Here is a 115,343-nt window from a genome sequence, read left to right on the forward strand (position 1 = left end):
CCGACCTCGTTGTCCAGGAGCTCGCCGTCGGAGCCGTCGTCGTCACCGATGCCGTCACCGTCGGGCGGCGCGAGGTCGGGCATCTCCTCCGCGAGCCGTTCGTCCAGCGTCTCGCCCCGTCGGCGCTCCGCGGCCGTCACACCGTTGTGCTCCACCGCCCACGGTCTCTCCGGCGGGGACCAGCCGCGGTCGAGAGGGTCGCCGACTCCGTCGTCCTCCAGGGTGTCCTCCGCGTCGAGCAGACCCGCGTCGTCCTGGATCTCGGATCCGTCGGGCTGGTAGACGTCGTCTCCCCATCCGTCGGAGCTGTCCACGAGTACCTCCAGGTGAAGGGGGACGGGCCCGGTCCTTCCGCGGCCCGGGTCGGACCACGGACTCACGGGGCACTTGCCGCGCCCGCCGTCGAACCATGCCGTCCGCGGGCGCTCCCTGAGCCGGTGCTGCTGTCCAGCCTTCCACCCCCCGTCGGGACAGCGCAACGCCACGGGGGCATTGCACTGGCTGGAGCGGTGGTCGGAGGGGGGTGGGGTCTGGTTGGGCCGGTCGTTGGAGGGGGCCTGGGCGTGGGTTGGGCCGGTCGTCGCTGGGGCCGTTCGTCGGAGAGGCCGCAGGGTGTGGGTCGGGTCGGTCCATCGTTGGAGGGGCTGGTGTGTGTGCTTGAGCTGCCGGCCGGAGCGGGCCGGGGTGTGGGTTGGGTCGGTCGTTGCAGGGGGCCGGGGCGTGTGCTGGAGCGGCCGGTTCGAGGTGCCGAGGGTGTGGGCCGGTCGGCCGGTGGCGTGGGTCTGGGTGTGGGCTGGACCAGTCGTCGGAGGGGCACCCCCGCCCCGATGCCCCACACTCCTGTCCCACCGCCACCCCCACCCCTCACCCGTGCCACGACCTCCAAAGCGCCGCGTACGCCCCGTCCGCCGTGACCAGTTCGTCGTGGCTGCCCAGCTCGCTGATGCGGCCGTTCTCGACGACGGCGATGACGTCCGCGTCGTGGGCGGTGTGCAGTCGGTGGGCGATGGCGACCACGGTGCGGCCCTCGAGGACGCGGGCCAGGGAACGTTCGAGGTGGCGTGCGGCCCGGGGGTCCAGCAACGACGTCGCCTCGTCCAGGACCAGGGTGTGCGGGTCGGCCAGCACCAGCCGGGCCAGCGCGACCTGCTGCGCCTGGGCCGGGGTGACGGTCAGGCCGCCCGAGCCGACCTCGGTGTCCAGACCGTCGTCGAGCGCTGCCGCCCATCCGTCCGCGTCGACCGCGCCGAGGGCCGCCCAGAGCTCGGCGTCCGTGGCGTCCGTCCGGGCGAGCAGGAGGTTGTCGCGCAGGGAGCCCACGAAGACGTGGTGCTCCTGGTTGACGAGGGCCACATGCTCACGGACGCGTTCGGCGGGCATCCGGGACAGTTCGGCGCCGCCGAGGGTGATCCGGCCGTCCCGGGGCGCGTAGATCCCGGCCAGGAGACGGCCCAGCGTGGACTTGCCGGCACCCGAGGGACCGACCAGTGCCAGCCTCGTGCCGGGGGCGACCTCCAGGGACACCTTGCGCAGGACGTCCACGCCCTCCACATAGCCGAAGTGCACCCGGTCCGCGTGCACGTCCCGCCCGTCCGGAGCGAGCCCGGCGTCTCCGCTGGACGGCTCGATGTCCCGGACCCCGACCAGCCGGGCCAGCGACACCTGGGCCACCTGCAGCTCGTCGTACCAGCGCAGGATCAGCCCGACCGGGTCGACGAGCATCTGCGCGATCAGCGCGCCCGTCGTGAGCTGGCCGACCCCGATCCAGCCCTGGAGCACGAACACCCCGCCGACCATCAGCACCGACGAAAGGATCATCACGTGGCTGACGTTGATGCACGGGAAGAGAACCGACCGCAGCCACAGGGTGTAGCGCTCCCAGGCGGTCCACTCCTTGATCCGCTGTTCCGACAGCTCGATGCGGCGGGCGCTCAGCCGGTGCGCCTCGACGGTGCGTCCGGCGTCCACGGTGTCCGCGAGTGCGGCGGCCACGGCGGCGTACCCGGCGGCCTCCGAGCGGTAGGCGGACGGCGCCCGCTTGAAGTACCAGCGGCAGCCGACCACCAGCACCGGCAGGGCGAGCAGCACGGCGGCGGCCAGCGGCGGCGCAGTGATCACGAGCCCGCCGAGGAGCAGGGCCGCCCACACCACGCCGATCGCCAGCTGTGGCACGGCCTCGCGCATCGCGTTGCCGAGCCGGTCGATGTCCGTCGTGATCCGGGACAGCAGGTCACCGGTGCCGGCCCGCTCCAGGACACCCGGCGGCAGGCCGACCGACCGTACGAGGAAGTCCTCGCGCAGGTCGGCCAGCATGCGCTCGCCGAGCATCGAACCGCGCAGCCGCACCTCCCGTACGAACACGGCCTGGACGATCAGCGCGATCACGAACAGTCCGGCCGTCAGTTCCAGATGAAGTTCCCTCGCCCCGTCCGACACCCGCTCGACGAGGTCACCGAGCAGCCAGGGCCCGACCATGGAGGCCACGACCGAGACCGTGTTGACGCCGACGAGGAGCGCGAAGGCGCGGCGATGCCGGTGGAACAGTTCGGCCACGTAGGCGCGTACGGTCGCGGTGGCTCCGACGGGCAGGGTGTTCGCCGTCGTCGGTGCCGCCGGGTCGTAGGCCGGTGGCGCCACGCCGATCATGCTGTCTCCTCGATCTCTTCCAGTTCGTTCAGTACGTCCTTGAGAGCGGCCTCTTCGTCCGTCTCGCGGGTGACGACCGCCCGGTACCGCGGTTCCTCGCGCACCAGTTCGCGGTGCACGCCGACCGCCGCGACCTCGCCCTCGTGCACGAGCACCACGCGGTCGGCGTGCTCCAGGAGCAGCGGCGAGGAGGTGAACACCACGGTCGTGCGCCCGGTCCGCAGGGCCCGTACCCCCTGCGCGATCCGTGCCTCGGTGTGCGAGTCGACGGCGGAGGTCGGCTCGTCCAGGACTAGCACGTCCGGGTCGGTGAACAGGGACCTGGCCAGGGCGAGCCGCTGGCGCTGGCCACCCGACAGGGACCGCCCGCGCTCGGTGATGCGCGCGTCCATCGGGTCCTCTGCGCCCAGTGACCCCTGGACCAGGGCGGCCAGCACGTCCGCGCACTGCGCGGCCGCGAGCGCCTCCTCTGCGGCGACGGCACCCGAGGCGGGCACGTCGAGCAGTTCGCGCAGGGTCCCCGAGAGCAGGACCGGGTCCTTGTCCTGGACCAGGACCGCCGTGCGCGCCGAACCGAGCGGCAACTCGTCCAGCGGCACCCCGCCCAGCAGCACCGACGTGCCCACTTCAGAGGGGTGCCCGCCGAGGCGCTCGGCCAGCAGCCCCGCCGCGTCCGGGTCGCCGCACACCACCGCGGTGAGCCGGCCGGAGGGGGCGAGCAGACCGGTGGCCGGGTCGTACAGATCTCCGGCCGGCAGGCCATTGCCGTCCCTGTCCCGCGAGCCTTCGGCGGACGTGGCCCGCTCCAGTGAGAGCACCCGGGCGGCCCGCGTGGCCGAGGGCCGGGAGAAGGAGTACGCCATGGCGATCTCCTCGAAGTGCCGCAGCGGATAGGACAGGATCATGACCGAGCTGTAGACGGCGACCAGTTCGCCGATCTCGACGCGGCCCTGGCGGGCCAGGTGGACGCCGTACCAGACGACCGCGATCAGCAGCAGTCCCGGCAGCAGTACCTGGATGGCGGCGATCAGGGACCACATCCGAGCGCTGCGCACGGCCGCGTGGCGTACCTCCTGGGAAGCCCTGCGGTAGCGGTCGAGGAAGAGTTCCTCGCCGCCGATGCCGCGCAACACGCGCAGACCGGCGACGGTGTCGGAGGCCAGCTCGGTGGCGCGGCCGGCCTTCTCGCGCTGGACGTCGGCGCGTCGGGTCGCCCGGGGCAGCAGCGGCAGCGCCGCGAGGGCCAGGACCGGCAGGCCCACGGCGACCACCGCGCCGAGTTGCGGCTGGTAGACGACCATTCCGGCACAGACCACGACGATGGTGACCGCCGCCGCGGTGAACCGCGACCCGGCCTCCACGAACCAGCCGATCTTCTCGACGTCGCCGGTGGAGACGGCCACGACCTCACCGGCCGCGACCCGCCGGGTCAGCGCCGAGCCGAGGTTGGCGGCCTTGTGGGCCAGCAGCTGCTGGACGCGCGCGGCGGCCGTGATCCAGTTGGTGACGGCGGTGCGGTGCAGGAAGGTGTCGCCGAGCGCGCTGCCGATGCAGCACAGCGCCAGCAGGCCGCCCGCGAGGGCGAGTCGGCGGCCCGAGTGGTCGACGACCGCCTGGACGGCCACGCCGACGCAGAAGGGCAGCGCGGAGATGGAGAGGAAGTGCAGCAGTCCCCAGGCAAGTGACTTGAACTGTCCGCCCAGTTGGTTCCTGAAGAGCCACCACAGGAACCGGGAGCCCGAGCGTGCGTCGGGCACACCCGGGTCGGGATACGGAAGGTCTTGGATCTGCATGACGGTGACGTCCAGTGGCTCGTGTCAGGGGGTGGGAGGGAGCCGCACACGGCGACTGCAAACCGTGAAAGGGTCGCGGCAGAGCGTGCTCGAAGGCAACAGGTTTTCCGCCGCGCCGCAGAGAACCGGCTGCGCTCGCGGAGCCGGTCCCCCCGGCCCGCGGTGCGACCATGGAGCGATGCGAGGCGGAGACGCACGACGTGCCGTGGTGACGACGACGCTCCTGGGAGCGCTGCTGATCCCCCTGGGAGGGTGCGGCGGCCCGGGCCCGGCAGGCACCGGCAACGCCGACACCAAGGGCGCCGACAAGCCCGCGGACGAACCGACCCGCATCCCCGGCGTCGGCGACCGCCTCCAGCGCCGCATCCCCGTCGCTTCCCACCAGGTCGTCGCGGTCTACGGTGACGGTGAGGACTCCGCGGACGCCACCGTCGTGCTCTACACCAGGCACGGTTCCGCCTGGGACCGCGTCCGCAGCTGGCCCGCGCACAACGGCAGGAGGGGCTGGACCACCGACCACCACGAGGGCGACAAACGCAGCCCCGTCGGCGTGTTCGGGCTCAGTGACGCCGGGGGCGTGCTCCCGGATCCCGGGGCCCGGCTGCCGTACACGCGATCCGCCGCCATCGCCGCCCCGCGCTGGTGGCCCAGGTCCTACTGGCACGACTTCGACTACGTCATCGCCATCGACTACAACCGGATCGAGGGCACCCCGCCCGACAACCAGGACCGGCCGCAGGGTTACGCCAAGGGCGGCGGTATCTGGCTGCACATGGGCCACGGCAGCGGCACGTCCGCCTGTGTCAGCGTGTCCAGGGCGGCGATGCGGTATCTGCTGCGCACGCTCGATCCGGACCGGCATCCCGTGGTGGTGATGGGAGACAGGGCGGACCTGAAGGCCTGAGGCCGCCGCAGGAGGCGGCATTGCGGGAGATGCCCGACTCGCCGTAGAACACGGCCATGAAGAGACGGATCGTCATGTCCATGCTCGCAGGGGCGACCCTCCTGGCGGGCACGCTGCTCGGGGCGACCCCCGCCCAGCCCGCGGAGGCTCAACACGCGGTCGCACCCGCCGAGTTCGGCACCGACTGGCACGACCCCATCACCGCGGCACCACCCGTCACCAAACCTTCTGGCAAGTCCTGCCATGTCACGGTCGCCGAAGCGCAGTTCCGCGATTTCACCCCGTACACCGGTACTTACGCACCTCCCGAGGGCTGCGGCGACCGCTGGAGCAAGGTCGTGCTGCGCATGGACGGCAAGGTCAAGGGACGGCAGTACGACCGGCTCGGGTATCTGCACATCGGCGGGGTCGAGGTCTTCCGTACGTCCACACCGCAGCCCTCGCCCGACGGTATCCAGTGGTCCGTCGAGAAGGACGTCACGCGCTACAGCGACACGCTTCGCACCGGCCACGACGTCGAGATGCTCATCGGAAACGTCGTCGACGACACGTACACCGGGATCATCGACGTGAAGGTCACGCTCACGTTCTACGAGGGGCGACAGGTCACGGCCCCGGACCGGGTGCTGTCGCTCGACGACAACACCCTCACCACCCCGCGCAACAGCGAGCGCATCCTCGCCGAGGTGTACGCCACCGGTTCGGGCGGCGGCTGCGAGGAGTACTGGTACCTGACGGTGCCGTCCGAAGCGCCGTACTCCTGCCGGGCCGACCACGGCCCCTACCGTGAGGTGCAGATCAAGGTCGACGGCCGACTCGCGGGGATCGCCGCTCCGTTCCCGACCGTGTGGACGGGTGGCTGGTCCAATCCCTTCCTCTGGTATGTCGTCCCGGGCCCCCGCGCCTTCGACATCAAGCCGATCGAATACGACCTGACCCCCTTCGCCGGGATCCTCAACGACGGGCGCCCGCACCGCGTGGAGGTAGCGGTCGTCGGCGTTCCCGAGGGGCAGCCGGGCTGGAGCACCCCCGTGAACGTCCTCGTGTGGCAGGACGCCAAGAGCGCGCACGTCACCGGGAAGCTCACCACGCACACGAACGGTGACCTCGCCAACTCCTCGACGTACGCACCCGGTTCGGAACACCGCGTGGACACCGAGGGTGACCACCGGCTCACCGTCGCCGGATATGTCGACACCTCGCACGGCCGCGTCACGACCACCGTCCGCCGCGCGCTGGCGACCACGTCCACCCACCGCTGGGGCGACGGCGAGAACCCCGACGCGCTCAATGGGACATGGACGGACGACGAGTCGGTCACCGTGGACGGTCGCGGACCGGCCAGTACCACCCGCGCCCACCGCACGTACACGATGGACGGCACGACCACCATCGGCGCGGGCGACCGGCTGCGCACCGTGCTGACCCTCGGTGACCGTGCCGAGGTCTCGACGACCCGAGCGGGCCACCGCACGGCGTGGTCCCGGCTCGACGACACCTACGCGGGCGACGCCACGTACACGATCAACGTCCCGCGCGACCAGCGGCACGCGGTCGGTACGACGAGCGAGCACTACCGGATCCGCGGTTCGGCCGGCTGCTACGACCGTTCCCTCGCCACCGTCCAGGGGGTGCTGACCGAGGAACGCGGCGGCTGCTGAGCGCGAGTTGTGTGCGATGGGTCACAGGCGTCGTGATTTACACGGCTGCAACGCGACGGTCTTGCGCGTGATCAACGGTCCCTCCAGAGTGTTGGCCACGGAAACCGCTTTCCGTATCGCAGAAGTATCCCCCATGGCTTCTGCGCGTCCCCGTCGCTCAAGGAGTGCTCGTGCCGTCGTCCGTCCCGTCCCTGCCGCGACGCGTCGCACACATACTGCGTACCTCTCTCTTCGCGCAGGTCGCCTGCGCGCTCGTGCTCGGCATCCTCGTCGGAAAGCTGTGGCCCGGCTTCGCCTCGGACCTCCAGCCGCTCGGCGACGGTTTCACCCGGCTCATCAAGACGATCATCTCGCCGCTCGTGTTCTGTGTGGTCGTCGTCGGCATCGCCAAGGCCGGTGATCTGAAGGCCTTCGGCCGGATCGGGCTCAAGGCGCTGATCTGGTTCGAGGTCGCGAGCACGCTCGCGCTGATCATCGGTCTGGTCGCCGCCAATGTGGTCCAGCCCGGCTCGGGTATGCACGTCGACCCGGCCACCCTCGACTCCGCCGCCGTCGACGCCAAGACGGGCGGCGGACACCTTCCCTCGACGACCGAGTTCATCGTCAACGCGCTGCCGACCAGCTTCATCGGCGCCTTCGCCGAGAACTCCCTGCTCCAGGTGCTCATCCTGGCCTGTCTGGTCGGCGCCGCGCTGCTGCACCTCGGCCACACCAAGGTCCCGCAGGTGCTGCCCGCCATCGAGCAGGCCCAGGAGATCATCTTCGCGGTCGTGGGCTTCGTGATGCGCCTCGCGCCGATCGCGGTGTTCGGCGCCATGGCCGTCCTGATCGGCCAGTACGGCCTCGGCGTCATCGAGACCTACGCCAAGCTGATCGTCCTGTGCTACGCGGCCGCCGCGCTCTTCATCGCGCTGCTCGCCGTCGCGCTCAAGGCGGTCACCGGGCTCAGCCTCTGGAAGTTCCTGCGCTACATCCGCGAGGAGATGCTCCTCGCGCTCGGCACCGCGTCCACCGAGTCCGTCATGCCGCGCGTGATGCAGAAACTGCGCAAGGCCGGCGCCCGCGACGACGCCGTGGGCCTGGTGCTGCCCACCGGCTACTCCTTCAATCTCGACGGCGCCTCGCTCTACCTCTCCATCGGCACGTTGTTCATCGCCCAGGCGGTGGGCGTCGACCTCAGCCTGAGCCAGCAGATCACCGTGGTCCTGGTGCTCATGCTGACCAGCAAGGGCATGGCGGGCATCCCGGGCTCGGCGTTCCTCGCCCTGTCCGCCACGGCGTCCTCGCTGGGTGCCATCCCCGCCGGGGCCGTCGCCCTGCTCCTCGGCGTGGACCGCATCATGGACTCGATGCGCGTCGTGACGAACCTGCTCGGCAACTGCGTCGCCGTCTTCGCGGTCTCCCGCTGGGAGGGGGCGCTGGACATCGAGCGGGCGAAGAAGGTGCTGGGCGGCGAAACGGTGCCCACTGTCGTAGAAGAGCTGGTACCGGTGCAGCCCGTCAAGGAACCTGCCTCCGAGGTCGGCTGACAGGCCCACCGGAACAAGCCGCGGTCACCGCTCCAGTCGTACGGAGCGGTGACCGCGGCCTGTTCGTCAGTGCTGCTCGTCGATCAGCGTGTCCAGCAGTCCGCCGAGTACGTCCCGCTGATCGTCCGACAGTGGTGCGAGGATCTCCTCCGCGGCGGCTCGGCGCACATCCCGCAAGCCCTGAAGGGTTTTGAGACCGTCCTCGGTCAGCTCTATGCGGATCACCCGGCGATTGGCCGGATCGGGCACCCGGCGCACCTTGCCGCTCGCCTCCAGCCCGTCGACGAGCGTGGTCACCGCACGCGGCACCACCTCGAGCCGCTCCGCGAGATCGGCCATGCGCGGTGGCGTCTCCCAGTGCGCGAGGATGCGCAGCAGCCGGGACTGGGCCGGAGTCACGCCGAGACCGCGCTCATGGAGCTGGCGCTTCTGGATGCCGTGCACCCGGCGCGTGAGCCTGAGCAACTGCTCGGCGAGCAGGCTGTCGGAATCTGGCGTGGTCATACGGGAACAATATCAGGACCTAGTTCATTGTGAGCATAGGTAACAATGAGCTAGGCTCCGCTGATCCTCACCACCTCACCCTCCGTAGGAGACCATGCCCCGCGATCACATCGACTGGACCCCCACCCCGGGCACCTCGACCGACCAACCCCGGCAGGTGCGCCGCATCCTCCGGCTCTTCAAGCCCTACCGCGCCAAGCTCGCCGTCGTCGGCCTGCTGGTCGGCGCCTCCTCCCTCGTCACCGTGGCCACCCCGTTCCTGCTGAAGGAAACGCTGGACGTGGCCATCCCCGAGGGCCGCACCGGACTGCTCAGCCTGCTCGCGCTGGGCATGATCGTCAGTGCCGTCCTCACCGGCATCTTCGGCGTGCTGCAGACCCTCATCTCCACGACGGTCGGCCAGCGCGTCATGCACGACCTGCGCACCGCGGTCTACGGCCGCCTGCAGCGCATGTCGCTCGCCTTCTTCACCCGCACCCGCACCGGCGAGGTGCAGTCCCGCATCGCCAACGACATCGGCGGCATGCAGGCCACCGTCACCTCGACGGCCACCTCCCTGGTCTCCAACCTGACCAGCGTCATCGCCACGATCGTCGCGATGATCGCCCTGGACTGGCGGCTGACCGTCGTCTCGCTGCTGCTGCTCCCGGTGTTCGTGTGGATCAGCCGCCGCGTCGGCAACGAACGCAAGAAGATCGTCACCCAGCGCCAGAAGCAGATGGCCGCCATGGCCGCGACCGTCACCGAGTCGCTCTCCGTCAGTGGCATCCTGCTCGGCCGCACCATGGGCCGCTCCGACTCGCTCACCCGGTCCTTCGCCGACGAGTCCGAGGGTCTGGTCGACCTCGAAGTGCGGTCGAACATGGCCGGCCGCTGGCGCATGGCCGTCATCGGGATCGTCATGTCCGCGATGCCCGCCATCATCTACTGGACCGCGGGCTTCGCCCTCCAGACCGGCGGCCCGGACATCTCCATCGGCACCATCGTCGCCTTCGTCTCGCTCCAGCAGGGCCTGTTCCGTCCGGCCGTGAGCCTGCTGTCGACCGGCGTCCAGATCCAGACCTCGCTCGCGCTCTTCCAGCGCATCTTCGAGTACCTCGACCTGCCGATCGACATCACCGAGCGGGAGAACCCGGTCCACCTCGACCGGGTCAAGGGCGAGGTCCGACTGGAGAACGTCGAGTTCCGGTACGACGGCAAGGGCGGCCCCATCCTCGACGGCATCGACATCGACGTCCCCGCGGGCAGCAGCCTCGCGGTCGTCGGCCCGACCGGTGCCGGCAAGTCCACGCTCGGCTATCTGGTCCCGCGGCTCTACGACGTGACGGGCGGCCGGGTCACCCTCGACGGGGTCGACGTCCGCGACCTCGACTTCGACACCCTGGCGCGCGCCATCGGGGTCGTCTCGCAGGAGACGTACCTCTTCCACGCCTCGGTCGCCGACAACCTCCGGTTCGCCAAGCCGGACGCGACCGACGAGGAGATCGAGCAGGCGGCGCGGGCGGCCCAGATCCACGAGCACATCGCCTCGCTGCCGGACGGGTACGACACGGTCGTCGGCGAGCGCGGCCACCGGTTCTCCGGCGGTGAGAAGCAGCGTCTGGCGATCGCCCGGACCATTCTGCGAGACCCGCCCGTCCTCATCCTGGACGAGGCGACCAGCGCGCTGGACACCCGGACCGAGCACGCCGTGCAGGAGGCCATCGACGCGCTCTCGGCCAACCGCACCACACTCACCATCGCGCACCGTCTGTCCACCATCCGCGACGCCGACCAGATCGTGGTCCTCGACTCCGGCCAGGTGGCCGAACGCGGCACGCACGAGGAACTGCTGGAACAGGACGGGCGGTACGCGGAGCTCGTACGCCGGGACGCCCGACGGGACCCCGCACAGGGGGGCGCGCAGCTGGAACCGACCAGCTGAACCGAAGCCGACAAGCCGAAGATATGCCTGGTTTGTGACGATATGCGGGTTACCGTGCCCGCATGCAGATGAACACTCCGCCACGGAGCACGATTCGACTGACGCGCCGGGGCCGACTCGTCCTCATCGCGACCGGGGCCGTCGTGGCGGGCACCGCCGTGGCGGTACCGCTGCTGACCCTGGAGAGCGAGGGGGAGAGGAAGCCCACCACGCTGGTGATCCCGGAGGGCTGGCGGGCCGGGCAGGTCTACGACGCCGTGGACAAGGCCCTCGCCCAGCCCCCCGGCACCGCCAAGAAGTCCCTGGCCAAGCTGAAGCTCAAGCTGCCCAACGAGGCGGAGGGCAACCCCGAGGGCTACCTCTTCCCGGCGACGTATCCGCTGGAGCGCAACGGGAAGAAGGCGACGCCCGAGGCGCTGCTCTCGTCCATGGTCGACACCGCGAACCAGAAGTTCAAGGGCGCCCCCGTCGCGGCCGGCGCCCAGCGCAACGCGATGAACGTCTACCAGGCCGTGACGATCGCGAGCATCATCCAGGCCGAGGCCGCGACCCAGGCCGACATGGGGAAGGTGGCCAGGGTCATCTTCAACCGCCTGGAGCGCGGGATGCCGTTGCAGATGGACTCCACCATCAACTACGCGCTGAACCGCTCCACGCTGCGGACGACCAGCGCCGACCTCCGGATCGACAGCCCCTACAACTCGTACCAGCGCATGGGGCTGCCGCCGACCCCGATCGACAACCCGGGTGAGGACGCGATGCGGGCGGCGATCAGCCCGCCCCCGGGGGACTGGCTGTACTTCGTGACGGTGAAGCCGGGGGACACCCGCTTCACGAACAGCTTCGAGGAACACCGGCGCAATGTGGCCGAGTTCAACAAGAACCAGCAGAAGTCGCCCAAGGCAGGCTGACGGTGACGGAGCGTCAGGCGGCGACGGGTTCCGTCGTCAACAGCCGCTTGATGTCACGCACGGCCGCACGGCCCGCGCGGTTGGCGCCGATGGTGCTCGCCGACGGGCCGTAGCCGACGAGATGGATCCGCGGGTCGGCGACCGCGCGCGTTCCCTCGACCCGGATCCCGCCACCCGGCTCGCGCAGTTTCAGCGGAGCCAGGTGATCGATGGCGGCCCGGAACCCGGTCGCCCACAGGATCACGTCGGCTTCCAGACGCCGCCCGTCGTTCCACTCCACGCCGTCGGGCGTGATCCGGTCGAACATGGGCTGCCGGTCCAGCACTCCGTCCGTGATGGCCTGCCGGACCGCGTCGTTGAGCGGAAGCCCGGTCACCGACACCACGCTCTTCGGCGGCAGCCCCTGCCGTACCCGCTCCTCGACGAGGGCCACGGCCTCCCGGCCGACGTCCTCGCTGAAGGGGCCCTCGCGGAAGACGGGCTCGCGCCTGGTCACCCACGTGGTGGCGGCCGCGTACGGGGCGAGCTCCATGAGGTGCTGGGTGCCGGACGCGCCCCCGCCCACCACGACCACCCGCAGCCCGGCGAACGCCTCGGGCCCCGGGTACTGCGCGGTGTGCAACTGCCGCCCCCGGAACGTCTCCTGGCCGGGATAGCGCGGCCAGAACGGCCGGTCCCAGGTGCCGGTGGCGTTGATCAGCGCCCGTGTCGACCAGGTCCCGTCCGAGGTCTCGACGAGCAGCCGCCCGTCGTCGCCCTCGCGTACGGCACTGACGTCGACGGGGCGCCGTACCCGAAGGTCGAAAGCGCGCTCGTACGCCGTGAAGTACTCGGCGATCACCTCCGACGACGGCCGCTCCGGATCGGCGTCCGTGAGCTCCATCCCCGGCAACGCGTGCATTCCGTGGACCTTGCCGTACGTCAGCGAGGGCCACCGGAACTGCCAGGCGCCGCCGGGGGCGGGGGAGTGGTCCAGCACCACGAAGTCGCGTTCCGGCTCGAAACCGGTGCGGCGCAGGTGATAGGCGCTGGACAGACCTGCCTGGCCGGCGCCTATGACGACTACCTCGACCTCGTGGAAGTTGTTCACCTTTCTACCAACGGTACGGAGGCTCCGGATCTTCCCGCGGCCGGGTCAGTCCGTCTCCGCGGGGCGGGGCGTGGTGGTGGACGGCGGGAGGTCGCCGTTGAACCGCGCGTCCGTGAAGTCGCCGAAGTCGACCTTGCGGGGGATGAGCTTCAGGCCGGTGAAGGTGTCCGCGATCTCCTGTTCGGAGGCGATGAGCGGCTGGTCCACCGCCACCGCGACCCGGGTGGTGTAGGTCCGCTTCACCGCGGCCAGCGCCACGTCCTCGGGCAGGCCCGTCTCCTTCGCCCAGACCTTCGCCCACTCCGGCTCGTGGGAGTAGACCCACTTGTAGGCGCGTCGCAGCCGCTCCAGATAGTCATTGATCGCGGCGACCTTCTTCTTGTCCTTCAGCGCGCCCGGCGCCGCCACCTGGAAGGTCAGACCGTTGGTGATGCCGTCCCCGGTGGTCAGCACGCGTCCCTGCTTCGCCTGGAGGATCTGCGAGGTGTACGGGTCCCACACCGCCCAAGCGTCGACCTTGCCGGAGGTGAACGCGGCCAGCGCATCAGCAGGTTGGAGGTACTTGACCTTCACGTCGCCCAGGCCGAGCCCGGCCTTCCTGAGGGAGGCGACGAGTTGGTAGTTGGCGGACGAACCCTGCGCCACGGCGACGGACTTGCCCTTCAGTTGCGCGGGACCGGTCAGCTTGGAGTCGTTCGGTACGAGGATGGCGTCACCCTTGGACGTACCGTGCCAGGCCGCCACCACCGTGATCTTCGAGTCGGCGCCGGCCGCGAACACCGGCGGGGTGTTGCCGACGCCGCCGATGTCGACGGCCTTGGCGTTGACGGCCTCCAGGAGGGGCGGGCCGGAGGTGAACGTCGACCACTTGATCTTGTAGTCGAGATTGTCGAGCTCCCCGGCGGCGCGCAGGATCGCCTCCGAACCGCCCTTCTGGTCACCGACGTTGAGCGTGAGGGAGCCCTTGCCGTCGGTGTCGGTGCCTGTGCCGGCGGACGCGTTTCCGCCGCAGGCGGTGAGCAGAAGAGCGAAGGGAAGGAGCAGTGCGGCGGGGGCGAGGCGACGTCGCATGGGGGATCCGTTCTGTGTAACTCGGCTAATGGGTAAGGCAGTTCAGGCGGCTTCGGCTGCGGTGTCGACGCCCAGGCGCTCCAGCAGCCGACCGCGGATCTCCGCGAACCGGGGATCGGCGATGTCGCGCGGCCGGTCGAGGTCGATCGCCTGCTCGTGCGCGATGACACCCTCGTCCATCACGAGGACACGGTCGGCGAGCAGCACGGCCTCCTCGACGTCGTGCGTCACGAGCAGTACCGCGCAGCCGCGCCGCTGCCACAACTCCCCGACCAGACGCTGCGCCTTGATCCGGGTGAGGGCGTCGAGCGCGCCGAACGGCTCGTCCAGCAGTAGGAGATCGGGCTCGCGCACCAACGCCCTGGCCAGCGAAGCGCGTTGGGCCTCGCCGCCGGAGAGGGTCTTGGGCCAGGCGTCCGTGCGGTGGCTCAGTCCGACCTCCCCCAGGGCCTGGTCGGCGACGGCGCGTGCGGGCTTGCCCGGTAGGCCGAGCAGGACGTTGCGCCACACCTTCTTCCACGGCATCAGCCGGGGTGCCTGGAAGGCGACCGCCTTGCGGCGCGGGACCAGGACGGTGCCCTCGATGTCCCGGTCGAGTCCGGCGAGGATGCGCAGCAGGGTGGACTTGCCGCAGCCACTGCGGCCCAGCAGAGCCACGAACTCGCCTGGCCTGACGTCGAGTTGGAGGTCATCGATGACGGCACGGCCGTCGAAGGAGCGGGTCAGGCCCTCGACGCGCACGGCCTGAGCGGGGCGGGGTGCGCGGGCCGGGGAGGCGTCGAACCTGGTTGCCTCGGCTTTGAATGTCTCGGCCTTGGCCGCCTTGGCCTTGGGCGACTTGGCCTTCGACGCCGCGGGATCGGCAGCCTGAGCCTGGGCCGGGGGTGCTTCGGCCTTGGCCGTCTCAAGGTGGGGGGCCTCGGCCTGGGCCGCCTCGCCCTGCGGTCCTTCGGCCTGGGTTGCTTCGGCCGTGGATGCCTCCGGCCCGGATCCCTCCGCCCCGGATCCCTCGGCTTCGGATTCCTCGGACACCTGGGGCTTCACCGGCCGGTGAACGTCGGTCGCCATTGCAGCAGCAGCCTTTCGAGGGAGCGGACGATGAAGTCGGCCAGCAGGCCGAGGAAGGCGTAGACGATCAGGCAGACCACGATGACGTCGGTGCGCAGGAAGTCCCGCGCCTGCACCATCAGGAAGCCGATGCCGGAGTCCGCGTTGACCTGCTCGGCGAAGACGAGCGCGAGCCAGGAGATGCCGAGCGAGTAGCGCAGTCCGGTCATGGCGCCGGGCAGCGCGCCCGGCAGGATGACATGCCGTACGAGCCCCCACCTCGAGAGACCGAGGGACTCCCCGGCCTCGATCAGCTGGGCGTCGACGCCACGGATGCCCGCGTAGACGTTGAGGTAGAGCGGAAAGGTCACCCCGAGTGTGATGATGGCGATCTTCGGGGCCTCGCCGATGCCGAACCAGATGATGAACAGCGGGATCAGACCGACGAACGGCACGGTCCGCAGCATCTGCACCGGAGCGTCCACGATGTCCTCGCCGATCCGGAACAGCCCTGAGACGAGGGCGAGTCCGGTGCCGATGAGGGCGCCGAGGAGCAGCCCGCCCGCCACCCGTTGCAACGAGGTCGTCATCGCCGAGGTCAGCGAACCGTCGGAGATCAGATCACCCGCGACCTGGGCGATACGGCCGGGGGAGGCGAGGACGTCGGCGGTCAACACACCGGTGCTGCTGAGGAGTTGCCATAGCGCCAGCAGCAGGACGGGACCGGTGGTGCGGCGCAGCCAGCGGGGGACGCGGGTGCGGCGGGAGGAGGTGGGGACGATGGGTTCGAGGTCGGGGGCGGGGGCGGAAACAGGGGTGGGACCGAGGGCAGTGGGCTCGGCGGCGTTCAGGTGGGAGGTTTCCGAAATGTCGGTTTCGGAGGAATCTGGCGGGGCGTGGCTGATGCTCATGATGCTCCACGGAGGGGGAGAGCGGCCGGCGAGGGGCACGCCTCGACGCCGCCTGGGCACGACACGGATCAGCGTGCGCGCCTGTCGGCGGAACGAGGGTGCGGGAAAAGCGGGGAGGAAGGCGTCAGCAGCCGCGGCGACACGCGGCGGAGGCCACCCGCAGCAGGTCGATGTGACCGCGCGTGGTGAGCAGGACTGAACGCAACATGGGGCCGAAGCTAGCCATTCGGCGTGTCCACGGTCAATGGTGTCTCGCGGACTGGACCCGCCGTATCGCAGGGTGGTCCAGGAATGATGAGTGAATCCGCTCTCAGGGGTGAGGATGGGGACATGGCAGACGCTTCCACCACCCGAGTCCTGAACGTCGCCTCCGGTTCGTCGGAGCGGATCGTCGATCTCACCGGCGACTGCGAGGCCTTCCTGAGGGAGGTCGCCGCAGGCCGTGACGGCCTCCTCAACGTCTTCGTCCCGCACGCGACAGCCGGCGTCGCGCTCATCGAGACCGGTGCCGGCAGCGACGACGACCTTCTCGCCGCGCTGCATGCCCTCCTCCCCGCCGACGATCGCTGGCAGCACCGCCACGGCAGCCCCGGCCACGGCCGCGACCATGTCCTCCCGGCGATCGTCCCGCCCCACGCGACGCTGCCGGTGGTGAACGGGCAGCTGGAGCTGGGGACTTGGCAGTCGGTGTGCCTGGTGGACACCAACCGGGACAATCCTCAGCGGAAGGTACGTGTCACTTTCCTCGCCGGTTCCTGATCAGCTCTGCCGACTCGTCGCGATCACCGCGTCCAGTACCGGATGTTGCGGAACCGGGCCTCGGCGCGCCCCGAGCCGTGGTCGTAGACGCCGTTCTTGAAGTAGCGGGTGGCCGGGCCCCGGTCGGCGACCGTCAGGACGAGGGAGTCGTCGAAGTAGACCTTGACCGTGCCCGTCCCTGTGCTCGCCTGGTGGGCGATCTTCACGTTGAACCAGGTGTCGTAGGCCCCGGTCCTGAGAGCCGTGCCGTCGTAGCGGCGGACGGTGCCCCCGTCCGTGTCGTAGACGTTGAGCATGATGTCGGTGGCCGGAGTCCCGGAGGGGTGGACGCTCCGCAGGATCTGGACGAAGGAGGCGCCGTCCGAGCCGGAGGGGAGATAGACGTCGGCGTCCCACATGTGATCGCCCGTGGTGTAGTCGACCTTCCAGCGCATCTCGGTACGCGGATCGGTGGAGCTGCCCTCCTGGAAGGGCTCGTCGGTGGCGTACACCCACATCCGGTGCACTCCGCCGCTGTAGCTGTGACGCTCGCTCAGATCGAGGTTCCAGGGCTTCTGCCAGCTGTAGGCGAACGACGTCTGCTGCCAGCCGTCGGTCGGGTCGGCGGCCACCGCCGCGCCCGCGGGCCGGGAGAGGGCGAGTACGGGGCCGCCGACCAGCAGTCCGGCCGCTGTCCGTAAGGCGGATCTCCTGTTCATCGGGTGTCCTTCCGTTGTGGGAGTGGGGGTCCATCCGGTCGGGAGGCAACACCAATACATCGGAGGAGTCAATGACTTCGACCGTACTCGATAGCCGTGGAAGGGATTCTGGAGTGATTTAGAGGGTGAATAGCTCCTGATACACCCGATGTATCGAGGATCCGGGATCAGGCCGGGCAACCGGAGTCCGCGACGAGGTAGTAGCCGGGCGCGGTCTGCTCGAGGGTGTGCGCGGTGAACGTGTTCCACAGCCCCATGGGCTCGTCGGAGCCGTTGGCGTAGGTCTGACCGCCACTCTGATGGGCCCGGCCGGCGACCGTGTGGTCGTAGTTGCTCGCGGTATGACACGTGGGTGTGAACCCGGTGGTGGATGCGGTCACCGTGGCGGAGGCCGCGCCCGCCGCGCCTGCCGCGTCCACGGCCGCCACGGTGTAGCCGTATGTCGTGCCTGCGGTCAGGCCGGTGTCGGTGTAGGCGGTCGACCCGGTGGTGCCCACCTTCGTGCCGTCTCGGCGGACGGTGTACGAGACCGCATCGGGCACCGCGTTCCAGCTCAGGGCCGTGGTGGTGTCGGTGGTCCCGGTGACCGTCAGTCCCGTGGGCGCGGGCAGGGCACCGGTGCCCTGGTCGTGGCCGTCGAGGCCCCAGAAGCGGACGGTGTGGTAGCTGGAGCAGATGGCGTCGAGGTAGTACGTGCCGGTGGCGCCGCACTGCTCGGTGCCGTTGCCGGGGTCGACCGCGAGCCCGTGCGCCATGCCGGCGACCGAGTAGACCTCGACCGCGGGCCGGCCGGTGGCGTCGTCGTAGGCGGTCATCGTGGTGCCCCCGCTCAGGCTTTCCGTGCGCGAAGGCGTCTGGCCGATGCCCCACACGTCGGTCCACTGGTCGCGCAACTCGGTGGCGTTGGCGGGCCGGACGGTGGTGTCGGCGGAGCCCTGCCAGATCGCGACGCGTGGCCAGGACGTGGTGCCGGCGGGAGCGGCGGAGCGTACCAGGTCGCCCCATTGGGCGGGGGTCCTGTCCGGAGGGCTGTACATGCAGGTGTACGCCGCGGACACGGTGGTCGCGCAGTACGCGGGCAGACCGGAGTCGATGGCTCCGCCCGCGAAGACGTCGGGGTACGCCGCCAGCAGGTTCGCGGTCATGCCGCCGCCGGCGGACAGGCCGGTGACGTAGACCTGCCGGCTGTCGCTGCCGTACTGCGAGACGGCCTTGTCGACCATCTGCCTGATCGACAGTGCCTCGCCCCGCCCGCGTGAACTGTCCTCCGGCTCGAACCAGTTGAAGCAGGAGTTGGCGTTGTTGGCGCTGCTCGTCTGGGGGAGGACCAGCGCGAAGCCGTAGCGGTCGGCGAACTCCGGCCAGCCGGAGTGGGCGTAGTAGTCGCTCGCGCTCTGTGTGCATCCGTGCAGGGCGATCACGAGCGGGGCGCCGGACGGCAGGGTGTCCGGTGCGTAGGCGTACATGGACAGGTTGCCGGGGTTGGTGCCGAAGCCGGTGATCTGCGTCAGGCCCGCGGCGGACGCCTGCGGGCTCATGGCGACCAGGCCTGCTGTGAGGGCCAGAGTGCCCGCGGCTGCGGCGACCCGGCGGCGGATGCCTCTGACGAGGCTGCGGCTCTTCGTGAAGCGGAACGGAGGATGCGACGGTCCCATGACGAAATGCCTCCTGATGTCGGGCGGGGCCCGATGGTCGGTGTGCCGTGCATCATCGGGGCGCGCCCTCCGGCCCTGGCATGGGCTGAGCAGCCAGAACCGAGGCAGGTGCTGTGTGAGGGCCGCCCATAGTCGCTCTCGCGCTCGGCCGGGCAGGACCCCGCCTCCCGGTCCGGAGTGGTGTCCCGCACCATTGCCGGAAGGCTGACGGTGGTTGGCCGACCTATGTCTGAGGCGGGTGGGGCGCCCTAGTCTCCCGCGCATCCCTGCAGCGTCCTCGGAGGCACACTGATGCGTCTGTCCCTCAGCTCTCCGTCAGGCTCCTGGCAACACCGCGTTCCCACGGCCCTCGCCGTGGCTGCTCTCGTGCTCACTCCCACGTCCGCCACCGCCGCATCGGGAGATCCGGGCGGGCACTGCGCGCACCGTACGCAGTTGCGCGTACCGGGTGCCGAGCGTCAACAGGCGGCGTGTCTGGCCGAGTTGACCACGGCGGGCACAGTCGCATCGGGGCACACCGACCCGGCCGACTGGGCCGGGCTGACACCGAAGGACCTGACCGTCCCCAGCGGAGTCCCCGGCATCCAGATCGACGGCTACTTCCCCGACACCTCCACCACGAACACCAACCATGGCTGGAGACACGACTCCCAGTTCGTCATCCGGCTGCCCGACCGGTGGAACGGCGGCCTGGTGGTTGCCGGCACCCCCGGCAACCGTGAGCAGTACGCCAACGACCGGGCCATCGCCGACTCGGTGCTGTCCCGCGGCTATGCCTACGCCGCCACTGACAAGGGCAACACCGGTCTCGCCTTCTACCGGGACGGGAAGGCGCCGGGTGACGCCATCGCCGAGTGGAACGCCCGGCTCACCCAGCTCACCCGAGCCGCCCGGGTCACGGTCGCCCGGCGCTACCACCGTCCGCCCGCGCGCACTCTGGTGACGGGCATGTCCAACGGCGGATACCTGGTGCGCTGGCAGTTGGAGAACCGTCCCGAGCTCTACGACGGCGGAGTCGACTGGGAAGGCACCTTGTGGCGCCCCGACGGGCCCACCCTGCTGGACTTCCTGCCCGCGGCGCTGCGCCACTACCCGGTGTACGCAGCCGGGGGCGGACGCGCCCGGGAGGCGCAGGAGGCCCTGCACGCCGCGGGGTTCCCGGCCGGGTCGGAGTTTCTCTGGCCGTATCACCACCAGGTCTACTGGGACCTGACCCAGCGGATCTACCGTGAGGAACTCGACCCCGGTTTCGACGGGGAGACAGAGGCGGGTACGCCGTACTGCGCGGCGGAGACACCCGCCTGCGACACCGACTACGACTACACGACGCGTCCCGACGAGGTGCGGCGGGCCGTGGCGAGGATCGCCCTGACCGGTCGGATCGGCAAGCCGCTGATCACCCTGCACGGCACCCTGGACGTCCTGCTGCCCATCAGTCAGGACTCGGATGTCTACGCCCGTATGGTGCGCCACGCCGGACGAGACGGTCTGTACCGCTACTACCGCATCGAGGGCGGCACCCACACCGATTCCCTGGCCGACGTGTTCCCGGACCGGCTGCGTCCCCTCGCGCCCTGCTACCGCACGGCGTTCACGGCCCTCGAACGCTGGCTCGGCACCGGCAGGCGGCCGCCCGTCTCCCGGACCGTGGGCCGGCCCACCGGTGCGGAATCCGCGACCCTGGTGAACAACTGCCCCCTGGGGGCTTGAGGGTATGGCGGCCGTCTCTCACCTGCCGATTCTCCGGTGTCCAACACCTCGTCAGTACACGGACAGCCCGTACGCGTTCAGCACCTCCTGGATCGGCTGGTAATAGGTGGTCCCTCCCGTGGCACAGTTCCCGGAGCCGCCGGAGAGGATGCCGACGACCTTGTCGCCTGCGTAGAGCGGGCCGCCGCTGTCGCCGGGCTCGGCGCAGATGTTGGTCTGGATCAACCCCGTGACGACGGTTCCGTCCCCGTAGTTGACGGTGGCGTTCAGCGCGGTGACCCTGCCGCAGTGGACGCCGGTGCTCGCTCCCCGGCGGCAGACGCTCTGGCCGACGTAGGCGGTCGCGGTCCCGGTGACGTCGACGGTTCCGATGGTGCCGGGGTGCGGTACTGCCGGGTTGGAGTACCGGACGACACCGAAGTCGTCGCCGGGGAAACTGGTGCCGGCGGTGGGGCCGATTGTCGTGGTCATGGCGGAGCTGGTGTACCAGGTGGGCATGCCGTCGGTGCAGTGACCGGCCGTGACGAGGTAGTACGTGGAGCCGCTGTGCACGTTGACCCCCGCCGAGCAGCGCCGGCCGGACGTGTGGATGCCGTCGCCGCCGGACAGGAGGGTGCGGAGCCGACCGTCGAGCCTTTCGAGGGTCGCGGCACCCGCGAAACGCCCGGTGGCCCGGCGGATTCTGGTCAGGTCCGTGTCGGCGACCGTGGAGTCGGCGCGTACCCGCAGCTTCCCGGTGCGCTCGTCGACGGCCCAGGTCGTTCCGGCGATTCCCAGGGACTCGACGGCCGAGACCGCGCCGGACACCGAGGCGGCGGCTGGTGTGGCGTCGGCCTCGGGCGCCGCGGCCGCGCCGGTGCCGGACATCGCGAGAGCGGTCACCACGAGCAGGCTCACCACCGAGGCGATCAGCCGTGGACGTCTGGCGCCGGTACGGCGTGCTCTGATCACTGAAGCCTCCCGAGTGCGGTAGGACCGGTGAGGGGGACACGTGAGGGCGCAAGGCCGCGGCCGACGCTTCAGTGTGCCCGGTCGCGCCCGGCGCGGGTAGACGGCCTTCGGCCGACGAACAGGCCGTCGACTCGGGACAGTTGCTGCTCTCGCATTGCTCGGCATGCGTGGTTCGCGTCGCCGCCGCCCGGACCTTCCGGGTACCGATCCGAGCCGGGCCGTCAGCCCCTACGATGGCAACTCGCAGTGCCTGTACGTGTGCACAGTCGAGTTTCACCGCAGGGAGAAATGCCCATGGGTGCCCATAAGTCCGCAGGAACACCGATCGACAGCGGGATCCTGGGCGGGCGGTCGGCCGGGCCCATGGTGCCGCGGCTGCTGTTGGGCGCGCGGCTGCGCAGGCTGCGGGAGGAGCGGGGGGTCTCGCGTGAGGACGCGGGGCATGCCATCCGCGGCTCACGGTCGAAGATCAGTCGTATGGAGGCCGGCCGTCACGGCTTCAAGCTGCGGGACGTGGAGGATCTGCTCACTCTCTACGGCGTCACGGGCGAGGCCGAACGCGCCACCCTGCTGACCCTGGTCGAGGAGTCCAACACCCCTGCCTGGTGGCAGTACTTCAACGACGTGGTGCCCGCCTGGACGCAGACCTACCTCGCGGCTGAACAGACGGCGAGTCTCGTCCGCTGCTTCGAGGTCCAGCGTGTTCCGGTCCTGCTGCAGACCCCCGACTACGCCCGTGCCTCCCTCCGGCTCGCCCACCCGGACGCGTCCCCGCAGGAGATCGAACGACGTGTCGCGTTACGGATCTCACGGCAGCGGATCCTGCACAGGCAGCCGGCGACCAGGCTCTGGGCCGTGCTCGACGAGGCGGCGCTGCGGCGGCCCGTGGGCGGCGGCTCCACGATGCGCGGCCAGCTCAGGCATCTCATCGAGATCTGCCGGCTCCCGCAGGTCTCCCTCCAGATCCTGCCGTTCCTCTCCGGCGGCCACTCGGCGGAGGGCGGCCCGTTCACCATCGTGCGGCTGCCCGGCAGCGAGTTGCCCGACGTCGTCTACCTCGAACAACTCGCCACCGGCCTCTATCCCGACCGTCCCGCCGAGATCGAGTGCTACTGGGACGCCATGAACCGCCTGGCCGTCGAGGCCGAGTCACCGGACGAAACGCCCACGATCCTGCACCGCATCCTCCAGGAGACCTGACCACACGGCGGGAGCGGACTCAGCTCTTGCGAGCGACACCGCCGTACTGGTGGACCTCCGCGGGAAGGCCCAGCGCCTCGGTGTCGGGGCGCCAGCGCGAGCACGACGCCACGCCCGGTTCGAGCAGCTCCAGTCCGTCGAAGTAGCGCGCGAGCTGCTCGGGGCTGCGGAGGATGTAGGGGATCGAACCGCCCTCGTTGTACTGCTGGATGGCCTGGACGTAGGCCTCGCTGGTGGCGGTGCTGTCGTACTGCACGAGGAAGCTGCCGGAGGGCAGCCCGGCCACCAGTTCCCGCACGATCGAGCACGCCTCGTCGTGGTCCTCGATGTGGCCGAGGATGCCCATCAGCATGAGGGCGACGGGCTTGTCGAAGTCCAGCGTCTTCGCGGCCTCCCGCAGGATCGTGGCGGGGTCGCGCAGATCGGCGTCGACGTAGTTGGTGACCCCGTCCGGGGTGCTGGTGAGCAGTGCGCGGGCGTGGGCCAGCACCAGCGGGTCGTTGTCGACGTAGACGATCCGGGACTCCGGGGCCACCCGCTGGGCGATCTGGTGGGTGTTGTCGACGTTCGGCAGCCCGGTGCCTATGTCCAGGAACTGCCGGACACCCTCCTCACCGGCCAGATGACGGACGGCGCGGGCGAGGAAGTACCGCGCCGCGCGGGCGCCGGTCTCGATGCCGGGGAAGATCTCACGGAACGCGTCACCGGCCACCCGGTCGACCTCGTAGTTGTCCTTCCCTCCCAGCCAGTAGTTCCAGATCCGAGCCGACTGCGGCACAGAGGTGTCGATCTTGGGCAAGGCCTCCTGTTCGGACTGCTCGGAGTTCTCTGCCTGATCAGCCATGGACGCTCCTGCGTGTGCTGCGACGGGGAAACCCGCCGAACGGTCGAACACCGGTCGTGGACGTCCACGTTAATCCCCGAGGCTCGCCTCATGTGAATCATCGGCCCCAACAGGCCTGTATATGCCGCCTGTTGGAACCCGGACGCAGAGGTTTACCCACCTGCCCGGGACAGCGTCGAGGCCGTCCCGGGCAGCTGGGTACAGGAGTTACGGCGTGGTCAGATAGGCCCTTTCGATCGTCTGGGTCAGGGTGTTGCCGGCCCGGTCCGTCAGCTCCGCGCGCAGGGAGACGGAGCCTGCCGTCGCCGGGTGCTTCAGCGAAAGGTGCGTGCCGCCGACCGACTTGGCGGACTGCCAGGTCTTTCCGTCGTCGTAGGACACCTGGAACGCCAGCTTCGCCGGGCGCTGTCCCGCCGCCGCGCCCTCGACGGTGAAGGGCACCTCGAAGCGCTTGCCGGCCTTCGCCGTGCTGGCCAGGGTCAGGTCGGGGCTGAAGCGGACCGTGGACAGCGGCAGTGCGGTGAACTCGCTGTCCGGGGTCTTCGCCGAGCGGAAGGTCCACTCCGCGCGGACGTGGGTGCTGACCGGGTACACGGCAGGGTCACGGGAGTTGTCGACGGTCAGCCTGTACGCGGTGTCCTCTGCCGGAACCGTGTACTCGGTGAGCCCGTCGGTCGGCGGGATGCCGTAGTCGTCGGCTATCTCCTTGCCGTCCGCCTCCAGCCTGGTCGTCACCGCGGTCGTGTTGCTGATGCCCCAGTGTCCGGCGCCGTCGCCGAACAGCGGGAGGTACGCCCTGACGGTGTTCCCCATGCGGGCGACACCGGGGAAGCCCCCGGCGGGTCCGAGCTGTCCGGTGCCGGCCAGTGCCGGGCCGAAGACGCCGACGTTGAAGCGCTGCTGGTAGCTGTGACCTGCCTTCCAGGTCTGCGGCATCTGCATGAGGAAGTTCTCGAAGACCGAGTCCCGGCCCTCGCCCGAGAGCTGCCAGGTGCGCATGGACCACTTCACACCGTTGTCGAGGATGTACTCGGTGCTCTTGAACGGCAGGTCGCCCCGCATGTCGGTGAAGCCGAACACCAGGTCGCCGTCGGGCAGGTGCGGGCTCACCTCGGCCTGGACGCGCCGTCCGTCGACGGCCTCGCCCACCTGGAGGTCGACCTTCGCCAGCCGCTTCCGCTCGACCTTGGCGGTGAAGCCGTCCAGGTTGCCCTTCCGGTGCCAGGCCGCGTGGTAGTTGACGCGACTGCCGTCCGCGCCCTGTGCGGACCAGCCGCCGGAGTACAGGGAGTTGAGCCCGTCCACGGGCTCCCCGCCGCCGAGCCGCCCGAACCGCGAACCCTTGAAGCTCGGCATCAGGTACTCGAGTGAACCGTCCCGCTTGCCCTCGCCGCGCCCGAAGCCGATCAGGACGGTGGCGTCGGTGTTCTCGGCCGCCGGGTCCGGCACGGTGATGTCCACCGGCTTCGCCTGCCGGGCGTCCACGGTGACGGTCTTGTCGCCGTCGAGCCGGAACCTCGGCTCCACCAGCACGGCGTGGGTGGGCGACGAGATCTCCGGGTGGACGACCCCGCTGAGGATGTAGTCGCCCTTGGGCAGCCGTACCGTCACCTCGCCGTCCTGCTCGTCGGCGTATTCGGCGTAGAAGTCGCCGTCGAAGTCGGCGACCGAGGTGGCGGCGTCCCCGGTCGGCGCGCCGTTCTCGTCGAGGTGCTTCAGCGTCAGGCTGTACGACTCCACCTCACGCGCCACACCGACGGCCGACCGCACCTGGGCCTTGCCGTCGGCCGAAGTGGCCTGCACCGAACCGCCGAAGCTGCCGTCGGAGCTTCCCGCGCGGGTGTCCGCCGTGACCTCGGCGCTCGCGGTGCCGCCCGCCGGGACGGTGATCCGCTGCGGGGACACGCTGAACATGCCCTCGGCGGCGGGCTTTCCGTCCACCGCGAAGGCGTCGACGGACAGGTCGAGGGTGACCGGCTCGGTGCCGAGGTTGCGGTAGGTGAGCTGCTTGGTGGACGGCTTGTCGTCGTCGTGCGGCCACTGCTGCTCGCCGAAGTCGAGCGGCCCCTGCTCGGTGACGACGTTCTGGCCCAGCGCCCGGACCAGGTCGGTACGGCCGGTGCCTTGCTGGAAGGAGCTGTAGGCGCCCGGCTTCGCGGAGCCGGTGAGGACCGCCTTGAGACGCTCGCCGCTCCAGTCGGGATGCTGCTGGGCGAGGAGGGCGGCGGCGCCCGCGACATGCGGGGTCGCCATGGACGTACCGTCGAGGGTGGCGTAGCCGGGGACGCCGGAGGGGTACTCCTTCTCGACGATGCTGCCGGCCGCCGCCGCTGCCGTGATCTCGACGCCGGGCGCGGTCAGGTCCGGCTTGACGCCGCTGTCCCCGACCCGCGGGCCGCGACTGGAGAAGTCGGCGAGTGCGTCGGACTTGTCGACCGCGCCCACGGTGAGCGCGGCGTCCGCGCTGCCGGGCGAGCCGACCGTGCCCTCGCCGAACTCGCCCTCGTTCCCGGCCGCCACGACGAAGAGCGTGTCGGATTCGGCGGAGAGCCGGTTCACGGCCTCCTCCATCGGGTCGGTGCCCGGCAGGTCGGTGCCGCCGAGGCTGAGGTTGACGACGTCCGCCTTCTGGGCCACCGCCCACTCCATGCCGGCGATGATCCCGGAGTCCGAGCCGAAGCCGGTGTCGTCCAGGACCTTGCCGTTGAGGATCTTCGCGCCCGGCGCGACCCCCTTGTACTTGCCCCCGGACTTGGCGCCGGTGCCGGCCACGGTGGACGCGACGTGCGTACCGTGTCCGAACTTGTCGCCGGTGCCGTCGGAGCCCGAGAAGTCCTTCTCCTCGACCACCTGGTCCGCCAGATCGGGGTGGGAGGTGTCGACGCCGGTGTCCAGGACGGCGACCTTCACCCCGGTGCCGTCGTATCCGGCGGCCCACGCGGCAGGTGCGCCGATCTGCGGGACGCTTCTGTCGAGCGAGGCCTTGCGCCGGCCGTCCAGCCAGACCTTCTCGACGGCCCCGGACTCCTCCGTGGTGACGGTGTCCCAGAAGTCGGTGGTCCGCTTCTTGGCGGAGCGCATCAACTTGCCGTTGACCACGGGCAGCGTGCGGCCCATTCGGGCCCCGGCCTCGGTGAACGGGCTCATCGAGGGCGTCTTCTTGCCCTTGAACGTGACGATCAGCGGTACGTCGGACCGGCCCGCGTCGTCGTAGCCGTCCTTGAGCAGCTGGGTCACGTCGAACAGCCTCGCGTCCAACTTCCCTTGCGCGAGGAGCAGTTCGGCATCTCCGGGCACGACCCGGGTGTGTCCGGCGACCTCCCGGACCGAGAACGGCACGTTCTTCCGGCCCGGTGCCCGCTCCACTCCGGAGACCTGGCCCTTGCCGTCGACCAGGACCCGGTCGCCGGTGACCAGCGTGACCGTCCGTACCGCGGCGGCCGTACGACCGCTCCCGGCGTCGACGGCGCCCGCGCCGGCCGGCAGCCCGGCGAGGACCAGCGTCACCGAAGCCACTCCCGCGGCCATGGCCGCATGTCTGTGGCGTACGCGTAACTCCATCTGAACTCCTGACAGTTGGGGGATCGATGCGTCACGGGGCGGAGGGGCCCGTGAGGAGACGGCCGTCGTTGTCGTACGGCCAGACATTGGGGACGCAGCCCAGCAGGCCCTTGATCTGCTGCATCATCGCGGGGGCCGGCTGCCCCTCGCCGGGGCAGGTGACATGGCCGTGGCCGAGGAAGTGGCCCACCTCGTGGTTGATGATCAGCGAGCGGTACCCGACGACGTCCTTCGGGTAGAACTCGGTGGCCAGCACCCAGCGTCTGAGGTTGACCATCACGTTGTGGTTCACGCTGCAGTTGACCTTGCCACCGGTGTCGAGACCGCCCTCGGCGCAGATCTTGTCGACGGTCGCCGGGGTGGCGAGGCGGACCCGGAAGTCGGTGGGGCCGCTGGACACCCGCTGGAACGCCGAGTGGCCGTCGGCCGTCCAGCCGCGCGGGTCGGCCAGGGTCCGCTCCACCTGTGCGGCGACGTCCTCGGGGGAGATCGTGATGCCCCTCTCCACCTCGACCCGGTAGCGCAGGGGCGTGCCCTTGCCGACCCGCCCGCTCCCGCCGGGCGCGGTGACGAAGGTCCCCGGACCGCTCCGGGGGAGGGGAGTCGTGGAGGGGCTGGGAGGCGCGCTGGACTCTTCCGATGCCGAGCCCGAGCCTGAATCCGGTCCCGGTCCCGGTCCCGGTGACTTGGTCGTCCTTTGAGGCGCCGGACTCTCAACGGGTGCGAGCGCCGCGGACGTTCGGCCCGCGTCGGACGGCAGCCACGCCACCACCGCGCCACCGACGGCCGCGAAGGCCGCCAACGCGGCCAGTCCGCCCACCAGTTGGCTCTTCACACTCCGCTCGGAGCGCTTCCGGCGACGACCGCCGGCGAGGTTTCGTTTGTGCGCTGTCACGATGGTTCACGATGTGATCGCCATGTGATCGGACCTGGCCCGGAAGATAACGAACCGATAACCCTCCTCGTGGTCATGGTCGTGTGGATACTGTGCGCATGTCACGTGTACTGCTGATCGAAGACGACCCCGCCGTGCGGGAGGGCGTGGCCCTGGCCCTGCGCCGCCAGAACCATGACGTCACCGCCACCGCGACCGGCGAGGAGGGGATGGACCGGCTGCGGGCCTTCCGGCCGGACATCGTCGTCCTCGATCTGATGCTGCCCGGCATGACCGGCCTGGACGTGTGCCGGGGCATACGGGCCGTCGACCAGACCCTGCCGATCATCATGGCGACCGCGCGGGGTGAAGAAGTGGACATCGTCGTCGGCCTGGAGGCGGGCGCCGACGACTACGTCGTCAAGCCCGTCCTGGCCCGGGTACTCGACGCGCGCATACGCGCCGTCCTGCGCCGGGCGGCCGGAAGCGCACCCGGTGCCGAGGGCCTGCCGAAGATCGACACCTACGGCGACCTGGCCGTCGACCGGGCCGGCCTGACCGTCGCGCTGAACGGCGAGCCGATCGCCCTCGCCCCCTCCGAACTGCGGCTCCTGCTCACCCTCTCCGCCTCGCCGGGCCAGGTGTTCAGCCGCCAGCAACTCCTGGAGGCGGTCTGGGAGCACGACTACCACGGCGACGCCCGCCTGGTGGACGCCTGCGTCAAACGACTGCGCACCAAGATGTCCGAGCCGCCCCGCGCACCCCGCTACATCCACACCGTGCGCGGTTTCGGCTACCGCTTCGCGGCGCCGTGAGGAAGCGCCGGCTGCGGGGCCTGCGGGCCCGCCTGGTGGTGGCGTTCGGGCTCGTCGCCGCCGTCGCGGCCATCTCGACAGGGGCGCTGACCTTCCGCGAGGCGCGCACCGGGGTACTCCAGCAGAGCCAGGACGCCACCATCAGACAGCTGAGGGCCCAGCTCAACCAGCACGCCAGTGAACTCGACGTGCCACCCGGGGAGTCGGCGCTGGGGAAGTTCGCGCAGGAGGTGGCGGCCACCGAGTCGCAGGGGAGCTGGCGGGTGCTGGTGACCTACGGAGACCTCAGCGGCTCCTCCGCCCCGGGAGACCCCTTCACCGAGGTGACCCCCGCGCTGCGGGAGGCCGTCGGCGCCAGCCGGGCCACCGTCTTCCAACGGGTGCGTGGCGACGGACGCACCTCCCTGGTCGTCGGCATGTCGATTCTCTTCGGCGGCCGGGACACCGCCGACACGGCCACCGGGGTCCGGGTGTTCCTCGTCGTTCCGCAGACCACGGAACAGGCCTACGTCGACGCCCTGGTCACCGCTGTCGAACGAGCCATGGTGGTGGCCCTCGCGCTCGCTGTCGTGCTCGCGCTCCTCGCCGCCCGCGGGGTGCTGGTGCCGGTGCGCAAGCTGCGGCTCGCCACCCGCAGGATCGCCGAAGGGCGCCTGGACACCCGGCTCGCGGTCAACGGCTCCGACGAACTCGCCGATCTGTCCCACACGTTCAACGAGACGGCGGCCGCACTGGAGACCTCGGTGGCCGAACTGCGTGAGATGGAGGCGCGGGCCCGCCGCTTCGCGGCCGACGTCTCGCACGAACTGCGCACCCCGCTCGCCGCCATGTCCGCCGTCACCGACGTCCTCGACGAGGACGCCGCCCGGCTGGACCCGGACACGGCCACCGCGGTCCGGCTCATCAGCGAGGAGACCGTGAAACTCGCCCGTCTCGTCGACGACTTGATGGAGATCTCCCGGTTCGACGCGGGCGCGGCGGTGCTGCACCTGGACGAGATCGACCTCGCCGAGTCGATCCGGCGCACCCTCGCCGCCCGCGGCTGGACGGACACGGTGGCCACCGATCTGCCGCCGCCGCACGCGGTACGCGGACGCGTCGACCCGCGCCGCCTCGACGTGGTCGTCGCCAACCTGGTCGGCAACGCGCTCAAGCACGGCGCCCGCCCGGTACAGGTGCGTCTGAGCGCCGGCGACGCCGGGGCCGTCATCGAGGTGCGGGACAGCGGCCCCGGCATCCCCCACGACGTCCTGCCCCATGTCTTCGAGCGGTTCTACAAGTCGGACACCGCCCGGATCCGCTCCGAGGGCAGCGGCCTCGGTCTGTCCATCGCCGCCGAGAACGTCCGCATCCACGGCGGCACCGTCCGCGCGGCCAACCACCCGGCGGGCGGCGCCGTCTTCACCGTAGAACTTCCGCTGTGGCGGGACGAGTCGCCCGAGGAGAACGTGTCATGAAGGCCCTGCGAAGCGTTCCGCTGCTGACGCTCCTCGCGGTCACCTCCTGCGGGATCCCCGCGACGGGAGTGGTGGAGGCCGGCGGTCCCGCGAGCGGGACGCTGCCGGTGACGCCGGTCTACTTCGTCGAGAACGGCGCACTCGTCGCGATGCCCCGCACGACCGAGCAGCCCGGTGACCCCGAGGCGGCGCTACGGCTGCTGATGGCCGGTCCGCTGTCCGGGGAGAGGCGATCGGGGAAGGTCTCCACCGAGATACCGGGCACGCCCACCGCCATGGCGGTCCCGCCCGCCACCGACGAGCCCGGGGACCCCCCCTCGCCGGACGCCCCGAAGGTGACGGTGAAGGGGGACACGATGACGATCCGACTCCCCGCAGGCATGGTCAGGTTGAGCGGCACGGGGGTACGGCAGGTCGTCTGCACGGCCGCCGCCGCGTACCGCCTCACGCGTCCGTCCGACGCCACGGTCACCGCCGAAGTGAGCGGCGGCGGATGGCAGGTCAGGGTGTCGGACGAGGGCTGCCCCGATCGGTGAGGAGGCTTCCCGCGGCGGGAACTTCGGCCGCGGTGGTGTCGGCCTGCTGAAGTTGGCTCAGGAGCTGGTTCTGGCCCGCCAGGAGCTCGGTGAGGATGCGGCGGGCGGCGCGCAGCAATTCGGCGACGTCGCCTCCGGCCAGGGCGTAACTCACCGTGGAACCTTCGCGGATGGAGACGACGATGCCCGAGCGCCGCAGCACGGCCAGCTGCTGGGAGAGGCTGGAGGGCTCTATGTCGATGTCGGCGAGCAGGTCGCGGACCGGCACGGGCCCGTGCTGCAGCAGCTCCAGGACGCGGATGCGCACGGGGTGGCCGAGCATGCGGAAGAAGTCCGCCTTGGCCTGATAGAGGGGGACGTGCATGGGCGGCGCTCGCTCCCTGCCGGACGGTACGGGGTCGTCGGTGCCGATACTGCTGGGCGGGGACGCCGGGCGGCCACGGGTTGGACTCATGTGGATGTGGTGACTTGAAGAAGTCTTCACATCGTGGGCGCACGGCGTCCCGGCCGAAAACCGCTCTAGATCTCCAACTGCTCCTCCACGCGCTTGAGTTGGTGCCGGGCCATCGCCAGGTTCGAGCGGGCCTTGTCGAGGACCAGATAGAGGAACAGTCCGTTGCCGTTGCGGCCGGTGACCAGGCGGATGAGGTGGTACTGGTTCTCGAGCGTGATCAGGATGTCCTCGATGTTGCTCTTGAGCCCCAGCTGCTCCATGGTCCGGACCTTGGCCCGGATGACGTCGGTGTTGCCGGCCGCCGCGACCGTCGGGTCCAGGTCCTTGCCGCCGCCCAGGGTGCCCAGCGCCATTCCGCTGGTGTAGTCGACGACCGCGGCCGCCACCGCCCCTTCGGTCCCGGCCATCATCTCCTTCAGCGACACTTCCACACTCGCCACAATGCCTCCCCTTGTGCCTGTGGATCGCGGCGGGCCCGTGCTCGGGCCCGTCCGCCGGATGCCGGGACCGTATGCGCGGAGCGGGGGCCGGGCGCCTGGATCTTCGGGACTGCCTCCCGTTGACCGAACGCCATACCGACAGGACCGCAAGCGGGGCTGCAACTGGCCTTCCGGTGGCCGAAGATGACGCCTGCGGCGGACTCCGCGCTGCCTGGACCGACTGGGCTGAAATGCACAGCCGAGTGCCGCGCACCAGTGACGAGCCGCCCCCGATCGCCCCGCGCAGACGGCGGGACGGTGGGGACGGAGGCGAGGCCGGTACCGAGGAGGCCGCACGCAGGTCCGCGTCCAGGACCGCGACGGCCGCCCGGTGTCCCGTCCAGGAACCGGCGGGCCGTCCACCGTTCGTCCAGCACCTGCCCCGTCCCCGTCGCCCGGGCCGCCTCCGACAGCTCCCGCCACGTCTCCGGGGGGAGGAAGGGGGCGGAGCGCGGGGACAGACGGGGGTGGGTCATCTGGTCCGATTCCTCGAGAGGCAGAAGTCAGATTCGTCATACTTACGGTGCATTCGACCATAATTAACTTTTGACGGCTGTGAGCTGGGTCTCATCCGCCGTTCACGAGCTTCTCGAAGAAGAACTCGTGCTTGAGGAACGACGTCTCGTGCTCGGTCCCCGGATACGGCGGGACGAGCTGCGCGGCCTGGAAGAGCCGCCAGCCGTCCTGCAGAGCGGCGACGCCCGTCTCGTACGGCGGCTCGTCGCTGTCCCCGGTCGTGGGGCGGGTGGTGCCCGTGCCGTCGTAGCGGGCCCAGCCGACGACCCGCGAGTCGAGCGCGGAGGTGTCCAGGTACAGCACGAGAACCTGCTGGCGCAGGGTGTTCGAGAGGGTCACGCCTTGCTCCTCTGTGCGGCGGGCCGGTTGGTGATGCGGGTGGCCCAGTACTCGATGTCGAATGCGGGATCGCCGGACAGGACACGCCACAACCTGACCCGGTTGAGGATCTCCAGTCGGCCGGTGGCCTGCTCGTACCAGGGGAAACCGCGCCCCAGCTCCTCCCGGACGGCGGGCGCCTCCAGGTCCGCCGTGTCCCACAGCCGCACCTGGGGCACGGTCGGGTTGAAGCGGATCTTGTACATGTGGCGGACGATGTCGCTGTCGTTTCGCCGTCCGCCGTGCCAGATCCCGTGGTGCAGCAGCACGACAGTGCCGGCCGGGCAGGTCAGCCGGGTCTGGCCGCGCAGGTTCTGGTAGCGGCCGGTGTCGGTCTCGTTGGTGCGGCGCAGATGGCTGCCGGGGACGATGAGCGTGCCGCCCATCTCCGAGGTGACCTCCTGCGGGTAGTACATGAGCTGGACGTCGAAGGCGTCGGGGCGCAGATCGATGACGGCGTCGGCGTGCAGCGGCTGGGCGCTGCCCTCGCGCGGCTCACGGATGTGCACGAAGTGGTGGTCGACGGTCGGATCCGGACCCACCAGGCTCTCCAACGCCCCCGCGACGGCGGGCAGTTCGACGAGCCGGCGGGCGAAGGAGCCGTCGGGGAACGCCTTCGGCACCGGAGTGCCGTACGGCACGGAGGGCAGCCCGGCGGCGAAGACACCGAGCGCCTCCTCGTTCATCTCCCGGGGCACGATGCCGTCCAGGCGCAGAAAACCGTGGGCCACGAACCGCGCCACCTGGGCGGAGCTCAGCAGCTGTCGTGTGGTTGGCATACGGCAACCGTAGGAACAGCCACCGGCGAAGTAATGGGCTGTAATCGACGACCACTGGTAATTTTCCACCATGACCCAGCACGTCGACCTCACCCTCGACCGGCCGCCCCACGTGGAGAACGCGGGCGTCGGCGTGCACGGCTCCGCGGGCCCGCACGACGTGTTCCGGCTCCCCCGGCTGTGGCAGCTCCATCTCTACGGCTACTCGGGCACCCTCGAGCTGGGCGGCTCCCGGCACCCGATCCGCCCGGGGCACGTGAGCCTCGTCCCGCCCGACACCGAGGTGCACTTCCACTACGACGCCACGCGCTGCGAGCACCTGTACGCCCACTTCCGCCTGCCGGGCGACGGGGAGCGGCGCCGGGTCCCGGTGATGCAGGACACCGGTGCGGACGCGGCGATGCTGACCGGGCTGCTGCGGCAGACGGTCGCCGCGAGCGCGCAGTCCTCGGCCCGGGCCTCCGCCGAACTGTGGACGGTGCTGTGGCGCACCACCGGCCTGACCGCCGCCGACGAGAACCGTCCCGGCTCCCGGCACCCGGCCCTGCGGACAGCCGTCGCCCACATCGAGGAGCATCTGGCCGGGCCGCTGAGCGTCCCCGCCATCGCCCGCGCCGCCGGTGTCTCGCCCACCCATCTGACCCGGCTGTTCCGCGAGGACACCGGACACACGGTCGTCGCCTACATCCGGCGCCGCCGCACGGAACGCGCCCGGCACCTGCTCATCGCGTCCACGCTGGCCATCCCGGCGATCGCGGCGACCGTCGGCATCCCCGACCTGCAGGCCTTCAACAAGGCCTGCCGCAAGGAGCTGGGCGCGTCGCCGCGGGCCGTACGGGAGGGGTACGGACCAGAACGCGGCCCGGGCCGAGGACGCGCTGTCACTCCTTCCCGGTGAGCAGCCTCCGCGGGTTGGCGATACGGAAGGCATACGCCGCCGCTCCGCCGAGGCCGTGGCCCGGGTGCTGCGGCGGCTCGGCGTACGGCCGGTCCGAACCCTGGACCACGGCGTCCACGCCCAGCGCACGCACGACGGACTCGACGGCACGCGGCCCGTACGAGGACGTCTCGACGAAGACCAACGGGTCGGGCGATGATGCTCCGCCGCCCCCGCGCGCGGCGAACCGCTCCCCGTGCAGCGGGGCGAGCCCGGCCAGCAGTGCGAAGCAGACCCGCAGTCGCGGATGACGGGGGCGGCCGTAGGCGCGGAAGGCGAACCAGGCGGCGTGCATCTGCTGGACGTAGGGGACCATCGCGGGCCACCACCCGGGCCCCTCGGAGCCGCCGGCCGCGGGCCCCGGGTGCACGAACAGCGGGAGGTCACGCTCTTCGAGCAGGTCGAGCAGGGGAGCGCACCGGGCGTAACCGGCGGCGTCCGCAAGGGCGTCGGCGGGCAGTTGGAGGCCGACGAAACCCTGGTCGAGGTGGTCCGCCGTCACCTTGGCGTCGATGTCCCGCACACAGGCGGCGGCCCACGCCCCGAACGGCGCGGGGAGCGCGGCCGCGCCCTCGTGATAGGCGTCCAGCAGCGGCCGTGCCTCGGCCGCGGGCAGCCACTCCACGCCGATCGGCGCCGAAAGGGAGACCAGCGCCAGGCCGAGGCCGTCGGTGGCGGCGAGTTCCGCGCGGCCTGCCGCGTCGTGGTCGGCGGGCGGAAGGGCGTAGGGCGGCTCGCCGTCCAGATACAGCGTCCAGCCGTCCAGATACGGCGGCTCGCGGCGCGCCCTCAAGGCCGCTACCAGCGACGGGCTCCACAGATGCTGGTGTACGTCGACATTGGTCATGTCGTTCCTCCCGCCCAGGCCCGCGATGTACTCCGGACTCCCCGGCTCCCATGATCTCGTGGCCGACCACCCCCGCGTCCACCCCGCGGCGACTGTGAGGTCAGCCGGCCCGCTCGGAGCCTCGTGGCTCACCCGGCTCCGGATGCCGAGCCGATCTCCACCACGCGGGCCCAGGCGGGCGGTGAGTCCGGCATGTACTCGGGGTCGTTCTCACGTCGTGCCCGGCTTCTCCCCGGCCGGGGGAACAGACCGATGACGGTACGGCACGAGGGCCGCGCGCCCGGCCAGGGCGTCTGCCCGTCGGTCAGGGCCACGAGGACATCCGGACGGGGCCGCGAGCGCAGCGCCTTCTCGAAGCCCGTGCGCAGATCCGTACCCCCGCCGCCGACCAGCGGGATGCCCTCGGCCCGGCACAGCGGACGCACCACCCCGGCCGCCGCGTCGCACGACAGCACATTGACCAGATCACGCCGGCCGCCCACGGCGTGGGAGATCGCGGCGACCTCCAGAAGCGCGCTGCCCAGCTCGCCGTCGCTGACCGACCCGGAGGTGTCGATGATCACGCAGACCCTGGGTGGCCGACGCCGCAGGCTCGGCAGCACCGCGCCGGGCACCCCCGCCGAGCGCCGCGACGGACGGCCGTAGCTGTAGTCGTCGCCCGCGCCGGAACCGGACACCGCCGAACGAAGCGCCGCGCCCAGCAGGTCCCGCCACGGCTGCGGCGGATGGAACGCCTCCTCCGCCCACCGCCGCCAGCTCTGCGGGGTGTCCCCCGGATGCGCCTTGATGCCCTGCGCCACCCGGAAGCGGACCGCGTCCCGCTCCTGCTCGCTCAGGCCGTCCGCTCCGTCGGAGCCCAGGTCCCACTCGCGTTCCAGTCCGTCGGCACCGCTGCCGCAGTCCAGCCAGGACAGGTCAAGGGTGAGTGCACCGAGGCTGATTTCCCTCAGGTACTCCTCCATCAGCTGCCCCTCGGACAGCTTCAACCGCCAGGGCCGCACGGCTCCCTCGGGCTGGACCAGTCCGTCGCCGTACACGTCGTCGTTGATCTCGCAGTCCGCGGCGATGTTCATCCGCAGCCGGTCCCCGACACCGGTCAGCCCGCGCTCACGGGCCACCCGGTCACCGCGCCCGTGGTGGTCGCGCAGCAGGTGGGACACCTCGTGCACCCACACGCCCGCCAGCTCCTCCACCGGCATGCGGTCCACGAACGCCGGTGAGACATAGCACCGCCAGTGCCGGTCGACGGCCATCGTCGGCACCTGCTTCGACTCGACGGTGTGCAGGGCGAACAGCGCGGTGGCCAGATAGGGACGGGCCCGGGCGGCGTGGAGGCGGGCGGCGAAGAGCTTGTCCCGGTCCAGGCGTCCCGCCTGTTCGGGCGCGTTCGTGCTCATCGGCGGGCCCTGGACGCGACGGCCGCCCGGTCCGCCCGCCGGGACAGCGCCACCGCCCCGGCGAGCCTCTCGATCGCCGCCGGCACGTCCCAGTCCTGCTGCCGCAGCGAGGCGAGCGTGGTCGCGGGCACGACCACCAGGTCCGGGGCCCCGGTCTCCAGCGCCCGCACCAGCACCGCCCACGCGGAATCCCAGCGGGCCCGGTCCGGACGTGCGCGTACGGCCGCCACCACACCGTCGAGCACGGCCTGCCGCAGGTCTCCCCGTTCGGGCAGGACGGTCCCCGCGGGATCGGCGAGCACGTCCTCCGGGTCCGGGAGGTCCAGCCGGTCCAGGCTCGCCAGCAGCTCCAGCCCCGGGCCGTCGCCCACCGTGCCCCGGACCAGCGAGGAGAGCACGTCCCGTGCGGAGCCGGCCGCGGTCGCGAAGGCGATCAGGGACAGGGTCATGTCCCAGCTCCGCGGCGACGGCCAGGGACCACCCCGCCCGGTGTCGTTGGTGGGCAGCCGGTGCACGAGCGTGGGCCGCGCGGCGAGCAGCCCGCACACCGCGCGGCGGGCGAAGTCCACGGCCCCCGGAAGCTTGCGCGGGTCGAGCCGCGGCAGGGTGGCCCGCGGCCAGGTCCCGCCGAGCCCGCGGACGACGACCTCGTGGTCGTGGGTCCACTGGAGATGGACGAACCGGTTGGCCAGCGGCGGGCTCAGCTCCCAGCCGTCGGCCGCCGAGGACCGGGGGTTGGCGGCGGCCACGATCCGCACACCGGGCGGCAGCCGGAGCGCGCCGATCCGCCGCTCCAGGACGAGCCGGAGCAGCGCTGCCTGGACGGCGGGCGGCGCGGTGGACAACTCGTCCAGGAACAGCAGCCCCCGGCCGGCCCGCACCAGCCGTACCGCCCAGTCCGGCGGGGCCATCGGCACGCCCTGGGTGGCCGGATCGTCCCCGATCACGGGCAGCCCCGAGAAGTCGGACGGCTCGTGCACGCTCGCGATCACCGTGGTCAGCGGCAGGTCCAGGGCGGTGGCGAGCTGGGTCAGGGCCGCGGTCTTGCCGATGCCCGGCTCACCCCACAGCAGTACGGGCAGGTCGGCGGCCACGGCCAGAGTGAGGGCCTCCAGCTGGGAGTCGGGGCGCGGTTCGGTGGTGGAGTCGCGCAGAAGGGTCAACAGGTCTGCGGCGACGTCGAGTTGGGAGGCGGAAGCAGGGGCGGTCATGGGCATGAGTGATCACCTATGGGCTAGGAGTGGGCCAGGAGGAGGGGACGGTGTCCCCGGTGGAGGATTCAGATCGCGTGACGCGGATGGGTACGCCGGATCCGGGGATCGCGACCGCTCGGACGCGGTCGGAACCAAGTGGGCCCGGGGCCCGTCAGGCCGGCCCTGAACAGGCCGTATGTGATGCGCCGTAGCGCGGCCGCCTCCAGTGCGTCCCGGAGGGGGCCGGTGCGCAGCAGCGCCTCGGGGCCGAGCAGTCCTTCCACGACGGCCAGGGCGCCGGCGGTGTCGCCGTGCACGAGCCGTTCGCGGACGCCGGCCAGGCAGTGCGGACGGCGGTGTGCCTCGTCGATGGCCTGGAGGCAGGGGAGCGGGGTGCCGGTCAGTGCGACCAGCAGCTCTTCCCGGCGGATCTCGTCCGGGTCGTGGTCCAGCGGGGCCAGCACCCCGTCGACCAGGCCGATCCGGTGTCGGGCTCCCCGGCACTCCACGAGACGCGGTCGTCCCGGCCGGTCCGGGGTGCGGGGTGGTCCGGTGGCCGTGTGGTCCGGTGTCAACGCGGCGGCGACCAGGGGGTGCAGCCGTTCCGCCTCGATCGCGCCGGCGCGCAGCAGTCGGAGGTCGGGCAGCTCCCAGGTCGCCGCGTCGGGCAGGACGGGAAGCGCGGAGACGGCACCGGCCGGGGGAGTCGGCACCGGACGCAGCAGGCCGTCGTCCGCGGCGAGCTCCAGCACCAGCCGCCGCCGCCCACCGAGCCGCACCAGCAGGAGTCCGCCGGTCCGTCCTTCAGCCGCGAGCAGTATCCGCGCCTCAGCCGCCCACCGCTCGACGGCACAACCGGCTGGCACCGTCAACTCCGTTCCATCGCAGAGAAGTTGACTGGACTGCGACCGGATCGAGGGCTCACCGACGTCCGACCCTTGGCGCAGCTCGTCGGTTCCGTTCCGGTCGGAGGTCTGACTGGTTCCGGTCTGGTTGTGACCTTCAGCGGCTTCCGACGGGTCGGGGATCTGACCGGTTCGGGCCCGGTCGCGGGTCTGGCTGGTTCCGGTCCGGTCGTCGACTTCACCGGTTCCGGTCTGGTGATGGGTCTGGCTGGTCGCGGTCTGGTCGCCTGCCTCAGCGGCTCCGGTCCGGTCGCGGGTATCACCGGCCCCGTTCCGGTCGCGGGTCTGGCTGGTCCCGGTTCGGTCGTAGCCTCCACCCGCTACGGTCCAGTCGTGCACCTCAGCGTCGCGGTCGCGGACTTCACCGCCCCGGCCCCGCTCCCGCACGTCACCGGTCCCCGGCCGTTCCCGCGCCTCACCGGCCCCGTCCCGGTCGCGGACTTCACCGCAACAGCCCCGCTCCTGACCGGCCGCAGACCACCCCCTCACCTCACCGCCCCCCGACCGCGCCCCCAACTCCCCGGCCCTGCCCGCATCCCACAGGTGCCGGTGCAGGTCCAGGCGGAAGCGTCGGTTCGGGCGTGGGTGGGGGTGGCCTGCGGCGTCGGCCGTGGACCGGGACCACAGCGCGAGGCTGATGCGCTGCCCGGCGTCGGCCCAGGCGGGTGCGGTCCGGGCCACGAGATGCACAGGGCCTTCGGGTGCGTCGTACTGGGCCAGTGTCAGGGTCACCCCGGGCCGCAGCAGCCCGTCCGGAGCGATCCTCGGCATGTGCCAGCGCAGCAGGTCGGGAGCGAGGGCGCGGAGATCGGACCGGACCCGGGCCGCCCGCTCCCGGCCGTGATCGCGCGCCACGGCACGGAGGTTGAGATCGACGTCGAAACCCGCGGCGGCACACGCCCCCGCCCAGTCCCCGGCGAGTCGACGGGCGGTCGCGGTCTCGATCATGGAGGCCGGCACGGCGAACTCGCGCACGCGCGGCCAGAAGGACGTACGGATGTCCTCGTTCGCGGTCGAGGTGAGCATCAGCACTCACCTTGCGCGGACGGGACCCCCAATCGTTCAGGAGTGTGAGTCGTCATCGCGCAGCAGCGTAGGCCGCCCCACGCCCATCTGCCACGTATTTTCCGCCGGGTTAGCCTGGAGCGTGATCGGATTCCCGCTCGGCGCCACCACCACACTGGCCGAACTCTCCAGTGATCCACATCCGCGGCTGGCCCGACTGCGTGCCGACGAACCCGTGTCCTGGCTGCCCGAACTGAACGGCTGGCTGGTGACCCGGCGCGATCTCGCGCTCGACGTGATGCGGGACGCCGAGGCCTTCACCGTGGACGACCCCCGCTTCTCGACCGCCCAGGTCGTCGGCCCGAGCATGCTCTCCCTGGACGGCGACGAACACACCCGCCACCGCGAGCCGTTCTCCGCGCCGTTCCGCCCGCGTGAAGTGCGGGACGGCTTCAGCGAGTTCATCGAGCGGGAGACGGACCGCCTCGTCACCGCACTCGAACCGGCGGGCGCCGCCGAACTGCGCCGCACCTTCGCGGGCCCCCTGGCCGTCGCCGTCGTCACCGAGGCACTCGGGCTGGTGGGCGCCGGCACGGACACGGTGCTCTCCTGGTACGACGCCATCGTGCGGACGGTCTCGGACATCACAGCGGGCCGTACGGCCGGACCCGCGGGCCCGGAGGCGTACGCGCAGCTCCGGACGGCGGTCGAGGCCACGGTCGCGGACAGGGGCACCACCTCGCTCCTGACCTCCGCCGCGGACCGGCTGGCGCTGCCGGAAGTGGCCTCCAACGCCGCGGTGCTGATGTTCGGAGGCATAGAGACCACCGAGGCGATGATCACCAACGCACTGCTGCATCTCCTCCGGCACTCGGATCAACTCGCCTTGGTGCGGGCCGACTCCGCCCTGCTGGACGGCGCGATCGAGGAGTCCCTGCGTCTCGAACCCGGCGCGGCCGTCGTCGACCGCTACGCCACCCGGGACCTCACCCTCGGCCCGGCCTCGATCCACAAGGGCGACCTCGTCACCGTCTCCCTGACGGGTGCCAACCGGGACCCCGCCGTCTTCGCCGACCCCGACCGCTTCGACGTCCGCCGCGCGAACGCCCGCCTCCAGCTGGCCTTCGCCCACGGCCCCCACTACTGCCTCGCCGCCCACCTGGCCCGCCTGGAGACCCGCATCGCCCTGCGGTACCTGCTCGACCGTCTCCCCGCCCTCCGCCTCGACCCAGCTCACCCCACCGCCCCTTCCGGCCTGGTCTTCCGCAAGCCGGCCACCCTGCACGTGCTCTGGGGATGACCTTCGGCGCGGTGACCGCTCAGCCGGCCTGCTTCACCTCCAGGGACAGGTCGTTGTCGACCGTGTAGTACGGCCGCACGACGATCCCCCCGGCCGGGGCGCCCGGGTAGACGAAGACGTTCTTGCGGTCCGCCACGTCGTCCAGCAGCCGGGCGAGCCGGATCATCGGGGCCCCGGGAGCGGGCCGTACGAACATGTCCCAGATGCCGATGTCCAGGGTCTCGTCGGCGACCGTGAACGAGAAGCTCCGGCCGTCCTCCGCGACCAGCGGCTCGAGCGTGCGTACGGTCCCTTCGCCCCGGCGCAGCCGCAGCCGCACCTCGGCACCGGCCGGCAGCGAGGCACCGTGCAGCCGGGCCGAGACCGTCAGTGCCCCGCCCGTGACGTCCACGCGGTCGACCTCCGCGTGCGCGGGCCGTAGCCAGGTCCGCACCGCGAGGAAGCCGTCCTTGGTGACGTAGGGGACCCGGACGGCCAGCGGCGCGTGCCGGTCCCGCAGGTGTCCGTCGACCAGGACCCGCAGGTCGCGCGGGCCGGGACGCAGCCGTGTGCGCTCGGACCCGTCCAGCAGATACACGTCCCACCGGCCCTCCGCGAGCACGGGATCGGCACCGAGCACGGCACGCCCGCGCCCCTCGTCGGCCGGCTTCAGATCGAGGACGTGCAGGGTCTCCTCGGGCAGCCCCTTCTTCGGACGCAGCCGCAGCAGCAACCTGTGTCCGTGGACCGACGGCAGCTCGAAGGTGATCCGGCCCTGCGCGTCGACCGCGCATCCGGCGCGTGGTGTGGTCATGATCGCCCCTTCCGTACCAGGCGCAGCGCGCCGCTCGCCGCGACCAGCGCGGTGTCCCTGGCGGCGGAGCCCCGGGCGGTCAGCGTTCCGCCCTGGCGCTGCCGCACCACCGGTCGGCCCGCCCTCCGCGCCGCCACGGCCTCCGTGATGAGCCGCTCGGCCTGCTCGACCACAGGTCCGGGAGCGAACCGCCGCGCGTTCTCCAGGGCCGCCCGGCCCATACGGCGGCGCAGCTCGTCGTCCCCGACCAGTTCCAGCAGGGCCGCGGCCACGGCATCCCGGTCCCCGACCGGCACCAACCGCCCGTCGACCCCGTCCGCGATGATCTCGGCGGGGCCGTGGGGGCAGTCGGTGCTCACCACGGGCAGCCCGCAGCGCATCGCCTCGACAATGGTCATGCCGAAGGGTTCGAAGTCGGAGGCGGCCGCCCCGATCGAGCCCTTGACCCACTCCGCCTCCATGGGGGCCGCGGCGCCCATCAGGAAGACGTTGTTCCACAGACCGAGGTCGTTGACGAGCCGCCGTAGCCGGTCGTGTTCCTCCCCTTTGCCGTAGATGCGCAGCTGCCAGTCCGGATGCCGGGCGGCGACCGCGGCGAAGGCCTCGACCAGAAGGTCGTACCGCTTCACCGGGACCAGCCGACCGGCCGCGACCACCACCTTTGCCGAACCGTCAGCCGCGGGCAGTACGGGATCCGGCACGCTGTTCGGAAGGGCCTCGACCCGGACGCCGGGCAGCCGCATCCGGCGGCGGTAGGCGCCCGCGTCCGCCTCGGTCACCGTGGTGAGCACGTCGAGCCCCCGGTAGGCCCGCCGCAGCGCGGTGCGCAGCCGGGGCGAGTGGTTGTCCAGGGTGAGGTGCTCCTGCCCGATCCGGGCGACATGGGGTGGCGCCTGACCCGCGAGATGCACGTTGAGCCCCGGCCGGGTGCCGATCACCGCGTCCGCGTCGATGGCGGCGAGGGCCTCGGATATGCGCTGGTCGGTCAGCTCGCTGTACTGCCCGTACCGGTACTCGGAGCGCGGGAACACCCGCGCCGGTCTCAGATGTAACGGGTGCTCCTTCTCCTCTCTGAGATCGACCAGCGGCCGCAGCGAAACCCTGGGATCCAGCACGAAGTTGGGCAGCTCCCGGTGCCGCAGCACGGAGACGATCTCCACCTCGTGCCGTTCGGCCAGTGCCTGGGCCAGGTTGAACGTGGTGGTGATCGTGCCTCCGATCGCGTAGGCGTTGTGGAGCAGGAAAGAGATCTTCATGTCGGGCTAGACCACCCGGCATTGCCTCCGGTTGACCCTCGTTACCCTTTCGTGGTGTCCTCGCCGCCTGGACGTCACGCCGTGTACTGGTATGCGGGATAAGTGAGATAGCCGCTGTCGCCGCCCTGGAAGTACGTGGCCTCGTCGGCGGGGGCGATCGGCAGATCGGTGCGCAGCCGCTCCACCAGGTCCGGGTTGGCGATGAACGCGCGGCCGAAACTGATGAGTTCGGCGCCGAGACCGAGCCAGTGGTCGGCCTCGGCGCGGCCGGCCTGCTTGGCGCCCAACGGCAGCACCGGGTTCATGACGAGGGCACCGGGCCAGACCCGCCGCAGTTCCAGGAGTGTCTCCTCGGGGGCGGTGGCCTCCAGATGAACGTAGGCCAGTCCGAGCCGGGACAGCTCGGTCAACAGCGCGGTGTACAGCTCTGCGACCTCGGTCTCCTCAACTCCCCAGAACGTGCCGCCCGGTGAGAGACGGATCCCGGTCCGCTCCGCGCCCACGGCGTCGACGGTCGCGGCCGCCGCCTCGACGGCGAACCGGATCCGATTGGTCACCGAGCCGCCGTAACGGTCCGTGCGCAGATTGGCGTTGGTGGACAGGAACTGCGAGATCAAGTACCCGTTGGCGCCGTGCAGTTCCACCCCGTCGAACCCGGCGTCGACGGCGCGGCGCGCGGCCTCGGCGTACGACTCGGCGTGCTCGGGCACCTCCTCCGTGCGGAGAGCGCGCGGAACCGGCGCGGGCTGCGGTCCCGTGGGCGTGAACACCTCGCCGGTGGCGGCGACGGCCGAGGGGCCGACGGGCCGCAGGCCGTTGGTGTCCGGGTGCGAGACCCGGCCGCCGTGCATGATCTGTGCGAAGATCCGGCCCCCGTTGGTGTGCACGGCCTCGGTCACCGGGCGCCAGGAGGCCACCTGCTCGTCGGTGTACAGCCCCGGCGTCCCCGGATTGGACTGCCCGATCAGGCTCGGCTGCACCCCTTCGGTGACGATCAGGCCCGCCGTGGCGCGCTGGGCGTAGTAGCGGGCCATCGACGGCGTCGCCAGACCGCCCTCGGCGGCCCGCACCCGTGTCATCGGGGCCATGACCACCCGGTTGGGCAGCCGCAGTCCGCCGAGCCGGAAGCCGGTGAAAAGGGTCGTCACGTCATGTCTCCTTCGTGATCCGTCGTACCCGTGTCCCGGGCACACGGGTACGCTAAAACCTGACGTTGACGTGAGGGTCAAGTCCGTGAAGGAGGAACGCGTGCGCATCGGGGAAGTGGCGGCACGAGCCGGGGTCAGCGTCCGGGCCCTGCGCTACTACGAGGAGCAGGGCCTGCTGACCAGCACGCGCAGCGCGAGCGGGCAGCGGCACTACACACACCACGCGGTCGAGCGCGTGACGTTCCTCCAGCGGATGTACGCGGCCGGTCTGTCCAGCCGTACGATCGCCGAACTCCTGCCGTGCGTCGACTCGCCCAGCGCGGACACGTCCGACGCCGCACTGGAACGGATGGCCGAGGAACGCGACCGGCTCTCCGACCACATCGAGGAGCTGATCCGGACCCGGGACGCCCTCGACGGGCTGATGGCCACGAACCGGGCTCACCGCGAGACCCTGCGGACGGCGTGACAGGCTGAGATCACCTGGAACCGGTCGGACCGAGGAGCCGCACGTGACGTACGACATCGCCGCCATCCGCTCCCACTTCCCGGCCCTGGCCGCCGGTATCGCCCACTTCGACGGCCCCGGCGGCACCCAGACCCCCGAGCCCGTCATCCGGGCCATCGCCGACGCCATGGGGCAGCCGCTGTCGAACCGGGGGCAGGTGACAGTGGGGGAGCGCAACGCCGAGGCCCTCGTCACCGGGGCCCGCCGGGCGATGGCCGACCTGCTCGGGGCGAGTCCCTCGGGGATCGTCTTCGGCCGCAGCGCGACCCAACTCACCTACGATGTCTCGCGCAGCCTCGCCAAAACCTGGTCACCGGGCGACGAGGTGGTCGTCACCCGCCTCGACCACGACGCCAACATCCGCCCCTGGGTCCAGTCCGGCGCGACCGTACGCTGGGCCGAATTCGACCCGGGGACAGGCGAGTTGACGGTCGACGCCATCCGGGCCGTACTCTCCGAGCGGACCCGGCTCGTCGCCGTCACCGCGGCCTCCAACCTGATCGGCACCCGCCCCGACATCCCCGCGATCACCCGGGCGGCCCACGAGGTCGGCGCGCTCGTCCACGTCGACGGCGTCCACCACACCGCCCACGCCCTGGTCGATCTCGACGCGCTCGGCGCGGACTTCTTCACCTGCTCCCCCTACAAGTTCCTCGGCCCCCACCACGGAGTCCTCGCCGCCCGCCCGGAGTTGCTGGAGACCCTGCACCCGGACAAGCTCCTGCCCTCCACCGACGCCGTCCCGGAGCGCTTCGAACTGGGCACACTGCCCTACGAGTTCCTCGCCGGTACGACCGCGGCGGTCGACTTCCTCGCCGAGCGGCTGGACACCGAGGCCACCGGCACCCGGCGGGAGCGGCTCGCCGCCGGGTACGCCGCGCTCGAAGCCCACGAACGGGTCCTGCGCGCACAGATCGACGAGGGACTCGCCGCGCTCGACGGCGTCACCGTGCACTCCAGGGCCGCCGACCGCACCCCGACCGTCCTGCTGACCTTCGAGAACCACAGCACGGCCGACGCGTACGGCTTCCTCGCCGAGCGTGGCGTCCAGGCCCCGGCGGGCTCCTTCTACGCCATCGAGGCCTCCCGCCACCTCGGCCTCGGCGACACCGGCGGCCTGCGCGTCGGCCTCGCCCCCTACAACGACTCACAGGACGTCGACCGGCTCCTGACGGGGCTGACCGACTTCCTGAAGAGGTGAAGGAGAGACGCTCATGACCACCTTCCCCACCGCACGAGAGGTGCGGACCACCCCGGAAGGCCTGCTGTGGGAGCCCAGCGAACGCTGGGTGCGCGGCCGCAAGGGAGACGTCACCGTCGTCGACAGCCGGCACCCCGTCCTCGTCTGGGAACCGGACGTCCCCGTCCCGCTGTACGCCTTCCCGCGCGCCGACGTCCGCGAGGACCTGCTGCGGCCCGCGAAGAACCCGGCCACCGGCACCCACACCGGATCGCGGATCTTCTACGACCTCGAGGTCGACGGCGAGCTCGTCGAGAACGCCGCCTGGACCTTCCCGGCCGCCGACCTGGCCGGCCATATCGCCTTCGCGTGGTTCCGGCGCTGGGGCACCGGCCTCGACCACTGGTACGAGGAGGAGGAAGAGATCTTCGTCCACCCCCGTGACCCGCACAAACGGGTCGACGCCATGCCCAGCAGCCGCCATGTCCGGGTCGAGATCGACGGGACGGTCGTCGCCGACACCCACCGTCCCGTCCTGCTCTTCGAGACGGGACTGCCCACGCGGTACTACATCCCGCGCGAGGACGTCCGCCTCGACCTCTTCGAAGCCACCGACCACCACACCGACTGCCCCTACAAGGGCACCGCCGAGTACTGGTCGACGGGTGGCCACGCGAACATCCTCTGGAGCTACCCGGATCCGCTCCCCGCCGTGGCCGCCGTCAAGGGGCTGCTCGCGTTCTTCAACGAAGCCGTCGACATCACCGTGGACGGGGAGCGCCTGGGGCGGCCGGTGACCCCCTTCACCGGGACGGTGGAGTGAACACAGCTGAGTGCAGGAGGTCGTACAACCGCCGTACCTGCGCAGATCACCCCCAAACCGTCCGCGACACGTGACCTGTTTCTCATGGCCACCGACGGGCTTTGCCGAGACCATGGGGGGCGTCACCGGCAGGCCGAAGGGAACGGGAATGCTCCGCAAGGTACTGGTCGCCAACCGTGGTGAGATCGCGATTCGCGCGTTTCGCGCGGGCTACGAGGTCGGCGCGAGGACGGTCGCCGTCTTCCCGCACGAGGACCGCAACTCACTGCACCGACTCAAGGCCGACGAGGCCTACGAGATCGGCGAACCGGGCCATCCCGTGCGGGCCTATCTCTCCGTCGACGAGATCATCCGCGCCGCCCGCCTGGCCGGTGCCGACGCCGTCTACCCCGGCTACGGCTTCCTCTCCGAGAACCCCGAGCTCGCGCGCGCGTGCGAGGAAGCGGGTATCACCTTCGTCGGGCCCAGCGCCGACATCCTCGAGCTGACCGGCAACAAGGCGCGCGCGGTCGCCGCCGCCCGCGCCGCCGGCGTACCGGTCCTCGGCTCCTCGGCACCCTCCACCGACGTGGACGAGCTGGTCGCTGCCGCCGAAGAGGTCGGCTTCCCGGTGTTCGTGAAGGCCGTCGCCGGCGGTGGCGGGCGCGGTATGCGCCGGGTCGAGGACCCCGCCCAGCTGCGTGAGTCCATCGAGGCGGCCGCGCGCGAGGCGGCCTCGGCCTTCGGCGACTCGACCGTCTTCCTGGAGAAGGCCGTCGTCGAGCCCCGCCACATCGAGGTGCAGATCCTCGCCGACGGGCACGGCAACGTCATCCACCTCTACGAGCGCGACTGCTCGGTGCAGCGCCGCCACCAGAAGGTCATCGAGCTCGCCCCGGCGCCCAACCTCGACCCCGGCCTGCGCGACCGGATCTGCGCCGACGCCGTCCGTTTCGCCCGCGAGATCGGCTACCGCAACGCGGGCACCGTGGAGTTCCTCCTTGACCGCGAGGGCAACCACGTCTTCATCGAGATGAACCCGCGCATCCAGGTCGAGCACACGGTCACCGAGGAGGTCACCGACGTCGACCTCGTCCAGGCCCAGCTCCGGATCGCGGCGGGCGCCACCCTCGCCGACCTCGGCCTGTCCCAGGAGACGGTGCAGCTGCACGGCGCGGCCCTCCAGTGCCGTATCACCACCGAGGACCCCGCCAACGGCTTCCGCCCCGACACCGGCCGCATCAGCGCCTACCGCTCGCCCGGCGGCTCCGGCATCCGCCTCGACGGCGGCACCACCCACGCCGGTACGGAGATCAGCGCCCACTTCGACTCGATGCTGGTCAAGCTCTCCTGCCGGGGCCGGGACTTCACCACCGCGGTCAACCGGGCCCGGCGTGCCGTGGCCGAGTTCCGCATCCGGGGCGTGGCCACCAACATCCCCTTCCTCCAGGCCGTGCTCGACGACCCGGACTTCCAGGCGGGCAACGTCACCACGTCGTTCATCGAGCAGCGCCCGCACCTGCTGACCTCCCGGCACTCGGCCGACCGCGGCACCAAGCTGCTCACCTACCTGGCCGACCGGACGGTGAACAAGCCGCACGGCGAGCGGCCCGACGTGATCGACCCGGTCACCAAGCTGCCCCGGGTGGAGGCAGGAGCGGAGGCGCCGGCGGGCTCCAAGCAGCGGCTCACCGAGCTGGGCCCCGAGGGCTTCGCCGGCTGGCTGCGCGAGTCGCCGACCATCGGCGTCACCGACACCACCTTCCGCGACGCCCACCAGTCGCTGCTCGCGACCCGCGTACGCACCAAGGACATGCTCGCCGTCGCCCCGACCGTCGCCCGCACCCTGCCCGAACTGCTCTCCCTGGAGTGCTGGGGCGGTGCCACCTACGACGTGGCCCTGCGCTTCCTCGCCGAGGACCCCTGGGAGCGGCTGGCCGCCCTGCGCGAGGCCGTCCCCAACATCTGCCTCCAGATGCTGCTGCGCGGCCGCAACACCGTGGGCTACACCCCGTACCCCACCGAGGTGACCGACGCCTTCGTGCAGGAGGCGGCAGCCACCGGCATCGACATCTTCCGCATCTTCGACGCGCTCAACGACGTCAGCCAGATGCGCCCCGCCATCGAGGCGGTACGGGCCACGGGCACCTCGATCGCCGAGGTCGCCCTCTGCTACACCTCGGACCTGTCCGACCCGAACGAACGGCTCTACACCCTCGACTACTACCTGCGCCTGGCCGAGCAGATCGTCGACGCGGGCGCCCACGTCCTGGCCGTCAAGGACATGGCGGGCCTGCTGCGCGCCCCCGCCGCGGCGAAGCTGGTGTCGGCCCTGCGCCGCGAGTTCGACCTCCCGGTGCACATCCACACCCACGACACCGCGGGCGGCCAGCTCGCCACCTACCTGGCCGCGATCCAGGCGGGCGCGGACGCCGTGGACGGTGCCGTGGCCTCCATGGCCGGTACGACCTCGCAGCCCTCCCTGTCGGCGATCGTCGCCGCGACCGACCACTCCGACCGGCCCACCGGCCTCGACCTCAGGGCCGTCGGCGACCTGGAGCCGTACTGGGAGAGCGTCCGCAAGATCTACGCGCCCTTCGAAGCGGGCCTCGCCTCGCCCACCGGGCGGGTCTACGACCACGAGATCCCCGGCGGCCAGCTCTCCAACCTGCGCACCCAGGCCGTCGCGCTCGGCCTCGGCGACCGCTTCGAGGACATCGAGGCGATGTACGCGGCCGCCGACAGGATCCTCGGCCATCTGGTGAAGGTCACCCCGTCCTCCAAGGTGGTCGGCGACCTCGCCCTGCACCTGGTCGGCGCCGGGGTCACCCCGAAGGAGTTCGAGGAGACCCCGGACCGCTTCGACATCCCCGACTCGGTGATCGGCTTCCTGCGCGGCGAGCTCGGCACCCCTCCCGGCGGCTGGCCCGAGCCGTTCCGCACCAAGGCGTTGCAGGGCCGCGCCGACGCCAAGCCCGTCCAGGAGCTGAACGCCGAGGACCGCACAGGACTGGAGAAGGACCGCCGCTCGACCCTCAACCGGCTCCTGTTCCCCGCCCCGACCCGCGAGTACGAGACCCACCGGCAGTCCTACGGCGACACCAGCCTCCTGGACAGCAAGGACTTCTTCTACGGCCTCAGGCCGGGCAAGGAGTACGCCGTCGACCTGGAACCCGGTGTCCGGCTCCTCATCGCGCTGGAGGCGATCGGTGAGGCCGACGAGCGGGGGATGCGCACGGTGATGTCCACGCTCAACGGCCAGCTGCGGCCCATCCAGATCCGCGACCGCGCGGCCTCCTCCGACATCCCGACCACCGAGAAGGCCGACCGCTCCGACCCCGGCCATGTCGCCGCCCCGTTCGCCGGTGTGGTCACGCTGGCGGTCGCCGAGGGCGACGAGGTCGACGCCGGGGCGACCGTGGCCACCATCGAGGCCATGAAGATGGAGGCCGCGATCACCGCGTCGAAGGCCGGTCGCGTGTCCCGGCTCGCCATCAACAAGATCCAGCAGGTGGAGGGCGGCGACCTGCTGGTCGAGATCGCCTGAGCCGGAACGGTGACGCCCGTTTCCGGACGGGTCATCGCCATTGCGGTCACGTCGGACCCGTTCGAGTCTGGACGCAGGTTCCGGGCGGCCGGGAGGACGGGCGATGGAGACCGACAGCAGCGCACCGGACGCCGAGCGGCGGCGCCTGGCGGAAGCCGACGCGGGTGCGGTGCCCTGGCGACGCTGGGGCCCGTACCTGAGCGAACGCCAGTGGGGCACCGTCCGCGAGGACTACAGCGACGACGGCGACGCCTGGTCGTACTTCACCCACGACCAGGCCCGCTCCCGCGCCTACCGCTGGGGCCTCTACAAGTACCCGCAGGCCGAGTTCCCCTACGGTGACCTCGTCACCACGAACCAGGCTCGCGGGCACCAAGGCAGGCCAAGAAGACGTCCTGATCGAGATCACCGCCCACAACCGGGGGCCCGGTGCGGTACTGCATGTGCTCCCGACGCTGTGGTTCCGGCACACCTGGTCCTGGGCAGGCGGTGCGGCGGTCCCGAACCTGTCCCTCACGCCGAGCGCGATTCGGGCCGATCACGAGGAACTCGGCACCCGCCGGCTCTACTTCGACGGCGCCGAGGCCCTCTTCACCGACAACGAGACCGACAACGAGCGCATCTTGGGCAGCCCGAACAGCACGCCGTACGTGAAGGACGGCATCGACCGTTTCGTCGTCCACGGCGTGCGGGAAGCCGTCAACCCCGCGCGCACCGGCACCAAGGCCGCCGTCCACCATGTGCCGACGATCCCTGCCGGAGACAGCGCCCGGATCCGCCTGCGCCTGACCGACACCGAACTCACCGACCCCTGGGGCGAGTTCGAGTCCAGCATGGAGGTGCGCCGAACCGAGGCCGACACCTTCTACGCGGGCATCACGCCCGCCACGGGAGAGGAAGAAATGCGCCTCGTCCGCCAGGCCCTCGCCGGAATGCTCTGGAGCAAGCAGTACTACTACCTCGACGTGAGGAGGACTGGCACCGGGGCGGGCGGGAGTCGCTCCGGCCGCCGGGCGACCGGGAGGAGCCCCTGTCATGACGGTGATCCACGAGATCAACACCCTCGTCTGGCTGAACGAGTTGAGCGCTCGCCACGGCCGTCCCGTCACCCTCGGCGACGTGCCCGGCGAGGCCTGGGACTCCGTCGCGCCGCCCGGCGTCGACACCGTCTGGCTGATGGGCGTATGGGAGCGCAGTCCGGCCGGACTGGAGATCGCCCTGCGCGACGAGGGGCTCAGGGCCTCCTTCCGCGAGGCCCTGCCCGACGTCACCGACGCGGACATCGCCGGATCGCCGTACTGCGTACGCGACTACGTCGTCGACGCCTCCCTCGGAGGACCCGAAGGCCTGGCCGCCGCCCGCGCCCAACTCGCCGCACGAGGACTGCGGTTGCTCCTTGACCACGTCCCCAATCATGTGGCCCCCGACCACCCCTGGCTCACGTCGAGCCCCGACCGTCTCGTCCGGGGCACCGCCGACGACCTGGCCCGCGCACCGGCCGACTTCATCGAGGCCGGGGGACAGGTCTACGCCCGCGGCCGTGACCCCTACTTCCCGCCCTGGCCGGACGTGGTCCAGCTGAACGCCTTCAGCGACGCGCTGCGCGAGGCGACCGTGGACACCCTCGTGTCCATCGGCGACCAGGCCGACGGCGTGCGCTGCGACATGGCCATGCTGCTGATGAACGACATCTTCGGAAAGACCTGGGGAGACCGCGCGGGCGCGCCCCCCGCCGAGGACTTCTGGCCGTACGTCATCCCGCGCGTACGGGCCCGCCACCCGAACCTCCTCTTCGTCGCCGAGGGCTACTGGGACCTCGAAGGGGCCCTCCAGCAGCAGGGCTTCGACCACTGCTACGACAAACGCCTCTACGACCGTCTGCTGCACGAAAGCGCCGACTCCGTCCGCGCCCACCTGGACGCCGACCCCGCCCACCAGCGCGGTCTCGTCCGCTTCCTGGAGAACCACGACGAGCCCCGGGCCGCCGCCACCCTGCCCGGCGACCGGGGCCGGGCGGCGGCCGTGACGGTGGCGACCCTGCCGGGCGCGACCCTGTGGCACGAGGGCCAGTTCGAGGGCCGCCGGGTGCGGCCACCCGTGTTCCTGAGGCGCAGGCCGCAGGAGCCCGTCGACGAGCCCCTGCGCGACTTCTACGGTCGACTGCTGCCCGCCGCTGCCGCCGTACGCAGGGGAGAATGGCGGCCGCTGACGCCGACGGGATGGCCTGACAACGACACGCACCGCGACCTGCTCGCCTGGACCTGGACGCACGCCGACGCCCGCCACCTCGTCGTCGTGAACGACTCCGACCGCCCGGCCCAGGCGAGGCTGCCACTGCCGTGGGACGACCTGCGGGGCCGGGTGTGGCGCCCGACCGACCTGCTCACCGGGGCGGTGTACGACCGTGACGGAAACGAACTGGCCGACTGCGGTCTGTTCGTGTCGCTGGAGGGCTGGGGGTGCCACGTCCTCGAGTGGTGACGGCCACGGCACGGGCGTACGGTCGAACGGAGATTATGAGCAGCGACCCGCAGGCGAGTTCTGCACCACGGACTGCCCCACCGGACTCCGGCGGCGGCGGAAACGTCATGGCTCTGCTGGTCATCGCGTCCTGCCAGCTCATGGTGGTGCTCGACATCACCATCGTGAACATCGCGCTCCCGGACATCCAGCGCTCCCTCGACTTCTCCACCACCAGCCTGGCCTGGGTGGTCAACGCGTACACCCTCACCTTCGGCGGGCTGCTGCTGCTCGGCGGCAGGACCGGCGACATCCTCGGCAGACGCCGCATGTTCGTCTTCGGAGTGCTGCTGTTCGTGCTCGCCTCGCTGCTCGGCGGGCTCGCCCAGAACGAGGCCCAACTCCTCGCCGCACGCGCCTTCCAGGGCGTCGGCGGCGCCATCGCGTCCCCCACGGCCCTCTCCCTGGTCAGTACGACCTTCCGCGAAGGCCCCGAGCGCAACAGGGCGTTCGGCGTCTTCGCCGCGGTCTCGGCCGGCGGCGGCGCGATCGGACTACTGGCCGGCGGAGTCCTCGTCGAATATCTCAACTGGCGGTGGGTGCTGTTCGTCAACGTCCCCATCGGACTGCTCATCGCACTCGCCACGCCCCGCTGGATCCGTGAGTCGGAGCGACATCCCGGCAACTTCGACATCGCCGGCGCGCTGACCGCCACCGCGGGCATGGTGCTGCTGGTGTACGGCTTCATCCGCGCTGCCCAGGAAGGCTGGCGGGACCCGTTCACCCTGGCCTCGTTCGCCGCTGCGGTCGTCCTCCTCGTGGTGTTCGTGCTCATCGAGAAGCGATCCCGGCAGCCGATCACCCCGCTGCACATGTTCGCCGACCGCAACCGCGCGGGCACCTACGGCATCATGCTGTGCCTCGCGGCCGCGATCTTCGGCATGTTCTTCTTCCTGACCCTCTTCACCCAGAACGTGCTGAACTTCAGCCCGCTGGCGACCGGGTTCGCGTTCCTGCCGGTCAGCGCGGTCATCGCGATCGGCGCCGGTCTCGCCTCGCGGTTCCTGCCCGTGTACGGACCCAAGCCCTTCATGGTGGGGGGCGCGATCCTCGCGGCGGCCGGGCTGGGCTGGCTGACCCAGACCGACGTCCACTCCACCTACGCGGGCAGTGTCCTCGGGCCGATGCTCGTCTTCAGCCTCGGCATGGGCATGGAGTTCGTGTCCCTGACCCTGATGGCGCTCTCCAACGTGCCCAACGAGGAGACCGGCGCGGCCTCCGGGCTCCTCAACGCCACCCAGCAGGTGGGCGGTTCGCTCGGGCTGTCCATCCTGGTCACGATGTTCGGCACGGCCAGCACCAACGAGGCGGAGAAGCAGGTCCCGCGCTTCCTCGCCCAGGCCACCCCGGCCGAACGCCTCCTCTTCCGACGCACCGGTGAACTCCCGGGCTCCTGGGGCGACGAGGTCCTCACCGCCGGCGTCTCGGCCGCCTTCGTCGTGGCCGCGATCTTCACGGTGCTGGCCGCGCTCATCGCCGTTGTGGTCATCCAGGTCCGCCCCTCCGACCTGGAACGCCTCAAGGGCGGTCCGCCGCCGCCGTAGGGACAAGACCGAGCCGCTGGGCGCGCAGCACCGTGCTGATGCGGTCGTGCGTGCCGAACTTTCGGTAGATGTTCGCGATGTGCTTGTGGACCGTACGTTCGGATATCCCGAGTCTGCGGCCTATCGACGAGGCGGTCAGGGCGTCGCCGAGCAGGAGCAGCACCGTCGTCTCCCGGGGCGTGAGCGCCACGTCGGCCGCCTCCTCGGAAGGGGAGTCGAGCCGCCGCAGAAGCTGGCGCTGCTGCTCGACGGCGGCCAGCAAGGGCTGCAACTGCTCGGCCAGACGCAGTTCCTCGTCGGTGAAGTCCCGCCCGGAGCGGTACACCATGCACCCGGTGACCGGGGTGGTCGACTGCGGCAGCGGAACGCCCAGCACATGGTCGACGTCCAGGAGCTCGTCGAGCAGCTGCGCGGTCGGGCTTCGCGACCAGGAACGGCCGGCGACCCGACGGGCCGTGACCGGCGCCCGGTCGGGTCTGTCCGCGTAGTGCCGGGCGAACGGGTATCCCGCGCGCAGCAGCGCGGTGTCCTCGTCCCCGAGCGCGGCGAACTCCGCGGCGGCGCCGGGCGACAGACCGAGCGTGCCCTCGCTCTCGTTCCAGTTGTCCAGCTTGTAGATCAGGGCGTCGCCACCGCACAGGACCGGCAGGTCGGCCGCCAGCAGGGGCCACAGCCGATCGGGGTCGCGTTCGTGGAGCGCGGCCACGGCGACCGACAGCACCCGCTCATACGCAGTTGTACCCATACCGGCGTAGTACCTCGCTGACCCACACTTCATCCGGGCAACATCGACGTTCTCGGACGTACTCCAGCACATGGAAGCTCCGGCGGGCCGCAGCGGGGGGAGGCGGCCCGTCGGATACGTCTGTCCCCCCACGGGGACGGCAGCGCCGGCCGCGACACGTGCGGGCCGCCGGCACGGGGGACCGGCGGCCCGCACGAAGCCCTCGGTCTACTGGTCCGGAGCCTCCAGACCCGGGCCCGGCGCGGGCTGCGGGTTGAACACCGGGTGGTAGCTCTCCGGCGGCGCGAGATAGGTGGCGGGCAGCCCGCCCGTGTCGATCACGATCTGGTCCACCGCGATCGCCGGATCGACCATGAAGATCCTCAGCACATGCTCTCCGGCCTCGGCGACCGTCACGGTGGCGGTCAGCCGCTCGACGCCGTCCTCCACCTGGCGGGCCCAGGCGTCCCCCCGGTTGCCGGTCGCGACGGCTTGCCCGGACAGCACGGTCACCGGCTGGTCGTCCAGTCCGACGGCCACCCGTCGCTGCCCGCGCTCGTCCAGCGAGGGCAGCCGGAACACGGTGACCGGGAAGGTGCCCGTGCTGCCGAACCACACCCGGTACCGCAACTCCGGTGCCCGGGAGGCGAAGTCACCGGTGATCGGAGCCGCCGTGGCAGGAACCGCCTCGACGGCGCCCGTACGACGTCCGAGGCCCCGCACGGTCCGCCAGCGGCAGCCGCCTCGGTCCACCCTCTGGTCGGCGTGCGCCACGTCGATCGACACATAGCCGTGGGCCTCGGCGAAGCCACGGGCCCGTCGGCGGCCGTTGACCACCCGCAGCGGCACGTCGAAGCGCTGCCCCGCGCCGGTGAGGACAACCGTGGCCTCCTGCGCCCCCTCGGGCGCGCGCTCCCAGTCGATCTCCACCCACACCCGCCGCTGCTCGGTGAGCGAGCCACCGGCCGCGCTCAGCCTCACCCACGGGTGACTGGCCTCGGCCGCCCAGTCCAGGGGCAGGAACCCGGTGTTGAAGACGTCGACGAAGCGCCGGTCGCGGGTGTACGAGGAGAACGACAGCGGTCGGCCGGCCCCGGTCTCGTTGCCCTCGGCCGCCACCCCGAGCCCGCTGGTCTCCTGCCGGGTCACCCTGGTGACGGTCGGGCGCCCCGGCGCCTTGGGGATCTGGGACGGGTACGGATTGACGATCCCGTCCCATTTCCCGTCCGCCACCTCGGTGTTGTACCGGCTGGTGAGAGCGGCCTCCGCCGTGTGCGCGGCGAGCGCGAGGTCCGCGAAGCGGTTCGTGCCGGCCCCACGGCCCTGCCGGGCGGCGAGCGCGTTGCGGTCCGCCCAGTAGTACTTGAGGTTCATCAAGTACGCGCCGTGCACCGGATATTCGACGAGCTCGTAGAAGGCGTCCCGATAGGCGTCGGGCAGCTCGGCGCCCACCGTCCGGGCCCGCGCGAGGAGTCGGTCGTACGCCGCCATCCGGCGCCCGGCCTCGTCGCCGTGGTGGACGACGGAGACAAGGCCCGCGGCGATGAACTCGGGGCGCAGCTCCCCGGCGAGCCGGTAGTACTCCGTGCGGATCGCGGCGATCTCCCTGGCGTGGCGTCGCCCGAACTGCCTCCCGGCCCACTCCGCCAGGAAGCCCTCGACCTCGTCGGCCTCCCAGCGGTCCACGTCCCAGGCCATGTCCATCGCGAAGGACAGACCGGTCTCGATCGACTTGAGGTCACCGACGTTGAAGATCCACATGCGGTCGGTGCCGTGCTCGTAGACCCGCCGCAACTCCTGCCAGACCTTGGCGACTTGGGTGGTGTCCAGCCACAGATAGCTCTTGGGGCGGCCCCAGTAGGAGAGGTGGTAGTAGATCCCGTTGCCGCCCGACCGCGCCCGCTCCGCCTCGTTCGGCAACTGGCGCATGTTGCCGTGGTTGTCGTCCGGCCAGATCAGCGTGACGTCGTCGGGGACCCGGACACCCGCGTTGTACAGGTCCAGGACCTCCTTGTACGGGATGAAGATCTGCGGCTCGGCGGCGGAGCCGACCTCTTCGGCGAGGATCCGGCGCTGGTCGGCGATGATGTCGTTCATCACCACGACCTTCTCCGGGATCGTCGTGGCGTTCTTCGTCTCCAGCGCGGTGTCGTGCAGGCCGCGCATGCCGAGCGTCCAGCTGCTCTCGTACGCGGCGTTCTGTCTCGCCCGCGCTCTCCAGTAGTCGGAGATGACAGCGGGGTTGACCGTGTAGTCGTAGACCGGCGCACTTCCGTCGGCGTTCGGGTGCTCGGCGATCCACGGCTCCCACTCGTGGACACCGTTGCGCAGCAGGGCCTCGGGGTGGCTGGAGCCGACGACGATGCCGTAGTGGTCGGCGAGTTCGGGGTTCTCCCGGTACTTGTTGAAGAAGTCGGAGTACGGATGCATCGCCGGCCACAGGTAGTTGGCCTTCAGGCGCAGCAACAGCTCGAAGACGCGCTGGTACGTCTCGGGGCCGATGTTCTTGTCGGTCTCCTGGGTGCGGTGGGACCAAGTGGTCAGGTTCTGCTCGTCGTTGATGAAAACGCCGCGGTAACGGACCGACGGCTCCCGGCGCTCGAAGCGGCCCGCGGGGACCGTCACGGTGTCCCGGCGCTCGACGGGGACGTCGGCCCACCAGTACCAGGGGGAGACGCCGATGCGTTCGGAGGTGTCGTAGATCCCGTAGACCGTGCCGCGGCGGTCGCTGCCCGCGATCACCAGGGCGCGGTCCACGCCGGGCAGCGGACGCTCGATCACCTGGGTCACGGACGCCTCCCAGCGGCCCCTCACCCGGGAGACGTCCAGGCGGCCCTGCGCGACGAGGCGGTCGATGGCCGGGCTCGCGCCGAGGGTGCCCACCAGGACGAGCAGGGGGGCGCCTTGTGGCAGCGTGCGGAGCAGGTCGGGTCTCGCCCCGGAGACCCGTTCGACGTCCGCCTGGAGGTCGCCCGCGGCGCGGACGACGGCGGGGTCGTCCGCCGCGTCCACGAAGATCCCGACGGCCGTGCCTCCCGCCGCCAGCGGGAAGGCGGGACGGTCCGAGGTGGACGCGTGGGCGCTTGCCGGGGTCAGGCCGGGGAGGAAGGGGGCCGCGCCGACGGCGGCCATTCCCCGGAGGAAGGACTTGCGGGTCCATTGCTGGTGCGGCACGAGACGCTCCCCCTGGTTGGCATGGGCAGGCCAGAAAGCGCTTTCTCCGGAACCCTAGGCGAGGTGTTCGCGGGGCGTCCAGAGGTGTGCGTGAAGGGAGTGCCGTGATGTGCTCGCGCGGCGTGTCAGACGGGCCGTATCGCGCCGCGGATGATCGCCTCGCCGGTCGGGTAGATCGACTCCTCGCGGATGGACGCACCCGGGCCCGGTGCGTGGATCATCATGCCGTTGCCCGTGCACAGGCCCACGTGGCTGAAGTCGTCGTGGAAGAAGACGAGGTCGCCGGGTTGCATGGCGTACAGCGCCACCGCCGTGCCGGTGCTCGCCTGGCCGACGGAGGTGCGGGGGAGCGAGACGCCGGCGACCTTCCAGGCGGCCTGGGTGAGACCGGAGTTGTCGTACGAACCCGGGCCCGCGGCGCCCCAGACACAGGGCTTGCCGATCTGGGAGCGGGCGAAGGCGAGCACCTGGATGACCTTCGAGTCGTAACCGGGGTCGACGGTGGGAAGGTCGGCGCTCGGGGCCGCGGCCGGCTGAGATGCCCGCCAGTCCGGCTCGGGGGCGCGGGGAGCCGGGATGGCGGGGATGTTCGGCACGGCGGCCGGAACGGTCCGGAAGGTGTCGGCCGGCGGGGGCGCGATCGCCGCGAGGGGGGCGGTGAGGGGTGCGGAGTACTCGGGGTATGCCGTGGTCGGTTGGGCGGAGTACTCGGCGAAGGCCGTGGTGGCCTGTGCGGTGTACTCGGGGAACGCCGTGGTGGCCTGTGCGGTGTACTCGGGGAACGCCTGGGTGGCCTGTGTGGCGTATTCAGGTAGCCCGGTGCCGAGTTGGCCGCTGTAGTCCGTGAACCCCGTGGTGGTTTGTGCGGTGTACTCGGGCTGCCCCGTGCCGAGTTGCCCGGTGTAGTCGGCGAACCCCGTGCTCATCTGCGCGCTGTACTCGGGGTACCCCGCGCTGACCTGCGGGGTGTACGCGGGGAAGCCGGTGGTGGGTTGGGCGGTGTACGGGGAGACCTCCGCGGTGGGTCGCGGGGTGTAGTCGGGGATCGCGGGGGCGGGCTGCGTGGTGTACTCCGGGAAGCCGGTGACGGCTTGCGTGGTGTACTCGGGAACCCCGGCGACACGCTGGGCGGTGTACTCGGGCATCCCGGTGACGGATTGCGGCGTGTACTCAGGGACCCCGGTGACGAGTTGGGGGCTGCCCAAGGCGGGTATTTCACCGGTGCCGGTGAGGTTCTGCGAGGCCGGTTCCGCTGCCCACGAAGGTGACTGGGCCGGTGCGGCGGTGAGCGCGGCCGGTGCCGTCTCCGGTGCGCTCGGCAGGGCGAGCATGGGCGCGGCGGTCAGTTCCGGCATGGGGCGTTCGGCGGGCTTCGCTTCGCGTGCCGGGGGAGCGTCCGACGGGCGCTGACGACGTGTCTCGGCGGGGCGCGCGGCAACGCGGTCGGAGGGCAGGGTCGCCTCGATCATCGGGCCTGTCTTCGCGCGGGCCATGCCGTACCACTGCTTGGCGATGTCGTCGAGGCTGGGTTCGCCGCCGGTCCTGCGTCCGCTGCCGGTATCGCGCCCGGCGCCGGTCGCCGCACTGGTACGGCCGCGGGTGCTCGACGCGGTTCCGGCCGCGCGCGTGGCGTTGTACGTACCGGAGTCGGTCTCGGCCCGGTCGTAGAGATTGGTGACCCGTCGGCTCACCTCGTCGTGGCTCGGCCCCTCGTCCGCGGCGGCGCTCCCGGCCTGCGAGAGGAGGGCCGCGGAGGCGATGGCGGCCGTCGCGAGTGCGGAGTTGCGCTTGGCCGGGAGGCTGGACCCTCCATTGCGCGAAGTTCGATCCGGCGCCATGAAAGACGTGCCCCTTCCGTCGTGCTGCTCGTCGTCAACTTAGCCAACTTGTGAGGCTCTCGTGAAGGTTGAAGTGTGAAAAGCGTGAGATGTACCTGTGACCTTCGTCGCGTGCGAGCTGGTTCCCCCGGTGCGGGTCAGCGTTTTCCCTGTTGAGCGAGCCACGCCTCGTAGTGGTCGAGGACCGTCTCCTCGACCGGGCGGTAGACGAGGCCCAGTTCGTTCACGCTGCGGCTGTTGTCCACCTTGAAGCGGATGCCGAGGTGTTTGCGGATGTAGTCCTGGGTCAGTCCGAAGGCGGGGCCGAGTACGCGCACGGGCCAGTGCGGGAGCGCGGTGCGTGGGATGCGCAGGCCGCGGGGGTGGCGGGAGCGGATGATGCGCGACATCTCGTGGAACGACGTCATCGTCGGCGCGGCCAGGATGTAACGACCCTTCGCGTCGGGTTTCTCCGCCGCCGCTATGTGGGCGTCGGCCACGTCACGGACGTCGACCGTGGTGAAGCTGAAGTCCGGGGCGCCGTAGAAGAAGTAGCCCTTGAAGAGTTCCTCCAGGAGGAAGAGGCTGCCGGACTCGGAGGCGGGCGCGAGCGAAGGGCCCAGGATCAGGCCGGGGTTGACGGACACCATGCGCCAGCGGTCCTGCGCGGCCTCCGCGTCCCAGGCGGCGCGCTCGGCGACCGTCTTGGCGTAGTGGTACGGGTTGTTCTCCACCGTGCTGCTGGTGTTGAAGTACTTCTCCGACAGGACCTGACCGTCCATGTCCCGCACGTCGGAGTAGTCGCCGAAGACCGCGCCGACCGTGGAGGTGAAGACCAGCCGCTCGACCGTCGGCGTCCGCTCGATGCCGGCCAGGACGTTGCGGGTGCCGGTCAGGGCCGGGTCGACCATGTCCTTCTGGCCGTCCTTGATCTTCTCCGGCATGAAGAACGGCGAGGCGACATGGAAGACGACACGGCAGCCCGCCATCGCCTCGTCGAAGGAGCCCTCGTCGAGGAGGTCGGCCTCGAACAGCGTGAGCCTGCCGGGGAACTCCGCCTCCATCTGCCGCAGCGGCCGCACCTTCGCCGCGTTCGCGAGAGTGCGCACGGTGGCGTGCACCTCGTAACCCCGCTCCAGCAGCCGCCGCACCAGATGGCTGCCGACGAAACCGCTGCCGCCGGTCACCAGGACGCTGCCCGACTCCGCACCCATGCGTCGCTCCTCCACCCAGGGGGTGACATTGAAGCACCGGCGGATCTCCAGCGGGAGGTGATCCGACTCGGGAAGCAGCCCGGCTACCACTCCTCTCGCAAGCGCGCCCAGGTATGGGTGTCGAGGCCGTCGTGGGGACCGATGCGGGAGAGCGGCGCCGTCGCGGGACGCAGTCCGCGGCTGAGGCGGGGGGATGTCCACAGTCCGAAGTCACCGCTCGACGTGTGCAACGGCGCGGGCGCCGTCAGCCTCACTCGTGGCCACGAAAGGAACGTGAGTCCCGCTCCAAGGGGTCGGAAAAGACAAGGCGCCCGGGTTCGCCGGGCGCCTTGTCTCATGGGGGTCCTCACCAACGGGGAAGCCTGAGCTCGTAGTCGGGCTGGAACCGTTGCATGTATCCGGTGTCGTCGCGGCTGCGTACCCCGGAGTCGAGGTAGAGGCGGTGCAGCCGGGCCAGGGCCTCGTGGTCGAGTTCCACGCCGAGGCCTGGTCCGGTCGGTACCTTGACCTCGCCGTCGCGGAACTCCAGGACGCCGGGCAGGACGACGTCGTCCGCCGAGTTCCACGGGTAGTGCGTGTCGCAGGAGTGGTCGAGGTTCGGGATCGCCGCCGCCACATGGGTCATGGCGGCCAGGCTGATGCCCAGGTGCGAGTTGGAGTGCATGGACAGGGCGAGCCCGAAGGCCTCGCAGACCGCGGCCAGTTCACGCGTGCGGCGCAGGCCGCCCCAGTAGTGGTGGTCGGTGAGGAGGACCTGGATCGCGTTCTGCTCGATGGCCGGCTTCAGGTGCTCCCAGGCGATCACGCACATGTTGGTGCCCAGCGGCATCGGCGCGTCCTTCGCCACCGCCGCCATGCCCTCGATGCCCTTGGTGGGGTCCTCCAAGTACTCCAGGACACCGGCGAGTTCGCGTGCGACGTACTTCGACGTCTCCACCGTCCAGGCCGTGTTGGGGTCCAGGCGCAGCGGCTGCTCAGGGAAGGCCGCCGCGAGCGCCTTGATCGCGGCGATCTCCTCGTCGGGCGGGAAGACACCGCCCTTCAGCTTGAACGACCTGAACCCGTACCGCTCCTGCATCAGTCGGGCCTGCTCCACGATGCCGGCCGGGTCCAGGGCCTCGCCCCAGTCGTCACCGACGGCGGCACGGCCGTCGAGGGCCGGGTGTTCGGCCCACTTGTAGAAGAGATACGCGGCGAACGGCACCGAGTCCCGGACCGTCCCGCCGAGCAGGTCGCTGACCGGGCGGCCGAGCAGCTTGCCCTGCGCGTCCAGGCAGGCCACTTCCACGGCGGAGGTGGTCCAGCCGCGCTCGTGACTCGAAGGCACCGTGGGCAGCAGGGCGGCGTCGATCGCGGCGCCGACGGCGGTCGTGTCGAAGACGTCCATGCCTGCGACGACCTTCGCGGCGGCCTGGAGTCGTTCCAGGCGGGCGACGCCGCCGGGGGACTCGCCGAGCCCCACCGTGCCGTCCTCCAGGACGAGTTGGAGGATGATGCGCAGGGCGAGGGGCTCGTGGACGCCGTTGGAGTTGAGCAACGGCGGGTCGCGGAAGGCGATCGGGGTGACGACCAGCTCTTTGATCCGAGTCGGGTCGCTCATGCGCCGACCACCTCCAGGCCGTGGTCGATGAGCTGGGACAGGCGCGCGATGTGCTCCGGGGCCGGATCGACCAGGGGCGCCCGTACGCCACCCACGTCCAGTCCACGCAGGGCCACTCCCGCCTTGACGAGCGCCACGGCATACCCCGGCACCTCGTCGCGGAGCTGGACGAGGGGGCCGTAGAACTCGTCGAGGAGGGTGTCCAGAAGCGGTTGGTCGCCCGCGGCGAGCGCCCGATGGAAGGCGAGGGCGATCTCGGGCGCGAAGGCGAACACGGCGGAGGAGTACAACGGGACGCCGATGCCCTGATAGGCGGGCGCGGTCATCTCCGCCGTCGGGAGGCCGTTGAAGAACTGGAAGTCCTCCGTGCCCGGAACGGCACGCACCGCGCGCACGATGCGGTGCATCCGCTCGATGTCGCCGAGGCCGTCCTTGAGGCCGACGACCCTGGGCAGTGCGGCGATCTCGGCGGCCGCCTTTTCGGTGAGGCGGGCGGTGCCGCGCTGGTAGAAGATCACCGGGAGCTCGCTCGCGGCGGTGACCTCCTCGACGTAGCGCACCAGGCCCTGCTGCGGGGCCGTCACGAGGTACGGCGGGAGCAGCAGGATGCCGTCGGCGCCGGCCCGCGCCACGCGGGCCGCCTGGTCGCGGGCCACCGGGGTCGGGCCGCCCGCGGCCGCGAGGACCGGTACCCGGCCCGCGGTCGTCTCGACCGCCACCCGGGTGGCCCGCTCGATCTCGTCCGGCGTCAGCGCGTGGAACTCACCGGTGCCGCAGGCGACGAACACGCCGCCCGCACCGGCCGCGACACCGTCGGCGATGTGCTGGGCGAGCCGTTCCTCGTCCAGCGAGCCGTCCGCGGCGAACGGCGTCACCGGGAAGAACAGCACTCCTTGGAACTTCATGTCTCCCTCAAACGTGGGGGGTCGGGGTCAGCCCTTCGTGGCGCCGGCGGCGATGCCGGTGACCAGGGAGCGCTGGAGGAGCAGATAGACGATGAGGCTGGGGATCAGGGCGATGACCGCGCCCGCCAGGACCACCCCGGAGCCGACCTCGGGGTCGGTGCGCAGGATGGACAGGGCGACGGTGACCGTGTAGTCGGTGGGGTCCTTGGAGGCGATCAGGGGCAGCAGGTACTGGTCCCAGATCATGATGAAGCCGAGCACCCCGGCCACGCCCAGCGCGGGCTTGCACAGCGGCAGGATGATCTGCCACAGCATCCGCAGTTCGCCGACGCCGTCGAGGCGGGCCGCCTCCTCTATCTCGGCGGGGATGTCCCGCATGAACTCGGTCAGCATCATCACCGAGAAGCCCCAGGCGCCCAGCGGCAGGATGACACCCCAGACCGTGCCCTTCAGGTCGAGGTGGACCACCGGCACGTCACCGAGGACCAGGGACAGCGGGATCGCGATGACCTCCTCGGGCAGCATCAGCGTCATCATGAACAGCATCATGATCAGCGCCTGGCCACGGAACCGGTGCCGGGCCAGCGCGTACGCGGCCAGCGTGCACACCACGAGCTGGAGCAGCAGCCCGCCGCCCGCGATGACCAGCGAGTTGCCGAGGTAGTCCCAGATGCCGCGCTCGCCCGCCACCGTGAAGTTCGACAGCGTGCTGTCGTGCGGCAGGAACGACAGCGAGGATCCGCTGGGGTTGGTGGTGAAGGCGCCCGAGAAGATCGTCAGGAACGGCGCGGCGAAGACGGCGAGGGCGATCAGACAGAGCAGGATGCGCAGGGCCCAGGCGAGACCGGGCCGGTCGTTCCAGCCGAGGGCGGTGTCGAAGCGGGCCGGGGTGGTCCGCTGCGCCTTGGTGGTCCGTCCGGCCGGGGTGTCAGGTGCCGCCGGCCGGACGGGGTCGATGACGGGGGCGCTCATCGCGCTTCTCCCCTCTTGCGGAGGTTGTTGACCAGGACGGTGAGCAGCAGCGTCACGCACAGCAGCACGACCGAGGCGGCCGAGGCGCCGCCGATGTCGTTGCGGGTGAAGCCCAGGGTGTAGGCGCGGGTCATCCAGACATCGGTGGACCCGGCGGGGCCGCCGCCGGTGAGGACGTAGACCTCGGTGAAGACCCGCAGTCCACGGATCGTGGCGAGCGTGAGCACGATCATGAGCGCCGGACGGATCGCGGGAAGCGTGACGAAGCGCAGCCGTTGCCACAGCGAGACGCCGTCCATCGCCGCCGCCTCGTACAGCGAGCGGTCCACGCCCGCGAGGCCGGCGAGGAAGATCACCATGTTGTACGGCGCCCAGATCCAGATGCCCATCACCATCGTCGAGTACAGCGCGATGTCCGGGTTGTCGAGGTACTGGACCGGTCCGAGTCCGAAGAGGTGCAGACCGCTGTTGAGCAGGCCGTCGGAGGTCGGGTAGTACATCAGCCGCCACAGCTCGCCGACGACCGCGGTGGCCGTGACGGCGGGCAGGAAGACCGCGGTACGGAGGAATTTCAGCGAGCGCGCCTGGCCCTCCAGGAGCAGTGCGAGGGCGAACCCGAGCAGGATCGCGCCGACCGCCTGGCCCATGCCCAGGATCAGGGTGTGCCCGATGGCGTCCTGGAAGCGGTGGTCGGTCAGGACCCGGCTGTAGTTCTCGAGACCGATCCACTTGTCGCCGAGGAAGGGCCTGACGTCGAAGAAGCTGAGCCAGATGCCCTTGGCCATCGGCCAGAACTTGAAGACGAGGGCGAGCAGCAGCCCCGGGGCCAGGAAGAGCCAGGGGACGAGGGCCTTCTTGGTGACGGCTTTTTTGGTGAGGCCGCTTCGCGCGGCCGGAACGGTAGCGGTCATTTCAGCAGGTCCTGGTCCTTGAGGTCACCGGCGAGCGTGTCGTTGAGCTCCTTGAGCTGCGAGCGGACGTCACCGCCGCAGTACGTGAAGATCGCGTTCAGCGCGTCGGCGGTGTCCTGCTTGATCGGGGCGAAGTCCGGCGCGTTCGGGAACTGCTCGGAGGAGTCCTCGTAGGCCTTCTGTACGACACTCCAGCGGGCGTCGTTCCTGACCTTCGCCGCGTCCAGCGTGGAGTTCACGGGGATACGGACGACGGGCTGGTGGCCGTCGACGCTGGTCATGGCGATCTTCTGGCCCTCGGACGAGACCAGGAACGAGGCCAGCGCCAGCTCCTGCCTGTCCTTGCCGGTCTTGGCGCCGAGGTAGACGTTCTCGCCGTCGGCCAGCACATCGCCGCCGGCCGGGCCCGCGGGGGCGGGGACGACCTCGTACTTGTTCTTGCCGGGCGTGGCGTCGAAGGTGGTGATGTTGTACGGGCCGGTCATGTACATCCCGGCGTTGCCGTCCTGGAAGTTGGTGGCCGTGGCTGTGACGGCGGTGATCGCGCCGGGCTGGACGACACCCTTCTTCCCGCAGAAGAGGTTGTCCTTCATCCAGGTCACGGCGTTGATCGCGGCGGCCGAGTCCATGGCCGGGGTGTACGTGCCCTTGCCGTCCGGCGCGATGATCCGGGCGCCGCCCTGCCACAGGAAGCTCGCGCCCCACCAGGCGGCGTAGCCGTTCTGGGCGCTGGCCGGTGCGACGAGGCCGTAGGTGTCGGCCTTGCCGTCGCCGTCCGGGTCCTCGGTGGCGAAGGCCTTGGCGACGGAGAGCATCTCCTGCCAGGTCTTCGGCGCCTTCAGCCCGAGCTTCTTCAGCCAGTCCGCCCTGATCATCAGGGCCTGGGCTTGGCGGGAGTAGGGGATGCCGTAGTGCTTCCCGTCGATGCCGACCGTGGAGGACCAGGACTTGTCGGTGATCTCGTCGCCGCCCGCGATCGAGGCGGGGTCGATCGGCTTGAGCAGGCCCTGGCTCTGGTAACTGCCCATCAGCGCCGTGTCGTTGATCATGACGTCCGGCAGGTCCTTGGTGGACGCCCGGCTCTGGAGCTGCTGGTCGAAGTTGATGACCGGCTGGTAGTCGATCTTGATGCCGGTCTTCCTGGTGAAGGCGGCGAAGACCCGGTCGTAGGTGGCGGCCGAGTCCGGATTGCTCCGGGTCCACACCTCCAGCGTGTTCGGATCGCTGCTGCCCGCGCTGTCGGAGCCGGAGCCACAGGCGGCCGTCGCGAACATCAATCCCGCGACGGTGGCCGCCGCGGCCAGGCGGCGTCGTCGTCGGCGATCGCCCATGGACACTCTCCGTTCATATCCGTGAACCCGCTTCACGAATCTAAATGATCGGCCAAGCTACGGATCGTTTCATCCGTATGTCAAGACATGGCTGGGAGTCTTCACAGAGGCTGTGCATGAGCCCTTGGGGAACGCTGATGGGAAAGCATGCGGAAGCAGTGGTAGGAGTGATCGGGGAGACGCAGGTGGACGACGACAGCGACAGCCCGGCCGCGGCGGCGGAGCGGCTCACCGGCCGTACGGCGACGGAGAAGCGCCCGCTGTCCGGCGCGCTGACGGAGGTGGACCTCGACGACGGCCGGACGGTGATGGTCAAACGCGCCGACAGCGTTGAGGAGGTCCGCGCGGAGGCGGCGGGGCTGGGCTGGCTGGCCGGGTCCGGCACGGTCCGGGTGCCGATCGTGTACGGCCGGGACGGCCACTGGCTGGTCACCGACCTGATCGCGCGGGGCCGGCCGAACCGGGAGGCGGCGCTCGACCTGGGCCGGGCGCTGGCCGGCCTGCACCTCGCCGGGGCGCCCGCCTTCGGCTCGGCACCGCCCGGTGGCCCGCGGGACGCGTTCATCGGGCGGGCCCCGATGCGGAACGTCGAAGGCGCCGAGTGGCCCGAGTGGTACGCCGAGCACCGGGTGCTGCCGTATCTGCGAAGCGCGGTGGACGACGGCACGATCGCCGCGGGGGAGGCGCCGGTGATCGAGCGGCTCTGCACGCGGCTGACCGACCTCGCGGGCCCCGCCGAGCCGCCCGCCCGGCTGCACGGCGACCTGTGGAACGGCAACGTGCTGTGGGGAGCCGATGGACATGCCTGGCTGATCGACCCGGCCGCGCACGGCGGCCACCGCGAGACCGACCTCGCGATGCTCCATCTCTTCGGCTGCCCGCATCTGGACGACGTGCTGCGCGGCTACGAGCAGGTGGCACCGCTCGCCGACGGCTGGCCCGATCGCGTCGGCCTGCACCAGCTGTTCCCGCTGCTGGTGCACACGGTGCTGTTCGGGCGGGGATACGCGGAACAGGCGCTCAGCACGGCGAAGGCGGCCCTGGAACGGTGAGTGCACCGGTCCGGGGCCGCCTGGGCTCGCGACAACGACGACGAGGAGAGCGAAGGGACTGAGCTCGGAGAAAGCCGGTTGTGAGACCGGTGAGAAGGAAGCCCCTTCATGGCCTCGTGCGTGACGTCGAGGGCGAGGAAAGCGGAAGGGCTGGGAATCCAAGCCCCATGGGGGCTCTTCGAATTGAGAAGGAAGCCCTTCCATGGCCTCGCCACGAGAACCGTAACAGTCACTCGGGGATCAGGTCGCGCAGGTTTTCCGGGGTGATGACCACCGAGTCCGGGTGCAGCCCCTCGGGCCGCTCCAGGCCGATGTACGTCACGGGCACGTCCGGCACCGACTCGGCGTCCCAAGCCGCCACGTCCGTACCGCCGTTCGCCATCAGCTCGGTCAGATACCCGACCGTGAGCTGCTCGCGCTCGACGACGGCGCGCAGCAGCGTCGCCACCGACACTCGGTTGCCCTCGACCCGGTTGTACGCCGGATGCCCCTTCAGGTACAGGTGCAGCCACTTGGCGTGCCAACTCCCGTTCTCCGCACGCCGGAACGCCAGCGGCAACGCCACCCGGCCCGGCCCGCGCAACTCCGACTTCATGCGCACGGTACGCGCCTCGAAGGGCCGCCCCTTCTGCTCGCCCTCGCGCAGCATGAACCCGAAGAACGACTCCTCGGCCTCCTCGAACCCCTCCCCGGAGTAGATGTTGACCTGCGGGACGATGTACGTGCCCCGCACCGCCCCGAGCCGCAGGTTGATGAACTCCGAGGCGCCGTCGGGTGCGTTGGTGATGTCACCCGAGTGCTCGCCCTCCACCTCGCGGAGGTTGGTGTACGACAGCCACGACACCGTGTCGTACTGCGCGTCCAGGAGCAGCGCCGACAGGTCGTAGTCGGTGACCTGCTTCGTCTGCTTCCAGTACACGAAGAACCGCAACAGCTCCCCGTCGACCGGCGAGACGGAGCCGCGGGGCAGCACGCCGAGGCCGGCCGAGGTCGCCCGCCCGCTGAGCGGAAGCGCCACGTCGAGGACGTCGGGGCCGACCAACAGCCGCTCCGGGGAGGGGAGTCGACGGCCGATCTCCGCGTCCAGCGCGGCGATCAGCCGCTCCCGGTCCGCCTCCGGTACGGCCGCACGCGCGTCGTCGGCGACGTGCGCGCGGCCGAGACGGTTGATGAACACCCGCTCCCGGCCCGTCTCCGCGGCCCGGTTCTGCAGGTACTCACGCACCGACAGCACGACCCGCCCGGAGACCTCCGGGGCACTCTCCTCGACGGCTGCCACCACGGCGTCCCGCTCCTCCTGCGTGCGCGCGGTGCGCAGCAGCCGGTCCAGCGCGCGGAAGAGCCTGCCGGGCGCGGACCTGAGCAGCTCCACCGCCCCGGTGACGTCGTCCGCACCGAGCAGTGCCTCGACGCGCGCGTCGAAGGTGTACGCCTTCTTCTCGCCCCGGGCCACCGCGAACACCTCGGCGGCACGCGGCCACTGCGGGTACTCGTGCGGGTGCAGCCGCTCACCGAGCCGCTTGAAGGCCTCACGGTGCGCGAGGACGTCGGCCAGCTTGGCCGGGGCCGCCGCGACGACCGAGTCGAGCCCCGCGAGCAGGGCCCGGCGGACCGGCCGCGACAGCGCGCGGAACCGGGTCGGCTCCTGGAGGGACACATCCCCGCCCGACAACGCGCAGGCCAGCCGCAGCACATCGGTGACGGTGTCCAGCAGCAGCCCCGAACCCGCCTTCAGCCGGGCCTCGTTGACGACGGCACGGTTCTCCCGCACCGGGATCCCGTCCGGCTGGGGCCCGTCGGCGCAGTGCTCGGCGAGCACCTTGAGGTCGGCCAGGTGCTCGTCGCCGAGCGGCGTGGTGCTCCCGGCCAGCGCCAGGTACAGGGCGGTGACCTCGTCGTCCAGGGCGCCGCCCAGGTGCAGGACCGTCAGCCGGTCGCCCACCGCGGCCGTCAGCTCGTCGTGCGCGGCGAGCATCTCGTCGTACGTGTGCCGGTAGGTGCCGTACGACGGGAGCGTGAGCAGGTTGACCACGCCGTTGCGCAGCTGGGCGAGGACACCGGAGCGGGCCTTGCCGTCCTCCAGCGCCTCGCGCACGCAGCGCATCCAGAAGTCGAAGGTGTCCGGCACGTTGGCCGGGAAGTCCTTGAAGTAGACGTTGTGGCGCACATGGTCGCCGGCCATCTCACGGACGGTGGCGAGCGTAATCACGGCGGTGTCGACGACCGTGGCCTCCGACAGCCCCGACAGTCGCCTCAGCGCATCCGCCGACAGCTTGAAGCCGACGGACATCAGCGCGGCGTCGAACTGCCGCGCCGCGACGGCGCCCTCCCCGACGGGACCCGCGGAGGAGGGGAGACGGAGGGTGTGCCGGATGACCAGGCGTTCCAGACGGTGGACCATTCCGGAATGGTCGCAGAGGTGTTCGATCCGGCGCACCGGAGTTTTCGGGGCCCACGGTCTTCCGCGGGCCCTGGTGTCAGGACTCCTGGCCCTGCTTCTTCTCCTTGATGCGCGCCGCCTCCTTGCGGACCTCCGCCTGGACGGCGCGCTCCTTCTCGAGCCACTCGGGACCGTCCTCCCGCAGCGCCTCGATCTGCTCCGTGGTGAGGGGCTCGGTGACCCCGCCGCGTGCGAGGCCCGCGATGGAGACGCCCAGCCTGGCCGCGACGACCGGGCGGGGGTGCGGGCCGTTCTGGCGCAGGTCCTGGAGCCACTGCGGAGGATTGGCCTGAAGTTCGTTCAGCTCGGCGCGCGAGACCACGCCCTCCTGGAACTCCGAGGGCGTGGCGGGGAGGTACACACCCAGCTTCTTCGCCGCGGTCGCGGGCTTCATCGTCTGGGTGCTCTGGTGCGACTTCATGGAGTCCAGACTATCGGCCGCGCGCGAGACCTCCGACCACAGTGGGTAACCTTGCCGCGTGACAGACTCGCCAGAACCCCCCTCCTTCCGGCTCGCGTACGTCCCCGGGGTGACGCCCGCCAAGTGGGTGCGGATCTGGCACGAGCGGCTGCCGGACGTCCCCCTGGAGCTCCTCCAGGTGAGCGCCGCGGAGGCCTCCGACGTGTTGCGCGACGGCGGTGCGGACGCCGGTCTCGTACGGCTGCCGGTCGACCGTACGGTGTTCAGCGCGATCCCCCTCTACACCGAGACGTCGGTCGTCGTGGTCCCCAAGGACCACGTGGTGACCGCGGCGGAGGAAGTGACCCTGGAGGACCTGGCCGACGAGGTCGTCATCCATCCCCTCGACGACGTCATCGGCTGGGACCGGCCGCCGGGGGAGCCGGCCTTCGAACGCCCCGCCACCACGACGGACGCGATCGAGCTCGTGGCGGCGAACATCGGCGTCCTCGTCGTCCCCCAGTCCCTGGCCCGTCTCCACCACCGCCGTGACCTCACCTACCGCCCGGTCACCGACGCCCCGCAGTCCGACATCGCCCTGTCCTGGCGGGAGGACGCCACGACGGACATGGTGGAGGACTTCATCGGCATCGTCCGGGGGCGGACGGTCAACAGCTCACGGGGGCGCACCCAGCCGGAGCCGGAGCGCAAGCAACGGCCCGAGAAGGGCGGCGGCAAGGGCGGCGGCCGCAAGCCCGCGACGGGCACCGGGAAGGGCGCGGCGCGGGGATCCTCCGGCGCCGCCAAGGGTTTCCGCGGCGGCTCGGGCGGCGCGAAGGGTGCCGGCGCCCGACGCGGGAAGCCCAAACGCAGGGGCTAGCTGTCCCTGGGGGCTGGTGCGCGGCGTCGAGGGTCCGGCGTCGGGGCCTGGAGCTCAGGGCCGGTGGCGGCGTCACGGCCCCGCGGCCCCACGGCTCTGGGCCGGTCCCCGCAGGAGGCGCCGACGGCGGTGATTTCCGGGCGGCCCGCCCCGGGGCAAGCGGCCCCTTGCTTCAGTCGCTGCCGAAGACCCCGTCGGCACCGAACGTCACCCCCGCGAACCGTTCCCCCATCCGCCGGTGCGTCGCCGCGTCCGGATGCAGGTCGTCCGGCAGCGGCAGTTCCGCCGAGTCGCTCTCCCCGTACAGTTCGCGCCCGTCGAGGTAGTGCAGGTTCGGGTCCTCGGGGGTCCTCTGCTTCACGATCCGGGCCAGCTCCTCGCGGATCACCTGGAGGGTCAGCTTCCCGCTCGCGCGTTCCGCCGGGTCGCCCAGCGTCCTGAAGCGCAGCCGGCCCTCGCCGAGCTCGCCGACGTCCGGGAAGCTGGGCCCCGGGGTGTCCTCGTGGATCGGGCACAGGATGGGCGACACCACCAGCAGGGGCGTGTCCGGGTGGCCCTCGCGGATCGTGTCGAGGAAGCCGTGCACCGCGGGACCGAAGGCGCGCAGTCGCATCACGTCGTGGTTGACGATGTTGATACCGATCTTGATGCTGATCAGGTCGGCGGGCGTGTCCCGTACGGCCCGCGCGGTGAACGGGTCGAGCAGCGCGCTCCCGGCCAGGCCCAGATTGATCAGCTCCACCCCGCCCAGCGTCGCGGCGACCGCGGGCCAGGTGTTCCTTGGGCTCGCCGCGTCGGAGCCGTGGCTGATGGAACTGCCGTGGTGCAGCCACACCCGGCGATCAGCGGGCGGCGCGCTTTCGACGGGGGCGTCGGTGCGCAGGGCGATCAGCTCGGTGGTCTCGTTGTGCGGCAGCCAGATCTCGACGTCCTTGACCTCGCCGGACAGCCCGTCGAAACGGACGGTGCCGTGCGGCCCGGGCCGCACCTCGGACGTCCCCTCGGCCATGTCGACGGTGATGACGTTGCCGCCGAGCACACTGCCCTGCCCGGCCGGCCGCCCGTCGACGACCAGGTCGTACACCCCGTCGGGCCGGGGCGGCGCACCCACGTAGGTCCGCTTGGTCGGCAGCGCGTCCAGCTCCAGCGCGGTGGCCCGGGTGCGGAAGACCAGCCGTACCCCGGCGGGCTGGGACTCGGCCATCGCCAGCTGCTCGTCGGTGTTCTGGGCGCGGGCCCGCGCGGGCAGCCGGTGCGGCAGCACCCCGTGCTCGGTGCGCTCCACGTCGAGGGCGCCGCGCAGCAGGTCGGCGGTGACGGGTGTGGTGATCCAGTCGTGCATGTCCTCAGCCTGTCGAAGGAGTGGTGGGCCAGTTGCGCAGCAGCGCGTCGAGGGCGTCCAGGATCCGCGTCCAGGACTCCTCGGAGTCGGGGGAGCTGTGGCTGAACCCTCCTGCCCCCTCCAGGCTCGCGTAGCCGTGGAAGGTGCTGCCCAGCAGCCGTACGGCATGGGTCCGGTCGGGTTCGGGCAGGTCGTAGCCGCGCAGGATGGCCCGCATCATCTGCGAGTGCCGTACGCCCGCACTGGCGGCCGCGGTCTCGGGGTCGAGCCTCAGCCGGGCGGCGGCGGCACGGCCGGGGTGTGCGTGGGCGTAATCGCGGTAGACGTTCGCGTAAGCGGTGAGGGCGTCCTTGCCGGCCCGTCCGGCCACCGCGTCCGCGGAGAGGTCGGCGAGCTCCTCCAGGGCGAACAGGGCGATCCGGGTCTTGAGGTCCTGGGAGTTCTTCACGTGCGAGTACAGGCTCGCGACCTTGACGCCGAACCGCCGGGCGAGCTCCGAGACGGTCACCTGCTCGAAGCCCACCTCGTCGGCCAGCTCGGCGCCCGCCCGGACCAGTCGCTCGGTGGTCAGCCCTACTCGTGCCATAGCAGTCCTCTCGTTTGCCAGAAACAATAATGCGTTTGCCTAAAGCTTTTAGGCAAACTAGCGTGAAGCTATGGAACCGCTGACCGAACAAGAGATCCGTGCCGCCTTCGTGAACTGCTCCAAGGGCGAGGCGAAGCGGCTGTCCGTGCCGCGTGACCTGGCCGAGCGGCCGTGGGAGGACCTGGACTACCTCGGCTGGCGCGATCCGCAGGCCCCCGACCGCGCCTACCTGGTCGCCGTGCTGGACGGCCGCCCGACGGCCCTCGCGCTGCGCGGCTCCTCCGCCGGCTCCTGGCAGGCGCGGCGCAGCATGTGCTCGTTGTGCCTGACCACCCACTCCGGCGGGGTCTCCCTGATGGTCGCGCGGAGGGCGGGCAAGGCGGGTCAGCAGGGCAACTCGGTCGGCGCCTACATGTGCGACGACCTCGCCTGCTCGCTTTACGTGCGGGGCAAGAAGGACGCCGGCGCCGGTGCGCGGCTGCACGAGACGCTCACCCTGGACGAGAAGATCCGGCGGACGGTGACGAACCTCGCCGCCTTCGTCGCCAAGGTGACGGGCACCGCGTAAGGCGCCCGCGCCCTGGGGGAGTTCGGCGCCTGCTGTGCCGTGTTCACCACCGACCGGCCGTCCGCCCGGGTGAGCGACCCGGCCGCCACCCAGGCGTCCACCGTCGACCGCACCCGGGCGACGAGCGCGTTCTTCGTGGCGAAGGGCGCCCGGCCCAGATCTCGTCGAAAGTGAAGTGCCGTCGGACCGCACGGGGTTGGCCACGCCTGAGTCGAGCCCGCCGAAGACGACCTTGGGCTCCGAGCGAGGGGTTTTCCGCTCACCGGGCTCAGCGTCGGCAGGAGATCGCCGGACAGGGCCGCGTTGGCGTACAGCCCGAACGGCATGTAGCTGGTGGCCGAGTTGCGGGCGACGAGGTTGACCGGGTCGTGGAACAGGGTCTGCAGGGTCGGATCGTCCAGGGCCTTCTCGACGCGCAGCCGGAACGGCACGGTAATGCGGACGACGTTCCCCGCCTTCCAGGTCCGCGACACCGTGAAGTACGACCCGCCGATCGGAGTCCGGATCACCGAGGCCCGCGAGGGGCAACGGGTCAGGAGCGGCGAACTCCGGGCAGCGGTCACAGACGACACGGACCGTGAAGAGCCAGGCCGGCCCGTCCCACTAACGGACCTCCTCGTCCACATCCCGGTCACCATGAGCGCGTCCCCCCGCAGCCACATGGGACGCCCCGAGACGAAGCCGCACGCCGATACGCCCCCGCCCCTTCCCTCCCCGGGATCGGGCCGCCAGTGGAGCAGGGGCGTTCCGGCGTTCCCGGTGGCAGAATCGGGCGCGTGGACTGGGGGATCCTCGAGCGGGAGCCCGAGCTGGCGCGACTGGCCTCGGCCGCCCGGGAGGCGGCGGACGGGGCCGGATCCGTGGCGCTCGTCTTCGGAGAGGCCGGAATCGGCAAGTCGAGCCTGGTGAAGGCCCTCCCCGGCCATCTGCCGGACGGCACCCGGATCCTCGTCGGCGAGTGCGACGACCTCGCCACCCGCAGGCCCCTCGGCCCCTTCCGCGACCTGATCGGCAGCGTCGGCGGCGAACTCGCCGACGCCGTGACGGAGGGCGGCGACCGCCATCGCGTCCACGAGGCCCTGCTCGAAGAACTACGCGGAGCGGTACTCGTCGTCGAGGACGTCCACTGGGCCGACGAGGCCTCCCTGGACGCCCTGCGCTTCCTGGTCCGGCGGATGGAACGCCTGCCCGCCCTGCTCGTGCTGACCTACCGCGACGACGAACTGAGCCGTGAGCACCCCCTACGGCATCTGCTCGGCCAGGTGTCCCGGGCGCCCCGCGTGCACCGGCTGCCCCTGGCCCGCCTGTCCCTGGACGCCGTACGCACCCTCAGCGCCGGCCGCGTCGACCCCGCCCAGGTGTACGCCGTCACGAACGGCAACCCCTTCTTCGTCGCCGAGATCCTCGCCGCCGGTGGCACCGGGAGGGTGCCCCCGACCGTCGTCGACGCCGTGCTCGCCCGGCTGCGAGGTCTGCCCGGCGCCACCGTGGACGCGCTGGAGCAGTTGGCCGTCGTTCCCTCGGCCGTGGAACGCCCGCTGGTCGACGCGCTGCTCACGGACGGGACGTCCGTCCTGGCGGTGCCGCGGGAACCCGGCCCGCTCGCGACCGGTGTGTCCGCCCCGGCGGCGGACCAGCGCGGCCTGCTCACCGACGGGGTCCCCGTCCTGGCCGCCGCCGAGCAGCGCGGTCTGCTCACCGTCACCCCGGAGCGGGTGGCATTCCGGCACGAGCTGATCCGCCGGGCCGTGGCCGACTCCCTGCCCGCCGCCCGCCGCATCGGCCTCAACCGGGCCGTCCTCGCGGCTCTCGTCGCCCGACCCGGATCCGACGCCGCCCGGATCGTCCACCACGCGGCCCAGGCCGGCGACCAGGACGCCATCGCCCGCTACGGACCCGACGCGGCGAAGGACGCCTCCTCCACGGGTGCCCACCGCGAGGCCGCCGCCCAGCTCCGGCTCGTACTGCGCGACCGGCACCGCTACGCCCCCGCCGAACTCGCCGACCTGCTCGAACGCTACGCCGTCGAGTGCTACACCATCGCCGACTCGGCCGCCGCCGTGACCGCCCAGCGCGAGGCCGTCGCCCTGCGCCGCGCCCTCGGCGACACCCTCGCCCTCGGCGCCGACCTGCGCTGGCTCTCCCGCATCCACTGGTGGGCCGGCAACGCCGACCGGGCCCAGGAGGCCGCCCGAGAGGCGGTGACGGTGCTGGAACACGCGGGCGACGACCGCCTGCTGGCACTCGCCGTCAGCAACACCGCCCAACTGCGCATGCTGTCCGAGCGTTACGCCGAGGCCGTCGAACACGGCGAGCGCGCCATCGCCCTGGCCCGCAAGGCGGACGACCCGGCGATCCTCGCGCACGCCCTCAACAACGTGGGCACCGCCCGCTGGCGCTCCGGAGACCCCGCCGGGCGGGACGAGTTGGAGGAGAGCCTCGACGTCGCGCTCGCCGCCGGCGAGGTCGAGCACGCCTGCCGTTCCTACGCCAACATCATCTGGACCCTGCTCGACAACCTCCAGTACGACGAGGCCGACACATTCCTGCCCCCGGCGATGGAACTCGCCGACCGGGCAGAGCACTTGGGGTTCCTCAACTACCTTCACGTCGAACTCGCCATGCGCAGGCTCGCCGCCGCCGACTGGGACGACGCCGAGAAGCAGGCCGAGTACGGCATGCACGACTTCATCCCGGCCCGTTGTCCCGCCCTGACCGTCCTGGCCCGGGTCCGCATCCGGCGCGGCCGTCCCGGCGCCGACGAACTCCTCAGCGAGGCCTGGGAGATCGCCGTAGGGACGAAGGAACTGCAGCGCACCGGACCAGTGGCGGTGGCGCGGGCGGAGTCGGCCTGGCTGCGCGGGGACGCGAAAGGGGTGATCGAGGCGGCCGCGCCCGTCCATGCCCAGGCCGGCCGCCTGCCCGGCGCCCCGCACCGGTCCGAACTCGGCTACTGGCTCACCAAGGCGGGCCATCGCGTCCCACCGGACGACTCCGGCCATCCGTACGCCTTGCAGGCGCGCGGGCAGTGGCGCCGGGCCGCCGCGCTCTGGGAGGCCGCGGGCTGCCCCTACGAACATGCCGCCGCGCTCGCCGAGAGCCCGGACCCCGCCGCCAAGCTGGAGGCGCTGGCCGCCTTCGACGCACTGGGCGCCGAACCGGCTGCCCACCTGCTGCGCGTCGAGCTGCGAGAGCTCGGCGTGCGCCACGTCCCGCGCGGCCCCCTCGCCGCGACCCGTGAGAACCCCGCGGGCCTCACCGACCGCCAGCTCCAGGTCATACGGCTGCTCGCGGAAGGGCTCACCAACGCGGAGATCGCCGCCCGGCTCGTCGTGTCGGTCCGCACGATCGACAACCACGTGCGGGCGGTGCTCGACAAACTCGACGCATCGGGCCGCCGCCAGGCCGCCGTGCGCGCCGCGGAGCTCGGACTGCTGCCCCCGACCTAGGTACCCCGGAGCGCCGAGCTGGGTGACGGTCACGGATACCCGCTGCCGTGTGACGCGAGTAGAACGGACGAATCAACCCGATTCGGAAACGGGGGACTCATGTCCAGCACAGCCGTCCAGGCCGCACGTCGTGAACTGACCGGATTCACCGGGGAGCTGATCGGCCCCGAGGACGCCGGCTACCAGGAGGCCCGTACCGTCTACAACGCGATGATCGACAAACGCCCCGCCCTCGTCGCCCGCTGCGCCGACGCGGACGCGGTGGCCCGCACGATCGGCTTCGCCCGCGCCCACGGCCTTCCCCTCGCCGTGCGCGGCGGCGGACACCACGGTGCCGGACTCGGCACCGTCGACGGGGGAGTGGTCGCGGACCTGTCACCCATGAAGGACATCCAGGTCGACCCCGAGGCGCGCACCGTGCGGGTCGGCGGCGGCTGCGTCTGGGGCGAGGTGGACCGCGCCACCAACGCGCACGGCCTGGCCACGCCCAGCGGCATCATCTCCACGACCGGTGTCGGCGGCCTCGCCACCGGCGGCGGGCTCGGTCACCTCACCCGCAGCTGCGGGCTGACCATCGACAACCTGCTGGAGGCCGACGTCGTCCTCGCCGACGGCCGCCGGGTACGGGCGAGCGCCGACGAGAACAGCGACCTGTTCTGGGCGATCCGGGGCGGCGGCGGCAACTTCGGCGTCGTCACCTCGTTCGTCTTCCGGCTGCACGAGATCAGTACGGTGATCGCCGGGCCGACGTTCTGGTCCGTCGACGACAGCGCCGAAGTCCTCTCCGCGTACCGGGAGTTCATCCTGAACGCGCCCCGCGAGCTGAGCGGCTTCTTCCTGCACGGCACCGTCCCGCCCGCCCCGCCGTTCCCCGAGGAGATCCAGCTCCACAAGACGGCCGGCGTGGTCTGGTGCTACACCGGCGACGACACCGAGGCCGCGGCACGTGAGATGGCCCCGCTGCTCGACGCCCTGCCCGCGCCGCTGCTGCACGCCCCCATGGTCATGCAGCACCCCGACCTGCAGACCATGTTCGACGGGCTCTACCCGCCCGGCCACCAGTGGTACTGGCGGGCCGACTTCGTCGAGACCATCCCGGACGAGGCGGTCCAGCTGCACGCCAAGTTCGGCGCCGAGGTGCCGACCGTCCAGTCGACCATGCACCTCTACCCGATCGACGGCGCCGCCCACGACGTGGGCCAGGACGAGACTCCCTGGGCCTACCGCCACGCCAACTGGGCCTCCGTCTTCGCCGGCGTCGACCCCGATCCTGCCAACGCCGAGCTGGTCAAGCGGTGGACCGTCGACTACTTCGACGCCCTGCACCCGCACTCGGCGGGCGGCGCCTACGTCAACATGATGATGGACGAGGGCCAGGAACGCGTCCGCGCCAGCTACCGCGGCAACTACGGCCGCCTGGCCCGCATCAAGGCCGACCGGGACCCCGACAACGTCTTCCGGCTGAACCAGAACATCCAGCCGGCACCGAAGCCGTCGCACGGGGCGCGGCCGTAGGACGGGTCGCTGGGCGGAGCCGGGGACGGGCGCTGTGCCGTCAGCCCCGGTTCCGCACCAGCCAGTCATGAGCCGCCCGTGCCGTGAACTGCTCCTGGCCTCCCCGCAGGAGGAGAGCGGCGCGGGTGAACTCCGGCGCGTCGGCCTGCGCCGCGACGTACGGGATCGCGATGCAGCGCATCCCGGCGGCGTGCGCGGCGGCGGCGCCCGGGGCGGCGTCCTCCAGGACCACACAGCCGGCCGGGTCGGTGCCCAGCCGACGGGCAGCCTCCAGGAAGACGTCCGGCGCGGGCTTGCCGTGGGCGACCTCGTCGGCCGAGACGGTCGTACGGAGATACGCGTCGAGGCCCGTCCCGGCCAGGATGGCGTCGATGGCCTCCGGAGAGGAGCCCGAGGCGACCGCCATCGGCACGCCCTCACCGGCCAGCAGCTCCACGAACTTCCGCATCTCGGGGTACACGCGCGTGGCGGTGCGGGCCAGCTCCAGATAGCGCCGGTTCTTGTCCGCGAGGAGTTCCGGCACGGACGCCCGCAGCCCGTACCGCGACTTCCACCGCGTGACCGTCTCCCGCGTACTGATCCCGACGTACCGCTCGTGGTCGATCCAGGTGAAGTCCGGGACGCCGTGCTCGGCCAGGGTCTGCCGACCCGCTTCGTAGTAGTTCGGTTCGCTGTCCACGAGCGTTCCGTCGAGATCGAAGACGACCGATATGCCGCTGAGCCTGCTCATGGCCCCCAGGATGTCAAAGATCAACTCCGGGCAGCGCGCCCGACCGACTCCACCAGCGGCAGCAGCCGGTACGCGACCCGCTCCCGCAGCGCCACCTCGGTACGCGTCCGCACCACTCCCGGCAGGCTGATCACCTTCTGGATGACGTCCTCCAGATGCGCGTTGTCCCGCGCCACGACCCGCGTCAGCAGATCCCCGCCGCCCGCGATCGAGAACGCCTCGACGATCTCCGGCACGGCCGCCAGCGCGTCCCCCACGGCGTCCAGCCGCCCCTGGGTCACCTCGATGTGCACGAACGCCAGCACCGGATGACCGAGCGCGGCGGGCGACAGCGAGGGCCCCGTACCGGTGATCACGCCGTCGCGCTCCAGTCGGTCGAGCCGCGCCTGCAAGGTGCCCCGCGCGACCCCGAGAATCCGCGCGTACTCCCGCACGCTCGTCCGCGGCTGCTCCAGCAGCAGCCGCAGGATGCGGGTGTCGAGCTCGTCCACGGCCATGGCGTACGGCCTCCTCGTCCATGGTCCGTTGGCCCGCCGGTGGACGCTCCAGGACCGCTTTCACTGTGCCGATGGCCCAGCATATTCGACCTCACTTGAGCCGACAGTGGCGAGGATGCTGCAATGAGCCCGTCGATGGCGCTGCGGAACCCCGCGGCGCCTTTTCCATGCCGGTGTCCAGCCGGCGTCCAGGAGCTTCAGGGGGCGGTACGTGCTGAAGAGGGTGTTCATGGCGGCGGACCCGGGCCGGGTCCGGCTGCGCTTCGCCGCGCGGGCGGTGCTCGGCATCGGCCTCGCGGTCGTGGTGTGCGGCCTCGCGGGACACTCGCTCGCCGGTGCCGTCACCGGCGGCCTCGCCGCGCTGCTCGCCCTGTTCACCGTCACGGACGCCACGGTCCGCGGACAGGCGCTCACCACCGCCCTGCTGCCCGCCGTCGGCCTGCCCGTCCTCGCCGCCGCGGCCGCGCTCCACGACCACCCCGTCGCCCGCGACCTCGTCCTCCTCGCCGTGGTCGGCGCGGGCGTGTACGCCCGGCGCTGGGGCCCACGCGGGCACAGCCTCGGCGTCTTCGCGTTCATGACCTTCTTCGTGGCGCAGTTCCTGCACGCGACCACCGACCGACTGCCCGAGCTCTACGCCGCCGTCCTGCTGTCCGTGCTCACCGCCGCCGCGGTCCGCTTCGGCCTGTGGTGCTACGAGCGCCGGCTCCCCCCGGCCCCCGTGCCCGCCCCGCCCGCCGGGACCGGCCTCGCCCGTGCGACCACCCGCCAGGCGGTCCAGGCCATGGCCGGTGCGGGCTTCGCGCTCCTCGTCGGCCAGTTGGTCTCCGGCCAGCGCTGGTACTGGGCCGTCGGCGCCACCTGGTGGATCTTCGTGAACACCACCTCGCGCGGCGAGACCCTGGTCCGCGGCTTCCGCCGGGTCCTCGGCACGGTGATCGGCATCGGTCTCGGCCTGCTCGTCGCCGTACCGCTGCACGGGGCACCGGCGCCCACGGCCGTCCTGCTCGCCGTCTGCGTCTTCGGCATCTTCTACACGGCCGCCGTCTCGTACACGTGGATGATGCTCTGGGTCACGCTGCTGGCCGAGCTCCTCTACGGCCTACTCGGCGTCCTGAACCCCGCACTGCTGGCCCTGCGGTTCGCGGAGACCGGCGTGGGCGCGGTCGGGGCCGTCCTCGCGGTGCTGTTCGTCCTGCCGATCACCACGCACGCCGTCACCGACGCCTGGATCCAGCGCGCCCTGCGCTGCGTCCACGCCTGCACCGCCGAGGCCGCGGCCCGCCTCGCGGGAGTGCCGGGCGCGGACCCGGCCGTCCGGGTGACCGAGCTGGAGCAGCTGCTCGGCAGGGTCCGGCTCTCGGTGGCCCCGCTGGTCCACCCCCTCAACCCCGTGCCGGCCCGCAAGCACCGCGCCCGTCGCGTCCTCGCCCTCCTCGACGACTGCGCCCGGGAGATCCGGGGCCTGGTCACCGTCGCGGCCGACCCCGAGGCCTCGCACGACGCCCGCCTGACCGCCGCGTGCCGACGGGTGGAGGCCGCTGTGGAGGCCCTCACGGACGGCAGGGACTTCCCGGTGACGGACCGCCCCCTCGCCGAGGAACCCGCACTGGCCCACCTGCACGGCCTGGAAAGGGCGCTCGCGGAACTGGCCGCGCCCCTGCGCACGCCGACCGGCTCGCCGCTGGTGGGAGCCTGACCCCACGCCGCCATGTCCGTGACGTCCTCGTGAAGATGACCGGAGCTGGTCTAGACCGGTGCTGATCGACTGCTACCGTCGCCCCGAACGGCACAGACCGAGAGGGGACGACTGTGGCAGACAGCGGCGGGCGGCGACGGGCCTACATCGGGTCGTTCACGGCGGCCGGAGGCCCCGGCATCGTGACGGCGGCGGTGGCCCCGGACACGGGTGCCCTGAAGGTGCTGAGCGGCCTGAACGGCGTACCCGATCCGTCGTATCTGGCCCTGTCGGCCCGCGGGGACGTGCTGTACACGGTCAGCGAGACGGCCGAGGGCGCGGTGGCCGCGTACCGGGTGAGCGGCGACCGGCCCCGGCCGGCCGGCCCGCCGGTACCGATCGACGGGAACGGACCCACGCACCTCGCCGTGCACGCCGGGCACGTCCTGACCGCCAACTACGGCTCAGGCAGCGTCACCACCGTGCCCCTGCGCGCCGACGGCTCCCTCGCGGGCGCCCCCTCCGGCGTGCTGCGCCACACCGGCTCTGGCCCGCACACACCCCGCCAGCAGGGCCCGCACGCCCATCAGGTGCAGCCCGACCCGAGCGGGCGGTGGATCGTCAGCGTCGACCTCGGCACGGACTCCGTGCGGGTGTGCACCCTGACGGACGGCGCGCTCGACGTGCACCGCGAGGTCGCCCTGCGCCCCGGCTCGGGCCCGCGTCACCTGGCCTTCCATCCCGACGGGACCCGTGCCTATGTCCTCAACGAGCTCACCCCGACCCTCGTCAGTTGCCGCTGGGACGCCGAGGAGGGCTCCCTGAAGCCTCTCAGCGAGATCCCGGTGCTGGCCGGGGCCCCACAGGGTGACGCCTACCCGTCGGGCGTCGTCACGTCCTCCGACGGCCGTTTCGTGTGGACCGCCACTCGGGGCGAGGACGTCCTGTCCACGTTCGCCGTCGAGGGCGACGACCTGCGGCTGGTCGGCACGGTCAGCTGCGGCGGCCGCTGGCCCAGGGCCCTCACGGAGTCCGGGGGATACCTGTACGTGGCGAACGAGCGCTCCGGCGAGGTGACCTGGTTCGCCGTGGACCCGGCGACCGGCCTGCCCAGGTACGAGGGCTCGATCGAGGTCCCGGCCGCGTCCTGCGTGGTCTTCGGCTGATCCGCCGCCTGCCACACCGAAGGGCCCGCTCCGACGGCTGGAGCGGGCCCTTTCGGTGACGCGGTCGCAGGGGGGCGCGCTCAGCGCACCGGTGCGCCCTGCGCCTGCTGCGGGGCGATGCCCAGCGCGGTCGTGTACTTGGCGAGGACGAGCTTGCCGATCGCCGGGTAGGGGCCGAGCGGCTCGGCGGCGGAGCAGCCGGCCTCCTTGGCCGCCTCCTCGATCACGGCGGGGTCGATCTCCGGCCCTATCAGATACGGCGCGAGCGCCAGCTGCTGCGAACCGGAGGACCGCAGCTGATCGGCGATGGACGCGATCGAACCGTCCTGGTCGAGCGCCGCCGCCATCACCGGCACGGCGAGACGCGCGGCGAGCAGCATGCCGGTGATCCCGGCCGCCTGCACGGCCTCCTCGCCGCCCACCGCGCCCAGGATGATGCCGTCCGCGGCGGTCGTCACGGCGAACAGACGGGCGCGGTCGGCGCGGGCCAGCCCGGCCTCCGACAGACGCACGTGCAGCGCCTCGGCGAGCAGCGGGTGCGGGCCCAGCACATCGGTGAGGTCGGCCGCGATCCGGCTGTCCATCACCGCCTGGCGGATCCGGCGCAGCAGCGCGCCGTCAGGACCGGCGAGCAGGGGCACCACGACGGCGACGGGACCGTCGGGCTCCTTGACGTCCATCCCGGCGGCCTTGGCCTGCTCGTAACGGGCGCTGCGCTCCTCGGCGGCATGGGTCAGGACGGCCTGAAGCGTGGGGAACTGCGAGTCGTCCCCGTCGAGGTACCCGATCCGCGCGTCGAGGCCGGGGAGCTCGGAGCGGGCGATGCTCACGACCTCCTCGGCGAGGCTGCGCGTGGCGGCCGCGGGCGTGCCCGGAACCGCGAGGACGAGCGCGGGCGCGCCCTCGGGAGCCGCCAAGGGCTCGGGTCGGCGGTGCCGCCCGGGCTGGCGAGGTCGCGGCATTCGTACTGGCAGGCCGGACGCGGGCCCAGTGGGGGAGCTCATGGCGACGCATGTTACTGGTTTCCGGGGCTCCCCTGTTCGGGGAGGGTGCAGGTGAGCGGTATCCGTCCGGTTTTGTCTGATGAGTTACGTCCGCTTCAGCCCCTCTTTGGGGTCACGACGTACAACATCGACTCGTCACTCGGAAGGGTGAGCGAACCACGCGCCAGTTCTGTGGCGATCTGTACGGATCCCTCCAACGGGCCGCCCGCCGCCGTGACCTGCCGGGCGTGCGGCAGTCGCCGCTTCAGCTCCTCCTCCAGCGGTACGACGAGGGCGGCACCCATCCTGAACAAGCCACCGGTGAGGCTGACATGCGCCTCGCCCTGAGCCGGACAGACCGCGGCCGCCGAGTCCGCCATGTGCCGGGCCGCCTCGCGCAGGATCCTCTCGGCGACCGGGTCGCTCCCGGCGCAGGCCGCCACTTGGGGCGCGAAGGAGGCGAGCACGGCGGGCCGGTCCGTACGTGGGTACAGCTTGCCGGGCAGCTCCCGCACCGGTCCGAACGCCTCCTCGGCCCGGGCCAGCAGCGCCGGCGAACCGCCGGACCGCCCGTCGTGGGCCCGCAGCGCGGCCTCCAGGCCGGCCCGCCCGATCCACGCGCCGCCCCCGCAGTCGCCCAGCAGATGACCCCAACCGTCCGCCCGACGCCAGGACTCGAGGTCGGTGCCGATCGCGATGAGACCGGTTCCGGCCGCGACCACCGCACCCGGGCGCGGACCGAGCGCGCCGGTGTAGGCCGTCACCGCGTCCGCGACGAGCGCGACGGTCCGGACCCCGAACTCCTGTGCCAGCGCGCCGGGAAGTTCGGCCCGCAGCGCATCGCCCAGGGTCGCGAGACCGGCCGCCCCGACGACGGCGGTGTCCAGTCCGCTGACTCCCGCCTCGGGCAGCAACGCCCGGACCATGGGTGTCAGTTGCTCCATCAGGTGCCCCGGGTCGATCCCGCGCGCACCCGTCCGCACGGGCACCCGGGACTCCAACGGGGCCGTGTTCCCCCGGCCGGGGACGCCGACGACGACCCGCAGGCCGGAGCCGCCGGAGTCGACGGCGAGGAACCCTTCCCCCGTACGGGTCCCGTGAAGTGACAAGCTCCCCGCCTCCCCGGTGATGCGGCATCCATGTACGAGTGTGTGCTTGGCCCTGGCGCCTGCCAGTAGAGTGACACGCCGTGGCACCACGACCCTTGTACGAACTTGTCGAAGCAGGCTGGGCGAAGGCCCTCGAGCCCGCGGCCGAACGCATCGCCGCCATGGGGGACTTCCTCCGGGCCGAGATAGCGGCGGGCCGGACCTATCTGCCGGCCGGGGCGAATGTCCTGCGCGCCTTCCAGCAGCCCTTCGACGAGGTCCGCGTCCTGATCGTCGGTCAGGATCCCTACCCGACGCCGGGGATGGCGATCGGGTTGAGTTTCGCGGTCTCGCCCGAGGTGCGTTCCCTGCCGGGCAGCCTGGAGAACATCTTCCGGGAGATGCACTCGGATCTGGGGCTGCCCCGGCCGTCGAACGGGGATCTGACGCCGTGGGCCGAGCAGGGTGTGCTGCTGCTCAACAGGGCGTTGACGACGGCCCCGCGCAAGCCCGCGGCGCACCGGGGCAAGGGCTGGGAGGAGGTCACCGAGCAGGCGATCCGGGCGCTGGCCGCGCGAGGAAAGCCGCTGGTCTCCATCCTGTGGGGGCGGGACGCGCGTAATCTGCGGCCGCTCCTGGGGGATCTTCCGGCGATCGAGTCCGCTCATCCCTCGCCGATGTCGGCGGACCGTGGTTTCTTCGGCTCGCGTCCGTTCAGCCGGGCCAACGATCTGCTGCTGCGGCAGGGTGCCCAGCCGGTGGACTGGCGACTGCCGTAGGCACCCGGCAGGCCCCCTCCACCGCGCGGCGGAGAGGGCCCGGCCACCGGGATCAGGTCACCGTGAATCCGTCGAACGTGGCGATGCCCCGTCCGTCGGTCCAGCCGTTCGCCGCGGTCATGAAGACCCCGACGTCCTGTACGGCCGCCGCGCCTCCCGGCGTGGCCGTGCCCACCGTCGTCCAGGTGACGCCGTCCGTGCTCGCCTCACCGGTGTACGAGGCGCCGGACCGGGTCAGCCGCAGCCGCACCGGCGCGGTGAAGGAGCCCGACAGTTCGATCGAGTCGAAACGCCCGTCACCGTCCGCGTCCCAGCTCAGCGCGCAGCCGTTGGACGGGGTGATCGCCAGGTTCACATAGCCCGCGCTCCCCTGAGTGCCCAGGTCGTTGCGGACGATGAGGCCCGCCCGTGCCCAACCCCCGGACGCGTCCTGGGAGGTGACCGTGACCTGGGCCACCGTTCCGTCCTGGTAACCGCCCGCCCGGTACACCGCCCCGAACTCGTTGGTGCCGCCCCACAGGTCGGCCCCCGCGCCCTCGATGGCGATCGCGTCGCCGGCCTGGCCGAACACCGCGTCGTTGTAGGAGGCCGTGCGGTACGGGTCGCCGACCCCGGCCGCGGCCATCAGCCGTACCGGCGCCACCGCCTTCCCGCCCCCGGCGTACGCCGCCGCCGCGACGACCTGGCCGACCAGCTCCGTAGGCGCACCCGCCAGCAAGACCTCGAAGCGAGCGGCGAACGTCTCGCCGGACGCCACCGACGCCTTGCTCACCGGATCGAGCGGCTTCACCGTCATGCCCTCGGGGGCGGTGACCGAGAGGGTCACGCCGCGAGTCGCCGTGAACCCGTTCCTGTTGGTGAAGGTGACCGTCACCGTCGCGGGCGTGCCCTCCGCGACCGCTCCCCGGTCGACACCCGCCGTGAGGGCCGCCTGGTAGGGAGTGGCGGCGAGCAGGTCGCGCACGCGGCGGGCCAGGGCGTACGAAGAGCCGTGGGGATCGGTCGGGTGCGTCTCGTGCGCGTGCGCCCAGCGGTCCTCCAGGGCGAACCAGTCGATCGTCGCCGGGTCCTTCCCCGTGGCGAGAGCGTTGAAGTACGTCGACCAGCGGGTGCGGTACAGGCCGCCGACCAGTCCGGACCACTCCCGGTTCGCGTAGTCGTGCAGGCCCTCCTCGCTGCTTTGGCGTCCGCCCCAGGTGGTGACGAGGGAGCGGACGTCGTACTCGAGGCGGTCCTTCTCGGCCCGGTCGGCGCCCCAGGCGCGCGCGTCGGCGAGCCACCGTCCGAGCAGATGTGGGCCGGAGGTCGCCAGCAGGTCGTCGAGGAGGTCCATCCAGCCCAGCCAGGTCCTGGTCAGCTTCCCGAACAGGGCCTTGTCCCCGGCGTCGTGTGCGGCCTTGATCTGCGGCAGCAGGACCCGGCTGCGGTTGGACAGGACCTGCCGGGCCACGTCGACGACGTCGTACCGGTAGGCCGAGCTGTCCCTCAACTCCGCCCGTACGGCGAGCAGTTCGGTGAGTGCGACATCGAAGGCCGTGGTGTCGTAACGGTCCTTCTCCGGCCCCCAGGCGGCGGCCTTGTTCGCGGTCAGGCTCGGCCGGGCGCCGAACAGTCCGTCCGGGGCCTCGCTCCAGGAGTCCGCGCGGGACATGTTGTACGCGGTGTCGCGGATCGTCTGCCAGGCCGCCGCCGCATGCCGGTCGGGGCCGCCGTAGCGGGAGAGGGCGTACGCGGCGAACCAGTCGTCCAGGTCCACGGTGCCGGGCGTCCAGGCCAGGTCGGTGAGGAGGGCGAGGGCGGGCGCGTTGTTGTCGGCCCCCTCGGGCATCGCCGCGATACCGGCGAGCGAACTGCCCTTCTTGTCACGCCACTTGGGGTACTGCTCCACCCAGTCCGGGGCGTTGGCGCCGATCGGGGTGTGGCCGCCGAAGTTCCAGATGCTGCCGAAGGCGTACGGGGTGCCGCCCCAGTCGCTCTCCCGGTCCGTGACGGTGGTGTAGCGGTCGGACAGGCCGTCCACGATCAGCATCCGGCTCTTGTCGACGCCGTCGAGCAGTGCCTTGGCCGGGTTGTTCTGCCAGCCGAGGATCGCCCAGACGGCCCCCGGGTGGGCCTTCTGCAGGGCTGCCTCGACGGCCCCCGCGGCCTCGCCCACCGGCACGTCACCGGCGTTGCCGCCCTCGTGCAGCAGGTCCATCTTGTACATCGTGCTCGCGCCGAACCGCTCCTTCTGGGCACGGTAGAACGTGGCGGCCACGTCCTCGAAGGCCGTGGTGCGCGGGTCGAGCCAGTCGGGGCGCTTGAAGGCCCCCCAGGTGCCCTGCGCCACCACCGCCGCGTCCCCGCCGTGCCTGGCGGGGAAGTCGTCCGGGACGCTGCCGTAGTAGCCCGGCAGCACCGGCGTCATGCCCAGGTCGCGCACCCGGTCGATGATCTTCTCGGCGAGCGCGGCACGCTTCTCGAGGAGCTGCCGGGAGATGGGCCCGCCGAAGCCTGACATGTTCTGCAGCAGCCACCAGGGCTGACGGGCCGGGGCCGGGATCCACGCGCGCATCTCGGCGTCGGTGTAGCCGAACCGGCGGAACGTGTCGTAGTAGACGGCGTCGCCGCCCATGTAGACGAGGACGCGGTTGACTCCATGCACGGCCAGGACGTCCAGCTCGTACTGCCAGGCGTCCCAGTCGCGGTAGGCGCCGGTGTAACCCTCGTTGGTGTCGTTGAAGGCGAAGCGGTGCGGCACGTTGGCCGTTCCCGTGATCTCCGCGGCGGGTGCGGGGAGGGTGCGGGGCAGGTTCAGCTGCTCGCCGGTCCAGGAGACGGAGGCGTGCGCGGTCCGCCGCAGGTAGGTGTGGAGGCCTGTGAGCAGCACGGCGGGGCTGGTGCCCTCCACCGTGATCTGCCCGGCCCGGCCGGTGACCCGGAAGCGGTCGGTGTCGTCGGCGACGGCCCGCAGGGTGAACTGTCGGTAGTGGTCGGGAAGCAGACGCTTCAGCGCGGCCGCGGCGGGCGTGGTGTCGAAGAGGGCGCCGTCGGCCGCGTACGCGCCCTGCGGGAGAGGCAGCAACGCGGCGCCGCCCAGCACCACCGCGCCCGTGAGGATCCGTCTGCGGGTGACGCCTGGGAGGTCGAGGTCGCCTCGGTTGTCGTGCATGAACGTCCTTCCGGCAGAGCTCAGTTGATCGTCGTGATCGTCATGGCGAAGAGGTGCAGGGCGGGGGCGCCCGCCTGGATGCCGTCGCTGACCTTGGGCAGGACCACGGACCGCAGTTCCTTCCCGGCGGTCAGATCGACACCGAAGGCGAACAGGCTGACGGGGCTGTCGTCCCGGCCGGTGCTGATGTGGCGGTAGGGCAGCACCACCGCGGCGGACGGGTTCGCGCCGTACCAGTCGGGAACGGCGACCGAGAACGACTGCTCGGTGCCGTCGGCGTAGACGACCTTGCCGTCACCCTTGCCGACGCCCCAGGTGCTGGTGCCGAGGAAGGTGAGCCGCGAGCCGGAGCCGGACAGCAGCACGGTCTGGCCGAAGGAGATGACGTTGTCTGCACTCCCGGCCCGGGTGTCCGGCCAGGTGAAGGGCACTCCGTCGTAGGTGACCGTGGCCCCCGGAGTCAGCCCCACCGACGCCAGCGCCTCGGCGGACAGACTGGAGTTCGAACCGTCGATGTTCGCGACGGTGAGGGCGTCGGCGGAGGAGATCCCCGCGTTGTCGAACGCCTTGGCCAGCGAGCGGTACGGCAGCAGGACGGGGGTGGTGGCACGGGTGCAGTCGGAGCCGTGGCGGTGCACGTCGAAGAGGGCGTGCGCGGTGAACACGATCCGGCCCTCGGCGTCGTCGGGGAGCCGGGTCCGCCAGGTGCGGGTGACCGACCGTCCGGGTGCGAGGTCGCCCAGGCCGTCCTGTTCGGCGGAGTCGTCCACGGCGAGATAGAGCACGGTGCCGCGCAGCGCGATCCTGGTGGAGTTGGTGAGCGTGGCCGTCAGGGTCACGGCCTTGCCGGCCTCGGGCGCGGCCGGGGTCACGGTGAGCGAGACGGGCGGTGAGGAAGTCCTCCTCGGGACGGTAGGCGGTCACGACGCCTCCACGGTGAAGTGGTCGAACACTGCCTGCACCGTCGTACCGGGGTAGTTGAGGTTCACGGCGCTCGCCACCACGCCGGCGTCCAGGGCGCCGCTCGCGGAGGGCACCGTCGCGCTCGCGATCTCGTTCCAGGACAGGCCGTTGTTGATACTGGTGTACGCGGTGTAGGTGGTGCCGGAGCGGACCAGGCGCAGCCAGGCGGGGTGGGTGGAAACGCCGCCGCCTGCCCAGGTGTCGAGGTGTCCGTTGCCGTCGCTGTCGGTCATGAACTCCACGCCGTACGACTTCGACATGGTGAGGACGGCGTAGCCGCCCTTCTCCGGGGCGGTCAGGTCGTTGGCGACGGCGATCCCGTACTTGGCGGTGGGGTTGTCGCTGCCGGTGAGGCTGACCGTCTCGACCTGGACCACGCTCGACTCGGCGGCGGAGCCGGGAAGGAGGATGCCCCCCTTCTCGTCGGTGCCGCCGGAGAAGTCGCGGCCGCCCGCCCAGATCACCAACTGGCTGCCGTACTGGCCGAACTTCGCGTCGTCGGTGGTGGCGAACGTCCGGTACGGGTCGCGCACCCCGTTGGGTTCGTAGGGCACCGTGAACGTCTTCGCGGACCGTGCGCAGTCGCTGCTGTGGTCGTTGACATCGAAGACGACGTGCGCGGTGAACGACACGTCCCCGGCCATGTCGGCCGGGATCGCCGTCTGCCAGCTCCGGGTCGTCTTCGCGCCGGGCCGCAGGTCGCCGAGCGGGACGGTCTTCGCCGCCGTGGTGGCCCGGGGGTCGATCAGATGGAGCACGGCGTTGAGCAGCGGGAAGGAACAGTCGTTGGTGAGGACCGCGGTGGCGGTGACCGCATCACCACCGGCCGGCTCGGCCGGCTGAGTGGTGACGGTGAGGGTGGGGCCCAGGGTGTCGAACCGGGTGCCGTCGCTGATTCCCATGCCGTTCACCGGGCCCAGTCGACGGTGAAGACGTTGGCGATGTCGCTGGGCACAGTGGTCGGGACGGTGATGTTGATCTTTCCGTCCCGGCGGGTCCACCTGAGACTGCCGCTCGTGCCGAGCAGCCGGATCCGGGACGTGGCGCTGATGGGGATGTCGCCGGGCAGCGAGAGGGTGCCGCTGGGCCTGCCCAGCACGATGATGTTGAACTTGCCCGGGGAGACCGTGTAGCGGATACCGAGCGGGCTGCCCTCCTCCTCCGCCCGCACCCAGGGCGTCGATCCGTAGATCGCGGGTCCGTTGACCTTCAGCCAGGCGCCGATGTCCTTCAGCCGCTCCTGCATGATCTCGGGGATCGTGCCGTCCGGCCTGGGGCCGATGTTGAGCAGCAGGTTGCCGTTCTTGCTGACCACGTCGGCGAGCAGCTGGATCAGGAACTCGGAGGTCTTGTAGTCCTCGGCCGGCTCGTGCTTGTTGTAGCCCCAGGAGTAGCCGATGGTCATGCAGCACTCCCACTTCTGCGGATCCATCGTGGGGTTGGTGCGCTGCTCGTACGTCGCGAAGTCGAAATGGGTGTCGAACCGGTCGTTGATCACGACACCCTTGGGGTACTTGCGGTTCTTGGCCTGGTTGTAGTAGTGGGCCATGGGTTCTTCGCTGCGCCACGGCGGGTTGCCGGTGGGCCGGAACCACTGTCCGTCCGCCCACAGCAGCTCCGGGTCGTAGCGGTCGATGATCTCGTACAGCTGCTTGAGCTCGTAGTCACCGACGTAGTCCTGGACCGGCTTGTAGCCGGTCATCGGGATCTCCTGGTCCGTGTAGAAGTTGCGCATCGGCCGGCCGAGCGCCGGGTTGAAGAACTCGCCGAGCGAGTAGTACAGGCCCGGCCGCACGGTGCCGCGCCTGCGGGCCGCGGTCATCAGCTCGCCGACCAGGTCACGCTTCGGGCCGTACGCCATGGAGTGACGGTCCGTCACCTTGCTGGGGTAGAGGGCGAATCCGTCGTGGTGCTTGCTGGTCAGCGCGAAATACTCGGCGCCCGCCTGCTCGAACAGCTTCACCCAGGCGTCGGGGTCGTACTTCTCGGCCTTGAACTGCGGGATGAGGTCGTCGTAGGTGACGTTCTCGCCGTAGGTGTCGCGGTGGTACTTCCACTCGGCGGTGTCCTTGGTGCTCTGGTACCACAGGTACCACTCGGAGGCGCTTCTCGGTGTCGCGCCGCCGATCACCGAGTAGATGCCCCAGTGCACGAAGATGCCGAACTTGGCGTCCTTGTACCAGCGCGGCACCGGGTGGGTGTCGAGGGAGGCCCTGGTGGGCTGGTAGTCGGGGAGGCCCGAGGCGAGGGGCGTCGCGCCTTGGGTGAGGGCCTGGGCGGTGCCGGGCGGGGCGAGCAGCACCGCGCCACCGAGGGCGGCCGCGGTGGTCATGAAGTGTCTGCGGTCGACTGCCATGAAGGTGTGCCTCTCAGTCGTGCGTGGAGAAGGAGTCGAAGAGTGCTGTCGTGATCTGGCCGGGGTAGTTGAGGTTGACGGCGCTGGCGACCAGACCGGCGTCGCCGGCGCCGCTCGCGGACGGCACGGTGGCGGTGGCCACCTGCTGCCAGGCGGTGCCGTCGGAACTGGCGTACGCGGTGTAGGCGGTGCCGTCGCGGACGAGCTTCAGCCAGGCGGGGTGGTACGAACTGCCGCCCCCGGCCCAGGTGTCGAGCTTCCCGTCGCCGTCGCTGTCGGTCAGGAACTCCAGGCCGTACTGCGCGGACATGGTGAGCACCGCGTAGCCACCGGCCTCGGGCGCGGTGAGGTCGTTGGCGACGGCGATCCCCGCCTTGGCGGACGGGCCGCTGCCGGTCTGGCCGACGACCCGGGCGGTCACGGTGCCGGACGGCGGCGCCGCATCGGCGAGATAGACCGCCGCCTTCTCGTCCTTCCAGCCGGACAGGTCCTGACCGCCCGCCCAGATGGCGAACTGGTCGCCGTTCTGGGCGTATTGGGCCTTCTCCGTGGTGGTGGAGGTCGTCAGATACGGCGCCCGGACCTCGGACGGAGTGGGGGTCACGGTCGCGTCCACGCTGTCGGAGTCGTGGCGCGTCCGGCCGTCCTGGAGGAAGGAGGTGCGTACGCCGATCTCGTGGGTGCCCCAGGTGGCGTCGGCCGCGGGGGTCACCGTCCAGGTGAGGGTGGCGCTGTCGCCCGGGGCGAGGGAGCGGGTCCGCGTGGTGCCGGCCGGGTCGGCGGACCAGCCGTCGGGGAGGTCGAGGCGCGTGCTGACCTGAGTGACCGCCCTGGGACCGGTGTTGGTGACGGTCGACGTGATCTCCGAGCCGTCACCACCGGCTTGCAGGGTCGGCCGGTAGGGCGTGAGCCGGACACGGGCCGAGGGGCAGTCACGGGCCACCCGCAGCCCGGCCAGGTCGACCGCGTCGGCGAACGCCTTCATCCCGGTGTCGTTGGGGTGCAGATGGTCACCGGAGTCGAACGCGGTGGCGTAGCGGGTGGGGTCGTCCGGGTCCCGTACGGCCTTGTCGAAGTCGGCGAACCCGTCGAAGACGCCGCCGTCGCGCACGAACGTGTTGACCTTCTGCCGGTCGGCCTCCTTGGCCTCGGTCCACCAGTCGCCCCAGCCGTGATACGGCACGACCGTCGCGCCGATCACGCGCAGCCCGCGTTCGTGGGAGCGGCGCACGATCTCCTTCATGCCGTCGATCACCTGAGCACCGGTGGCACCGCCCCAGCTGAGGTCGTTGACGCCCTCGAACAGGATCACCGTCCGGGCGCCCGGCTGCGACAACACGTCGCGCTCCAGCCGGTCCAGCGCGGAGGGGTTGCCGTCGACACCGGCTGTGATCCGGTTGCCGCTGATGCCCTCGTTCAGCACCCCGGCCGTGGTCGAGCAGGCCGACAGCCGCCCCGCCAGGTAGTCGGGCCAGCGCCGGTTGGCGTTCGACGTGGAGGCCGCGCCGTCGGTGATGGAGTCGCCGAGCGCCACGACGGAGCCCGCCGCGTTGCCGCCCTGTACGTCGACGCCGGTCAGGAACGGGAAGGTGGAATCGGTCCTGGTGAAGGCGTCACCGTCGGCGTCCGAGGCGTGGTCGCCGCCGCCGTCGGGCGTCCAGTAGACGCTCTGCAGACCCATCCAGTGCTGGCTGATGTGGGTGAGTCGACCGGGGAAGTACAGGCTGACGACGAGGTCGCTGCGGGCGGGCACGGTGAGCCGGACCTGATCGCCGGCCACCTGCCCACCGGCGGGGATCGTCACCTCGCTCTTCCCGCCGAACCGCACCTGCTGCGGCTTCGTGACGGCGGAGCCGCCGTCACCGCGTCCCACGGTCGCGCGCCCGATCGTCACGGGCTCGGTGGTGAAGTCGTTGGTCAGGCGGATGCGTACGCTCGACCCGCCCGCGCTCACCCGTACCGGGATCCGTACCGTCACCTCGGAGGTGCCCGGGTCGTACGAGGCATGCTGGGCGGTTGCCCAGGTCCCTGTCCACCCAGGCTGCCCGGTCCCGGCCGAGGCCGGGATCGCCGGAAGCAGGGCTGCCAGTACGGCTGCCAGGGACGTGACCAGAACCCCGAATCTTCGGTGTGCGCGCAGATGTTCAAGCCGTCCAGACACGGTTCCTCCTCAGGAACAGCCGCGGCCGAGGCCGAGCGACGTCAGGTCGATGGAGTCGGCGAAAGCCTTCATCCCGGCATCATTGGGATGCAGATGGTCACCGGAGTCGTACGCCGCGCCCAGCAGCCGCGGATCCGCCGGATCCCGGACCGCCCGGTCGAAGTCGGCGTAGTCGTCGAAGACGGAGCCGGAGTCCCGGACGAACGCGTTGACCTGCTGCCGCCGGGCCTCCGTCTCCTCGCTCCAGCCGCCCCAGGTGAAGTCCTTGTACGGGGTGATCGTGGCGCCGACGACTCGCATCCCGCGCCGGTGGGCCCGGGCGGCGATCTCCGTCATCCCGGCGATGATCTGCTCGGCACTCGCCCCGCCGAGATCGTTGATCCCCTCGAAGAGGATCAGGGTCCTGGCGCCCGGCTGGGAGAGCACGTCCCGTTCGAGCCGGTCCAGGGCCGACGGATTCGTCGCGGTCCCGGCGGTGATCCGGTTGCTGGTGATGCCCGCGTTGAGCACTCCGGCACCGGGTCGGCAGGCGTTGAGGCGGGCGGAGAGCAGATCGGGCCAGCGCTGGTTGGTGTCTGCCGTCGAGTAGGAACCGTCGGTGATCGAGTCGCCGAGCGCCACCACCGACCCGGTCCTCGGCGCGGTCACGTCGACTCCGCTGAGGAACGGCCAGCTCGTGGTGGTCCAGGTGTAGGCGTTACCGGTCGTGTCGGCGGCGTGGTCGCCCGCCCCGTAGTCCGTCCAGTACACGGTCTGCTGTGCCCACCAGTGATCGGTGATGTGCGTGACCTGACCGGGCAGATGGAGACTGACCACCAGGTCGGTCAGGGCGGGCACGGCCAGACGGACCGGATCGCTGACCGCCGCACCGCCCGCCGGAATCGTCACCCCACGCTTCCCGCCGAACCGCACGTCGTACGGGTGCGCCACGGCGGAACCGCCGTCCCGCAGGCCCACCGTCGCGTGTCCGATCGTCACCGGGTCGGTGGCGTAGGCGTTGGTCAGCCGGATGCGTACGGACGAACCGCCGACGCTGGTGTGCACCGGCATCCGTACCGTCACCTCGGACATCCCGGAGACCTCGTAGTGCTCACTGGCCGACGTCGCCCAGGTCCCGGTCCAGCCGCGTCCGTCGCCTTGCTGACCGGCCTCGGCGGGAGCCACGGTCCCGGCCACGACGGCCGAGACCGCCAGGAGCAACGCCGCGAGTCTGCCGCGTATCCCATGCATCTGACGCCCCTTCACTGTTCGGCGCCGGTGCGCGCGAGCGCCGCGTACGCCTTGCCGGAGCCCCGGGCCTCGAGGTTCACGAACGCCGGCGTCACCCTGAGCGGCGCCGCGTATCCCCTGAGCGTCACGGGGCCGCGGACGACCTTGCCGTTGGTGACGTCCCGCCACGTTCCGGTGGGCAGGAAGACGTCCCGGGCAGTGCCTTCGTCGAGCTTCGGCGCGGCGAGCACGGCCGGGCCGAGCATCCACTCGTCGGCGACGGTGTAACTCGCCGCGTCGTTCGGGAAGTCGAAGAACAGCGGCCGCATGATCGGGTCACCGGTCTTCAGGGTGCTCTGCACCTGGTCCCAGATGTACGGAGCGAGCTTCTCGTGCGTCTTGATCGCCTGCCGGTAGAGGTCGACTGTTTCGCGGTCGTACCCGACCCACTCGCCGGTCGTCGCGTCCCGGACACCGGTGGGTGAGGTGGAGGCGTACATCAGCGGCATCAGGGACGCCGCCTGCGCCCAGCGGGCCAGGACCTGCTTGGTGGGTGGCGGGTAGCTGAGCGAGCCGCCGATCATGTCGGTCTCGACGAACGGGTAACCGATCGTGGAGACCGCCAAGTTGGCCGAGATGGCGGCGCGCAGGCCCCCGAAGGTGGTCGGCTTGTCGGCCGTGCGGGTGGCGAAGCCCTTGGACTGCGCGGCGTTCCACGCGACCCGCAACCCCGCCCCCTGCTGGTCGAACTCGTCGGCCAGCTCGGCCCCGTACTTGACGTAGTCGGCGCGGGTGGCCCCCGGGTAGGGTGCGCACCGGTCGTCGAAGAAGGCGGTGTCGAACTTGAACCCGGCGACCCCCGACTCCGTCGTCTGTGCCTTCAGATCGTCGGTGTACCACTGCCGGGCGGCCGGGTTCGCGAGGTCGATCAGCCCGGTCCGGCGGCCGTTCCACCAGGTGAACAGGCACGGCTTGGACGGGTCGGACGGGTCCTTCAGCAGATAGCCGTTGTCGACGGCTTCCGAGAAGTTCGCGGCCGTCTCGGGCATGTACAGGCCCGTCCACATGCCGAGGTCGAAGCCGAGGCGGCCGAGTTGCCTGGACAGGGCGGGCAGATCGGGGAAGCGTTCGCCGAAGTCGGAAGCGATCACGCTCTCCTCGATCTGCACCGCGTGCCCACCGAGCCCGGCGCCGGCCAACGCGCGGGCCCAGGCGAGGACGTTCTCCTGGGTCTGCTCGCCGTACAGCTGCGCCCAGGAGTTCCAGAGGGGGGTGGCGTACTGCTCGTACGAGGTGTCGGAGCGTTCGGGCTTGCCGACCAACTCGATGTGGTCGCGGTAGACCTGGGCGGGAGTGTCCTCGACGAACACCGTGGAGGCGGAGGGCCGTTCACCGGTCACGGTGAACTCGCCGAGCCCGTTGCCGCCAGAGTTGATCCGGACGTCCATCGGGTCGTTCGTGTCGGCGACCAGCCCGGTGGCGCTGGAGGTGTACCAGAAGGGGGAGACCACCTGGTAGGACGCCGGGCTGAACCCGGTGTCCACCACCTGCCCGGAGTCCAGCGGCCACGGCTGGACCGTCTGGTCGCTGTTCTCGCCGTGGCCGTACCAGTGGCCGGCGCTGCCGAGGTCGTAGGCCGTACTGAGCGTGTCGGCCCGGGCGCCCGACAGGGACCAGTTCATGTCGTACCGGTCCGAGCGCAGGGTGATCCGCAGATCGACGCCGACGCCCGGCAGGTCGGTGGCGGCGGTGACACGCACGGAGTTGCCGGTACGGGTGCTGCCGGTGACCTCCCGGACGATGTGCCAGTCGGCGCCGATCCGGAACCGGAACGCCGCGGGAGCGGTGGCCAGCACGGTGCGGCCCTCCCGCACGGTGGTGACGGTCAACCGGTCCGTGGCGACGCGCAGTTCGTAGGCCGGTGTCGTGAAGGTGATCGGCGCGGAGTCGGCGGCCGCCGGCGCCGTGCCGAGCAGCGGGGCGGCCAGGGTCAGCGCCGCCGCGCCGCAGCGTACGGTTCGTCTCGCCGTAGGCAGCATCACGCACCACCGCCGCAGGTCAGCTTGGCGTCGGCCCAGTCGGCGTGATCCGAGGAGATGTCGCCGTTCCCGTCGACCGACAGGTCCAGCCAGCGGGCGTCGGTCACGTCCACGTCGATGGCGGTGCCGCCGTCGGAGCCCCGCACCACCGGAGTGGTGGCGAGCGAGCGGCCGTCGGCGATCACCTGGAAGGAGACGCTGCCGCCGTCACCCACCTCGTCGTCCATCCCGGCGGTCGCGGTGAAGCGGGTGCAGCCGCCGCCGAGGTAAACCCGGACCTGGCTGTTCGCGTGCACGCCGAGGCCCTTGGTGTACGTGGTGCCGCCGATGCTCAGGGGACGACCGTCAGCCGCCGCGTCCTCCCCGTTGGAGGAGTCCTTCTCCACAGGACCCCAGCCGTTGACCGCCTTGACCAGGGTCAGGTCGCTGACATAGGCGTCGGCGGACAGTCCCGGCGGTGGCACCTGCACGGCGCGTACACCGGTGACGGTGCCCGGCCGGCCGGGCTGGGTGAGCTTGGCGGTCGCGGACAGGACGGCGTAGTGCACGGGATCGCCGGGCGGGGTGACGGTGTAGTCCGCGGTCACCGTGTCGCCGGGGCGGACCCGGTCGAAACGGGTGGTGTCGTCGGTGGTCGCGGTCCAGCCGTCCGGGACCTTCAGCGCCAGCTCGACCTTCGAGGCCGTCGGCGCGTCCTTCGGCACGGTGAGGGTGACGGGAACCTTGGTCGCGGTGCCGGTGGCCAGGAACGGCTCGGCGTCGACCGTGACCCGGGCGCCCGCGGCCGGCATCGCGTAGGTCTTGGCGTCGTACGAGGGCGCCGCCACCGTACCGACCTTGATCCCGCCCGCCGAGGCGCCGACGTCGACGAGCTTGGCCGAGCCAGGGCCCGCGCCGGCCTCGGTGGACCACACGGCCAGGGCGATGGTGTTGTCGCCCTGCTCACGCAGGAGACCCTTGGGGACGACGAACCGCGTCTGCGGTCCGGTGCCCGGCAGATAGCGGCCGATCAGCCAGCCGTTGACGAAGATCTCGGCGCGATAGCCGGTGCTGCCGCCCGGGGGCTCAGCCAAATCCAGCGCGAGCGCGTTGTCCTGGCCCTGTGGCAGGTCGAGCCGGGCGGAGGTGCGGTACCACCGCACGCCGGGCCCGGTCTTCCCGGTCTGCTGGGAGAGGGTGGTGCTCTTCCAGCTGCCGTCGGGGAAGCCCGGCAGCGACCAGCCGGCCCGCTCCCCGTACAGCCCGCCGTTGTTGTACGGGCCCCGTGCGGTGTCCACCGGGTCCTCGCCGCCCCGGTTGCCCTGGATCTTCCAGGTGAGGGTGGAGGCCCCGCCGATCACCTCGGCGCTGAGCAGACCGCGCGGCTCCTTGGAGTAGTCGTGGCCCCATTCCTCGTTGTGGCCCGCGTTCTCCACGAGGACGGAGAGGACGTTGTCCCCGTCGGCCTTCAGGGTGTTCGCCGGGATGTCGAACGTGTGCGCGCCGTCGCCCGAGCTGCCGAGGTAGCGGCCGTTGAGCCAGACCGCGTACTGGCCGGTGTTGCCGGTCTTCGCGTCGAGCGCGAGGGCGGTCGCGGCACCGGTGGTTTTGAACCGGCCGCGGTACCAGACGTTGCCGTGATGGAAGCCGTACTCGTCCATCGCGAGGACCGGCAACGAGCCGTTCAGAGCCGCGTTGTTGGCGGTCAGGTGGTCGGCCGTGGTCCAGGCGGAGTCGTCGAAGCCGGGAGCGGACTCCGGCGCCTCCTCCTTGTACTTCCACGTGGTCAGCTTCGGCAACTCGACCGGGCGCGGCGCCTGGGTGACGGCGACCTCGCGGCCGTTCCACGTCACCTTCTTGGCGTCCGCGATGACCTCGATCTTCGCGGCCTTGACGGAGTCGCCGGTCAACTCCAGGGTGGTGCCCGCCTGTTCGGCCGTTCGGACCAGGGACGGTCCCCGTACGAGGACCGGGCCCGCGGCGGTGTCCTGGCGCCACCAGTGGGCGGTCTCGGCGGTGTCGGCGATCAGCAGTTCCATGCCGTTCACCAGCACCCGGGCCAGGCCCTTGTGCGTGTAGTTCAGGCGCAGGTCACCGCGTGCGGCGTCCCAGGTGGTGGTGACATCGCCGTCGAGGACGGTCACCTTGGGCCGCGCGGTGTACCGCAGCACGGTCTCGCCGGCCTCACCCGCACGCCCGTAGAGCAGCGCCACCTCCCGGCCGCCGATCTCGGCGTGCGTCATGATCTCCGAGGTGGAGTAGACGAGCCGCTGCTTCTCGCCCAGGTCGTAGCCCGCGACGAGGAGTTTGGCGTCCCGGCCGTCGACGGTGATCGTTCCCTGCTGGGGTACGCGCGGGTAGTCGCCGTCCGCGCCCTTCAGCGAGAGGGTCGTCTCGTCCTTGTCCTTCACGCGGGTGTCGGCGTGCCGGACGGTGAAGAACTGGGTGCCGTCGTCGGGGTTGACGCGCCGGTCGACGCGCAGGGCGTCGTCGGAAGGAGTGGGCGCCTCGGCCTTGTCGGTGCGCGCCAGCGAGGTCACCGAGTTGACCATGTAGCCGAGGCGCTTGAACTCCTGGAACTTGTCCGTCAGTTGGCGGGACTCGTTGATCGGGGCCCCGTAGTCGTACGACGTGTAGACCGCGTTGGGGTCGGCGAGCCAACCCCAATTGGTGCCGCCGTACGTCATGTAGAAGGACTGGCCGCTGACCCCGGCGGCGATGTTCATCTTGCTGAACACCCGGGTGAAGTCGGTGCCGGTGAGCTTCGCGCAGTCCTGGTATCCGGTGCCGCCCCAGGGGTCGAAGGCGCCGCCCTGTGCCTCCGGGATGATCAGCGGGGACTCGGGCTTCCAGTCGTTGACGTACGAATAGTCGGGCAGGTTCTTCCAGGTGTCGGGGTCCTTGCAGTCGAAGCCCTGCGGATAGGCGTCGAAGCCGTAGATGTCCGGGGCGCCCTTGCCGCTGACCCAGTTCTGGTTGGCGCCGCCGTCGTTGACGAAGGTGGGCACATCGATGCCGTCCTCCTTCGCCCAGTCGATGAGGGTCTGCATGTAGTCGGCGTCGTGGCGACCGCCCTGGTACTCGTTCTCGACCTGATAGAGGATCACCGAACCGGTGCCGCGCGTGAGTTGGTGGCGCGCGATGATCGGGTTGATCCGGCTCATCCACTCCCGGGCCGCCTTCAGGTACTCCGGCTCGGAGGTGCGGTTCACACCGGCCTGGGTCGACCGCCAGGCGGGCATGCCGCCGCCGGAGACCTCCGCGTTGATGTACGGACCCGGCCGGGCGATCACATACAGGCCCGCGCGCTCGGCCTCGTCGAGCAGCCGCTCCACGTCACGGGTGCCGGTGAAATCGTACGAACCCGGCTTGGCGGAGTGGTAACCCCAGTCGAAGTAGAGCGAGACCGCGTTGAATCCGCCGGCCTTGATCTTCTGCAGGACGTCGCGCCAGGCATCGGGACTGGGCAGCCGGAAGTAGTGGAACTCGGCACCCCAGAGGTACAGGGGTTTGCCGTCGACCCGCACGGAGTACTGGTCGTAGGTGACGGTGTGCGGGGCCTGGGCCTGTGACTCCGACCGCACCGGTGCCGCGGCGACAGCCGTGCTGGTCAGGGGCATGACAGTCAGGGCCGTGGCGAGCAGCAACGCCTTCCACTTCACCCTCATGGCGTCAGCCCCTTCACGACGGCCGCCCGCGCGGTCTCGATGTCGCCCGCGTCCTTCGTCCGGCCGTCGAGGTTCCTCGTCGCGGTGGTGAGGGCTTCGGTGAGCGCGTCGCTGTCCGTGCCGCCGTCCTTCTTCCGCAGCTCGGCGACGAGTTCGTAGTCCTCGATGCCCTCCTTCAGCTGCTCCCAGCGAATGCTGGACATCGGGCCGTCCTTGCCCGGGTAGACCAGGTACTCGTCGCCCTGCGTGAAGATGTGCACCGGCTGCTTGAAGGGGTCGCTGGTCCAGCTGTTGTACGACCAGCGCAGGAAGCCGTCGAGATCCCGCTGGGCGGAGATCCAGGGCAGCATCCGCGACTCGACGGCGGGCGAGTAGGACAGCGTGTTGGGGTGGGCCGGCGAGCCGTACACGTAGAAGGTCGTGATCTTGCCGGCCTTCCGCCGTTCCGCCACCTTCTCCTTCGTCATCGCGTCGATGCCGCCCCAGTCGACGGACAGGTTGGACGCGACGCCTTCGGTGTTGATCGAACCGGCCACGGAGATACGGTCGTCGAAGGCCGGCGCGACCTCGTGGACGAAGTTCTTGACGACGGTCATGGTGTCGATGGGCCGCTCGTCGAAGGACAGCCAGGTGTGGTCCAGCCAGCCCTTCGCCTTCACGTGCTTCTCGAAGGCGGGGAGGAAGGCCCCCCACGCCTGACGCCAGCGGTCGCCGCCCAGATCGACGTTCTCGTAGACGGTCTTGCCGGTGCTGGTGTCGGTGTAGGTGAGGTGCTCCTGGTCCTGGAAGGCCAGCATGGAGAAGGCACCGATGTCGGGCCCGAGACCGGCGCGTCTGGCGGTCTCGACGTACTTGTCCCAGCGGCTGAAGTCGAAGGAGAACGCCGTTCCGTTCCACTTCCAGCCCACCATGCTGGTGTACGGCGTGGCCGTCTGCGACTCCCGGGTGCCGAGCGACCACTGGTGGTGCCACGGGTTGTCGACGATGGTGGTGTTGATGACCTTCTGGCCGCGCGAGGCCAGGTCCCGGTTGTACTTCTCGATCAGCTTCCAGTGCTCGTCGGACCAGAGCTTGACGCCGTGGTTCTTGGCGATCGTCTCCGGCTGCGCCCACACGTCGAGGAAGAAGTTGTAGTCCTTCGGATCGGGCACGCTCGCGTCCGCGACCTCGATGGTCAGCGGGTACGTGCTCTGGGTGCGGCCGTCGGCGTTGACCTTCACCGTGCCGGTGTAGGTGCCGGGCCGGGCCGTCTTGGGGATGTGGAAGGTGAACCACAGCGGCTGTGCCGCGTACGCGGGTACGTCCACCGAGTCCCGCTCCTCCAGCGGGTCGCCGACCACGTCGGGGTTGCGGTCGCCGGAGACCTCCTTGCCGGAGCTGACCTGGTCGATGGTGGCCGACCAGTCGACCTCGCTCTTGGAGCGCTGCACGGGCACGTACTTGACGAACCGGACCTGGGTGCCGGCACCGGACAGCTTCGCCCCGCCGGGCCCGGTGAGATCACCGACCACGGCCTTGACGTCGTCGAGGTTCTTGCCCGAGGCGATCGCCAGCTGCGCCGAGACCTGCTCGTTGCGGACGGCGGAGAGCTTGAGGTCCTTGGTGTCCTTGCCCTGGATGGGGGTCATCGGATAGCGCGGGACCCGCTCCTCCGCGGAGTCGGCGAAGGAGCCGGTGGGAACCCAGGTGATGGTGTCCCTGGTGCCCATGGCGTCGGCGACCTTGACGGTGAGCCAGGTGGTGGTGGCCTTGGAATTGAGGTCGGTGCTGGTGGTCGCCGTACCGGTGACGGCGATCGCGGTGGTGCTCGCGGCCACGACGACGCCGGCGACGAAGCCGGCGGCGAGTGAGGACGTACGTGCCATGGGGCTGGGGTCCCTCTCTCACGGAGGTGCGGGGAGTGGTCCCCGGTGGGTCCTGGGGGGCGGGAGGACTGCCGGGAAGCGGGGATGGCCCCCGGCAGGCCCTCAGGGGGAGGAGGGGCCTGCCGGGAAGCCGGGAGGGTGATGCCGGCGGATCAGGAGGTGACGGTGAATCCGCTGAAGACGGCTTCGATGTCCTCGCCGGGGTAGTTGACGTTGGCCGCACTGGCGACCATCCCGGCGTCTTCGGTGCCTGCGGCCGACGGCACCTCGGCGGTGCCGACCTGCGACCAGGTCTGGCCGTCCTTGCTGGCGTACCCGGTGTAGGTGGTGCCGTCCCGGGTCAGCTTGAGATACGCCGGGTGGTAGCTGGAGTTGCCGCCCGCCCAGGTGTCGAGCTTCCCGTCGCCGTTGCTGTCGGTCATGAACTCCAGGCCGTAGCTCTGGGTCATGACCAGCACCGCGTAACCGCCCTTCTCGGGTGCGGTCAGGTCGTTGGCGAGGGCGACGCCTGCCTTGCCGACCGGTGAGGCGCTGTTCTGGGACACCAACTGGGCCTGCACTGTCGCCTTTTCGCCCGCCACGTCGTCGCGGTAGATGACGCCCTTCTCGTCCTTCCAACCGGACAGGTCCTGGCCGCCCGCCCAGATGGCGAACTGGTCGCCGGCCTGGGCGTATTGGGGATCCTCGGAGGTGGTGTCGGCCGTCAGGTACGGCGCCTGCACGCTGCTCGGGGCGGCCTTCACCTGTGCCTGCACGGTGTCCGACACCTTCGTCGAGCCGTTGTAGGTGGCGGTGCCGGTGAGGTCATGGCTGCCCCAACGGGCGTCCTCGGCCGGGGTGACCGTCCACGTGGTGGTGAGGGTGGCGCCGTTCTTGAGAGAGCTCGCGGTGGTCGGGCCGGTCGCCTTGGCGCTCCAGCCGTCGGGCAGGCCGAGGGCCGCCTTGACGTTCTTGATGGTCCCGGTGCTCCAGTTGGTCACGTCGGTGGTCACCTGGAACGGCTTGCCGGCGTCGGTGGCCGGGGCGTCCGGAGTGATCAGGACGGCGGCGGCCGGAGCGTCGTCGCGCTTGAGCGCCCTGATGGCCTTGTCCGCGCCCTTGGCCTTGAGATTGACGAAGGCCGGGGTGACGCCGAGCGGCGCCGCGTACCCCTTGAGGGTCTTGGGTCCGCGGATCACCGTGCCCTGGTTCACGTCGTACCAGGTGCCCGGCGGCAGATGAACGGACCGGGTGGCGCCGGTGCTCAGCTTCGGCGCGGCCAGCACGGCCGGGCCGAGCATCCACTCGTCGGCGACCGTGTAACTCGCCTCGTCCTTCGGGAAGTCGAAGAACAGCGGCCGCATGATCGGATCACCGGTCTTCAGAGTGCTCTGCACCTGGTCCCAGATGTAGGGGGCGAGCTTCTCGTGCGTCTTGATGGCCTGCCGGTAGAGGTCGACCGTCTCCTGGTCGTAGTCCACCTTCTGCCCAGTGGTGGTGTCGTTGGTGTCCACCGGCGAGGTCGACGCGTACATCAGTGGCATCAGTGAGGCGGACTGCGCCCACCGCACCAGTACGTCCTTCGTCGGTGCGGGCTGGCCGCCGGAGCCGCCGATCATGTCGGACTCGACGAACGGGTAGCCGATGGTGGAGATCGCCAGGTTCTGGGAGGCGGAGGCGCGCAGCGAGTCCCAGCCGGTGCCCTTGTCGACCTGGCGGGTGACGAAGCCGGCCTCGTGGGCCGTCTTGTTCCAGTGCACGCGGATACCGGCGCCCTGGAGGTCGAACTCGTCGGCGAGCTGCGTACCGAGCTTCTGGTAGTCCGTGACCTGTGAGCCCTCGCGGGGCGCGCACCTCTCGTCGAAGAAGCGCGTGTCGAACTTGAGCCCGTCGATGTCGTACGTGCCCATGAGGGACTTGAGGTTGCCCTCGTACCAGGCCTTGGCGTCGGGGTTGGCCAGGTCGATGATCCCCGCCTCGCCGTTCCACCAGGTCACGTCACACGGCTTGGTCTTGTCCTTGGCGTCCATGAGCAGATAGCCGTGGTCGACCGCGTACTGGTAGTTGGCGGAGTCCAGGTTGATCCACAGGGTGACCCAGACGCCGAAGTCGAACCCCATGTCGTGGATCTTCTTGGAGAGACCCTTGGGATCGGGGAAGGTCTTGGGATCCCAGGTCAGATTGCCGTAGTTCGACTCCCACTTGTCGTCGAGCTGGATGGTGTGCCCGTCCAGCCCGTTGTCGTGGAGGTCGGTGGCGTAGTCGAGCAGTTTCTCCTGGTCGACCTTGGTGTAGAACTGCGCCCAGGAATTCCACAGCGGCTTGGCGTACTGCTCGTACGGGGCATCGGACTTGGTGGGCTTGCCGACGATGCCGATGTAGTCGCGGTAGACCTCCAGCGGGGTCGACTCGACGAACACGGTGGCCTTGTAGGTGTCGGCCGACTCGACGACGAAGCTGCCGAGGCCGTCCTTGCCCTTGTTGAGCGCCACGTCCATGACATTTCCGGTGTCGACGCGCAGACCGGTCGACTTGGAGGTGTACCAGAACGGGTCGATCATGTGGTACGACGCCGGGCCGAAGGTCGGGTGGTCCACCTCACCGGCGTCCAGCGGCCAGGGCTGGTTGGTGCCGGGACCGCCCTGCGGGGTCTCCGCCTCGCCGTGGCCGTACCAGTGGCCGGCCGACGACAGGTCGTAGCTGAGGCCCAGTTTGCTCGGTGCGCCCCCTCGGACGTCCCAGTCGAGCTGGTAGCGGTCGGCGCCGGGCGTGATCCGGGCCTCCACCGTGGCGCCGTCGAGCGTGCTGTCGGCGGTGACGGTCAGGACGCCGTTCTTCCACGTCCAGTCGGTGACGCCGGTCGCGTGCTGCCACGTGCCGTCGGCCGTCGCGAAGCGCAGGGAGCCGGTGTCGCCGGAGGTGGTGGCGAGCACGGTCTTCCCGGCGCGGCGGGTGGTCAGGGCGAGTTCGTCTTTGGCCACGTCGAGGGTGTAGCCGGGGGTGTTGGCGGAGGCCGGCACGGAGACCGTGACGGCGTTCGCGGTGGCGGCCACCTTCGGTCCGCCCACGGTGGCGGTGGTGGGGTGGGCGGCGGCCGCGGCGGTGGAGCCGGTGAGGGGCGCCATCAGCATGGCGGCGGTCAGTGCGGCAGCGAGCAACAGGCCGCCGGGACTGCTCAATCGGGCGTGCACTCGTGTCCTCCTGTCGGACAGGACGGTGGCTCAGGAGCGGCGGTGCGTGGTGCCGGTGGCGTGCGGAGCGCACGGTCACGAAGAAGCGCGGTGCCCGCCGGGGCTGGTTCTGCTTGATTCTGCGTGCAGATGCAAGATTCGAAGCGATTTCGCACATGCTCTTGCGGGAATCGCCACCTGTCAACATGCGGGGCACGCGGCGTCCCAAGTGCCCCGAGGGCTGTCGTGGAGCGGCTGTTGTCCCTGGTGGCGGTCGGTCCCGGGACCCGCCGAGCGGCCTCGGCGGGCCCGGAAACCGTTCGTAACGGGCACGTAAATTCTGCGGGCCCCGGAGATCCTTCCGGGGGGCGCCAGGTCAGGCCAGGATCACGGAACGGGTCAGATGGCGCGGATTGTCCGGGTCCAGCCCGCGTGCCGAGGCGAGGGCGGAGGCCAGCCGGTGCACCACGACCAGATCCGCCAGCGGGTCCCGGCCGAGTGCCACCAACTGCCCGCCGGTCTCCGCGATTTCGTCGGCGAGACCGGACGGCAGGGTCGCCGGGTCCCCGAACCACCACGCCACCCGGCCGGGCGCGGTGACGCTGATCGGCCCGTGCCGGTACTCCATCACCGGGTACGCCTCGGTCCAGGCGCCCGCCGCCTCGCGCATCTTCAGCGCCGCCTCCTGGGCGATGCCGTACGCCCAGCCCTGCCCCAGGAAGGTGAACTGCTCGGCCTCCAGCACCCCGGCCGGCAGCGGTCCGTCCAGCGCCGAGTGCCCCTGCTGCGGCAGATGCACCAGGTCATCGCCCAAGTGGGCCCGCAGGAGCACCAGTTCCGTGGTGGCGAACCGGGTCTGCACGACCGAGGTCTCGTCGGCGAAGTCGAGCACGACGACGTCGTCCGCCGGCCCCGTCACAGGCGAGTGCGGCACCGCGGTCACCGCGGTGGTGCGGGTGTGTCCGCGCAGTCGGCCGAGCAGCTCCAGCACTTCGGTCGTGGTGCCGGACCGGGTCAGCGCGACCACCCGGTCGTAGGCCCGGCCGTCCGGCATCTCGGAGGCGGGGAAGGCATCGGTCTCGCCGTGGCCGCCCGACTCCCGCAGTGCCGCGTACGCCTGGGCGATGAACCAGGACGTCCCGCAGCCGACGACGGCCACCCGCTCGCCGGGCCGGGGGAGTGAGGCGGAGACGGGACCGTCGGGCCTCTGGGCCAGTGCCACGGCCTGCCGCCAGCAGTCGGGCTGGGTGGCGATCTCGATGTCGGTCTGACTCATCGGGGACTCCCCTCTCGGGCGCACGGCGTGACCGATACGTGATGCGACGGCCCTTGACAGCGTGCGCGTTTGATTGAGCATCATGTCGTTCGATGATTGATAGCACCAGTAATCGAGCATAAACAAGCAAGCGGGCGCGCAATCAGGCGAGCACGCTCTTGACCAAGCACGCCATGCGTGCGGAGAGGTACTCCGTGAAACGGCACCTCGCGGGCCTCGCCGGGGTCACGGCCCTGGCACTGGCCCTCACCGGCTGCGGCAAGGGCAGCTCCTCGGACAGCGGCGGATCCGACGGCAGGACGATCAGGTTCGTCGCGGCGAAGTACGACGACGACACCCAGGCCTACTGGACTGCGCTGATCAAGGACTTCGAAAAGGCGAACCCCGGCTACCGGGTGAACCTCGAAGTCGTCGACTGGGAGCAGATGGACTCCAAGGTCAAGACGTACGTCCAGACCAAGCAGGAACCGGACGTCCTCAACTACAACAAGTTCTCCGACTTCGCCCGGGACGGCCTGGTGTACAAGGCGCAGGACGTCGTCTCCCCCAAGGTGCTGGCCGACTTCCTCCCGCTGTTCCGGCAGAAGGCGCAGTACAAGGGGGCCCAGTACGGCCTGCCCTTCATCTCCAGCGCGCGCCTGTTCTTCTACAACAAGGACATCTTCGCCAAGGCGGGCATAGCCAAGCCGCCGGCCACCTGGGCCGAGGTCGAGGCCGACGCCAAGAAGATCAAGAAGGCCGGTTACATCGGCCTCGGGCTGCCCCTGGGCCCCGAGGAGGCGCAGGCCGAGTTCCAGATCTGGGCGATGAACAACGGCGGCGGCTGGACCGACGCCTCGGGCAAGTGGGCGATCGACCAGCAGGCCAACGTCGACACGCTCAGCTACCTGCGGAAACTGACGAAGGAAAAGGTCACCCAGCCCAACCCGGAGGCCACCAACCGCAAGGACGTCTTCAACCAGTTCGCCCAGGGCAAGATCGGCATGCTCAACGGGGCGGTCTTCATGCGGAAGGGTTTCATCGACCCGGTCGACGCGAAACTGAACTACGGCGTCGCGGCCCTGCCCAGCAAGGACGGCAGCACCCACAAGACGCTCGGCGTGCAGGACTACCTCGTCGCGTTCAAGAAGAGCGACGGGTCGAACAAGGCGGCGGTGAAGAAGTTCCTCGACTTCTTCTACCAGAAGGAGAACGCCGCCAAGTTCGTCTCCACCGAGGGGTTCCTGTCGGTCACCGAGTCGGCCGGTCAGGTGCTCAGCTCCGACAGCCAGAACGCCGCCTACTACAAGCCGTTCGTCGACGCCCTCTCCAGCGCCGAGTTCGCCCCCGCCGACGACCCGGCGTGGGCCGCGGTCGACGGTGCGGTGAAACAGCGCATCGGCACCGGGGTGGCGGGCGGCGACCCGGCGAAGGTCCTGGGCGAGATCCAGAAGACCGCGCAGAAGGGCGACTGACTTCGGTGGCCGTACACGATGTCACCGCAAGCGCCACCGGGGCCGAACACCCGGCCCCGGTGGCGCCGGCGCCGCCCCCGCCGCGCCGCCGTCGCAGGACATGGCGCGCGCTCGAGCCCCTGTTGTGGCTCGGGCCCGCGACCCTCCTCATCCTGACCATGGTCGTCTGGCCGATCATCGAGATGATCCGGACGTCCCTGACGAAGGTGAGCTCCACCGGACTGTCCGAGGGATTCGCCGGGCTTACCAACTACACCGACCTGTTCGCCGAGGGCGACCTGCCCGGAGTGCTGCTGCGCACCGTCGTGTGGGTCATCGGGGTCGTCGCCGTCACGATCCTGGTCTCGCTCTGCCTGGCCCAACTGCTCAACGCGAGCTTCCCCGGGCGCCGACTGGTGCGGTGGGCGATGATCGTGCCCTGGGCCTCGTCCGTGCTGATGACGGCGCTCATCTGGCGCTGGATGCTCAACAACTTCTACGGCGTGATCAACCGGCTGCTCATGGACATCGGGGTGCTCGACGCCCCCGTCAACTGGCTGGCCCATCCGGGGCAGGCACTGGCGGCGATGATGGGCGTCGCGGTGTTCGTCTCGCTGCCGTTCACCTCTTTCGTCCTGCTGGCCGGGGTGCAGAGCATCCCGGGCGAGGTTTATGAGGCGGCGCGGGTGGACGGTGCAGGCCCGGTCCGCGCCTACCTGAGCATCACCCTGCCGCTGCTGCGGCCCTCGCTGGTGGTCGCCGCGATCATCAACGTCATCAACGTGTTCAACTCGTTCCCCATCATCTGGGCCATGACGCGCGGCGGCCCCGGCTTCAGCACCGACACGACCACCACCTACCTGTACAAACTCGCCTTCGACAACCAGTCGGTGGGGGAGTCGGCGGCGATGGCCGTCGTCAACTTCGGGCTGGTCCTCGCCGTGGTGCTGGTCTATCTGCGCGTCGTCCGCCGACAGGAGGACACCGCGTGAGCAGAACCGCCGTCAGTCCCCGCACGTCTGCGCCGCGCAGGAGGCGGCCACGACCGATGAAACTGCGCACCGTCCTGCTCACCGCGGCCGGCTGGCTGGTGGCGCTCGCGTTTCTCGCGCCCTACGCGGAAATGCTGCTGACAGCGCTCAAACCGACGCCCGAACTGATGAAGTCCCCGCCGTCCTATCTGCCCTCGCACTGGCAGTGGTCGAACTTCACGCAGATCTGGTCGCTCACCGACCCGCGCGTCGGGGACGCGCTGCTGTTCTCGCTGTACGTCGCCGGCGCGTCGACGCTGCTCGCCCTGGCCGTCGGGCTGCCCGCCGCGTACTACACCGCACGGCACCGCTTCCGCGGGCGCGGCGCCTTCCTGATCCTCGTGCTCGTCACCCAGATGTTCGCGCCGACCGCGCTGCTGGTCGGCATCTACCGGGAGATGGTCAGCCTCGACCTGACCGACACCGCCGAGGGCCTCATCCTGGTGAACGCGGCGTTCAACCTGCCGTTCTGCGTGTGGATCCTCAACGCGTACTTCGCGAGCATCCCCAAGGAACTGGAGGAGGCGGCCTGGCTCGACGGCACCGGACGGTTCGGCGCCCTCACCCGTGTCATCCTGCCGCTCGCGATGCCCGGTGTGGTGACCGCGCTCGTCTACACCTTCATCGGAGCGTGGAACGAGTACGTGGTGGCGCTCACGGTCACCTCGTCCGGCAACCGGATGACGCTGACCAGGGCGATCCCCGGCTTTGTCACCTCGTACCACGAGCAGTGGCAGTACCTGTTCGCCACCTCGATCGTCGCGATCGTGCCCGTGGTGGTGCTGTTCGTCTTCGTGGAGCGCTACCTCGTCGCGGGCCTGACGGCGGGCGGCGTGCGCGGATGACCCCGGGATCCGCACCTCAGCCCGGGCCGTCGCCGGGGCCGTCGCGGAGGCCGGTGCGGGAGCGGCGAGCGGTGTCAGGCGCGGATGACCTCCACACCGGCCGCCTCGAACGACTCGGTGAGTTCGTCCGAGGCGGCCTTGTCGGTCACCAGGACGTCGATGTCCGTCACCGGGCAGATGCGGGCGAAGGCCCGCCGGTTCAGCTTGGAGGAGTCGGCGACCGCGACGACCTGCTGCGCCCGGCGGGCCAGCGCCCGGTTGATGCTGGCCTCGCCCTCGTGGTGGGCGGTCGCCCCGTGGGCCACGTCGATGGCGTCCACTCCGATGAAGACCTGGTCCAGCGCGATCTCCGCGAGCAGTTCGGTGGCCAGCGGTCCGATCAGCTCATAGGACGCGGGCCGGGCCACCCCGCCGGTCACCACGAGCTTGACGTGGCGCCGAACGACCAGCTCGTTGGCGATGTTCAGGGCGTTGGTCACCACGGTGACCGCCGTCTCCGCGCCGCCGGAACTCAGGTCGGCGCGGGTGGCCAGAGCCCGCGCCACCTCGGTGGTCGTGGTGCCGCCGTTCAGCCCGACCACGGCACCGGCCTTCACCAGCCCGGCGGCCGCGTCCGCGATCCGCTCCTTCTCCGGGGCCTTGCGCGCGGCCTTGTAGCGCAGCGGCAGATCATAGGCGATCGCGTTGATCACGGCACCGCCGTGCGTGCGGGTGACCATCTGCTGGCGGGCCAGCTCGTCGAGGTCGCGCCTGATGGTCGCGGCGGAGACGCTCAACTCCTCGGCAGCCGACTCGACTTCGATCCGCCCGTCGCGCGTCAGCATCTCCAGCAGCGCGCTCCACCGGGCCTGCGGTGCCGCCATGTCTCACAACTCCCTGTCGGTGTGTGCGCCGCGAAGTGCGCACCTCAATGAAACCACAGCGCATGATTGGGTGCTTTATGGCCGTCAAACAAGCAAAACCCTGCACTTACCGCACATTCATACCCATGCCTCTGCCGACAGGAGGCCGTCCGTGCCGCTGACTCCCACCGCCGACGTGGTGAGCTCCGCGTACCGCGACGGTCGGGCCGTCGGCGCGTTCAACGTGATCACCCTGGAACACGCCGAGGCCGTGGTCACCGGGGCGGAAGCCGCGGGCTACCCGGTCATCTGCCAGATCAGCGAGAACGCCGTCCGGTTCCACGGCAGTCGGCTCGCCCCGATAGCCCGCGCCACCGCGGCACTCGCCGAGGCGGCCGCCGTCCCCGTGGCGCTGCACCTCGACCACGTCACCGACGAAGCGCTGCTGCGCCGCGCCGCGGACTGCGGTTTCGGATCCGTCATGTTCGACGCGTCCGCGCTGCCGCACGCCCAGAACGTCGCCGTCACGCGCGCGGCGGCCCAGTGGGCGCACTCCCAGGGTCTGTGGCTGGAGGCGGAACTCGGCGAGATCGGCGGCAAGGACGGAGTGCACGCGCCTACGGCACGCACGGACCCCGACCAGGCGCGCGACTTCGTGTCCGCCACCGGGGTGGACGCACTGGCCGTCGCGGTCGGCAGTTCCCACGCGATGACCACACGCACCGCCCGGCTGGACCACGGTCTCATCGCCCGCCTCGCCAAGGCGGTCCACGTGCCGCTGGTACTGCACGGCTCGACGGGCGTGCCCGACGAAGAACTCCGGCAGGCGGTGGCGGCCGGCATGGTCAAGGTCAACATCGGTACGGCACTGAACGCCGCCTTCACCGGCGCGGTCCGCGACACACTCGCCGCGGCGCCCGCGGCCGTCGACCCCCGTCCTGCCCTCACCGAGGCGCGCCGGGCGATGGCCGATGCCGTGACCTCGGCGCTGCAGACCCTGTCGGGCGGGGGGAACGGGACGGGTTGACGGGTTCCGGTGCCGGGCGCGAGACGATTGCCGACGTCGAGAGTTCCGGACGTGCAGATCAAGCGACCACCGCCGCCCGCACACACAGCACGTCCGGCAGATGCGAGGCCAACTGCCGCCAGCTGTCGCCGTCGTCGGCCGAGGCGTACACCTCGCCGTTGCGGTTGCCGAAGTAGACACCGGCCGGGTCCGCGTCGTCCGTGCACATCGCGTCCCGCAGCACCGTGCCGTAGTGGTCGTCCTGCGGCAGGCCCGCCGTGAGCGGCTCCCAGCTCTTGCCCGCGTCCGCCGTGCGGAAGACCCGGCACCGGTGACCGGCCGGGACGCGGTCCGCGTCGGCGTTGATCGGGAAGACGTACGCCGTCTCACCGCGGTGCGGATGGGCGGCCACCGCGAAGCCGAAGGTGGACGGCAGCCCCTCGCCGATGTCCGTCCAGTGCGCCCCCGTGTCGTCGCTTCTGTACACACCCCAGTGGTTCTGGAGGTACAGCCGGTCCGGATCGGCCGCGTCCCGGGCCACCTTGTGCACACACTGGCCGAACTCAGGGTTCGGCTCGGGCAGGAACACCGCGGAGACACCGGAGTTGGATGGCTCCCAGCTCTCCCCGCCGTCCTTGGTGCGGAACACCCCGGCGGTGGAGACGGCCACCGTCACCGCGCGCGGATCCCGCTGGTCGGTCAGGACGGTGTGCAGGCCCTCACCGCCACCGCCGGGCACCCACTTCGAACGGGTCGGATGCTCCCACAGGGGACGGACGAGCTCGAAACTCTCCCCACGGTCCTCGGAGCGGTACAGCGCGGCCGGTTCCGTGCCCGCGTAGACCACGTCCGGCTCGGCCGCCGCCGGGTGCAGCTGCCAGACCCGCTCCAGGGAGGCCTCGGTGTCCTTCGGGAACTTCACCGCGGGCTGGGCCGGCTCCGTCCAGGTGCGGCCCAGGTCGTCGGAGTGGAACACGGAGGGGCCCCAGTGCGCGCTGTCACCGCCGGCCAGCAGCCGCGGACGCTCGCCCCGGGTGTCGATGGCGACCGAGTACACGGCCTGCGCGTTGAAATACGGGCTCTCGTCGAACTCCCAGGTGCCGCCGCGCCCGCGCCCGATGAACAGACCTTTGCGCGTCCCCACGGCAAGCAGCTTCTCAGTCATACCGATCACCTCCGTGACGTCTTTGTCCCAGACACCGGCCAGTCTGCACCCCGCCACTGACAGTCACCTCTGGAACGGCCTTCACCGCAGGTCAGGGCGGGGATGGTAACCGGCTGCGGCGATTGACGGACCGCTTTCGACCAGATGCCCGCAGCGGCGGGCGGCCGGTGGGACCTTCGTGACGGAGAACTCGCCGTGAGTCGTGAGCATCGAGGACGGCTGCCCCGTATGGGAGGTCGGTCCGGCATGTTCGTGCGCCCGTCGCTCATGAGGAGGATGCCTTCGATGGCGTTCCGTGGTCCCAAGGTCTGGCTGTGGCGCTGGCGGCGCAATCCGCTCCGACGCCGCGCCGACACCGTCGAGGCGTGGGTCGTACTCGGTGCCTGGCTGCTCACCGTGCTGGCCGGGGTGCTCGCCGGTCTGGGGGTGAGCCGGTCCGTCGAGCACCAGCTGGCGCAGGAGCGCGTCGAGTGGCGGCCCGTCGTGGCCCGTCTCGTCGACCAGGCGCCCGGCACGGCCGACCCGGGCACGTCGAGCGGTGAACGGGTATGGGGCAAGGTGGCCTGGAACGGGGCCGACGGCTCGGCCCACGAGGGCCAGGTCCGCGTCGATCCCGGCAGCACCCAGGGCACCCCGGTCACCGTCTGGACCGACGCCCGCGGCCGCCTGATGACCCAGCCCGCCACCGAGGGCCAGGCCCGGATCCGCGCCGCGATGATCGGCGTCCTGGTCGGCGTCAGCACCGCGGCCGTCCCCTTCGTGGGCGGTCGGGTGCTGCGCGGCCGGATGGAGCGCCGCCGCCTCGACCAGTGGAATACGGACTGGGCGTACTTCGGACCGTTGTGGGGCGGGAGGCGGGCCGACG

The 115,343-nt window shown here is 71.0% G+C and carries 88 protein-coding genes and 1 pseudogene (2 of these 89 cut by a window edge); 32 read left to right on the top strand and 57 right to left on the bottom strand.

Annotated elements, in window-relative coordinates; all coding sequences use genetic code 11:
- From BFN33_RS25435 to BFN33_RS25445, 3 genes are all read right to left on the bottom strand, one after another.
- On the bottom strand, positions 1 to 314 hold the 5' portion of the coding sequence (locus BFN33_RS25435) for a DUF5709 domain-containing protein (protein WP_069762467.1). 157 nt of this gene lie to the left of the window's left edge; only the first 314 of its 471 coding nucleotides appear in the window; the start codon lies at positions 312 to 314; its stop codon lies beyond the left edge, outside the window.
- Positions 315 to 864: 550 nt separating this feature from the next.
- Positions 865 to 2,646, bottom strand: a complete 1,782-nt coding sequence (locus BFN33_RS25440; RefSeq protein ID WP_069762468.1) for an ABC transporter ATP-binding protein — start codon at positions 2,644 to 2,646, stop codon at positions 865 to 867.
- A complete protein-coding gene (locus tag BFN33_RS25445) occupies positions 2,643 to 4,439 on the bottom strand; it encodes an ABC transporter ATP-binding protein (RefSeq protein WP_069762469.1) in 1,797 nt (598 codons plus the stop codon). Before BFN33_RS25445 ends, BFN33_RS25440 begins: the two co-directional genes overlap by 4 nt.
- A gap of 178 nt (positions 4,440 to 4,617) precedes the next feature.
- On the opposite strand from BFN33_RS25445, the gene BFN33_RS25450 reads away from it, so the two are divergent.
- The 3 genes from BFN33_RS25450 (at position 4,618) to BFN33_RS25460 (ending at position 8,533) form a co-directional block, all read left to right on the top strand.
- Entirely contained in the window at positions 4,618 to 5,343 is a 726-nt protein-coding gene (locus tag BFN33_RS25450; RefSeq protein ID WP_069762470.1) for a L,D-transpeptidase family protein, read from the top strand.
- 56 nt (positions 5,344 to 5,399) lie between these two features.
- Positions 5,400 to 7,004: a peptide-N4-asparagine amidase gene (locus BFN33_RS25455; RefSeq protein ID WP_069762471.1), complete on the top strand. Its 1,605-nt coding sequence runs from the start codon at positions 5,400 to 5,402 to the stop codon at positions 7,002 to 7,004.
- Between the two features lie 170 nt (positions 7,005 to 7,174).
- Positions 7,175 to 8,533 carry a cation:dicarboxylate symporter family transporter gene (locus BFN33_RS25460; protein WP_069762472.1) on the top strand — a complete coding sequence of 453 codons (1,359 nt, stop codon included), beginning with the start codon at positions 7,175 to 7,177 and terminating at the stop codon, positions 8,531 to 8,533.
- Between the two features lie 66 nt (positions 8,534 to 8,599).
- On the opposite strand, the gene BFN33_RS25465 is transcribed toward BFN33_RS25460, so the two are convergent.
- Complete coding sequence (locus BFN33_RS25465; RefSeq protein WP_069762473.1) at positions 8,600 to 9,037, bottom strand: MarR family winged helix-turn-helix transcriptional regulator; 438 nt, start codon at positions 9,035 to 9,037, stop codon at positions 8,600 to 8,602.
- Positions 9,038 to 9,131: 94 nt separating this feature from the next.
- Between BFN33_RS25465 and BFN33_RS25470 the strand changes: the two genes are divergently transcribed.
- On the top strand, positions 9,132 to 10,961 hold the full coding sequence (locus BFN33_RS25470; RefSeq protein WP_069762474.1) for an ABC transporter ATP-binding protein: 1,830 nt from the start codon (positions 9,132 to 9,134) through the stop codon (positions 10,959 to 10,961).
- 62 nt (positions 10,962 to 11,023) lie between these two features.
- The gene (mltG, locus tag BFN33_RS25475) at positions 11,024 to 11,872 is read left to right on the top strand and encodes an endolytic transglycosylase MltG (RefSeq protein ID WP_069762475.1); all 849 of its coding nucleotides are present in this window, start codon (positions 11,024 to 11,026) and stop codon (positions 11,870 to 11,872) included.
- A 13-nt stretch (positions 11,873 to 11,885) separates the two neighbouring features.
- Here mltG and BFN33_RS25480 read toward each other — a convergent pair whose 3' ends face one another.
- The 5 genes from BFN33_RS25480 to BFN33_RS55590 all read right to left on the bottom strand — a co-directional run bounded on the left by BFN33_RS25480 (position 11,886) and on the right by BFN33_RS55590 (position 16,217).
- Positions 11,886 to 12,962, bottom strand: coding sequence for an NAD(P)-binding domain-containing protein (locus BFN33_RS25480; RefSeq protein ID WP_069762476.1), 1,077 nt, complete (start codon positions 12,960 to 12,962; stop codon positions 11,886 to 11,888).
- A gap of 45 nt (positions 12,963 to 13,007) precedes the next feature.
- A complete protein-coding gene (locus BFN33_RS25485) occupies positions 13,008 to 14,033 on the bottom strand; it encodes an ABC transporter substrate-binding protein (RefSeq protein WP_069762477.1) in 1,026 nt (341 codons plus the stop codon).
- Between the two features lie 42 nt (positions 14,034 to 14,075).
- Positions 14,076 to 14,774 carry an ABC transporter ATP-binding protein gene (locus tag BFN33_RS25490; protein ID WP_069762618.1) on the bottom strand — a complete coding sequence of 233 codons (699 nt, stop codon included), beginning with the start codon at positions 14,772 to 14,774 and terminating at the stop codon, positions 14,076 to 14,078.
- A 299-nt stretch (positions 14,775 to 15,073) separates the two neighbouring features.
- Positions 15,074 to 15,991: an ABC transporter permease gene (locus BFN33_RS25495; RefSeq protein ID WP_069762478.1), complete on the bottom strand. Its 918-nt coding sequence runs from the start codon at positions 15,989 to 15,991 to the stop codon at positions 15,074 to 15,076.
- Positions 15,992 to 16,115: 124 nt separating this feature from the next.
- The gene (locus BFN33_RS55590) at positions 16,116 to 16,217 is read right to left on the bottom strand and encodes a putative leader peptide (protein WP_356244832.1); all 102 of its coding nucleotides are present in this window, start codon (positions 16,215 to 16,217) and stop codon (positions 16,116 to 16,118) included.
- Positions 16,218 to 16,321: 104 nt separating this feature from the next.
- Between BFN33_RS55590 and BFN33_RS25500 the strand changes: the two genes are divergently transcribed.
- Positions 16,322 to 16,750, top strand: a complete 429-nt coding sequence (locus BFN33_RS25500) for a secondary thiamine-phosphate synthase enzyme YjbQ (RefSeq protein WP_069762479.1) — start codon at positions 16,322 to 16,324, stop codon at positions 16,748 to 16,750.
- A gap of 23 nt (positions 16,751 to 16,773) precedes the next feature.
- On the opposite strand, the gene BFN33_RS25505 is transcribed toward BFN33_RS25500, so the two are convergent.
- On the bottom strand, positions 16,774 to 17,448 hold the full coding sequence (locus BFN33_RS25505; RefSeq protein WP_069762480.1) for a polysaccharide lyase family 7 protein: 675 nt from the start codon (positions 17,446 to 17,448) through the stop codon (positions 16,774 to 16,776).
- A 167-nt stretch (positions 17,449 to 17,615) separates the two neighbouring features.
- Positions 17,616 to 19,103, bottom strand: a complete 1,488-nt coding sequence (locus tag BFN33_RS25510) for a PHB depolymerase family esterase (RefSeq protein ID WP_069762481.1) — start codon at positions 19,101 to 19,103, stop codon at positions 17,616 to 17,618.
- Between the two features lie 291 nt (positions 19,104 to 19,394).
- Between BFN33_RS25510 and BFN33_RS25515 the strand changes: the two genes are divergently transcribed.
- A complete protein-coding gene (locus BFN33_RS25515) occupies positions 19,395 to 20,813 on the top strand; it encodes a tannase/feruloyl esterase family alpha/beta hydrolase (protein WP_069762482.1) in 1,419 nt (472 codons plus the stop codon).
- A gap of 51 nt (positions 20,814 to 20,864) precedes the next feature.
- On the opposite strand, the gene BFN33_RS25520 is transcribed toward BFN33_RS25515, so the two are convergent.
- The gene (locus tag BFN33_RS25520) at positions 20,865 to 21,764 is read right to left on the bottom strand and encodes a S1 family peptidase (RefSeq protein ID WP_069762483.1); all 900 of its coding nucleotides are present in this window, start codon (positions 21,762 to 21,764) and stop codon (positions 20,865 to 20,867) included.
- Between the two features lie 294 nt (positions 21,765 to 22,058).
- On the opposite strand from BFN33_RS25520, the gene BFN33_RS25525 reads away from it, so the two are divergent.
- The gene (locus BFN33_RS25525; RefSeq protein WP_069762484.1) at positions 22,059 to 22,964 is read left to right on the top strand and encodes a helix-turn-helix transcriptional regulator; all 906 of its coding nucleotides are present in this window, start codon (positions 22,059 to 22,061) and stop codon (positions 22,962 to 22,964) included.
- 19 nt (positions 22,965 to 22,983) lie between these two features.
- On the opposite strand, the gene BFN33_RS25530 is transcribed toward BFN33_RS25525, so the two are convergent.
- The 3 genes from BFN33_RS25530 to BFN33_RS25540 form a co-directional block, all read right to left on the bottom strand.
- Positions 22,984 to 23,808 (bottom strand): SAM-dependent methyltransferase, encoded by an 825-nt coding sequence (locus tag BFN33_RS25530; RefSeq protein ID WP_069762485.1) that lies wholly within the window; start codon positions 23,806 to 23,808, stop codon positions 22,984 to 22,986.
- A gap of 207 nt (positions 23,809 to 24,015) precedes the next feature.
- Positions 24,016 to 27,369 (bottom strand): S8 family serine peptidase, encoded by a 3,354-nt coding sequence (locus BFN33_RS25535; RefSeq protein WP_069762486.1) that lies wholly within the window; start codon positions 27,367 to 27,369, stop codon positions 24,016 to 24,018.
- Positions 27,370 to 27,400: 31 nt separating this feature from the next.
- Positions 27,401 to 28,264, bottom strand: coding sequence for a DUF3152 domain-containing protein (locus BFN33_RS25540; protein ID WP_256122869.1), 864 nt, complete (start codon positions 28,262 to 28,264; stop codon positions 27,401 to 27,403).
- A gap of 98 nt (positions 28,265 to 28,362) precedes the next feature.
- Here BFN33_RS25540 and BFN33_RS25545 point away from each other — a divergent pair, with 98 nt between their 5' ends.
- Genes BFN33_RS25545 through BFN33_RS25555 form a run of 3 tightly spaced genes read left to right on the top strand, consistent with a single transcriptional unit; the run spans position 28,363 to position 31,051 of the window.
- A complete protein-coding gene (locus tag BFN33_RS25545; RefSeq protein ID WP_069762488.1) occupies positions 28,363 to 29,058 on the top strand; it encodes a response regulator transcription factor in 696 nt (231 codons plus the stop codon).
- Positions 29,055 to 30,515: a HAMP domain-containing sensor histidine kinase gene (locus BFN33_RS25550; RefSeq protein ID WP_256122870.1), complete on the top strand. Its 1,461-nt coding sequence runs from the start codon at positions 29,055 to 29,057 to the stop codon at positions 30,513 to 30,515. Before BFN33_RS25545 ends, BFN33_RS25550 begins: the two co-directional genes overlap by 4 nt.
- Positions 30,512 to 31,051, top strand: a complete 540-nt coding sequence (locus tag BFN33_RS25555; RefSeq protein WP_069762490.1) for a hypothetical protein — start codon at positions 30,512 to 30,514, stop codon at positions 31,049 to 31,051. The genes BFN33_RS25550 and BFN33_RS25555 overlap by 4 nt, the downstream gene beginning before the upstream one ends.
- On the opposite strand, the gene BFN33_RS25560 is transcribed toward BFN33_RS25555, so the two are convergent.
- From BFN33_RS25560 to BFN33_RS25575, 4 genes are all read right to left on the bottom strand, one after another.
- Positions 31,017 to 31,415, bottom strand: coding sequence for a helix-turn-helix transcriptional regulator (locus BFN33_RS25560; protein ID WP_069762491.1), 399 nt, complete (start codon positions 31,413 to 31,415; stop codon positions 31,017 to 31,019). The two genes, BFN33_RS25555 and BFN33_RS25560, sit on opposite strands and share 35 nt — an antisense overlap.
- 155 nt (positions 31,416 to 31,570) lie before the next feature.
- On the bottom strand, positions 31,571 to 31,945 hold the full coding sequence (locus BFN33_RS25565) for a hypothetical protein (RefSeq protein WP_057609821.1): 375 nt from the start codon (positions 31,943 to 31,945) through the stop codon (positions 31,571 to 31,573).
- A gap of 606 nt (positions 31,946 to 32,551) precedes the next feature.
- On the bottom strand, positions 32,552 to 32,839 hold the full coding sequence (locus BFN33_RS25570; protein WP_069762492.1) for a hypothetical protein: 288 nt from the start codon (positions 32,837 to 32,839) through the stop codon (positions 32,552 to 32,554).
- Positions 32,836 to 33,657 carry a phytanoyl-CoA dioxygenase family protein gene (locus BFN33_RS25575; protein WP_176742467.1) on the bottom strand — a complete coding sequence of 274 codons (822 nt, stop codon included), beginning with the start codon at positions 33,655 to 33,657 and terminating at the stop codon, positions 32,836 to 32,838. Before BFN33_RS25575 ends, BFN33_RS25570 begins: the two co-directional genes overlap by 4 nt.
- Before the next feature lie 70 nt (positions 33,658 to 33,727).
- Between BFN33_RS25575 and BFN33_RS25580 the strand changes: the two genes are divergently transcribed.
- Positions 33,728 to 34,555: an AraC family transcriptional regulator gene (locus tag BFN33_RS25580; RefSeq protein WP_069762493.1), complete on the top strand. Its 828-nt coding sequence runs from the start codon at positions 33,728 to 33,730 to the stop codon at positions 34,553 to 34,555.
- On the opposite strand, the gene BFN33_RS25585 is transcribed toward BFN33_RS25580, so the two are convergent.
- The 4 genes from BFN33_RS25585 to BFN33_RS54550 form a co-directional block, all read right to left on the bottom strand.
- A complete protein-coding gene (locus tag BFN33_RS25585) occupies positions 34,539 to 35,441 on the bottom strand; it encodes an amidohydrolase family protein (RefSeq protein WP_069762494.1) in 903 nt (300 codons plus the stop codon). The genes BFN33_RS25580 and BFN33_RS25585 overlap by 17 nt on opposite strands.
- Before the next feature lie 128 nt (positions 35,442 to 35,569).
- Positions 35,570 to 36,838 (bottom strand): VWA-like domain-containing protein, encoded by a 1,269-nt coding sequence (locus tag BFN33_RS25590; RefSeq protein WP_069762495.1) that lies wholly within the window; start codon positions 36,836 to 36,838, stop codon positions 35,570 to 35,572.
- On the bottom strand, positions 36,835 to 38,055 hold the full coding sequence (locus BFN33_RS25595) for a MoxR family ATPase (protein ID WP_069762496.1): 1,221 nt from the start codon (positions 38,053 to 38,055) through the stop codon (positions 36,835 to 36,837). The genes BFN33_RS25590 and BFN33_RS25595 overlap by 4 nt, the downstream gene beginning before the upstream one ends.
- A 62-nt stretch (positions 38,056 to 38,117) precedes the next feature.
- Positions 38,118 to 39,962 (bottom strand): hypothetical protein, encoded by a 1,845-nt coding sequence (locus BFN33_RS54550; protein ID WP_256122871.1) that lies wholly within the window; start codon positions 39,960 to 39,962, stop codon positions 38,118 to 38,120.
- 121 nt (positions 39,963 to 40,083) lie between these two features.
- On the opposite strand from BFN33_RS54550, the gene BFN33_RS25610 reads away from it, so the two are divergent.
- Positions 40,084 to 41,241 (top strand): cytochrome P450, encoded by a 1,158-nt coding sequence (locus BFN33_RS25610; RefSeq protein ID WP_069762497.1) that lies wholly within the window; start codon positions 40,084 to 40,086, stop codon positions 41,239 to 41,241.
- Between the two features lie 19 nt (positions 41,242 to 41,260).
- On the opposite strand, the gene BFN33_RS25615 is transcribed toward BFN33_RS25610, so the two are convergent.
- From BFN33_RS25615 to BFN33_RS25625, 3 genes are all read right to left on the bottom strand, one after another.
- Positions 41,261 to 42,034 carry a hypothetical protein gene (locus tag BFN33_RS25615; protein WP_069762498.1) on the bottom strand — a complete coding sequence of 258 codons (774 nt, stop codon included), beginning with the start codon at positions 42,032 to 42,034 and terminating at the stop codon, positions 41,261 to 41,263.
- The gene (locus tag BFN33_RS25620) at positions 42,031 to 43,290 is read right to left on the bottom strand and encodes a glycosyltransferase family 4 protein (protein WP_069762499.1); all 1,260 of its coding nucleotides are present in this window, start codon (positions 43,288 to 43,290) and stop codon (positions 42,031 to 42,033) included. Before BFN33_RS25620 ends, BFN33_RS25615 begins: the two co-directional genes overlap by 4 nt.
- A gap of 74 nt (positions 43,291 to 43,364) precedes the next feature.
- Positions 43,365 to 44,438, bottom strand: coding sequence for an alkene reductase (locus BFN33_RS25625; RefSeq protein WP_069762500.1), 1,074 nt, complete (start codon positions 44,436 to 44,438; stop codon positions 43,365 to 43,367).
- A 100-nt stretch (positions 44,439 to 44,538) separates the two neighbouring features.
- Between BFN33_RS25625 and BFN33_RS25630 the strand changes: the two genes are divergently transcribed.
- The 6 genes from BFN33_RS25630 to BFN33_RS25660 all read left to right on the top strand — a co-directional run bounded on the left by BFN33_RS25630 (position 44,539) and on the right by BFN33_RS25660 (position 54,539).
- Positions 44,539 to 44,907 (top strand): MerR family transcriptional regulator, encoded by a 369-nt coding sequence (locus BFN33_RS25630; protein ID WP_069762620.1) that lies wholly within the window; start codon positions 44,539 to 44,541, stop codon positions 44,905 to 44,907.
- A gap of 43 nt (positions 44,908 to 44,950) precedes the next feature.
- Entirely contained in the window at positions 44,951 to 46,147 is a 1,197-nt protein-coding gene (locus BFN33_RS25635; protein ID WP_069762501.1) for a cysteine desulfurase-like protein, read from the top strand.
- A 13-nt stretch (positions 46,148 to 46,160) separates the two neighbouring features.
- On the top strand, positions 46,161 to 46,949 hold the full coding sequence (locus BFN33_RS25640; protein ID WP_069762502.1) for a DUF427 domain-containing protein: 789 nt from the start codon (positions 46,161 to 46,163) through the stop codon (positions 46,947 to 46,949).
- Positions 46,950 to 47,097: 148 nt separating this feature from the next.
- Positions 47,098 to 50,475, top strand: coding sequence for a pyruvate carboxylase (locus tag BFN33_RS25645; RefSeq protein WP_069762503.1), 3,378 nt, complete (start codon positions 47,098 to 47,100; stop codon positions 50,473 to 50,475).
- 1,035 nt (positions 50,476 to 51,510) lie between these two features.
- Positions 51,511 to 52,956, top strand: coding sequence for an alpha-amylase family glycosyl hydrolase (locus BFN33_RS25655; RefSeq protein ID WP_069762505.1), 1,446 nt, complete (start codon positions 51,511 to 51,513; stop codon positions 52,954 to 52,956).
- A gap of 107 nt (positions 52,957 to 53,063) precedes the next feature.
- Entirely contained in the window at positions 53,064 to 54,539 is a 1,476-nt protein-coding gene (locus BFN33_RS25660) for an MFS transporter (RefSeq protein WP_069762506.1), read from the top strand.
- On the opposite strand, the gene BFN33_RS25665 is transcribed toward BFN33_RS25660, so the two are convergent.
- The 9 genes from BFN33_RS25665 to BFN33_RS25705 form a co-directional block, all read right to left on the bottom strand.
- Entirely contained in the window at positions 54,514 to 55,284 is a 771-nt protein-coding gene (locus BFN33_RS25665; RefSeq protein ID WP_069762507.1) for a response regulator transcription factor, read from the bottom strand. The two genes, BFN33_RS25660 and BFN33_RS25665, sit on opposite strands and share 26 nt — an antisense overlap.
- Before the next feature lie 207 nt (positions 55,285 to 55,491).
- Positions 55,492 to 58,395, bottom strand: a complete 2,904-nt coding sequence (locus BFN33_RS25670) for a glycosyl hydrolase 115 family protein (RefSeq protein ID WP_088245393.1) — start codon at positions 58,393 to 58,395, stop codon at positions 55,492 to 55,494.
- A 167-nt stretch (positions 58,396 to 58,562) separates the two neighbouring features.
- On the bottom strand, positions 58,563 to 60,275 hold the full coding sequence (locus BFN33_RS55595; RefSeq protein ID WP_069762509.1) for a C40 family peptidase: 1,713 nt from the start codon (positions 60,273 to 60,275) through the stop codon (positions 58,563 to 58,565).
- Positions 60,276 to 60,412: 137 nt separating this feature from the next.
- Complete coding sequence (locus BFN33_RS25680; protein WP_069762510.1) at positions 60,413 to 61,468, bottom strand: NAD-dependent epimerase/dehydratase family protein; 1,056 nt, start codon at positions 61,466 to 61,468, stop codon at positions 60,413 to 60,415.
- 346 nt (positions 61,469 to 61,814) lie between these two features.
- Positions 61,815 to 63,068 carry a glucarate dehydratase family protein gene (locus BFN33_RS25685; protein ID WP_069762511.1) on the bottom strand — a complete coding sequence of 418 codons (1,254 nt, stop codon included), beginning with the start codon at positions 63,066 to 63,068 and terminating at the stop codon, positions 61,815 to 61,817.
- On the bottom strand, positions 63,065 to 63,973 hold the full coding sequence (locus tag BFN33_RS25690; RefSeq protein WP_069762512.1) for a 5-dehydro-4-deoxyglucarate dehydratase: 909 nt from the start codon (positions 63,971 to 63,973) through the stop codon (positions 63,065 to 63,067). Before BFN33_RS25690 ends, BFN33_RS25685 begins: the two co-directional genes overlap by 4 nt.
- Before the next feature lie 27 nt (positions 63,974 to 64,000).
- Positions 64,001 to 64,945, bottom strand: coding sequence for a carbohydrate ABC transporter permease (locus tag BFN33_RS25695; protein ID WP_062051112.1), 945 nt, complete (start codon positions 64,943 to 64,945; stop codon positions 64,001 to 64,003).
- Positions 64,942 to 65,856 carry a carbohydrate ABC transporter permease gene (locus BFN33_RS25700; protein ID WP_069762513.1) on the bottom strand — a complete coding sequence of 305 codons (915 nt, stop codon included), beginning with the start codon at positions 65,854 to 65,856 and terminating at the stop codon, positions 64,942 to 64,944. The genes BFN33_RS25695 and BFN33_RS25700 overlap by 4 nt, the downstream gene beginning before the upstream one ends.
- Entirely contained in the window at positions 65,853 to 67,187 is a 1,335-nt protein-coding gene (locus BFN33_RS25705) for a sugar ABC transporter substrate-binding protein (protein ID WP_069762514.1), read from the bottom strand. The genes BFN33_RS25700 and BFN33_RS25705 overlap by 4 nt, the downstream gene beginning before the upstream one ends.
- A gap of 137 nt (positions 67,188 to 67,324) precedes the next feature.
- Here BFN33_RS25705 and BFN33_RS25710 point away from each other — a divergent pair, with 137 nt between their 5' ends.
- Complete coding sequence (locus BFN33_RS25710; protein WP_069762515.1) at positions 67,325 to 68,239, top strand: fructosamine kinase family protein; 915 nt, start codon at positions 67,325 to 67,327, stop codon at positions 68,237 to 68,239.
- 229 nt (positions 68,240 to 68,468) lie between these two features.
- On the opposite strand, the gene BFN33_RS25715 is transcribed toward BFN33_RS25710, so the two are convergent.
- Both BFN33_RS25715 and BFN33_RS25720 read right to left on the bottom strand, forming a co-directional pair.
- Positions 68,469 to 70,640 (bottom strand): TerD family protein, encoded by a 2,172-nt coding sequence (locus tag BFN33_RS25715; RefSeq protein WP_069762621.1) that lies wholly within the window; start codon positions 70,638 to 70,640, stop codon positions 68,469 to 68,471.
- 76 nt (positions 70,641 to 70,716) lie between these two features.
- Positions 70,717 to 71,100: a DUF5997 family protein gene (locus BFN33_RS25720; protein WP_069762516.1), complete on the bottom strand. Its 384-nt coding sequence runs from the start codon at positions 71,098 to 71,100 to the stop codon at positions 70,717 to 70,719.
- Positions 71,101 to 71,158: 58 nt separating this feature from the next.
- Here BFN33_RS25720 and BFN33_RS25725 point away from each other — a divergent pair, with 58 nt between their 5' ends.
- A complete protein-coding gene (locus BFN33_RS25725; RefSeq protein ID WP_069762517.1) occupies positions 71,159 to 71,959 on the top strand; it encodes a LysR substrate-binding domain-containing protein in 801 nt (266 codons plus the stop codon).
- Positions 71,960 to 72,131: 172 nt separating this feature from the next.
- On the opposite strand, the gene BFN33_RS25730 is transcribed toward BFN33_RS25725, so the two are convergent.
- Together BFN33_RS25730 and BFN33_RS25735 are read right to left on the bottom strand one after the other, a co-directional pair.
- Positions 72,132 to 73,301, bottom strand: coding sequence for a GDSL-type esterase/lipase family protein (locus tag BFN33_RS25730; protein ID WP_069762518.1), 1,170 nt, complete (start codon positions 73,299 to 73,301; stop codon positions 72,132 to 72,134).
- A gap of 4 nt (positions 73,302 to 73,305) precedes the next feature.
- Positions 73,306 to 73,887: a TetR/AcrR family transcriptional regulator gene (locus BFN33_RS25735; RefSeq protein ID WP_069762519.1), complete on the bottom strand. Its 582-nt coding sequence runs from the start codon at positions 73,885 to 73,887 to the stop codon at positions 73,306 to 73,308.
- 70 nt (positions 73,888 to 73,957) lie between these two features.
- Here BFN33_RS25735 and BFN33_RS25740 point away from each other — a divergent pair, with 70 nt between their 5' ends.
- Positions 73,958 to 74,455 carry an FBP domain-containing protein gene (locus BFN33_RS25740; protein ID WP_069762520.1) on the top strand — a complete coding sequence of 166 codons (498 nt, stop codon included), beginning with the start codon at positions 73,958 to 73,960 and terminating at the stop codon, positions 74,453 to 74,455.
- A gap of 14 nt (positions 74,456 to 74,469) precedes the next feature.
- On the opposite strand, the pseudogene BFN33_RS54560 reads toward BFN33_RS25740, so the two are convergent.
- A pseudogene (locus BFN33_RS54560) lies at positions 74,470 to 74,955 on the bottom strand (glycosylase); the annotation flags it as partial.
- 276 nt (positions 74,956 to 75,231) lie between these two features.
- On the opposite strand from BFN33_RS54560, the gene BFN33_RS25745 reads away from it, so the two are divergent.
- Together BFN33_RS25745 and BFN33_RS25750 are read left to right on the top strand one after the other, a co-directional pair.
- Positions 75,232 to 77,904 (top strand): AAA family ATPase, encoded by a 2,673-nt coding sequence (locus BFN33_RS25745; protein WP_069762521.1) that lies wholly within the window; start codon positions 75,232 to 75,234, stop codon positions 77,902 to 77,904.
- A gap of 99 nt (positions 77,905 to 78,003) precedes the next feature.
- The gene (locus BFN33_RS25750; RefSeq protein WP_069762522.1) at positions 78,004 to 79,419 is read left to right on the top strand and encodes an FAD-binding oxidoreductase; all 1,416 of its coding nucleotides are present in this window, start codon (positions 78,004 to 78,006) and stop codon (positions 79,417 to 79,419) included.
- 40 nt (positions 79,420 to 79,459) lie between these two features.
- Here the strand turns inward: BFN33_RS25750 and BFN33_RS25755 are convergent, their stop codons facing one another.
- Positions 79,460 to 80,149, bottom strand: coding sequence for an HAD family phosphatase (locus tag BFN33_RS25755; protein ID WP_069762523.1), 690 nt, complete (start codon positions 80,147 to 80,149; stop codon positions 79,460 to 79,462).
- Positions 80,150 to 80,169: 20 nt separating this feature from the next.
- On the bottom strand, positions 80,170 to 80,646 hold the full coding sequence (locus BFN33_RS25760) for an Lrp/AsnC family transcriptional regulator (RefSeq protein WP_069762524.1): 477 nt from the start codon (positions 80,644 to 80,646) through the stop codon (positions 80,170 to 80,172).
- A gap of 211 nt (positions 80,647 to 80,857) precedes the next feature.
- On the opposite strand from BFN33_RS25760, the gene BFN33_RS25765 reads away from it, so the two are divergent.
- Together BFN33_RS25765 and BFN33_RS25770 are read left to right on the top strand one after the other, a co-directional pair.
- Positions 80,858 to 82,345, top strand: coding sequence for an FUSC family protein (locus BFN33_RS25765; RefSeq protein WP_069762525.1), 1,488 nt, complete (start codon positions 80,858 to 80,860; stop codon positions 82,343 to 82,345).
- 113 nt (positions 82,346 to 82,458) lie between these two features.
- Complete coding sequence (locus tag BFN33_RS25770) at positions 82,459 to 83,490, top strand: lactonase family protein (RefSeq protein WP_069762526.1); 1,032 nt, start codon at positions 82,459 to 82,461, stop codon at positions 83,488 to 83,490.
- A gap of 80 nt (positions 83,491 to 83,570) precedes the next feature.
- Here BFN33_RS25770 and BFN33_RS25775 read toward each other — a convergent pair whose 3' ends face one another.
- Together BFN33_RS25775 and BFN33_RS25780 are read right to left on the bottom strand one after the other, a co-directional pair.
- Positions 83,571 to 84,494, bottom strand: coding sequence for a sirohydrochlorin chelatase (locus tag BFN33_RS25775; RefSeq protein WP_069762527.1), 924 nt, complete (start codon positions 84,492 to 84,494; stop codon positions 83,571 to 83,573).
- Positions 84,495 to 84,589: 95 nt separating this feature from the next.
- Positions 84,590 to 85,582, bottom strand: coding sequence for an N-acetylglucosamine kinase (locus BFN33_RS25780; protein ID WP_069762528.1), 993 nt, complete (start codon positions 85,580 to 85,582; stop codon positions 84,590 to 84,592).
- Between the two features lie 80 nt (positions 85,583 to 85,662).
- Between BFN33_RS25780 and BFN33_RS25785 the strand changes: the two genes are divergently transcribed.
- Positions 85,663 to 86,340, top strand: a complete 678-nt coding sequence (locus tag BFN33_RS25785) for a uracil-DNA glycosylase (protein ID WP_069762529.1) — start codon at positions 85,663 to 85,665, stop codon at positions 86,338 to 86,340.
- Positions 86,341 to 86,392: 52 nt separating this feature from the next.
- On the opposite strand, the gene BFN33_RS25790 is transcribed toward BFN33_RS25785, so the two are convergent.
- From BFN33_RS25790 to BFN33_RS25840, 11 genes are all read right to left on the bottom strand, one after another.
- Positions 86,393 to 89,491: an alpha-N-acetylglucosaminidase gene (locus BFN33_RS25790; RefSeq protein ID WP_069762530.1), complete on the bottom strand. Its 3,099-nt coding sequence runs from the start codon at positions 89,489 to 89,491 to the stop codon at positions 86,393 to 86,395.
- 20 nt (positions 89,492 to 89,511) lie between these two features.
- The gene (locus BFN33_RS25795; protein WP_256122872.1) at positions 89,512 to 90,363 is read right to left on the bottom strand and encodes a beta-glucosidase; all 852 of its coding nucleotides are present in this window, start codon (positions 90,361 to 90,363) and stop codon (positions 89,512 to 89,514) included.
- 48 nt (positions 90,364 to 90,411) lie between these two features.
- On the bottom strand, positions 90,412 to 91,356 hold the full coding sequence (locus BFN33_RS25800) for a hypothetical protein (RefSeq protein ID WP_069762531.1): 945 nt from the start codon (positions 91,354 to 91,356) through the stop codon (positions 90,412 to 90,414).
- Positions 91,357 to 91,361: 5 nt separating this feature from the next.
- On the bottom strand, positions 91,362 to 92,810 hold the full coding sequence (locus BFN33_RS25805; protein WP_069762532.1) for an alpha-L-fucosidase: 1,449 nt from the start codon (positions 92,808 to 92,810) through the stop codon (positions 91,362 to 91,364).
- Between the two features lie 13 nt (positions 92,811 to 92,823).
- On the bottom strand, positions 92,824 to 94,971 hold the full coding sequence (locus tag BFN33_RS25810; protein ID WP_069762533.1) for a GDSL-type esterase/lipase family protein: 2,148 nt from the start codon (positions 94,969 to 94,971) through the stop codon (positions 92,824 to 92,826).
- A gap of 9 nt (positions 94,972 to 94,980) precedes the next feature.
- Positions 94,981 to 96,201, bottom strand: coding sequence for an SGNH/GDSL hydrolase family protein (locus BFN33_RS25815; protein WP_069762534.1), 1,221 nt, complete (start codon positions 96,199 to 96,201; stop codon positions 94,981 to 94,983).
- 11 nt (positions 96,202 to 96,212) lie between these two features.
- Complete coding sequence (locus tag BFN33_RS25820) at positions 96,213 to 98,219, bottom strand: TIM-barrel domain-containing protein (RefSeq protein ID WP_069762535.1); 2,007 nt, start codon at positions 98,217 to 98,219, stop codon at positions 96,213 to 96,215.
- Complete coding sequence (locus BFN33_RS25825) at positions 98,219 to 101,866, bottom strand: beta-galactosidase (protein ID WP_079141014.1); 3,648 nt, start codon at positions 101,864 to 101,866, stop codon at positions 98,219 to 98,221. Before BFN33_RS25825 ends, BFN33_RS25820 begins: the two co-directional genes overlap by 1 nt.
- Positions 101,863 to 103,731, bottom strand: coding sequence for a glycoside hydrolase domain-containing protein (locus BFN33_RS25830; protein WP_069762536.1), 1,869 nt, complete (start codon positions 103,729 to 103,731; stop codon positions 101,863 to 101,865). The genes BFN33_RS25825 and BFN33_RS25830 overlap by 4 nt, the downstream gene beginning before the upstream one ends.
- A gap of 152 nt (positions 103,732 to 103,883) precedes the next feature.
- The gene (locus BFN33_RS25835; protein ID WP_370743319.1) at positions 103,884 to 106,835 is read right to left on the bottom strand and encodes a TIM-barrel domain-containing protein; all 2,952 of its coding nucleotides are present in this window, start codon (positions 106,833 to 106,835) and stop codon (positions 103,884 to 103,886) included.
- A gap of 421 nt (positions 106,836 to 107,256) precedes the next feature.
- Positions 107,257 to 108,156: an SIS domain-containing protein gene (locus BFN33_RS25840; protein WP_069762537.1), complete on the bottom strand. Its 900-nt coding sequence runs from the start codon at positions 108,154 to 108,156 to the stop codon at positions 107,257 to 107,259.
- 173 nt (positions 108,157 to 108,329) lie between these two features.
- Between BFN33_RS25840 and BFN33_RS25845 the strand changes: the two genes are divergently transcribed.
- From BFN33_RS25845 to BFN33_RS25855, 3 genes are read left to right on the top strand one after another with little or no spacing between them, the layout of a single operon-like run.
- Positions 108,330 to 109,610 carry an extracellular solute-binding protein gene (locus BFN33_RS25845; protein ID WP_088245394.1) on the top strand — a complete coding sequence of 427 codons (1,281 nt, stop codon included), beginning with the start codon at positions 108,330 to 108,332 and terminating at the stop codon, positions 109,608 to 109,610.
- Between the two features lie 5 nt (positions 109,611 to 109,615).
- On the top strand, positions 109,616 to 110,581 hold the full coding sequence (locus BFN33_RS25850) for a carbohydrate ABC transporter permease (protein ID WP_256122873.1): 966 nt from the start codon (positions 109,616 to 109,618) through the stop codon (positions 110,579 to 110,581).
- 56 nt (positions 110,582 to 110,637) lie between these two features.
- Positions 110,638 to 111,465, top strand: a complete 828-nt coding sequence (locus BFN33_RS25855; RefSeq protein WP_079141015.1) for a carbohydrate ABC transporter permease — start codon at positions 110,638 to 110,640, stop codon at positions 111,463 to 111,465.
- A 74-nt stretch (positions 111,466 to 111,539) separates the two neighbouring features.
- On the opposite strand, the gene BFN33_RS25860 is transcribed toward BFN33_RS25855, so the two are convergent.
- A complete protein-coding gene (locus BFN33_RS25860; RefSeq protein WP_069762539.1) occupies positions 111,540 to 112,328 on the bottom strand; it encodes a DeoR/GlpR family DNA-binding transcription regulator in 789 nt (262 codons plus the stop codon).
- 151 nt (positions 112,329 to 112,479) lie between these two features.
- On the opposite strand from BFN33_RS25860, the gene BFN33_RS25865 reads away from it, so the two are divergent.
- A complete protein-coding gene (locus BFN33_RS25865; protein ID WP_069762540.1) occupies positions 112,480 to 113,334 on the top strand; it encodes a class II fructose-bisphosphate aldolase in 855 nt (284 codons plus the stop codon).
- 58 nt (positions 113,335 to 113,392) lie between these two features.
- Here BFN33_RS25865 and BFN33_RS25870 read toward each other — a convergent pair whose 3' ends face one another.
- Positions 113,393 to 114,535 (bottom strand): glycosyl hydrolase, encoded by a 1,143-nt coding sequence (locus BFN33_RS25870; protein ID WP_069762541.1) that lies wholly within the window; start codon positions 114,533 to 114,535, stop codon positions 113,393 to 113,395.
- A gap of 228 nt (positions 114,536 to 114,763) precedes the next feature.
- Between BFN33_RS25870 and BFN33_RS25875 the strand changes: the two genes are divergently transcribed.
- Positions 114,764 to 115,343, top strand: partial view of a hypothetical protein gene (locus tag BFN33_RS25875; protein ID WP_069762542.1) — the 5' portion only. The gene runs 8 nt beyond the window's last position; only the first 580 of its 588 coding nucleotides appear in the window; the start codon lies at positions 114,764 to 114,766; its stop codon lies beyond the right edge, outside the window.

Source organism: Streptomyces sp. LUP47B (genome assembly GCF_001746295.1).
Classification (GTDB): Bacteria; Actinomycetota; Actinomycetes; order Streptomycetales; family Streptomycetaceae; genus Streptomyces.

Coding starts and splice junctions, on each gene's coding strand:
- BFN33_RS25760 (WP_069762524.1), bottom strand. CDS start 80,646: ATGGCCGTGGACGAGCTCGACACCCGCATCCTGCGGCTGCTGCTGGAG.
- BFN33_RS25735 (WP_069762519.1), bottom strand. CDS start 73,887: ATGGCACGAGTAGGGCTGACCACCGAGCGACTGGTCCGGGCGGGCGCC.
- BFN33_RS25840 (WP_069762537.1), bottom strand. CDS start 108,156: ATGAGTCAGACCGACATCGAGATCGCCACCCAGCCCGACTGCTGGCGG.
- BFN33_RS25590 (WP_069762495.1), bottom strand. CDS start 36,838: ATGAGCACGAACGCGCCCGAACAGGCGGGACGCCTGGACCGGGACAAG.
- BFN33_RS25750 (WP_069762522.1), top strand. CDS start 78,004: ATGTCCAGCACAGCCGTCCAGGCCGCACGTCGTGAACTGACCGGATTC.
- BFN33_RS25510 (WP_069762481.1), bottom strand. CDS start 19,103: ATGGGACCGTCGCATCCTCCGTTCCGCTTCACGAAGAGCCGCAGCCTC.
- BFN33_RS25805 (WP_069762532.1), bottom strand. CDS start 92,810: ATGGCAGTCGACCGCAGACACTTCATGACCACCGCGGCCGCCCTCGGT.
- BFN33_RS25730 (WP_069762518.1), bottom strand. CDS start 73,301: ATGCACGACTGGATCACCACACCCGTCACCGCCGACCTGCTGCGCGGC.
- BFN33_RS55590 (WP_356244832.1), bottom strand. CDS start 16,217: ATGGCTAGCTTCGGCCCCATGTTGCGTTCAGTCCTGCTCACCACGCGC.
- BFN33_RS25700 (WP_069762513.1), bottom strand. CDS start 65,856: ATGACCGCTACCGTTCCGGCCGCGCGAAGCGGCCTCACCAAAAAAGCC.
- BFN33_RS25775 (WP_069762527.1), bottom strand. CDS start 84,494: ATGAGCTCCCCCACTGGGCCCGCGTCCGGCCTGCCAGTACGAATGCCG.
- BFN33_RS25580 (WP_069762493.1), top strand. CDS start 33,728: ATGACCCAGCACGTCGACCTCACCCTCGACCGGCCGCCCCACGTGGAG.
- mltG (WP_069762475.1), top strand. CDS start 11,024: ATGCAGATGAACACTCCGCCACGGAGCACGATTCGACTGACGCGCCGG.
- BFN33_RS25620 (WP_069762499.1), bottom strand. CDS start 43,290: ATGAAGATCTCTTTCCTGCTCCACAACGCCTACGCGATCGGAGGCACG.
- BFN33_RS25680 (WP_069762510.1), bottom strand. CDS start 61,468: ATGGGTGCGGAGTCGGGCAGCGTCCTGGTGACCGGCGGCAGCGGTTTC.
- BFN33_RS25640 (WP_069762502.1), top strand. CDS start 46,161: ATGACCACCTTCCCCACCGCACGAGAGGTGCGGACCACCCCGGAAGGC.
- BFN33_RS25685 (WP_069762511.1), bottom strand. CDS start 63,068: ATGAGCGACCCGACTCGGATCAAAGAGCTGGTCGTCACCCCGATCGCC.
- BFN33_RS25710 (WP_069762515.1), top strand. CDS start 67,325: ATGGGAAAGCATGCGGAAGCAGTGGTAGGAGTGATCGGGGAGACGCAG.
- BFN33_RS25705 (WP_069762514.1), bottom strand. CDS start 67,187: ATGGGCGATCGCCGACGACGACGCCGCCTGGCCGCGGCGGCCACCGTC.
- BFN33_RS25515 (WP_069762482.1), top strand. CDS start 19,395: ATGCGTCTGTCCCTCAGCTCTCCGTCAGGCTCCTGGCAACACCGCGTT.
- BFN33_RS25445 (WP_069762469.1), bottom strand. CDS start 4,439: ATGCAGATCCAAGACCTTCCGTATCCCGACCCGGGTGTGCCCGACGCA.
- BFN33_RS25525 (WP_069762484.1), top strand. CDS start 22,059: ATGGGTGCCCATAAGTCCGCAGGAACACCGATCGACAGCGGGATCCTG.
- BFN33_RS25615 (WP_069762498.1), bottom strand. CDS start 42,034: ATGACCACACCACGCGCCGGATGCGCGGTCGACGCGCAGGGCCGGATC.
- BFN33_RS25740 (WP_069762520.1), top strand. CDS start 73,958: ATGGAACCGCTGACCGAACAAGAGATCCGTGCCGCCTTCGTGAACTGC.
- BFN33_RS25645 (WP_069762503.1), top strand. CDS start 47,098: ATGCTCCGCAAGGTACTGGTCGCCAACCGTGGTGAGATCGCGATTCGC.
- BFN33_RS25470 (WP_069762474.1), top strand. CDS start 9,132: ATGCCCCGCGATCACATCGACTGGACCCCCACCCCGGGCACCTCGACC.
- BFN33_RS25500 (WP_069762479.1), top strand. CDS start 16,322: ATGGCAGACGCTTCCACCACCCGAGTCCTGAACGTCGCCTCCGGTTCG.
- BFN33_RS25845 (WP_088245394.1), top strand. CDS start 108,330: ATGCGTGCGGAGAGGTACTCCGTGAAACGGCACCTCGCGGGCCTCGCC.
- BFN33_RS25465 (WP_069762473.1), bottom strand. CDS start 9,037: ATGACCACGCCAGATTCCGACAGCCTGCTCGCCGAGCAGTTGCTCAGG.
- BFN33_RS25790 (WP_069762530.1), bottom strand. CDS start 89,491: ATGCACGACAACCGAGGCGACCTCGACCTCCCAGGCGTCACCCGCAGA.
- BFN33_RS25860 (WP_069762539.1), bottom strand. CDS start 112,328: ATGGCGGCACCGCAGGCCCGGTGGAGCGCGCTGCTGGAGATGCTGACG.
- BFN33_RS25660 (WP_069762506.1), top strand. CDS start 53,064: ATGGCTCTGCTGGTCATCGCGTCCTGCCAGCTCATGGTGGTGCTCGAC.
- BFN33_RS25505 (WP_069762480.1), bottom strand. CDS start 17,448: ATGAACAGGAGATCCGCCTTACGGACAGCGGCCGGACTGCTGGTCGGC.
- BFN33_RS25755 (WP_069762523.1), bottom strand. CDS start 80,149: ATGAGCAGGCTCAGCGGCATATCGGTCGTCTTCGATCTCGACGGAACG.
- BFN33_RS25545 (WP_069762488.1), top strand. CDS start 28,363: ATGTCACGTGTACTGCTGATCGAAGACGACCCCGCCGTGCGGGAGGGC.
- BFN33_RS25485 (WP_069762477.1), bottom strand. CDS start 14,033: ATGCGACGTCGCCTCGCCCCCGCCGCACTGCTCCTTCCCTTCGCTCTT.
- BFN33_RS25830 (WP_069762536.1), bottom strand. CDS start 103,731: ATGGCACGTACGTCCTCACTCGCCGCCGGCTTCGTCGCCGGCGTCGTC.
- BFN33_RS25560 (WP_069762491.1), bottom strand. CDS start 31,415: ATGCACGTCCCCCTCTATCAGGCCAAGGCGGACTTCTTCCGCATGCTC.
- BFN33_RS54550 (WP_256122871.1), bottom strand. CDS start 39,962: ATGCTCACCTCGACCGCGAACGAGGACATCCGTACGTCCTTCTGGCCG.
- BFN33_RS25820 (WP_069762535.1), bottom strand. CDS start 98,219: ATGCTGCCTACGGCGAGACGAACCGTACGCTGCGGCGCGGCGGCGCTG.
- BFN33_RS25815 (WP_069762534.1), bottom strand. CDS start 96,201: ATGCATGGGATACGCGGCAGACTCGCGGCGTTGCTCCTGGCGGTCTCG.
- BFN33_RS25450 (WP_069762470.1), top strand. CDS start 4,618: ATGCGAGGCGGAGACGCACGACGTGCCGTGGTGACGACGACGCTCCTG.
- BFN33_RS55595 (WP_069762509.1), bottom strand. CDS start 60,275: ATGGCGCCGGATCGAACTTCGCGCAATGGAGGGTCCAGCCTCCCGGCC.
- BFN33_RS25555 (WP_069762490.1), top strand. CDS start 30,512: ATGAAGGCCCTGCGAAGCGTTCCGCTGCTGACGCTCCTCGCGGTCACC.
- BFN33_RS25800 (WP_069762531.1), bottom strand. CDS start 91,356: ATGGGAATCAGCGACGGCACCCGGTTCGACACCCTGGGCCCCACCCTC.
- BFN33_RS25655 (WP_069762505.1), top strand. CDS start 51,511: ATGACGGTGATCCACGAGATCAACACCCTCGTCTGGCTGAACGAGTTG.
- BFN33_RS25715 (WP_069762621.1), bottom strand. CDS start 70,640: ATGGTCCACCGTCTGGAACGCCTGGTCATCCGGCACACCCTCCGTCTC.
- BFN33_RS25535 (WP_069762486.1), bottom strand. CDS start 27,369: ATGGAGTTACGCGTACGCCACAGACATGCGGCCATGGCCGCGGGAGTG.
- BFN33_RS25530 (WP_069762485.1), bottom strand. CDS start 23,808: ATGGCTGATCAGGCAGAGAACTCCGAGCAGTCCGAACAGGAGGCCTTG.
- BFN33_RS25455 (WP_069762471.1), top strand. CDS start 5,400: ATGAAGAGACGGATCGTCATGTCCATGCTCGCAGGGGCGACCCTCCTG.
- BFN33_RS25690 (WP_069762512.1), bottom strand. CDS start 63,973: ATGAAGTTCCAAGGAGTGCTGTTCTTCCCGGTGACGCCGTTCGCCGCG.
- BFN33_RS25670 (WP_088245393.1), bottom strand. CDS start 58,395: ATGGCCGCCGTCGGCGCGGCCCCCTTCCTCCCCGGCCTGACCCCGGCA.
- BFN33_RS25665 (WP_069762507.1), bottom strand. CDS start 55,284: ATGGGTACAACTGCGTATGAGCGGGTGCTGTCGGTCGCCGTGGCCGCG.
- BFN33_RS25595 (WP_069762496.1), bottom strand. CDS start 38,055: ATGCCCATGACCGCCCCTGCTTCCGCCTCCCAACTCGACGTCGCCGCA.
- BFN33_RS25835 (WP_370743319.1), bottom strand. CDS start 106,835: ATGGCGCCCCTCACCGGCTCCACCGCCGCGGCCGCCGCCCACCCCACC.
- BFN33_RS25855 (WP_079141015.1), top strand. CDS start 110,638: ATGAAACTGCGCACCGTCCTGCTCACCGCGGCCGGCTGGCTGGTGGCG.
- BFN33_RS25695 (WP_062051112.1), bottom strand. CDS start 64,945: ATGAGCGCCCCCGTCATCGACCCCGTCCGGCCGGCGGCACCTGACACC.
- BFN33_RS25495 (WP_069762478.1), bottom strand. CDS start 15,991: ATGAGCATCAGCCACGCCCCGCCAGATTCCTCCGAAACCGACATTTCG.
- BFN33_RS25585 (WP_069762494.1), bottom strand. CDS start 35,441: ATGACCAATGTCGACGTACACCAGCATCTGTGGAGCCCGTCGCTGGTA.
- BFN33_RS25575 (WP_176742467.1), bottom strand. CDS start 33,657: ATGCCAACCACACGACAGCTGCTGAGCTCCGCCCAGGTGGCGCGGTTC.
- BFN33_RS25440 (WP_069762468.1), bottom strand. CDS start 2,646: ATGATCGGCGTGGCGCCACCGGCCTACGACCCGGCGGCACCGACGACG.
- BFN33_RS25720 (WP_069762516.1), bottom strand. CDS start 71,100: ATGAAGTCGCACCAGAGCACCCAGACGATGAAGCCCGCGACCGCGGCG.
- BFN33_RS25825 (WP_079141014.1), bottom strand. CDS start 101,866: ATGAGGGTGAAGTGGAAGGCGTTGCTGCTCGCCACGGCCCTGACTGTC.